Annotated in this window: 98 protein-coding genes, 1 tRNA gene and 2 pseudogenes (2 of these 101 only partly in view); 48 read left to right on the top strand and 53 right to left on the bottom strand. The window is 65.4% G+C overall.

What is annotated here, in order from left to right; all coding sequences use genetic code 11:
- The 6 genes from IB273_RS18285 to mreB all read right to left on the bottom strand — a co-directional run.
- Positions 1 to 907 carry the 5' portion of a YhdP family protein gene (locus IB273_RS18285; RefSeq protein WP_192224712.1) on the bottom strand. The gene continues 2,912 nt to the left of window position 1, outside the view, so only the first 907 of its 3,819 coding nucleotides appear in the window; it begins with the start codon at positions 905 to 907; its stop codon lies beyond the left edge, outside the window.
- Positions 908 to 1,065: 158 nt separating this feature from the next.
- Positions 1,066 to 2,523, bottom strand: a complete 1,458-nt coding sequence (rng, locus tag IB273_RS18280) for a ribonuclease G (protein ID WP_045209573.1) — start codon at positions 2,521 to 2,523, stop codon at positions 1,066 to 1,068.
- Between the two features lie 47 nt (positions 2,524 to 2,570).
- Complete coding sequence (locus IB273_RS18275) at positions 2,571 to 3,155, bottom strand: Maf family protein (protein ID WP_081517444.1); 585 nt, start codon at positions 3,153 to 3,155, stop codon at positions 2,571 to 2,573.
- A gap of 60 nt (positions 3,156 to 3,215) precedes the next feature.
- A complete protein-coding gene (gene mreD / locus IB273_RS18270; protein WP_081517443.1) occupies positions 3,216 to 3,704 on the bottom strand; it encodes a rod shape-determining protein MreD in 489 nt (162 codons plus the stop codon).
- Positions 3,704 to 4,765 carry a rod shape-determining protein MreC gene (gene mreC, locus IB273_RS18265; RefSeq protein ID WP_192225052.1) on the bottom strand — a complete coding sequence of 354 codons (1,062 nt, stop codon included), beginning with the start codon at positions 4,763 to 4,765 and terminating at the stop codon, positions 3,704 to 3,706. Before mreC ends, mreD begins: the two co-directional genes overlap by 1 nt.
- 86 nt (positions 4,766 to 4,851) lie before the next feature.
- Entirely contained in the window at positions 4,852 to 5,889 is a 1,038-nt protein-coding gene (gene mreB / locus IB273_RS18260; RefSeq protein WP_017518164.1) for a rod shape-determining protein MreB, read from the bottom strand.
- Positions 5,890 to 6,127: 238 nt separating this feature from the next.
- On the opposite strand from mreB, the gene gatC reads away from it, so the two are divergent.
- From gatC to IB273_RS18235, 5 genes are read left to right on the top strand one after another with little or no spacing between them, the layout of a single operon-like run.
- Positions 6,128 to 6,415 carry an Asp-tRNA(Asn)/Glu-tRNA(Gln) amidotransferase subunit GatC gene (gene gatC / locus IB273_RS18255; RefSeq protein ID WP_015475813.1) on the top strand — a complete coding sequence of 96 codons (288 nt, stop codon included), beginning with the start codon at positions 6,128 to 6,130 and terminating at the stop codon, positions 6,413 to 6,415.
- A 19-nt stretch (positions 6,416 to 6,434) separates the two neighbouring features.
- A complete protein-coding gene (gene gatA / locus IB273_RS18250) occupies positions 6,435 to 7,889 on the top strand; it encodes an Asp-tRNA(Asn)/Glu-tRNA(Gln) amidotransferase subunit GatA (protein ID WP_192224711.1) in 1,455 nt (484 codons plus the stop codon).
- 11 nt (positions 7,890 to 7,900) lie between these two features.
- Entirely contained in the window at positions 7,901 to 9,346 is a 1,446-nt protein-coding gene (gene gatB, locus IB273_RS18245; protein WP_081517441.1) for an Asp-tRNA(Asn)/Glu-tRNA(Gln) amidotransferase subunit GatB, read from the top strand.
- Between the two features lie 54 nt (positions 9,347 to 9,400).
- Positions 9,401 to 9,784 (top strand): septal ring lytic transglycosylase RlpA family protein, encoded by a 384-nt coding sequence (locus IB273_RS18240; protein ID WP_081517440.1) that lies wholly within the window; start codon positions 9,401 to 9,403, stop codon positions 9,782 to 9,784.
- Between the two features lie 10 nt (positions 9,785 to 9,794).
- Complete coding sequence (locus tag IB273_RS18235) at positions 9,795 to 10,184, top strand: carboxymuconolactone decarboxylase family protein (protein ID WP_037013645.1); 390 nt, start codon at positions 9,795 to 9,797, stop codon at positions 10,182 to 10,184.
- Between the two features lie 148 nt (positions 10,185 to 10,332).
- On the opposite strand, the gene IB273_RS18230 is transcribed toward IB273_RS18235, so the two are convergent.
- The 13 genes from IB273_RS18230 to IB273_RS18170 all read right to left on the bottom strand — a co-directional run bounded on the left by IB273_RS18230 (position 10,333) and on the right by IB273_RS18170 (position 27,388).
- Positions 10,333 to 11,148: a YfaP family protein gene (locus tag IB273_RS18230; protein WP_081518163.1), complete on the bottom strand. Its 816-nt coding sequence runs from the start codon at positions 11,146 to 11,148 to the stop codon at positions 10,333 to 10,335.
- 5 nt (positions 11,149 to 11,153) lie between these two features.
- The gene (locus IB273_RS18225; RefSeq protein WP_192224710.1) at positions 11,154 to 12,797 is read right to left on the bottom strand and encodes a DUF2300 domain-containing protein; all 1,644 of its coding nucleotides are present in this window, start codon (positions 12,795 to 12,797) and stop codon (positions 11,154 to 11,156) included.
- Positions 12,798 to 12,800: 3 nt separating this feature from the next.
- Complete coding sequence (locus tag IB273_RS18220; RefSeq protein WP_192224709.1) at positions 12,801 to 17,354, bottom strand: alpha-2-macroglobulin family protein; 4,554 nt, start codon at positions 17,352 to 17,354, stop codon at positions 12,801 to 12,803.
- Positions 17,351 to 17,965 carry a DUF1175 domain-containing protein gene (locus IB273_RS18215; RefSeq protein WP_225594755.1) on the bottom strand — a complete coding sequence of 205 codons (615 nt, stop codon included), beginning with the start codon at positions 17,963 to 17,965 and terminating at the stop codon, positions 17,351 to 17,353. The genes IB273_RS18220 and IB273_RS18215 overlap by 4 nt, the downstream gene beginning before the upstream one ends.
- A gap of 14 nt (positions 17,966 to 17,979) precedes the next feature.
- Positions 17,980 to 19,731 carry a DUF2138 domain-containing protein gene (locus IB273_RS18210; protein WP_192224708.1) on the bottom strand — a complete coding sequence of 584 codons (1,752 nt, stop codon included), beginning with the start codon at positions 19,729 to 19,731 and terminating at the stop codon, positions 17,980 to 17,982.
- A gap of 38 nt (positions 19,732 to 19,769) precedes the next feature.
- A complete protein-coding gene (locus tag IB273_RS18205) occupies positions 19,770 to 20,564 on the bottom strand; it encodes a YfaP family protein (protein ID WP_081518162.1) in 795 nt (264 codons plus the stop codon).
- A gap of 188 nt (positions 20,565 to 20,752) precedes the next feature.
- Positions 20,753 to 21,694 (bottom strand): AEC family transporter, encoded by a 942-nt coding sequence (locus IB273_RS18200; RefSeq protein WP_081517434.1) that lies wholly within the window; start codon positions 21,692 to 21,694, stop codon positions 20,753 to 20,755.
- 69 nt (positions 21,695 to 21,763) lie between these two features.
- The gene (locus IB273_RS18195; RefSeq protein ID WP_081517433.1) at positions 21,764 to 22,198 is read right to left on the bottom strand and encodes a bactofilin family protein; all 435 of its coding nucleotides are present in this window, start codon (positions 22,196 to 22,198) and stop codon (positions 21,764 to 21,766) included.
- An 18-nt stretch (positions 22,199 to 22,216) separates the two neighbouring features.
- A complete protein-coding gene (locus IB273_RS18190) occupies positions 22,217 to 22,591 on the bottom strand; it encodes a hypothetical protein (RefSeq protein ID WP_225594718.1) in 375 nt (124 codons plus the stop codon).
- The gene (locus IB273_RS18185; RefSeq protein ID WP_081517432.1) at positions 22,572 to 23,555 is read right to left on the bottom strand and encodes a M23 family metallopeptidase; all 984 of its coding nucleotides are present in this window, start codon (positions 23,553 to 23,555) and stop codon (positions 22,572 to 22,574) included. Before IB273_RS18185 ends, IB273_RS18190 begins: the two co-directional genes overlap by 20 nt.
- Positions 23,556 to 23,745: 190 nt before the next feature.
- Positions 23,746 to 25,479, bottom strand: coding sequence for an ABC transporter ATP-binding protein/permease (locus IB273_RS18180; protein ID WP_192224706.1), 1,734 nt, complete (start codon positions 25,477 to 25,479; stop codon positions 23,746 to 23,748).
- Between the two features lie 67 nt (positions 25,480 to 25,546).
- Positions 25,547 to 26,107, bottom strand: coding sequence for a response regulator transcription factor (locus tag IB273_RS18175; protein WP_081517431.1), 561 nt, complete (start codon positions 26,105 to 26,107; stop codon positions 25,547 to 25,549).
- A 24-nt stretch (positions 26,108 to 26,131) separates the two neighbouring features.
- Complete coding sequence (locus IB273_RS18170; RefSeq protein WP_045209553.1) at positions 26,132 to 27,388, bottom strand: ATP-binding protein; 1,257 nt, start codon at positions 27,386 to 27,388, stop codon at positions 26,132 to 26,134.
- A 230-nt stretch (positions 27,389 to 27,618) separates the two neighbouring features.
- Here IB273_RS18170 and IB273_RS18165 point away from each other — a divergent pair, with 230 nt between their 5' ends.
- The 3 genes from IB273_RS18165 to IB273_RS18155 all read left to right on the top strand — a co-directional run bounded on the left by IB273_RS18165 (position 27,619) and on the right by IB273_RS18155 (position 31,802).
- Positions 27,619 to 28,335, top strand: coding sequence for an SIMPL domain-containing protein (locus tag IB273_RS18165; RefSeq protein ID WP_081517430.1), 717 nt, complete (start codon positions 27,619 to 27,621; stop codon positions 28,333 to 28,335).
- A 223-nt stretch (positions 28,336 to 28,558) separates the two neighbouring features.
- On the top strand, positions 28,559 to 30,160 hold the full coding sequence (locus IB273_RS18160) for an ABC transporter substrate-binding protein (RefSeq protein WP_151189453.1): 1,602 nt from the start codon (positions 28,559 to 28,561) through the stop codon (positions 30,158 to 30,160).
- A gap of 49 nt (positions 30,161 to 30,209) precedes the next feature.
- Complete coding sequence (locus IB273_RS18155) at positions 30,210 to 31,802, top strand: ABC transporter substrate-binding protein (RefSeq protein ID WP_192224705.1); 1,593 nt, start codon at positions 30,210 to 30,212, stop codon at positions 31,800 to 31,802.
- Between the two features lie 56 nt (positions 31,803 to 31,858).
- Here the strand turns inward: IB273_RS18155 and IB273_RS18150 are convergent, their stop codons facing one another.
- Positions 31,859 to 33,076, bottom strand: a complete 1,218-nt coding sequence (locus IB273_RS18150) for a M24 family metallopeptidase (protein ID WP_192224704.1) — start codon at positions 33,074 to 33,076, stop codon at positions 31,859 to 31,861.
- A gap of 178 nt (positions 33,077 to 33,254) precedes the next feature.
- Between IB273_RS18150 and IB273_RS18145 the strand changes: the two genes are divergently transcribed.
- The 9 genes and pseudogenes from IB273_RS18145 to IB273_RS18105 all read left to right on the top strand — a co-directional run bounded on the left by IB273_RS18145 (position 33,255) and on the right by IB273_RS18105 (position 43,639).
- Positions 33,255 to 33,818 (top strand): helix-turn-helix domain-containing protein, encoded by a 564-nt coding sequence (locus tag IB273_RS18145; protein ID WP_081517427.1) that lies wholly within the window; start codon positions 33,255 to 33,257, stop codon positions 33,816 to 33,818.
- 198 nt (positions 33,819 to 34,016) lie between these two features.
- Positions 34,017 to 35,623 (top strand): annotated as a pseudogene (locus IB273_RS18140) (ABC transporter substrate-binding protein).
- Positions 35,624 to 35,786: 163 nt separating this feature from the next.
- Positions 35,787 to 37,196, top strand: coding sequence for an OprD family porin (locus tag IB273_RS18135; protein ID WP_192224703.1), 1,410 nt, complete (start codon positions 35,787 to 35,789; stop codon positions 37,194 to 37,196).
- Positions 37,197 to 37,207: 11 nt separating this feature from the next.
- Positions 37,208 to 38,794 carry an ABC transporter substrate-binding protein gene (locus tag IB273_RS18130; RefSeq protein WP_192224702.1) on the top strand — a complete coding sequence of 529 codons (1,587 nt, stop codon included), beginning with the start codon at positions 37,208 to 37,210 and terminating at the stop codon, positions 38,792 to 38,794.
- A 74-nt stretch (positions 38,795 to 38,868) separates the two neighbouring features.
- Entirely contained in the window at positions 38,869 to 39,879 is a 1,011-nt protein-coding gene (locus tag IB273_RS18125; protein WP_045209546.1) for an ABC transporter permease subunit, read from the top strand.
- A 14-nt stretch (positions 39,880 to 39,893) separates the two neighbouring features.
- A complete protein-coding gene (locus IB273_RS18120) occupies positions 39,894 to 40,805 on the top strand; it encodes an ABC transporter permease subunit (RefSeq protein ID WP_081517424.1) in 912 nt (303 codons plus the stop codon).
- A gap of 67 nt (positions 40,806 to 40,872) precedes the next feature.
- The gene (locus tag IB273_RS18115) at positions 40,873 to 41,850 is read left to right on the top strand and encodes an ABC transporter ATP-binding protein (RefSeq protein WP_081517423.1); all 978 of its coding nucleotides are present in this window, start codon (positions 40,873 to 40,875) and stop codon (positions 41,848 to 41,850) included.
- Positions 41,847 to 42,818 carry a peptide ABC transporter ATP-binding protein gene (locus IB273_RS18110; protein ID WP_151189449.1) on the top strand — a complete coding sequence of 324 codons (972 nt, stop codon included), beginning with the start codon at positions 41,847 to 41,849 and terminating at the stop codon, positions 42,816 to 42,818. Before IB273_RS18115 ends, IB273_RS18110 begins: the two co-directional genes overlap by 4 nt.
- A gap of 161 nt (positions 42,819 to 42,979) precedes the next feature.
- The gene (locus IB273_RS18105) at positions 42,980 to 43,639 is read left to right on the top strand and encodes a hypothetical protein (protein WP_192224701.1); all 660 of its coding nucleotides are present in this window, start codon (positions 42,980 to 42,982) and stop codon (positions 43,637 to 43,639) included.
- Between the two features lie 9 nt (positions 43,640 to 43,648).
- Here the strand turns inward: IB273_RS18105 and IB273_RS18100 are convergent, their stop codons facing one another.
- Complete coding sequence (locus IB273_RS18100; protein ID WP_192224700.1) at positions 43,649 to 44,275, bottom strand: LysE family translocator; 627 nt, start codon at positions 44,273 to 44,275, stop codon at positions 43,649 to 43,651.
- 135 nt (positions 44,276 to 44,410) lie between these two features.
- Between IB273_RS18100 and IB273_RS18095 the strand changes: the two genes are divergently transcribed.
- From IB273_RS18095 to prfH, 3 genes are all read left to right on the top strand, one after another.
- Positions 44,411 to 44,893 carry an Lrp/AsnC family transcriptional regulator gene (locus tag IB273_RS18095; RefSeq protein ID WP_192209883.1) on the top strand — a complete coding sequence of 161 codons (483 nt, stop codon included), beginning with the start codon at positions 44,411 to 44,413 and terminating at the stop codon, positions 44,891 to 44,893.
- A gap of 212 nt (positions 44,894 to 45,105) precedes the next feature.
- Positions 45,106 to 46,242 carry an RNA ligase RtcB family protein gene (locus IB273_RS18090; protein ID WP_192224699.1) on the top strand — a complete coding sequence of 379 codons (1,137 nt, stop codon included), beginning with the start codon at positions 45,106 to 45,108 and terminating at the stop codon, positions 46,240 to 46,242.
- Positions 46,242 to 46,853, top strand: coding sequence for a peptide chain release factor H (gene prfH / locus IB273_RS18085; protein WP_081518157.1), 612 nt, complete (start codon positions 46,242 to 46,244; stop codon positions 46,851 to 46,853). The genes IB273_RS18090 and prfH overlap by 1 nt, the downstream gene beginning before the upstream one ends.
- Before the next feature lie 2 nt (positions 46,854 to 46,855).
- Here prfH and IB273_RS18080 read toward each other — a convergent pair whose 3' ends face one another.
- From IB273_RS18080 to IB273_RS18070, 3 genes are read right to left on the bottom strand one after another with little or no spacing between them, the layout of a single operon-like run.
- Positions 46,856 to 47,773 carry a biotin-dependent carboxyltransferase family protein gene (locus tag IB273_RS18080; protein WP_192224698.1) on the bottom strand — a complete coding sequence of 306 codons (918 nt, stop codon included), beginning with the start codon at positions 47,771 to 47,773 and terminating at the stop codon, positions 46,856 to 46,858.
- On the bottom strand, positions 47,770 to 48,447 hold the full coding sequence (gene pxpB, locus IB273_RS18075) for a 5-oxoprolinase subunit PxpB (RefSeq protein ID WP_192224697.1): 678 nt from the start codon (positions 48,445 to 48,447) through the stop codon (positions 47,770 to 47,772). Before pxpB ends, IB273_RS18080 begins: the two co-directional genes overlap by 4 nt.
- Positions 48,444 to 49,199, bottom strand: coding sequence for a 5-oxoprolinase subunit PxpA (locus IB273_RS18070; protein ID WP_192224696.1), 756 nt, complete (start codon positions 49,197 to 49,199; stop codon positions 48,444 to 48,446). The genes pxpB and IB273_RS18070 overlap by 4 nt, the downstream gene beginning before the upstream one ends.
- A 131-nt stretch (positions 49,200 to 49,330) precedes the next feature.
- On the opposite strand from IB273_RS18070, the gene lpxO reads away from it, so the two are divergent.
- Positions 49,331 to 50,230, top strand: a complete 900-nt coding sequence (lpxO, locus tag IB273_RS18065; RefSeq protein WP_138212927.1) for a lipid A hydroxylase LpxO — start codon at positions 49,331 to 49,333, stop codon at positions 50,228 to 50,230.
- 227 nt (positions 50,231 to 50,457) lie between these two features.
- Here the strand turns inward: lpxO and IB273_RS18060 are convergent, their stop codons facing one another.
- Both IB273_RS18060 and IB273_RS18055 read right to left on the bottom strand, forming a co-directional pair.
- Positions 50,458 to 53,004 (bottom strand): sulfite reductase flavoprotein subunit alpha, encoded by a 2,547-nt coding sequence (locus IB273_RS18060; protein WP_225610242.1) that lies wholly within the window; start codon positions 53,002 to 53,004, stop codon positions 50,458 to 50,460.
- Between the two features lie 206 nt (positions 53,005 to 53,210).
- The gene (locus IB273_RS18055) at positions 53,211 to 55,469 is read right to left on the bottom strand and encodes a TonB-dependent receptor (RefSeq protein ID WP_081517414.1); all 2,259 of its coding nucleotides are present in this window, start codon (positions 55,467 to 55,469) and stop codon (positions 53,211 to 53,213) included.
- Positions 55,470 to 55,670: 201 nt separating this feature from the next.
- Between IB273_RS18055 and IB273_RS18050 the strand changes: the two genes are divergently transcribed.
- The 3 genes from IB273_RS18050 (at position 55,671) to IB273_RS18040 (ending at position 59,052) form a co-directional block, all read left to right on the top strand.
- A complete protein-coding gene (locus IB273_RS18050) occupies positions 55,671 to 56,351 on the top strand; it encodes a Fe2+-dependent dioxygenase (protein ID WP_192224694.1) in 681 nt (226 codons plus the stop codon).
- 6 nt (positions 56,352 to 56,357) lie between these two features.
- Positions 56,358 to 57,152 (top strand): tetratricopeptide repeat protein, encoded by a 795-nt coding sequence (locus IB273_RS18045; protein ID WP_192224693.1) that lies wholly within the window; start codon positions 56,358 to 56,360, stop codon positions 57,150 to 57,152.
- A gap of 97 nt (positions 57,153 to 57,249) precedes the next feature.
- Positions 57,250 to 59,052 (top strand): phosphoethanolamine transferase CptA, encoded by a 1,803-nt coding sequence (locus tag IB273_RS18040; RefSeq protein ID WP_081517411.1) that lies wholly within the window; start codon positions 57,250 to 57,252, stop codon positions 59,050 to 59,052.
- A 212-nt stretch (positions 59,053 to 59,264) separates the two neighbouring features.
- Here the strand turns inward: IB273_RS18040 and IB273_RS18035 are convergent, their stop codons facing one another.
- The 5 genes from IB273_RS18035 to IB273_RS18015 form a co-directional block, all read right to left on the bottom strand.
- Complete coding sequence (locus IB273_RS18035) at positions 59,265 to 60,428, bottom strand: type III PLP-dependent enzyme (RefSeq protein ID WP_045209531.1); 1,164 nt, start codon at positions 60,426 to 60,428, stop codon at positions 59,265 to 59,267.
- A gap of 665 nt (positions 60,429 to 61,093) precedes the next feature.
- A complete protein-coding gene (locus tag IB273_RS18030) occupies positions 61,094 to 62,260 on the bottom strand; it encodes a betaine/proline/choline family ABC transporter ATP-binding protein (protein ID WP_081517410.1) in 1,167 nt (388 codons plus the stop codon).
- A 2-nt stretch (positions 62,261 to 62,262) separates the two neighbouring features.
- On the bottom strand, positions 62,263 to 62,928 hold the full coding sequence (locus IB273_RS18025; protein ID WP_081517409.1) for an ABC transporter permease: 666 nt from the start codon (positions 62,926 to 62,928) through the stop codon (positions 62,263 to 62,265).
- A gap of 1 nt (position 62,929) precedes the next feature.
- Positions 62,930 to 63,868 carry a glycine betaine ABC transporter substrate-binding protein gene (locus IB273_RS18020; protein WP_192224692.1) on the bottom strand — a complete coding sequence of 313 codons (939 nt, stop codon included), beginning with the start codon at positions 63,866 to 63,868 and terminating at the stop codon, positions 62,930 to 62,932.
- Between the two features lie 26 nt (positions 63,869 to 63,894).
- Positions 63,895 to 64,611 carry an ABC transporter permease gene (locus IB273_RS18015; RefSeq protein ID WP_081517408.1) on the bottom strand — a complete coding sequence of 239 codons (717 nt, stop codon included), beginning with the start codon at positions 64,609 to 64,611 and terminating at the stop codon, positions 63,895 to 63,897.
- A 447-nt stretch (positions 64,612 to 65,058) separates the two neighbouring features.
- Here IB273_RS18015 and IB273_RS18010 point away from each other — a divergent pair, with 447 nt between their 5' ends.
- Both IB273_RS18010 and IB273_RS18005 read left to right on the top strand, forming a co-directional pair.
- On the top strand, positions 65,059 to 66,330 hold the full coding sequence (locus IB273_RS18010; protein WP_192224691.1) for a cation:proton antiporter: 1,272 nt from the start codon (positions 65,059 to 65,061) through the stop codon (positions 66,328 to 66,330).
- 127 nt (positions 66,331 to 66,457) lie between these two features.
- A complete protein-coding gene (locus IB273_RS18005; protein WP_054906664.1) occupies positions 66,458 to 68,041 on the top strand; it encodes a peptide chain release factor 3 in 1,584 nt (527 codons plus the stop codon).
- Between the two features lie 67 nt (positions 68,042 to 68,108).
- Here IB273_RS18005 and IB273_RS18000 read toward each other — a convergent pair whose 3' ends face one another.
- Positions 68,109 to 69,122 (bottom strand): succinylglutamate desuccinylase/aspartoacylase family protein, encoded by a 1,014-nt coding sequence (locus IB273_RS18000; protein WP_192224690.1) that lies wholly within the window; start codon positions 69,120 to 69,122, stop codon positions 68,109 to 68,111.
- A 107-nt stretch (positions 69,123 to 69,229) separates the two neighbouring features.
- Between IB273_RS18000 and IB273_RS17995 the strand changes: the two genes are divergently transcribed.
- Positions 69,230 to 69,853, top strand: a complete 624-nt coding sequence (locus IB273_RS17995) for a TetR/AcrR family transcriptional regulator (protein WP_081517404.1) — start codon at positions 69,230 to 69,232, stop codon at positions 69,851 to 69,853.
- A gap of 4 nt (positions 69,854 to 69,857) precedes the next feature.
- Here IB273_RS17995 and IB273_RS17990 read toward each other — a convergent pair whose 3' ends face one another.
- The 4 genes from IB273_RS17990 to IB273_RS31780 form a co-directional block, all read right to left on the bottom strand.
- On the bottom strand, positions 69,858 to 70,604 hold the full coding sequence (locus IB273_RS17990) for an ABC transporter permease (RefSeq protein ID WP_081517403.1): 747 nt from the start codon (positions 70,602 to 70,604) through the stop codon (positions 69,858 to 69,860).
- Between the two features lie 13 nt (positions 70,605 to 70,617).
- Complete coding sequence (locus IB273_RS17985) at positions 70,618 to 71,328, bottom strand: ABC transporter permease (RefSeq protein WP_081517402.1); 711 nt, start codon at positions 71,326 to 71,328, stop codon at positions 70,618 to 70,620.
- Positions 71,329 to 71,401: 73 nt separating this feature from the next.
- Positions 71,402 to 72,187, bottom strand: coding sequence for a transporter substrate-binding domain-containing protein (locus IB273_RS17980; protein WP_138212225.1), 786 nt, complete (start codon positions 72,185 to 72,187; stop codon positions 71,402 to 71,404).
- Positions 72,188 to 72,256: 69 nt separating this feature from the next.
- Positions 72,257 to 74,296 (bottom strand): aminotransferase class I/II-fold pyridoxal phosphate-dependent enzyme, encoded by a 2,040-nt coding sequence (locus IB273_RS31780; protein WP_192224689.1) that lies wholly within the window; start codon positions 74,294 to 74,296, stop codon positions 72,257 to 72,259.
- Between the two features lie 278 nt (positions 74,297 to 74,574).
- Here IB273_RS31780 and arnB point away from each other — a divergent pair, with 278 nt between their 5' ends.
- The 8 genes from arnB to IB273_RS17935 are packed head-to-tail and all read left to right on the top strand — an operon-like array spanning position 74,575 to position 83,460.
- The gene (arnB, locus tag IB273_RS17970) at positions 74,575 to 75,714 is read left to right on the top strand and encodes a UDP-4-amino-4-deoxy-L-arabinose aminotransferase (RefSeq protein WP_192224688.1); all 1,140 of its coding nucleotides are present in this window, start codon (positions 74,575 to 74,577) and stop codon (positions 75,712 to 75,714) included.
- 7 nt (positions 75,715 to 75,721) lie between these two features.
- Positions 75,722 to 76,726 (top strand): undecaprenyl-phosphate 4-deoxy-4-formamido-L-arabinose transferase, encoded by a 1,005-nt coding sequence (gene arnC, locus IB273_RS17965; protein WP_081517398.1) that lies wholly within the window; start codon positions 75,722 to 75,724, stop codon positions 76,724 to 76,726.
- A complete protein-coding gene (gene arnA / locus IB273_RS17960) occupies positions 76,723 to 78,744 on the top strand; it encodes a bifunctional UDP-4-amino-4-deoxy-L-arabinose formyltransferase/UDP-glucuronic acid oxidase ArnA (protein WP_192224687.1) in 2,022 nt (673 codons plus the stop codon). The genes arnC and arnA overlap by 4 nt, the downstream gene beginning before the upstream one ends.
- Positions 78,741 to 79,628: a 4-deoxy-4-formamido-L-arabinose-phosphoundecaprenol deformylase gene (gene arnD, locus IB273_RS17955; protein WP_192225051.1), complete on the top strand. Its 888-nt coding sequence runs from the start codon at positions 78,741 to 78,743 to the stop codon at positions 79,626 to 79,628. Before arnA ends, arnD begins: the two co-directional genes overlap by 4 nt.
- Entirely contained in the window at positions 79,625 to 81,271 is a 1,647-nt protein-coding gene (gene arnT / locus IB273_RS17950) for a lipid IV(A) 4-amino-4-deoxy-L-arabinosyltransferase (RefSeq protein WP_192224686.1), read from the top strand. Before arnD ends, arnT begins: the two co-directional genes overlap by 4 nt.
- Positions 81,268 to 81,612 carry a 4-amino-4-deoxy-L-arabinose-phosphoundecaprenol flippase subunit ArnE gene (gene arnE, locus IB273_RS17945; RefSeq protein WP_192224685.1) on the top strand — a complete coding sequence of 115 codons (345 nt, stop codon included), beginning with the start codon at positions 81,268 to 81,270 and terminating at the stop codon, positions 81,610 to 81,612. Before arnT ends, arnE begins: the two co-directional genes overlap by 4 nt.
- The gene (gene arnF, locus IB273_RS17940) at positions 81,609 to 82,037 is read left to right on the top strand and encodes a 4-amino-4-deoxy-L-arabinose-phosphoundecaprenol flippase subunit ArnF (protein WP_192224684.1); all 429 of its coding nucleotides are present in this window, start codon (positions 81,609 to 81,611) and stop codon (positions 82,035 to 82,037) included. Before arnE ends, arnF begins: the two co-directional genes overlap by 4 nt.
- 40 nt (positions 82,038 to 82,077) lie before the next feature.
- On the top strand, positions 82,078 to 83,460 hold the full coding sequence (locus tag IB273_RS17935) for a UDP-glucose dehydrogenase family protein (RefSeq protein WP_081517392.1): 1,383 nt from the start codon (positions 82,078 to 82,080) through the stop codon (positions 83,458 to 83,460).
- Between the two features lie 57 nt (positions 83,461 to 83,517).
- Here IB273_RS17935 and IB273_RS17930 read toward each other — a convergent pair whose 3' ends face one another.
- The 3 genes from IB273_RS17930 to ptsP are packed head-to-tail and all read right to left on the bottom strand — an operon-like array spanning position 83,518 to position 89,113.
- Complete coding sequence (locus tag IB273_RS17930) at positions 83,518 to 85,257, bottom strand: PTS fructose-like transporter subunit IIB (protein ID WP_192224683.1); 1,740 nt, start codon at positions 85,255 to 85,257, stop codon at positions 83,518 to 83,520.
- 26 nt (positions 85,258 to 85,283) lie between these two features.
- A complete protein-coding gene (gene pfkB / locus IB273_RS17925) occupies positions 85,284 to 86,219 on the bottom strand; it encodes a 1-phosphofructokinase (RefSeq protein WP_192224682.1) in 936 nt (311 codons plus the stop codon).
- Entirely contained in the window at positions 86,219 to 89,113 is a 2,895-nt protein-coding gene (gene ptsP / locus IB273_RS17920) for a phosphoenolpyruvate--protein phosphotransferase (RefSeq protein WP_192224681.1), read from the bottom strand. Before ptsP ends, pfkB begins: the two co-directional genes overlap by 1 nt.
- Before the next feature lie 204 nt (positions 89,114 to 89,317).
- Here ptsP and cra point away from each other — a divergent pair, with 204 nt between their 5' ends.
- Positions 89,318 to 90,310 carry a catabolite repressor/activator gene (gene cra, locus IB273_RS17915; RefSeq protein ID WP_192224680.1) on the top strand — a complete coding sequence of 331 codons (993 nt, stop codon included), beginning with the start codon at positions 89,318 to 89,320 and terminating at the stop codon, positions 90,308 to 90,310.
- Positions 90,311 to 90,314: 4 nt separating this feature from the next.
- The gene (locus tag IB273_RS17910) at positions 90,315 to 91,094 is read left to right on the top strand and encodes a TatD family hydrolase (protein ID WP_151189425.1); all 780 of its coding nucleotides are present in this window, start codon (positions 90,315 to 90,317) and stop codon (positions 91,092 to 91,094) included.
- A 186-nt stretch (positions 91,095 to 91,280) separates the two neighbouring features.
- Here IB273_RS17910 and IB273_RS31950 read toward each other — a convergent pair whose 3' ends face one another.
- From IB273_RS31950 to IB273_RS17890, 5 genes and pseudogenes are all read right to left on the bottom strand, one after another.
- The gene (locus IB273_RS31950; protein ID WP_412547969.1) at positions 91,281 to 91,985 is read right to left on the bottom strand and encodes a methyl-accepting chemotaxis protein; all 705 of its coding nucleotides are present in this window, start codon (positions 91,983 to 91,985) and stop codon (positions 91,281 to 91,283) included.
- A 153-nt stretch (positions 91,986 to 92,138) separates the two neighbouring features.
- Positions 92,139 to 92,342: pseudogene (locus tag IB273_RS31945) on the bottom strand (HAMP domain-containing protein); the annotation flags it as partial.
- 1,194 nt (positions 92,343 to 93,536) lie between these two features.
- Positions 93,537 to 94,379, bottom strand: a complete 843-nt coding sequence (ampE, locus tag IB273_RS17900) for a regulatory signaling modulator protein AmpE (RefSeq protein ID WP_192209877.1) — start codon at positions 94,377 to 94,379, stop codon at positions 93,537 to 93,539.
- Positions 94,376 to 94,948, bottom strand: a complete 573-nt coding sequence (gene ampD, locus IB273_RS17895; RefSeq protein WP_081517384.1) for a 1,6-anhydro-N-acetylmuramyl-L-alanine amidase AmpD — start codon at positions 94,946 to 94,948, stop codon at positions 94,376 to 94,378. The genes ampE and ampD overlap by 4 nt, the downstream gene beginning before the upstream one ends.
- A gap of 75 nt (positions 94,949 to 95,023) precedes the next feature.
- On the bottom strand, positions 95,024 to 97,318 hold the full coding sequence (locus tag IB273_RS17890) for a DUF1631 domain-containing protein (protein WP_192224679.1): 2,295 nt from the start codon (positions 97,316 to 97,318) through the stop codon (positions 95,024 to 95,026).
- A 278-nt stretch (positions 97,319 to 97,596) separates the two neighbouring features.
- Here IB273_RS17890 and nadC point away from each other — a divergent pair, with 278 nt between their 5' ends.
- Entirely contained in the window at positions 97,597 to 98,445 is an 849-nt protein-coding gene (nadC, locus tag IB273_RS17885) for a carboxylating nicotinate-nucleotide diphosphorylase (RefSeq protein ID WP_151189421.1), read from the top strand.
- A 108-nt stretch (positions 98,446 to 98,553) separates the two neighbouring features.
- Positions 98,554 to 99,570 carry a UDP-glucose 4-epimerase GalE gene (gene galE / locus IB273_RS17880; RefSeq protein WP_192224678.1) on the top strand — a complete coding sequence of 339 codons (1,017 nt, stop codon included), beginning with the start codon at positions 98,554 to 98,556 and terminating at the stop codon, positions 99,568 to 99,570.
- 58 nt (positions 99,571 to 99,628) lie between these two features.
- Here the strand turns inward: galE and IB273_RS17875 are convergent.
- Positions 99,629 to 99,704 (bottom strand) — tRNA-Thr (locus tag IB273_RS17875).
- A gap of 34 nt (positions 99,705 to 99,738) precedes the next feature.
- Positions 99,739 to 100,881, bottom strand: coding sequence for a glycosyltransferase family 4 protein (locus tag IB273_RS17870; RefSeq protein ID WP_318652489.1), 1,143 nt, complete (start codon positions 100,879 to 100,881; stop codon positions 99,739 to 99,741).
- Between the two features lie 488 nt (positions 100,882 to 101,369).
- Here IB273_RS17870 and IB273_RS31940 point away from each other — a divergent pair, with 488 nt between their 5' ends.
- Positions 101,370 to 101,771 carry a GtrA family protein gene (locus IB273_RS31940; protein WP_192224676.1) on the top strand — a complete coding sequence of 134 codons (402 nt, stop codon included), beginning with the start codon at positions 101,370 to 101,372 and terminating at the stop codon, positions 101,769 to 101,771.
- Here IB273_RS31940 and IB273_RS17860 read toward each other — a convergent pair.
- The 4 genes from IB273_RS17860 to IB273_RS17845 all read right to left on the bottom strand — a co-directional run bounded on the left by IB273_RS17860 (position 101,758) and on the right by IB273_RS17845 (position 105,954).
- Positions 101,758 to 102,348 carry a class I SAM-dependent methyltransferase gene (locus tag IB273_RS17860; RefSeq protein WP_192224675.1) on the bottom strand — a complete coding sequence of 197 codons (591 nt, stop codon included), beginning with the start codon at positions 102,346 to 102,348 and terminating at the stop codon, positions 101,758 to 101,760. The two genes, IB273_RS31940 and IB273_RS17860, sit on opposite strands and share 14 nt — an antisense overlap.
- Positions 102,345 to 103,481 carry a glycosyltransferase family 2 protein gene (locus tag IB273_RS17855; RefSeq protein ID WP_225610214.1) on the bottom strand — a complete coding sequence of 379 codons (1,137 nt, stop codon included), beginning with the start codon at positions 103,479 to 103,481 and terminating at the stop codon, positions 102,345 to 102,347. The genes IB273_RS17860 and IB273_RS17855 overlap by 4 nt, the downstream gene beginning before the upstream one ends.
- A 41-nt stretch (positions 103,482 to 103,522) precedes the next feature.
- A complete protein-coding gene (locus IB273_RS17850) occupies positions 103,523 to 105,373 on the bottom strand; it encodes a hypothetical protein (RefSeq protein WP_192224673.1) in 1,851 nt (616 codons plus the stop codon).
- A gap of 167 nt (positions 105,374 to 105,540) precedes the next feature.
- On the bottom strand, positions 105,541 to 105,954 hold the full coding sequence (locus IB273_RS17845; RefSeq protein WP_192224672.1) for a pilin: 414 nt from the start codon (positions 105,952 to 105,954) through the stop codon (positions 105,541 to 105,543).
- A gap of 228 nt (positions 105,955 to 106,182) precedes the next feature.
- Here IB273_RS17845 and pilB point away from each other — a divergent pair, with 228 nt between their 5' ends.
- From pilB to yacG, 5 genes are all read left to right on the top strand, one after another.
- On the top strand, positions 106,183 to 107,886 hold the full coding sequence (pilB, locus tag IB273_RS17840) for a type IV-A pilus assembly ATPase PilB (RefSeq protein WP_192224671.1): 1,704 nt from the start codon (positions 106,183 to 106,185) through the stop codon (positions 107,884 to 107,886).
- Positions 107,887 to 107,889: 3 nt separating this feature from the next.
- Positions 107,890 to 109,107, top strand: a complete 1,218-nt coding sequence (locus IB273_RS17835; protein ID WP_081517372.1) for a type II secretion system F family protein — start codon at positions 107,890 to 107,892, stop codon at positions 109,105 to 109,107.
- Between the two features lie 3 nt (positions 109,108 to 109,110).
- Positions 109,111 to 109,983 (top strand): prepilin peptidase, encoded by an 873-nt coding sequence (locus tag IB273_RS17830; RefSeq protein ID WP_192224670.1) that lies wholly within the window; start codon positions 109,111 to 109,113, stop codon positions 109,981 to 109,983.
- A gap of 65 nt (positions 109,984 to 110,048) precedes the next feature.
- Positions 110,049 to 110,657, top strand: a complete 609-nt coding sequence (coaE, locus tag IB273_RS17825) for a dephospho-CoA kinase (RefSeq protein WP_081517370.1) — start codon at positions 110,049 to 110,051, stop codon at positions 110,655 to 110,657.
- On the top strand, positions 110,654 to 110,857 hold the full coding sequence (yacG, locus tag IB273_RS17820) for a DNA gyrase inhibitor YacG (RefSeq protein WP_017516736.1): 204 nt from the start codon (positions 110,654 to 110,656) through the stop codon (positions 110,855 to 110,857). The genes coaE and yacG overlap by 4 nt, the downstream gene beginning before the upstream one ends.
- Positions 110,858 to 110,907: 50 nt before the next feature.
- Here the strand turns inward: yacG and IB273_RS17815 are convergent, their stop codons facing one another.
- From IB273_RS17815 to IB273_RS17805, 3 genes are all read right to left on the bottom strand, one after another.
- On the bottom strand, positions 110,908 to 111,123 hold the full coding sequence (locus IB273_RS17815) for a hypothetical protein (protein WP_081517369.1): 216 nt from the start codon (positions 111,121 to 111,123) through the stop codon (positions 110,908 to 110,910).
- 107 nt (positions 111,124 to 111,230) lie between these two features.
- Entirely contained in the window at positions 111,231 to 111,920 is a 690-nt protein-coding gene (locus IB273_RS17810; protein WP_151189415.1) for an energy-coupling factor ABC transporter permease, read from the bottom strand.
- Positions 111,917 to 112,381, bottom strand: coding sequence for an FAD/FMN-containing dehydrogenase (locus IB273_RS17805; protein WP_318652488.1), 465 nt, complete (start codon positions 112,379 to 112,381; stop codon positions 111,917 to 111,919). Before IB273_RS17805 ends, IB273_RS17810 begins: the two co-directional genes overlap by 4 nt.
- Positions 112,382 to 112,472: 91 nt before the next feature.
- Between IB273_RS17805 and IB273_RS17800 the strand changes: the two genes are divergently transcribed.
- From IB273_RS17800 to IB273_RS17790, 3 genes are all read left to right on the top strand, one after another.
- Positions 112,473 to 113,102 (top strand): DUF1780 domain-containing protein, encoded by a 630-nt coding sequence (locus IB273_RS17800; RefSeq protein ID WP_192224669.1) that lies wholly within the window; start codon positions 112,473 to 112,475, stop codon positions 113,100 to 113,102.
- 94 nt (positions 113,103 to 113,196) lie between these two features.
- Positions 113,197 to 113,367, top strand: a complete 171-nt coding sequence (locus IB273_RS17795; RefSeq protein WP_017516731.1) for a DUF3094 domain-containing protein — start codon at positions 113,197 to 113,199, stop codon at positions 113,365 to 113,367.
- A gap of 53 nt (positions 113,368 to 113,420) precedes the next feature.
- Positions 113,421 to 114,193 carry the 5' portion of an NAD(P)/FAD-dependent oxidoreductase gene (locus tag IB273_RS17790; protein ID WP_192224668.1) on the top strand. 526 nt of this gene lie beyond the right edge of the window, so 773 of the gene's 1,299 nt are visible here — the first part of the coding sequence; it begins with the start codon at positions 113,421 to 113,423; its stop codon lies beyond the right edge, outside the window.

Below are 114,193 nucleotides of genomic sequence, written 5' to 3'. Positions count from 1 at the left end.
CGCCATTGCGCTGGAAGAACAGGCTGACACCCAGGTCACTCAGGCTCACCGGCTTGCGATCGCCCAGCGCCGCGTCGATCTTCGGCGCGTTCAGGCGTGCCACTGCGGACACCGGCACGCCCTTGTCGATGGTCGCCCACAGCTCGCCGCCGGCCTTGGCCTGGGACAGCTTCCAGGCACCGGTGAGGCGCCCGGGCAGCCACTTGGCCCAGTCGGCCTGCGGCAGACTGAGGTACAGCTGGGCCGAACTCTTCGCCCAGTCGTCACGGTTCAGGCGGGTTTCCAGGCGCGCCGCCACCGGCTCGCCGCCGGGCAGGCTGAGACGTGCTTCCAGGCGCTGGCGGCTGCCGCTGCGCAGGGTCATGCCGACGTAGGTCAGCGACAGCGGGTTGGCCTGCTGCGGCAGCACGGTCAGCTGGCTGTCCATCAGCGACAGGCGACGCGGGGTCAAAAGCAGGTCGATGAGCTTGCGCGGATCGGTGTCGCCGCCGCGGCTGGGCAGACCGTCGGCATGCCACTTGCCCTCCTCGTCCTCGCGCAGGGTCAGGTGCAGGCCTTCCAGTTCCAGGCTGTCGATGCGCGGCTGGCGTGCCATCACGCTGCCAAGGATGTCCGGGGTCAGGCGCACACGTTCCAGGCGCAGGGAATCATTGCCCTCGCCCAGCTGGATATCGCGCACCACGATGATCGGGCTGAAGGCATGCCAGTGCCCCTCCAGCGCGCCAATGGCCACCGGCAGGCCCAGCTGTTCGCTGGCCTTCTGCGCCAGGTCATCGCGGTACTCCGCCACCAGCGGCACCAACTGTCGGCCGAGGCTGACATACAGCGCGAGCAGCACCAGCCCCAGCGCCAGGAGGCCCAGGATGATGCGCAGGGAAGTGGCGAACAGCCGGCCGGCACGCTCCATGTCAGCCGGCTGCCTGTGAAGTGTCGCGAAGGTTCATCGAGCGGCCTCCCAGCCAGGCAATGTCGAACCAGGTCTGACAGTGTGCGTCAGGCAAAGCTCCAAAAAACCCCATTGCACGACGGCCTCCTGCCCGAATCCCAAACGGTGCGATCCGCCGCTCAAAGCAGGACCACGTCGTACTGCTCCTGGGAATACATGGCCTCGACCTGGAACTTGATGGGGCGACCGATGAACAGCTCAAGGTCAGCAACGTTGCCCGACTCCTCGTCGAGCAGGCGATCCACCACCTTCTGATTGGCCAGCACCAGATAGGAATTGGCCTGGTAGGCCCGGGCCTCGCGAAGGATCTCGCGGAATATCTCGTAGCAGATGGTCTCGGCGGTCTTCAGCATGCCGCGCCCCTGGCAGCTCGGACAGGGCTCGCAGAGCACCTGCACCAGGCTTTCGCGGGTGCGCTTGCGGGTCATCTGCACCAGGCCCAGTTCGGTGATGCCGATGATGTTGGTCTTGGCATGGTCGCGTTCGAGCTGCTTCTCCAGGGTCCGCAGGACCTGGCGGCGGTGCTCCTCGTCTTCCATGTCGATGAAGTCGATGATGATGATCCCGCCCAGGTTGCGCAGGCGCAATTGGCGGGCGATGGCGGTGGCCGCCTCGAGGTTGGTCTTGAAGATGGTCTCTTCGAGGTTGCGATGGCCGACGAAGGCGCCGGTATTCACGTCGATGGTGGTCATCGCCTCGGTCGGGTCGATGATCAGGTAGCCGCCGGACTTGAGCAGCACCTTGCGCTCCAGCGCCTTCTGCACCTCGTCCTCGACCCCGTAGAGGTCGAAGATCGGCCGCTCACCCGGGTAGTGTTCCAGGCGGTCGGCGATTTCCGGCATCAGCTCTTCGACGAACTGCGTGATCTTCTGGAAGTTTTCGCGGGAATCGACACGAATCTTCTCGATGCGCGGGTTCACCAGGTCGCGCAGGGTGCGCAGGGCCAGGGAAAGGTCTTCGTAGATCATCGTCGGCGCGCCGACGGTCTGGATCTGCGCGTCGATCTGGTCCCAGAGGCGGCGCAGGTAGCGGATATCGGCGAGGATCTCGTCCTCGCCGGCCCCTTCGGCGGCAGTACGCAGGATGAATCCGCCGCGCTCGACGATGCCCTCTGCCTCGACGCACTTGGCGACCACCTGCTTGAGGCGCTCGCGCTCGTGCTCATCCTCGATCTTCAGGGAAATGCCGACATGGCTGGTGCGCGGCATGTAGACCAGGTAGCGCGAGGGGATCGACAGATGCGTGGTGAGGCGCGCGCCCTTGGTGCCGATGGGGTCCTTGGTGACCTGCACCACCAGGCTCTGCCCTTCATGGACCAGCGCGCCGATGCTCTCCACCGCGCTGCCTTCGCGGGTGGAAATCTCCGCGGCGTGGATGAAGGCCGCACGTTCCAGGCCGACGTCGACGAAGGCCGCCTGCATGCCCGGCAGCACGCGCACGACCTTGCCCTTGTAGATATTGCCGACAATCCCGCGGCGCAGCGTGCGCTCGACGTGGACCTCCTGCAGGACGCCGTTCTCCACCACCGCCACGCGCGATTCCATCGGCGTGATATTGATCAGGATCTCTTCGCTCATGCGCCCTTCCTTATCGCGCCCGGAGTCGTGCCAGCGCTACTTTCCGATCAAGACTGCCAGCTGGGGATGGAGAAGTCAGCCAGCAATGCCGAGGTTTCGCAAAGAGGCAGGCCGACCACGGCGCTGTAGCTGCCTTCGACGCGGCTGACGAAGACCGCCGCAAGCCCCTGGATAGCATAGCCACCGGCTTTATCCTGGGGTTCGCCGGTTTCCCAATAGCGCTCGGCTTCCTCGGCGGAAACTTCGCGGAAGGCCACGCGACTGCTGACCACGCGCGCCTCGCAGCGATCCCGGTCGGCGACCGCCACGGCGGTCAGCACCTCGTGCTCGCGGCCGGACAGGGCCTGCAGCATGGCCAGGGCGTCGTCGCGGTCCACCGGCTTGCCGAGAATGCGGCCGTCCAGCACCACGGCGGTATCGGCGCCGAGCACGCAGACGTCGGCGCGCTGGGCGAGGAAGTTCAGCCCGGCCAGTGCCTTGCCACGCGCCAGACGCTCGACATAGGCATGCGCCGACTCGCCGGACTCGGGCGTTTCATCGATGGACGCGGGCACTATATGGAACGGCAGGCCGATCTGGGTGAGCAGCTCGCGGCGGCGCGGCGAACTGGAGGCGAGGTACAGCTGGGCCATCAGGGACTCCGAAGCGGGCCCGCACAGCGCAGGCCCGGCGATTCCCCCGCAAGGGGGCGATCAGTTGATGTTCAGGCGCAGCCGCAGGGCCCGCAGCAGTGTGTAGACCCAGGGCCAGAGCAAGGCGCTGACCAGTGCCGGCAGGAGGAACACCAGGGTCGGTGGGCGGTTGCCGGTCAGGGCGCTGATCCACAGCTGGACCAGTTGGGCGAGACCGAAGACCACCAGCAACACCAGGCATTGCTGCCAGATGGGGAACATGCGCAGGCGCTGGTGCAGCGACAGCACCAGGCAGATGATCAGGCTGAGGATCAGGGCGTTCTGCCCCAGCAGGCTGCCGTAGAGCACGTCTTCGGCGACGCCGAACACCCAGGCGGTCAGCATGCCGACCTTGTGCGGCAGGTAGAGCACCCAGTAGGTGAGGAACATCGCCAGCCACAGCGGGCGGCCGATCTCCATGAAGCTGGGCATCGGCGCCACCGACAGCAGCAACGCCGCCAGCAGGGTGAGCCAGATGGCCCAGCCGTTGTTCGAGCCCTGCGCCGCCATCAGTGACGGGTCCTTGCATCCGGGTGCGATGCCGGCGCACCGGCCGGCGCAGCAGGGGCTGCGCCATTGGTGCCGGCCGGATGGGCAGGTTGCGCAGCAGGAGCAGTTGGAGCAGCAGGCTGTGCGCCGTCATGCGGCTGGGCTGCCGGAGCACCTGGTGCAGGCTGTACCGGCGTGCCGGACTCGGCGGCCTTGCGATCGGCCTCGGCCTGGGCTTCGGCGGCATCGGTGGCGCGCTGTTCGGGGGTACGGCTGTCGCTGAACACCAGCAGCACGTAGCGGCTGCGGTTCATCTTGGCGGTCGGCACGGCACGGATAGTGGCGAAAGGCCCGCCCGTGTCGTGCAGCACTTCCTTCACCACCGCCACCGGATAGCCGGCCGGGAAACGCTGGCCAAGGCCGGAGCTGACCAGCAGGTCGCCTTCCTTGATATCGGCGGTATCGGCGACGTAGCGCAGTTCCAGGCGCTCCGGGTTGCCGGTGCCCACGGCGATGGCGCGCAGGCCATTGCGGTTCACCTGCACCGGAATGCTGTGGGTGGTATCGGTCAGCAGCAGCACGCGCGCGGTGTAAGGCATGACCTCGACCACCTGGCCCATCAGGCCGCTGGCGTCGAGCACCGGCTGGCCCTGGAACACGCCGTCCTTCTCGCCCTTGTCGATCAGGATGCGCTGGGTGAAGGGGTTCGGGTCGACACCGATCAGCTCGCCCACCAGCACCTTGTCATCGACCAGGGCGGAGGAGTTGAGCAACTCGCGCAGGCGCACGTTCTGTTCGGTGAGGGTGGCCAGCTTCTGCAGGCGGCGCTGCATCAGCAACTGTTCGGCCTTCAGGCGCTCGTTCTCGGCCAGCAGCTCGCTGCGGCTGGTGAACTGGTCGCGCACGCCTTCCCAAGCACGAACAGGGAAATCGGCGATGCCATAGAAAGGACTCAGCACGAGGCCCATCTGGCTGCGTACCGGTTTCAGATAATCGAAGCGGGCATCGACCACCATCAAGGCGACCGACAGGACAGCGAGCACCAGAAGGCGCGCGCCCAGCGAGGGCCCTTTGGAGAATATCGGTTTGATGACCGGCTCCTAGCTGTGCAAGGTCGGTTGAAGTTTCACCAGCGCGGGCGAAACGTCAACCAACCTCCACGTCCAACTTACTCGGTGGACAGCAGGTCCATCGAATGACGGTCCATCATTTCCAGCGCCTTGCCGCCGCCACGGGCGACGCAGGTCAGCGGGTCTTCGGCGACGATCACCGGCAGGCCGGTTTCCTGGGCCAACAGCTTGTCCAGGTCGCGCAGCAGCGCGCCGCCACCGGTCAGCACCAGGCCGCGCTCGGCGATGTCCGAAGCCAGTTCCGGCGGGGACTGCTCCAGGGCGCTCTTGACCGCCTGGACGATGGTCGCCAGGGATTCCTGCAGCGCTTCGAGCACTTCGTTGGAATTCAGGGTGAAGCTGCGCGGTACGCCTTCGGCCAGGTTACGGCCACGAACGTCGACTTCGCGGACTTCGCCGCCCGGGAAGGCGGTGCCGATTTCCTGCTTGATGCGCTCGGCGGTGGATTCACCGATCAGGCTGCCGTAGTTGCGGCGCACGTAGGTGACGATGGCTTCGTCGAAGCGGTCGCCGCCGACGCGGACGGATTCGGCATAGACCACGCCGTTGAGGGAGATCAGGGCGATCTCGGTGGTGCCGCCGCCGATGTCGACGACCATGGAACCACGGGCCTCTTCCACCGGCAGGCCGGCGCCGATGGCGGCAGCCATCGGCTCTTCGATCAGGTACACCTCACGGGCGCCAGCGCCCAGGGCCGATTCACGGATGGCGCGGCGTTCCACCTGGGTGGATTTGCACGGCACGCAGATCAGCACACGCGGGCTGGGCTGCAGGAAGCTGTTCTCGTGAACCTTGTTGATGAAGTACTGCAGCATCTTCTCGCAGACGCTGAAGTCGGCGATCACGCCGTCCTTCATCGGACGAATGGCGGCAATGTTGCCCGGGGTACGGCCCAGCATGCGCTTGGCTTCGGTACCGACCGCTACGACGCTCTTCTGGCTGCCGTGGCTACGAATGGCGACCACGGACGGTTCGTTCAGGACGATGCCGCGCTCGCGCACATAAATAAGGGTATTGGCAGTGCCCAGGTCGATCGACAGATCACTGGAGAACATGCCACGCAGTTTTTTGAACATTGGAAAGAAACCCATAGGTGGCGCGTGGGTGAAAAGTGCGCGGGTAAAAAAGTGCGGCAAACTCTAACAATGACGGGGGTTTTGGGCAAGGCGGCAATTTATGCTAGATTCCTCGTTTTTCGGGCCTGCCGGCCCGTCCCAGCGGCCTTCGACCGTCTGCCGCGGGTTCTGTTCCCTGCCCCTCAATTCCTTCCGGCCAGGTCCAGTTCGAACCGGGCCGCTCTAGCTGGAGACCCCGATGGCGCTTGAACGCTCCGACGTGGAAAAGATCGCCCACCTCGCCCGCCTGGGCCTGGAGGAAGCCGACATTTCGCGCACCACCGACACCCTCAACAACATTCTCGGCCTGATCGATGCCATGCAGGCGGTCGACACCGATGGCGTAGAGCCCCTGGCCCACCCGCTGGAAGCCACGCAGCGCCTGCGCGCCGACGCCGTCACCGAGGAGAACCGCCGCGAAGCCTACCAGGCCATCGCGCCGGCCGTGGAAGACGGCCTTTACCTCGTCCCGAAAGTCATCGAGTAAGCGCTAAGGACACGGACATATGCTGCATCAATTGACCCTCGCCGAAGTCGCCCGCGGACTCGCCGACAAGCAATTCTCCGCCCAGGAACTGGCCACTGCCCTGCTCGCGCGCATCCAGCAGCTCGACCCGCAGCTGAACAGCTTCATCACCGTCACCGAAGAGATCGCCCTGGCCCAGGCCAAGGCGGCCGACGAGCGGCGCGCCAAAGGCGAGACCGGGGCCCTGCTGGGCGCGCCGATCGCCCACAAGGACCTGTTCTGCACCCAGGGCGTGCGCACCAGCTGCGGCTCGAAGATTCTCGACGCCTTCGTCTCGCCCTACGATGCCACCGTCGTCGAGCGCCTGGCCGACGCCGGCACCGTGAGCCTGGGCAAGCTGAACATGGACGAGTTCGCCATGGGCTCGGCCAACGAATCCAGCCACTACGGCCCGGTGAAGAACCCCTGGGATACCTCCCGCGTACCGGGCGGCTCCTCCGGTGGCTCCGCCGCCGCCGTGGCCGCGCGCCTGATCCCGGCCGCCACCGGCACCGACACCGGCGGCTCGATCCGCCAGCCGGCCGCGCTGACCAACCTCACCGGCATCAAGCCCACCTACGGCCGCGTATCGCGCTGGGGCATGATCGCCTACGCCTCCAGCCTCGATCAGGGCGGCCCGCTGGCCCGCACCGCAGAGGACTGCGCGCTGATGCTCGGCGCCATGGCCGGCTTCGATCCGAAGGACTCCACCTGCGTCAACCAGCCGGTGGACGACTACCTGGCCGCCCTGGCCAAGCCGCTGACCGGCCTGCGCATCGGCCTGCCGAAGGAATACTTCGGCGCCGGCCTGGACAGCCGCATCGCCGACGCGGTGATGAAGGTGGTCGAGCAGCTCAAGCAGCTCGGCGCGGTGGTCAAGGAGATCTCCCTGCCGAACATGCAGCACGCGATCCCTGCCTATTATGTGATCGCGCCCGCAGAAGCGAGCTCCAACCTCTCGCGCTTCGACGGCGTTCGCTACGGCTACCGTTGCGAAGACCCGAAGGACCTGCAGGACCTGTACAAGCGCTCCCGTGCCGAAGGTTTCGGCGCTGAAGTGAAGAACCGCATCATGGTCGGCACCTACGCGCTTTCCGCCGGTTACTACGACGCGTATTACCTGAAAGCTCAGAAAATTCGTCGTCTGATCAAGAACGATTTCACCAGCGCCTTCGCCGAAGTCGACGTGATCCTCGGCCCGACCACGCCGAACCCGGCCTGGAAACTGGGCGAGAAGAACAACGACCCGGTCGCCCAGTACCTGGAAGACATCTACACCATCACCGCCAACCTCGCCGGCATTCCGGGCCTGTCCATGCCGGCCGGCTTCGTCGACGGCCTGCCGGTGGGTGTCCAGCTGCTCGCGCCGTACTTCCAGGAAGGCCGCCTGCTCAACGTCGCGCACCAGTACCAACTGGTCAGCGACTGGCACAAACAAGCACCGGCTGGATTCTGAGGACGACACACATGCAATGGGAAACCGTGATCGGGCTGGAAATCCACGCACAGCTCTCCACCCAATCGAAGATCTTCTCCGGTAGCGCCACCACCTTCGGCGCCGCCCCGAACACCCAGGCCAGCCTGGTCGACCTGGCCATGCCCGGCACCCTGCCGGTGCTGAACCAGGAAGCCGTGCGCATGGCCTGTCAGTTCGGCCTGGCGATCAACGCCGAGATCGCCGAGCGCAACGTGTTCGCGCGCAAGAACTACTTCTACCCGGACCTGCCCAAGGGCTACCAGACCAGCCAGATGGATCACCCCATCGTTGGCAAGGGCCATCTGGACATCACCCTGGAAGACGGCACCGTCAAGCGTGTCGGGATCACCCGCGCGCACCTGGAAGAGGACGCCGGCAAGAGCCTGCACGAAGACTTCCACGGCATGAGCGGCATCGACCTGAACCGCGCCGGCACTCCGCTGCTGGAGATCGTCTCCGAGCCGGACATCCGCAGCGCCAAGGAAGCCGTGGCCTACGTCAAGGCGATCCACGCCATGGTGCGCTACCTGGGCATCTGCGACGGCAACATGGCCGAAGGCTCGCTGCGTTGCGACTGCAACGTCTCGGTACGGCCGAAGGGCCAGGCCGAGTTCGGTACCCGCGCCGAGATCAAGAACGTGAACTCCTTCCGTTTCATCGAGAAGGCGATCAACCACGAAGTGCAGCGCCAGATCGAGCTGATCGAGGACGGCGGCAAGGTCGTGCAGGAAACCCGCCTGTATGACCCGAACAAGGACGAAACGCGCTCCATGCGCAGCAAGGAAGAAGCCAACGACTACCGTTACTTCCCCTGCCCGGATCTGCTGCCGGTGGTGATCGAGCGCGCCTTCCTCGAAGAACTGCGCACGCAACTGCCGGAACTGCCGGACCAGAAGCGCGAGCGCTTCGAGAGCCAGTACGGCCTGTCCGCCTACGACGCCAGCGTGCTGTCCGCCAGCCGCGAAATGGCCGACTACTTCGAACAGGTCCAGAGCATCTGCGCCGACGCCAAGCTGGCGGCCAACTGGGTAATGGGCGAGCTTTCCAGCCTGCTCAACAAGGACGGCCTGGAAATCGAGCAGTCGCCGGTTTCCGCCGAGCACCTGGGCGGCATGATCCTGCGCCTGAAGGACGGCACCATCAACGGCAAGGCAGCCAAGACCGTGTTCGCCGCCATGGCCGAAGGTGAAGGCTCGCCCGACGAGATCATCAAGGCCAAGGACCTGGTGCAGAACACCGACTCGGGCGCCGTCGAGAAGCTGCTGGACGACGTGCTGGCGGCCAACGCCGAGCAGGTCGAACAGTACCGCGCCAGCGACGAAGCCAAGCGCGGCAAGATGTTCGGCTTCTTCGTCGGCCAGGCCATGAAAGCCGCCAAGGGCAAGGCCAACCCGGCACAAGTGAACGAACTGCTGAAGAAGAAGCTCGAAGCCTGAGCCCACACTTCAACGACGCCGGGCTTGCCCGGCGTTTTTTCGTCCGGAGGTTCGATGCTGCGACCCATGGCCCTCATCGGTTGCCTGGCCCTGCTGGCCGGCTGTAGCACCACGTCATATGACAGCGACTCGGAAGTCTCCGGGCGCGGCTACCGCGCCGAAGGCACCGCGTCCTATTACGGCAAGGCGCACCATGGCAAGCGCACTGCCAGCGGCGAGCGCTTCAACCAGAACGCCCTGACCGCCGCGCATCGCACCCTGCCCTTCGGCACGCGGGTCCGGGTGACCAACCTCGACAACGGCCGCAGCGTCGTGGTCCGGATCAACGACCGCGGGCCGTTCGGCCGTGGGCGGATCATCGACGTCTCCAAGGCTGCCGCCGAACAACTCAACATGCTGCGTTCCGGCACCGCGCCGGTGCGCCTGGAAGGTCTCTGAAGGAGTCAGAATGAGCAATGACAACCGCAAGGCCGGCGAGCAGGTCCGCCGTGAAGTGATGGGCGACGTCTTCGTCGACCGCGCGCTGGGCAACGCCACCGAGTTCACCCAGCCGCTGCAGGACTTCGTCAACGAGCACGCCTGGGGCGGCGTGTGGAACCGCGAGGGCCTGCCGCGCAAGACCCGCAGCCTGATCACCCTGGCCGCGCTGACCGCGCTCAAGTGCCCGCAGGAGCTGAAAGGCCACGTGCGCGGCGCTCTGAACAACGGCTGCACGGTGGAAGAGATTCGCGAAGCGCTGCTGCATTGCGCGGTCTATGCCGGTGTTCCGGCGGCCATCGATGCCTTCCGTGCGGCGCAGGAAGTCATCGACGCTTGGCAGGCGGATCAGAAGGCCTGACCTTCAGTTGCGCCATCCGGCGCTGTTCGCGGGCAGAGCGCGCTCCTACAGGTGGGCGCTGCACTTCGGCGTTTCCCGGTTACTGCGGCCCAACCTGCAGGAGCGGGCCACGCCCGCGATCAGTCGGCAGGGCCGACGGTTCCCGCCATTACGGATAACTGAACCGTTTCACCAGCGTCAGCTCACCCGGCTGGCGCATCGGGATCAGGAAGGACTCCTGCTTCTCGTTCACCGTCCCCTCCTCCGTGACGATGGTCACCTGCGCCGTGGTCAGCGGCTTGGCCGCGTTCACGTCGCCGGAGCTTTCATCCGAACTCCAGCCACCGCCGTAGTAGTTCACGTAGACCAGGTACTGGCCCTTGAGCGGGGTCGGGCTGGCGATGATTTCCGGGCCGTAGCCGGTGGTCACGTCGACGTCCTGGGCCGCGCCATTGGGCAGCGAGCGGTTGCCGTACCAGACGTGCCCACCATCGGGCGTCACGAGGTGCAGGTCGAGGTCGGTGTTGTCCGAGTCCCACGACAGCATGACTCGCAGCTTGGCCGCTACCTCGCCACCGCCGCCGCCATGGTAAAACTGCACGCGCTTGCGCTGCTGGCCGTCCGGGCTGACGACCTCGACGCTGTTGGAGCCCGCCGGGAAGGCGAACGGCCGGTCGAACTTGCCGTCGCTCTCCACCCGCATCGGCATGGCCACGCCGTTGACCACCAGGCGCGCCGGGTCCTTGCTGTCCTTGGGCAAGCCACGGATTTCACCGCGGATGCGCGCGGTATCGGACTGGTCTTCCCGCGAGTTCACCGAGGACGCCGGGTAGTTCACCGTCTGCCGGAAGTCGGCCTTGTCGCCATCGCCCGAGCGCCAGCCCCCCAGCGGGGTATCCAGGCTGATCGGCGATTCGGCGGCCTGCGCGCCCAGCGGGATCAGGCTGGCGAGCAGGGATAGGCGGAGCACGTGGGCGAGTTTCATGCTGATCATTCCAGTATCAGGCGACGGGCCAGGCTTTCCACGTAGCCCTCGTCTTGTCCATTGGGGTGCGCCTGGAAGGCCAGGTGCAGGTATTCATGAGCCAGGTCGAGGCGATCCTGCTGGGAGTAAAGACCGCGCACATAGATGCGCTGGCGTTCGCGGTCGACGTAGGGCCGGCCACTGCTCAGGCGGCACACGGCGAAGGACTGCAGTTCCTCATAGCCTGCCTCGGTTTCCAGGCGTGGGTGCCAGTCGCGGCGTTGCGCCTTCAGCCAGCGCTCGGCCTCGGGCAACGACTGGCAGGCGGCTGTCGGGTTGCTCCAGCGGCTCAGGCTGGTGCGCGGGAAGGCGCGGGCGAGGATCGCGTCATAGCGCAGGCCCTTGGCGGCCTGCTCCTGGGCGTCGCGCCAGGACAGCTTCGACTGCCCCGCCTCGTCCGAGTGGTAGGTGACGGTGCCGCCAGCCAGCACCAGATCAGTCGTCCAGGCCGCTATGCCACGCGCCGCGTCGCTGGCCGGGCGCGGTGCCACACGCTGGCGCTGGCTGCTGTCGTCGATGCTCAGGCAGTCGCCGCGCGGGGCGCCGTTCTGCAAGAGATAAGTGCGGATGGTCACCGCCAGCGCCTTGGCCGCTTCCGGCGGCGTGGCGGAAGCCTCGCGGTCGAGCACGCGGGCGACGTACTCCTCGCGGGACAGGCGGGCAGTCAGGCGCGGCCCCTGCGCATCGCGCTCGAGGAAAAGGTCGCCGCTGCTGTTCACGTCGAGTCGAACGCCATTGGCGAACAACACATTCTGCCGGCCCGCCAGCAGGCCTTCGGCGGCGGGCTGATTGCGCACGTCGTAGACCTCTTTCAGCGGATAGCGGCTGAACAGCCCGACTTCGACGCAACGCCCCGGATCGCTGGGCCACGGCGCCGGCAGCGCGGCACCGATGGCGTTGCCGTACCCGGCCAGCACTGTCTTGCTGGTGCCCGGCCCGCGCGCCCAGAGCGGCGTGCCGTCGACCAGCCAACCGGCGAAGCCGCCCTCGCGCCGACCGCCTTCATCCCAACTCCAGGTCTTCACCCGCAGGCGCCCACCCAAAGCGGCAGGTGCGCGGCCTTCGTCGGCGGCCAGGCTGACATCGAGCAGCACCTTGCGCGCCTGCTCCTGGGCCGGCAGGTGCTGCAGTTGATCGAGCAGTTCGGCGACCGGTACTTGGGTCTGCGGCGCCAGCTTGTCCAGCTGGGCGATCCAGGCCGGCGCGTGGCGGGCCTGCCAATATTGCTGCCAGACCGCAGCATCGATGCCCAGGCGCTGCGGCTGGAAGTACAGGCCGCAGGATTTCACCAGCGCGGCGTCGCGCTCGATGCTCTGCCCCGCCGTGCAGCAATACACCTCTTCCTTGCTTTCGCCGCGGCACTGATAAGCCGGCTCCTGCTGCTCGGTGTCGTTCAGCCAGGCGTAGACGAACAGCTTCCACAGGCTGCCCAGCGGAGCATGCAGGTCGGCCGGCAATGGCTGGCGATCAAGCACCTGCTGCGGCCCGAGCCGCAGCAGTTCGTCGCCCTGCGCGGTGCGCCAGGCCAGCTGCGCCTGCTCTTGCGAGCCGGGCGCCGCGAGGGCACTCAGCGGCAACAGCAGGATCAGCCCGACCAGACGCGCGCGCATCGATTACTGAACCTTGATCTTCGCCAGGGCCGGCTGCTGCTCCAGCGCCTGCTCCTGCGGCGCATAGAGGCGCTGGTAACGCGCCGGCGGCAGGACGAATTCGCCCTTCTGCGAGAAGCGAACCAGATGACGGAAGCGCAGCTCGCCGCCCAGGGTGTCCACCGGCACGCCATAGAACAGGTCACCCGGCTCGTTGCGGGCGCGCTCCAGGCTGGTCGCCTCGACACCGCCCAGGCCGCTGATCTGCAGGCCCCAGGTGGTGCGCTCGACGTCCGCGCCCGGCGGCAGCGGTACTTCCAGCATGCCGTAGCGCAGCGCTTGGGCCTGCTCGGTGGTCAGGGTCACTTCATCCAGGTACAGCTCGTCGCTGGACAGCGGCTTGTCGCCCAGTTCCTCGGCGCTGAAGGCGAAGGCGTCCTCGCCCGGCACCAGGCGCAGCAGGCGGCGCTTGATGGTCACGGGCAGCTGGCTGGCCGGCGCTTCGGCGCTGCGGAAGGTCACGGAAGCGTTGAGCGGACGCGAAGGCGCGGCGCTCAGGTCCAGCTGCGCAGGCACGTCCTTGCCCTGCCATTGCCAGAAGGCATCGCCGGTAGTGCTGTGGCTTTCCTTCCAGTCCGCGACCGGTTTGGGCAGCTCGGCAGCCGGGGCATCGGCCACGGCGCGCTGCATCCAGGTCAGCGCCAGGGCGCGTTCGACGGTGGATTGCTGCGGCGCCAGGCTCTGCAGCAGGGCGCGGGCACGGCTGGCATCGACAGTACCGCTGTAGAGCTGCACGGCACGGGCGAACGGCTGGTCGCTGGTATTGAGCTTCAGGCGCGCACCATCCAGTTGCCTGGCGAACCCGGACGGCAGCGCAACCTTGTTCTGCTCGGCCAGGCTGGCCGTCAGTACACGGGCCACTGCCAGGCCCAGCTCGGAGTCCGGCTGGCCCATGACCAGGCTGTCGTCGCTGTCGAAGTCGTTCACCGACTTCGCCGCCTCGCCGTTGCCGGCGTTCTCCAGGTCAGTGAGCAGGCCGCTGACCAGGGTCTGCACCGGCAACTTCATGTCGCGGGCAAAGGCCAGGATCAGCGCGCGCTGCAGCAGCGGCGTGGCGCTGGCGCGTGCGGAGTAAAGCTCCAGGACGCGCTGCCAGTGGTCCGGCGGCAGCTGGATTTCCAGGGCGCGGCTGGCGTGCCAGTCGGCGTAGTAGGCATAGGCGGTGAGGAAGGCGTCGTAGTCTTCGCCGCCCCACCAGGTGAAGTAGGCGTCCGGGCCGGCCATCTGCACCAGGCGCAGGCGGCTGGTCTGCATGATCAGCCGCAGGCGGTCGCGCACACGCGGCTCGCCGTTGGCCAGCATCGGGTAGGCCACACTCAGCGGCAGCAATTGGCTGGCGGTCTGCTCGACGCCCCCCCAGGGGTAGTCGAGCAGCGAGTCGAGATTGCCGCGCAGCAGGGCCTGGGCGCTGTCATCCAGGCGCAGGCTGACGTCGCGGGCATCTGCCGGCAGCTGCAGCGGGGTGTTCTGCGCGTTGACCTGCAGCGGCCTGGACTGCAGCACCTGCCAGCTGTCCGCCACGAGGCTGAAGTGCACACCGAGGCTGTCGCGCACCTGGCCTTCCTGACGCAGTTCGACGCTCCAGTCGCCATCGCTGAGCGGCTGTTGCGGCAGGGCGATGTAGTTGACGCCACGCTTGAGGTCCAGCGCCTGAGTCTTCTCCGCGCCATTGGCGCGGATCAGCAACTCGGCCTTGGTGTCCTGCTCGCCCTGGTTGAAGACGAACAGTCCCAGGTCCGGCGCATCGCCCGTGCGGAAGCGTTTCGGGCCACTCCACTTCAGATAAAGCGGCTTCTCAGAGCGAATGAACTGCTTCTTCTGGCCGACCTGCCCCTGGTCATCCATGGCACGGGCGGTGATGCGCCAGCGGGTCAGGGAGTCGGGCATGCGGAACTTGAACTGGGCCTTGCCGTTGGCGTCGGTGACCAGTTCCGGCTCCCAGGCTGCGGTGTCGACTTCCTCGCGGCGCGGGCGCTCCAGCACCTTCACGCCACGCTCGCTGCGGTTGGCGCGGCCGGGCGCGCTGGGCGAACCGGGCAGTGCCACGTCGTAGCTGATGAACGCGAGGCTGGCACTGGTGCGCACGTTGTTGCGGCGCGGGTGGTAGAAGAACTGGTCGATACCCGGCGCGATCTCCGGCTGCAGTGCGTAGATCATCTCGTCCACCACACTCACGGTGAGGTGGCTGGAGACAGGCTTGCCAGCGTAGGCGGTGTCGAGGTTGACGGTGACCGTCTCGCCCGGCTCGTAGCGCTCCTTGTCGGTGCTGACGGCGATCTCCACCTGCGGCACGGCGACCTTGATGCCGGCGTTCTGGAAGCTGTAGTCACCGCTGCGGGTGTAGAGCACGGAGAAGGTCAGGTTCGGCGAGAACTCGGCCTTCACCGGAATGCGGGCGCGGTACTGGGTCGGGTTGAGCTTTTCCAGCTTCAGCCAGTCGCCGCCCTTGGACAGCAGCGCGGTGGCCTCGACCTTGTCGCGCTCCAGCGACAACAGCGCGTCGTCCACCGGCTCGGGGAAGGTGATCAGCGCCAAGGCTTCTTCGCCGGTCTGGTACTCGGCCTTGTCGAGGACGATTTCCACGGTGCCCGGGACGGCCTTCACGCCATCGCCGCTGACCGAGTGGCCGGTACCGCCGAGCAGTTGACCGGCCTTGTCGCGCAGCTCGACGCTGTAGGTGCCGGGCTTGTCGAAGGTAATGGCGAACTTGCCGCCTTCGACTGCGCCGTCGCCGCTGCTGCGGTCTTCCAGGCGTAGCCAGCGGTAGGCTGTGGGCTGGATCTGGGTCTGCTGTTCGGCGGCGTAGCTGAACTCGACCTTGTCACCGGCGGCGCTGAAGCGCTGCGGCGCGCTCACGCGGTAGCGCGCGGCGCCACGCTCGATGAGGATTTCCTTGCTGGTCTTCACGCGGTACGCGGCGCCATCGCTGGCGAACACGGTGAGCATGTAGCGGCTGGGTTTCTCCGCCGCCGGCAGGTCCAGCGCGGCGCGGCCCTGCTCGTCGGTGGTGATCTGTGCGCTGGTCAGCTCCACGGGGAACTGGCCGAGGTACTGCAGCTCGTTGTCCACCATCGACAGCTGCTGGGCGCGCAGGCTCAGCTCCAGGCGCGCATTGGCCACCGGCTTGCCGTCCGGGTAGAGCAGGATCAGGTTGCCCTTCACCGGCTCGCCGGTCTTGAAGTCCGGCTTGGCCAGGTCGAGGGAAATCTCGAAGTGCGGCTTGATGTACTCGGCGACGCGGAAGGCGCTGCTGTAGGTCTGGTCGCGGTAGTCGAAGCGCAGCTCGTAGCCGCCGGCGACGGCGTTGGCCGGCAGCTGGAAGCGGCCATTGGTGCCGCTCCTGGCGTCGTACTTGAGGTCGAGGGTCTGCAGCGTGGTGCCGGCGGCGTCGATCACCGACAGGCGCAGCGGCGCGCTCTGCGGCGACTGCGACTCGCGAGAGTTCTTGAATTCGCGACCGACGATCTTCAGCGATACCCAGTCGCCCGGACGGTACAGCGGGCGGTCGGTGAAGGCGTAGAGTTTGGTGTCGTAGATTTCGCTGTCGTAGTAGAAGTTCTCGGAGACGAAGACGCCACCCTCCTCGTCCTCGCCGATCACGAAGGAGCGCTCGGGGCTGACGTGCTGCAGGCGCAGCAGGCCGTCGGCGTCGCTGCTGCCGCTGCTCATCACGCCCAGACCATCGGTCCACAGCACCTTGGCGCCGCCCACTGGCGTGCCTTCGTGCTTGCGCGCGGTCCACACCAGCAGCTCATTGCCGGCGATCTTGCTCACCGCAACGCTGTTGGAGACGAATACCACGGTGGTCGCGCGGTATTTGCCGACCAGCGCCTCGACCAGGTACAGGCCGGGCTTCAGCTTGCCCAGCGGCACGTAGACGTTGCCCGGTGCGACATTGATGAACTCGCTGGAAGAGCCGGCGAGGCTGACTTCCTTCGGCGGCTGGATCGGTTTGGCGTCCCACAATGGATAGCGGAACTGGCTGACCATCGGCAGGCCGGGAATCGGCGCGTACTGCGGCTGCGCGTCATAGGGCGTCGGCGCGCTCATGGCATTGCCCATCTTCAGCTCGGGCACCACCTCGGTGACCTGCTGGCGCGACTCGTAGGAGAAGGTCCGCTGCATCACCCGGCGCGACTTGCGGTACCAGTTGTCCCACAGGTAGGCCAGGGTGTTGGACAGGCCCTCGCCCTTGAACTGCCCTTCGGACAGCACGCGGTGCAGGTTCTTCTGGCGCTTGAGGAAGTCCAGCGGCTTGTCGATGCGGTAGACGCGGATATCCGCGCCACCGTATGGCTCCATGCGGTAGCGGCGGTAGTCACGGCCTGGCGCTTCCAGGCGCACCTTGGCCACCTCGTCGGAAGCGAAGCTTGAGTCGGCGAGCAGGAAGAACGACTCGCCAGCCATGGGCGCGTAGTTGCTCGCCGGGACGTCATCGTCCGCCTGCACGATCGCGGGCGCGGCGGCGAACAGGCCGGCGCAGGCCAGGGCAGCGGCAATGCCGCGCAGCGCGTTCATCGGGTCAGGAAGGACAAGCGATAGACGCCGATAAAGTTGGGATTGGATTCGTCGGGTATCCATCGGGTGTCCTTCCATGTCATGAGTTGTTGCAGGCTGACCGAGCGCATGCCGTTGTCGGTCGCCGTACGAGTGCCGGTGTGATAAGCGATGTCGCGGCCCATCCAGATCATCAGATGCTGGTCATCGCCCTGGTCGAAGAACATCAGGTCGCCGGGACGCGCCTGGTTGAGGTCGCGACCAACGAGCTGGCTGTTGTATTGAATGAGTTTGATCGCGTTGACGTAGGGGCCGGTCTTGCCGCCGCCCTGCTGCCAGGTCTGCGCGAGATTGCGCTGTGCGTCGGACAGTTCCAGCTCCGGCGGCAGGTAGCGGTTGGACATGCCGTTGGCGCGCAGCCACTTGGCGTCATGCACCTTCAGCGCCTCGTTGGCGGCGAAGCGCACGAGGCCGGCGCAGTCCTGCTGGTACCAGCGCGGGTTCGGCCCGCGACGCAGCTGCTCCTCGGCGATGCGCACGAACCAGGCGCGGAACACCTGGGTCTGCTGCGCATCCAGCGCCGGCTCCGTTGCGTGCGCCAGCGTGGCGACAAGCAGACTGGCCAGCAGCATGAGGGGTTTGCGGATCACAGCGCCTTCCATTCCAGCGGCAACCACTCCCACTCACCGCTGGGCTCGCTGCCAGCCGGCAGGGTCAGGGCGTAGGAGCCGTTGCCGGCGAGAGTCTTCAGGCGCGGCAGGAGCAGCGTGTCGGCGGCGTTGCGGAATACCGGCTCGATGTCCTGCGGCAGGCTGTCGAGGGTCTCGCGCTGGAGCAGTGCGGACAGCGTCTTGGGCGCCAGGTACGCGGGCACCAGGGCGTCCTTGGGCAGCACGTCGGCCAGCGGCGGGTAGCGCTTGGCCAGAGTGTTGCGGGCCTTGTCGAGCAGCTTGTCGTCGATGGAGAACAGCAGGGTGTTGCCATCGCGCAGCAGGCTGACGCGGAAGAAGCCGTTGCCGCTGACCTGATCGGGATTCTCCGCCTCGCTGGCCGGGTACTGGCCGAAGCGTGAGCTGACCTGACGCTGCCACAAGCGACCTTCGCCCTCGGCACGACTTTCAACCTCGAAGGCGCCGGCCTCCAAGTTGGCCTCGTAGGCGCCGATCATGCTGCCGAACAGCTTGCCCAGTTGCTCGTCCAGCTCGGGGCTGGCCGGCGCGTCGAGCTTCACCGCGAGCAGCGGCGAGTGCAGGCGCGAGTCCGGGTACCAGCACAGGCCGGCAGCGCCGGAGAGGTGCTCGGAGAAGGCGGCTGCCATCTTCTGCTCGGCGCCCAGCTTCACCAGCATGTTGTCGTACAGGCCCGGCGTGACCGGCAGCGCGACGCAGGCGCTGGCGCCCATGGGCATGGCCTGCCAGACAGGGGTGAAGTCCAGGTCCGGCTGGCGGGCAACCTCGTTGAGCGCCAGGTAGCTGTGCCAGCCGTCCTTGCCCTGTTCGAAGCGCACGCCAGCGAAGGTTGGGATGAAGCGCTGGTAGCCCATGGCGAGAACACCGGCGCCCAGGGTGATGCGCTGCTTCAGCTCGCCACGCGGTTCCAGGGAGAAGTCCTTGGCGAACAATGGCTCGCCTTCCAGCGCGCTGCCCAGGTCCTTGGCGACGGCGGCATCGGGCTCGCCCAAGTTGTCGTAATCCGGGTTGGGGAAGAGCATTTTCGGGTTCGACAGAACCAGCATCTGGTCGCCACGGGAGACGAACAGCAGGGTCTTCTCGGCGCCATAGCGCAGGCTGTAGACCGGCGTGGCGCTGCTCTTCACCTGGATTTCCGCGACCTTCTTCAGCTGGCTGTCATCGGCCGCGATCCTGGCCAGCGGCTCCAGCACCTTGGCCAGGCCGCCGCGCTTGAGCACCACCATGAAGTCGCGCAGACGGCCATCGGCACCGCGCCACAGGGCGACCTGGGCCGGCTGGTCGAGCAGTTCCTCGATCACGCTGTCCTTCAGGGTCAGGTCGTGTTCGTAGACGATGCGCCGCAGGGTGCCGGTCAGGCCCAGGCGGTCGGCGTTGTTCTCGTAGTAGAAGACGAAGTCCTCGGTGAGCACGTCGCGCAGCAGCGGCACTTCCAGCACGGCCTTGGGCAACTGGCTGAGGGAGGCACTCTCGATCAGCGCGTCGGGGCGCTTGAGGTCGCGGACCACTTCCGGGCTTTCCGGCGCTTCCAGGGTCCCCACCGGCGCCGAATGGAAAGCCGGGATCAAGCCGAAGGCCAGGGCCAGGCCACCGGCGACCAGCGCGGCGGCGAGCGCGCCGATGGCGATCAGCGGACCACGGCCCGGGGCCTGGGCCGGCGTCGGCGTGGAGGTGCTGTCTTGGCTGCTGGAGGGCGTATTGTCGCTCATGGATCGCTTGTCCCGTGTCATCCCTGCGAGGGGCGAATTCAGTAGTTGAAGGTCTTCACCAGCACCAGATCACCGATGGTGCGCATCGGCACCACGAAGGTCTCGCGCTTCTCGTTGACGGTATTTTCGTTGAACACCAGGTTGATCTCGGCGGTGATCACGTCCTGCTCGTGGTTGCCTTCCTGGAAGTTGTAACCCTGGCTGGCGTTGTAGTTGCCCCAGTAGTTCACGTAGACCAGGTAGGTGCCGTGCAGCGGCGCGGCCATGGTGAACATTTCCGGACCGGGGCCATCGACGCCGTCCGGGTCGAGGCCGCCGCCATTGCTCAGGCGCGGCCGCGCCCAGAAGGCATGCTGGCCGTCGGGCGTGACGATATGCAGGTCGAGCTCGGCCTTGGGGTCGTTCCACCCCAGCGCCAGGCGCAGGCGCGGCGCGACCCGGTGGTTGTTGGCCTCGTAGAACTGGATGCGCTTGAGGGATTTGCCCTCGGCGCTGGCCACCTCGACGCTGTTGCTGCCGGCGCCGAAGTTGTACGGACGGACAAACCTGCCTTCGCCGTCGGTGTAGAGAGGGAGCGGATTGCCGTTGACCACCAGGCGCTGGGCACGGTCGACGCCGGCCACTTCGCGCAGGTGGCCCTCGATCAGGCTGCGGCCACGGGAACCGCCCCGGTCGATGGGTGGCGTGGGATAGGCCACGCGGGGCACGCTGGGATCATCGGTCAGGCCCGAATAGCGCCAGCCGGCGGCAGGGCTGGAAAGGTCCGCACTCGGCTCGGCAGCGACCGTCGCAGCCAGGAGACTGGCTGACAGAAAAAAGACGGCACGAACCATCCGACGCATGAGCTGCATGAACATTCCTTGATCGTGCATAGCGGGGGGAGCCAAATGTAACCGGTCTTGTCGACGCGCGGAACGGCGTTAGCGCGGCGTTGCGGCCCAAGGCGATCTTTCAGAAATTTCCTACAAACTGAATAGCCTTTTTCGCAACACCCATTGGAAGAATCTCGACTTCCCCCGAGTCACATCCAGCCGCCCCACTGCAGGACAAAGATGCCGATGTTGGTCGTCAGCGCCGCCACCAGGGTGGTGATGACGATGATCGACGCCGCCAGCTCGTGATTGCCATTGGCCGCACGGGCCATGACATAGCTGGCCGCCGCCGTGGGGCTGGCGAAATAGAGGAACAGCACGCCCAGTTCGGCGCCGCGGAAGCCCAATGCCCAGGCGACGGAGGTGCAGATCAGCGGCAGCCAGACCATCTTCATCAGGCTCGCGCTGATCGCCAGCCCACCGCTTTCGCGCAGCGAGGCCAGCGACAGGGTGCCGCCGATGCACACCAGCGCCAGCGGCAGGGTCATCTGGGCGAAGTAGTCAGCGGAGGTCAGCAGCCACTTCGGCAGGCCGATACCGAACCAGGAGAACGGCAGCGCCGCCAGTACGCTGATGATCAGCGGATTGCAGATGACATTGCGGGCGATGCTCAGCGGGTCGGACTTCATGCTCGGGCTGTAGATCGCCAGCACCACCGAGGACAGCGTGTTGTAGCAGAGGATCACCAGCGCAGCGAGGACCGAGCCCAGCGCCAGGCCGTGGTCGCCATAGAGACTGGTGGCCAGCGCCAGACCGATGATGCCGTTGTTGCCGCGGAATGAACCCTGCACGTAGACGCCGCGCTCCTCGCGCGGCACCCGCCAGACGGCCCAGCCCCAGGCCAGCAGGAAGCCCACCAGGGTCGCCGCGCAGAAGTACAGCAGCACTTCGGGGCGCGCCGCACTGTGCAGATCGGAGTGGTAGATGCCGAGGAACAGCATCGCCGGCATGGTGGCGTTGAACACCAGCGCCGACGCCGTCTGGATGAATTCCGGGTTGATCGCCCCCACGCGGCGCAGCAGCACTCCGAGGAACAGCATGGCGAAGACCGGGGCGGTGATGCTGAAGGTCTGGAGCAGGAGTGCGAGCATGGGGCGGGAGGGTCTGGGCGGTGGGGGCGACAATCATAGCAAGCTAAGTACCCACCGCGCCGGGGCAAATCAGGCTTCGCCCTCTTCCTCGTGGGCCAGCGCCGGGTATTCCGTAGACCTGGTCACGTCGCCCTCGGCCACGCGGGTCAGCTTGCCGTCGACGGTGGCGCCATTCTCCATGCTCAGTTGGCGATACTGGATATTGCCCATTACCCGCGCATTGGAATGCAACTCCAGCAGGTGCTCGACGTACAGGTCGCCGACGATGGTGCCGTCGATCAGCGCATCATAACTGCTGACATTACCCTCGATTCGGCCTTCCGCACTGAGCGCCAGCAGGCTGGCCGCGCCGGGCTTGTGGATTACGTTGCCCTTCACCGTGCCGAGGACCTTCAGGCCGTCCTCGAACTGAATGTCTCCTACCAGAGCGACGTTGCCGGACAACAGGCTGGAGAACTTGTCCACCGTCACCTGCGGCCCTTTTTTCTTGCTGTTGCTGAACATCGAATTTCCTCGCGCGGACTACTTGCCAGGTTTCTGCTGGCGGTAGAAGGCCAGCTCGGTCTTGAGTTTCTTGATCTCGGCCGACATCGAATCGATGCGGCGCATCAGTTGTTCACGGTTGGCGCGGTCCTCCTCGCCCTGCATGCGCTTTTCCTCCAGTTCGGCGGTCAGTTGCACGACCTGTTCCTGCAGCGCATGCAGCTCATCGGCGTGTTTCTGGCCCTGGCTGTCGTCCAGCCCGCGCACGAACCACAGGCCCGCCAGCACCGCCGCCAGCAGGACGAACAGCGCCAGCAGGCGGCCGAACCATGCCGAGCCACGGGGAGCATGGGGCGAATGGTCGGCGCGTAGCAGGTCGCGGGTAGAAGGCTTTCTAGTCCGTGGCCATGCCATCGCTATCGATCTCCATTCCCCCTAGCGAGAGGAAGTTCTGTGGGTCGACGAACTCGCCGTGGTAGAGCACTTCGAAGTGCAGGTGCGGGCCGGTGGAACGCCCGGTGGAGCCGACCTTGGCGATTTCCTGCCCCGGCAGCACGACGTCGCCGACTTTCACCTCCAGCTTGGAAGCGTGGGCGTAGCGGGTCACCAGGCCGTTGCCGTGGTCGATTTCCACCCGATTGCCATAGGAGGGGTTCGGCCCCGCCACGATCACGCGCCCTCCCGCGGCCGCGTGGATCGGGCTGCCGGTGGGCGCGGAGAAGTCCTGCCCGGAATGGAAGGCCAGGTGATGATTGAAGGGGTCGAATCGGTTGCCGAAGGGCGAGCCCAGGCGCGCCTGCTCGACCGGCCGGCGCGCTGGAATCGCCATGAAATCGGCATTGCGGCGGGCCACCTGATCCATCAGCAGGTCGAAGACCCGGCGCAGGCATTTCGCCGAGCGCTCGCCCTGCTGCAGATCGTCGGTCGAGCCGGGCAGCGGCTCGGCACAGGGACGCGGAGGCAGGAGGATGCCGCCCTCGCCTTTGCCGGACGCCGCGACCTTTGCCGCGGCCTTGGGCTTGGGTACCAGTTCCGGATCGACCTTGGCCAGCTTGCGGGCGATTTCCTCGTGACTGTCGACGGCCTGGAGCAGATAGGTCGCGTCCTTTTCCAGTACCTGCAGGCGACCGGCCAGGTCGCCGATGCGCTCCGCGGCGAAGCGTTCGCCGGAGTCGTCTTCCGCCGCCGGCTCGGCCGGGGCAGCGACCGGCATCGGCGCCGGCGCGAGGTTGACCCGACCGACCCAGATGCCGCCGGCGAAGGCCGCAACAGCGAACAATACGGCCACGCAGCCACCGATCACCACGATCCGGCGCGGGTCGACCAGGCGCAGGTCCGAGCGGGTCAGGGCTTGGCGTGACGGGGAAAGGGATTTCATAGCGGTACCAGTGAATTGCATTCGGCCCGGCGGGTGGCCGCCGGGGTGCACAGGGTACCTGTTCTTGAAAACTTCGCAGCGGCTAAACACTGAAAAATGTAAATAAATAAGAAGAAATCATCTTGTCTGAGAAGACTTTCAGATGTTTCCCACTAACAGGATCACATTATCCCAGTGAATCAAACTGCCACTACGCCGGTAAAACGGACTCGATCTCCTGCAAACGATGCTCCTCCAGGCGCAGTTGGCGCGAGTGGAATCGCTTCAGGCTGACCCGGTGGCCAATGCTGACCAGCGTCACCCCCGGCAACTGCTCGAGCAGCACCTGATAGAGCGCGGCTTCGTCGGATTCATCGAGCGCGGAGGTGGCTTCGTCGAGGAACAGCCACTGCGGTGCGTAGAGCAGCGCGCGGGCGATGGCCAAGCGCTGCTGCTCGCCCGGCGAGAGCACGCGCTGCCAGTGATCGGCGTCATCCAGACGCGGCACCAGCGAATCCAGGCGGCACAGGTGCAGCACCTGCTTCAGCTGCTCAGGGGCGTGGCGATCGCCTGACTCCGGATAGCTCAGCGCCTCGGCCAGGGTGCCGATGGGCAGATAGGGTTTCTGCGGGACGAACAGGCTGCGTGCGTCAGGCATCTGCACCACGCCGCTGCCATAGCGCCAGAGGCCGCTCATGGCGCGCAACAGGGTGCTCTTGCCGCCGCCGGAGGGGCCGCCGATCAGCACGTGCTCGCCGGGGTTCAGCTCCAGGCTGGTGGGCTGCAGCAACTCTCGGCCGTTGCCCAGGCTCAGGGTGAGGTTGTGCAGTTGCAAGTTGTCACCGGTCTTGCGCACGTCGATGTTGGCGGACTCATGGGCAGTCTCGTCCATGGTCTCGCGGAAGCTCAGCAGACGGTCGCAGGTGGCGCGCCAGCTGGCGAGGCTGGCGTAGGCGTCGATGAACCAGCTCAGGCCGTCCTGCACGTTGCCGAAGGCGGAGTTGATCTGCATGAGTTCGCCGAGCTGGATCTGCCCGGAGAAGTAGCGCGGCGCGGCGACGATGAAGGGAAACACGGTGGCGATCTGGGCGTAGCCTGAGCTGAAGAAGGTCAGGCGCTTCTGCACCTTCATCAGTTCCCAGAAATTGCTCCAGACGTTGCGGAAGCGGCCCATCAGGCGGGCGCTCTCGTTGGCCTCGCCGTTGTACAGGGCGATGCTTTCGGCGTTCTCGCGCACCCGCACCAGGCCGAAACGCAGGTCCGCCTCGTAGCGTTGCTGGCGGTTGTTCAGACCGATCAGGCGGCGTGCGATGAGGTGCGTCAACCAGCTGCCGACCGCGGCGTAGAGCAGTGCCGCCCAGAACATGTAGCCGGGAATGCTGATACCGAAGAGCTCGATGCTGCCGGATACGCCCCAGAGAATGACCGAGAAGGACACCAGGCTGACGATGTTGCGGATCAGCCCCAGACCAAGGGTCAGGGTGGTGTCGGTGAAGCTGTTGAGGTCTTCGGAAAGACGCTGGTCGGGGTTGTCGGTGTTCCCACGCTGCTCCAGGCGGTAGTAGTTCTTGTCGCCCAGCCAGGCGGCGAAGTGCTTCTCCGTTAGCCAGCGGCGCCAGCGGATGGTGAGCATCTGGGTGAGGTACAGCCGGTACACCGCGGTGAGGATGAACACCGCGGCGATGCCGCAGAACATCAGCATCAGGTGGATGAAGCTCTTCAGGTCCTTGTTCTGCAGGGCGTTGTAGAAGTCGCGGTACCAGCTGTTGAGCCAGACGCTGAGGGCCACGCCGACCAGCGACAGGGCGATCACCACGATCAGCAGCAACCAGGCCATGCCCTTCTCTTCGCTGCGCCAGTAGGGCGCGGTGAGTTGCCAGACTCGGTGGAAGAAGCGGCTGCGAACGGCGTCGTTCGCGGCCCGGTACTCGGCGCTGTCGGTCATGGGGTCGGCTCGCACGGCTGGAAATAAAAAGGAGCGCTCATTGGCGCTCCTTTGTCTTATCGATCGCTTAACGCCTCACCGGGCGCTTCTGCAGCTTACGTTGCAATGTGCGCCGGTGCATACCCAGCGCTCGAGCGGTCGCGGAGATGTTGCCGTCATGTTCGGCAAGCACGCGCTGGATATGTTCCCACTGCAGACGATCCACCGACATGGGGTTTTCCGGCACCAGGGATTCCAGGTCGGCATGTTGCGACAGCAGTGCAGTGAGCACATCGTCGGCATCGGCTGGTTTGCACAGGTAGTTGGTGGCGCCGCGCTTGATGGCTTCCACCGCGGTGGCGATGCTGGAATAGCCGGTGAGGATCACCACGCGCATCTCGGCGTCGAGCTCGAGCAGCTTGGGCAGCAGCACCAGGCCGGAGTCGCCGTCCATCTTCAGGTCCAGCACGGCGTAGTCGGGCAGATCTTCCTTGGCCATGGCCAGGCCTTCCTCGGCGGAGCCGGCGACCGACACCCGCAACCCGCGGCGGGTCATGGCTCGGGCCATGACGCGGGTAAAGGTGGCATCGTCGTCCACCAGCAGCAGGTGGGGCTGCTCTTCGCCTTCGAACAGGATCTCTTCGCTCATGGTACTTCCTCGCGGGCGCGGCTATCAGGCCACGCCATAGCTTCTGGGCAGACGCAACTCGGTCAGAGTGCCGCCATCTTCATGGTTATACAACTTCACCGTTCCACCCGCGCGGGTCACGCTGGCCTGACTGAGGAACAACCCCAGGCCAAAGCCCTTGCCCTTGGTGGTGAAGAACGGCTTGCCGAGCTGTTCGGCAATCGCCAGCGGCACGCCCGGGCCCTGGTCGCGGATGCTCAGGCAGATTTCACCGGCATCCCAGTCCAGGCGGATGTCCAGATCGTCCGGACAGGCGTCCGTCGCGTTATTCAGAAGATTCAGCAGCGCCTGGCTCAGGTCGGTCGGCGGAGTCATCCGCGGCGCCTTGCCCTTGCCCAGCGTCTGGTAGCGATAGCTCGCCTCGGGGCGCATCAGGTGCCAGCGACGCAGCACCGACTCGACCCATTCGTTGGCGCCCTGCTCTTCCACCGCCTGGCGACGATCCGCCTCGGCGGCGCGTACCAGGTGCTGAAGAGTAGTCTTGCAGAGCTTGACCTGCTCCTGCAGCAGGGCGAGATCTTCCTGCAACATCGGCTGGTCCGCATTGGTCTGGCGCAATTCCTTGAGCAATACGCTCATGGTCGCCAGGGGCGTGCCCAGCTCATGGGCAGCGCCGGCGGCCTGGGTGGCAACGGCCAGCAGTTGCTGGTCGCGCATGCCTTCCTCGCGGCGCTGGGCCTGCAACTGTTCCTGGCGGCGCAGCGACTCGGACATGCGGGCAACGAAGAAAGTGATCAGCGCGGCGGCCAGCGCGAAGCTCAGCCACATCCCGTAGATCAGCAGGTTGTCGCGCTGCCCGGCCGCCATCTCCAGCGGGTGGAACCACACCAGCAGCACCGTATAGCTGGCCAGCGCGAGGCCGGCCAGGGCGATGGTGTAGAGCCACGGCAAGGTCGCCGCGGCGATGGTCAGCGGCACCAGGTAATAGGAGACGAAGGGGTTGCTCGAACCGCCCGAGTAATAGAGCAGCACGCTGTGGATGACCAGGTCGCAGGCGAGTTGGACGGCGTACTCGAGCTCGGTGACCGGCCACGGACCGCGCAGGCGCAGCGCAGTACCCAGACACAGCACGAGGGAGACGCCGATGGTCACGCCGAGCGCCAGCCAGGGCAGCTGGATCAGCTGGGCCTTGTAGGCGAGCCCGACGGAACCGGCCTGGGCGGCAAGGACGAGAATACGGATGAGCGTCAGATGCAGAAGGTTCTGACGACTGGCGGACAGCTGGAAAACCGGTGGGCGCATGGTGAATTCCGGAATTTGCGCGAGTATAGCCAAGAGCCCCCTCCCCTTAATGCGGCATAGCGCCACAGCATACTCCAGCGCGCCCTGTGACGGCCGCCCCAGCCCGAAACAATTGGTGACATCGGTCATTAACCCGAATCCGAACCCTTCCTCGTCAAAGGGTCTGACAGTTCTCGCCACTGCCTCTACTAAGCTGTGGCCCGGACATTTTCTGGAGCAAGGAGTCATCCATGTCTGTACTGAAGAAACCCTTCACCGCCATCGCCGCCGCCATCGCCCTGTGCGCCACCAGCCTGGGAGCCCTGGCAGACGAACCTCGCTACAACCAGGTTTCGCTGCGCGCCGAGGTCAGCCAGGAAGTCGCCCACGACCTGATGCACGTGACCCTGTTCAGCGAAGGCCAGGGCACCGACCCGGCCAAGCTCGCCGCCGAGACCACCACCGCGATGAACGCGGCGGTCGAGCAGGCGCGCAAGGTGAAAGGCGTGACTGTCAGCCTGGGCAGCCGCAGCAGCTACCCGGTGTATGACGACAAGGGGCAGAAGATCACCGCCTGGCGCGAGCGCGCGGAAATCCGCCTGGAAAGCACCGACTTCGCCGCCCTCTCCCAGCTCAGTGCCGACCTGCTGGGCAAGCTGAAGATGGGCAGCATGAACTTCAGCATCGCCGACGCCACCCGCGCGAAGAATGAGGACGCGATGATGAAAGGCGCCGTGGATGCCTTCAAGGCCCGCGCCCAGGTCCTCACCGACGCGCTCGGCGGCAAGGGTTACAAGCTGGTCAGCCTGAACCTGAACACATCCGGTGCGCCGCACCCCATGCCGGTGATGCGCATGGCGGCGATGAAGGCCGACAGCTACGGCGGCGCCCCGGCCCAGGAAATCGAAGCCGGCACCAGCCAGGTCACCGTCAGCGCCGACGGCACGATCGAGGTGCAGATGCCGTAACACCTACGCTCTCCTCCAGCGCGGCGCCTCCTTCGGACCGGGGCGCCGCCACCCGACCGCACGGTTCCCATTGTCGAAATTGCGACATTCCCTTGCACCCGCGTCACAACTTCTACACTCACCCCGGTCGACCGCTTGCGCCCGGCATGTGCCGTGCATAGCTTCACGCAACGCAGCTCACGAGGCTGCCCCTCGATGACAACCAGAATAAACAGAGGTCCGTATGCGTAAGAACGCCGTCATCCGCTCCATGATTGCCGCTGGGCTGATCGCCAGCGCCCCGCTCGCCCACGCCGCCAACAACCTGGTCTACTGCTCCGAAGGCAGCCCCGCGGGCTTCGACCCCGGCCAGTACACCACCGGCACCGACTTCGACGCCTCGGCCGAGACGGTCTTCAACCGCCTCACCCAGTTCGAGCGCGGCGGCACCCAGGTCATCCCGGGCCTGGCGGAAAAGTGGGACGTATCCGATGACGGCAAGACCTACACCTTCCACCTGCGTTCCGGCGTGAAGTTCCACACCACCGACTACTTCAAGCCGACCCGCGAGTTCAACGCCGACGACGTGCTGTTCACCTTCAACCGCATGCTCGACAAGAACCACCCGTTCCGTAAGGCGTACCAGACCGAATTCCCCTACTTCACCGACATGGGCATGGACGCGAACATCGCCAAGGTGGAGAAGGTCGACGACCACACCGTCAAGTTCACCCTCAATGAAGTCGACGCCGCGTTCATCCAGAACCTGGCCATGAGCTTCGCCTCGATCCAGTCCGGAGAATACGCCGACCAGTTGCTCAAGCAGGGCAAGGCCGCCGATATCAACCAGAAGCCGATCGGCACCGGTCCGTTCGTGTTCAGTCGCTACCAGAAGGACGCGATGATCCGCTTCAAGGCCAACCCGGACTACTGGAACAAGGGCGAGGTGAAGATCGACAACCTGATCTTCGCCATCAACACCGACGCCTCGGTGCGCATGCAGAAGCTCAAGGCCAACGAGTGCCAGATCACCCTCTTCCCGCGCCCGGCCGACCTGGAAGCGCTGAAGAAGGATGCGAACCTGAACATGCCGTCGCAGCCGGGCTTCAACCTCGGCTACATCGCCTACAACGTCCTGCACAAACCGTTCGACAAGCTTGAAGTGCGCGAGGCGCTGGACATGGCGGTGAACAAGAAGGCAATCATCGACGCCGTCTACCAGGGCGCCGGCCAACTGGCCGTGAACGGCATGCCGCCAACCCAGTGGTCCTACGACGACACCATCAAGGACGCCGGCTACAACCCGGAAAAGGCCAAGGAACTGCTGAAGAAGGCCGGCGTGGCCGAAGGCACCGAGATCACCCTGTGGGCCATGCCGGTGCAGCGCCCCTACAACCCCAACGCCAAGCTGATGGCCGAGATGCTGCAGTCCGACTGGGCCAAGGTCGGTATCAAGGCGAAGATCGTCACCTACGAGTGGGGCGAGTACATCAAGCGCGCCAAGGGCGGCGAGCACGACGCCATGCTGATCGGCTGGAGCGGCGACAACGGTGACCCGGACAACTGGCTGGGCACCCTCTACGGTTGCGACGCCGTGGACGGCAACAACTTCTCCAAGTGGTGCGACCCGGCCTACGACAAGCTGATCAAGGATGCCAAGCGCACCCCCGACCAGGCCAAGCGCACCGAGCTGTACAAGCAGGCCCAGCACATCCTCAAGGAGCAGGTGCCGATCACCCCGATCGCCCACTCCACCGTGTACCAGCCGATGCGCAAGACGGTGCAGGACTTCAAGATCAGCCCGTTCGCGCTGAACTCGTTCTACGGCGTCAGCGTAGGCAAGTAAGGCCAGCGGCCGCCGGGTTTCCCGGCGGCCCTTTCTTCCGGCAGCCGCCGTGCGCAAAGCGCTCATCCGCCTGACCCTCGCCAGCCTGCTCGGCTGCGCGCAGGCATTCGGCCAATCCCTGGTGGTCTGCACCGAGGCCAGCCCGGAAGGGTTCGACATCACCCAGTACACCGCCGCCACCACCGCCGATGCTTCGGCGGAGACCGTCTTCGAGCGCCTGGTGCAGTTCGCCCCCGGCAGCACCCGCGTGGTGCCCGCGCTGGCGGAAAGCTGGGAGATCAGTGACGACGGACTGCAGTACACCTTCACCCTGCGTCAGGGCGTGAAATTCCACAGCACCGACTACTTCACCCCGACCCGCGAGTTCGACGCCAACGATGTGCTCTGGAGCTTCCAGCGCCAGCTCGACCCGAAGCATCCGTGGAACAAGCTGGCCCCGCGCGGCTTCCCCTACGCCGAGGCGATGGGCCTGCCCGGCCTGATCAGCGCAGTGGAAAAGCTTGACGACCACCACGTGCGCTTCACCCTCAGGCACCCCGAGGCGCCCTTCCTTGCCGACCTCGCCATGGGCTTCGCCTCCATCTATTCCGCCGAATACGGCGACCTGCTGCTGGCCGCCGAGAAGGCCGACCAACTGAACAACCTGCCCATCGGCACCGGCCCCTTCGTCTTCCAGCGCTACCAGAAGGACGCCCAGGTGCGCTTCAACGCCAACCCCGACTACTGGGGCGGCAAGCCGAAGATCGACCGCCTGCTGCTGGCGATCACTCCTGATCCGAACGTGCGTATCCAGAAGGTCAAGGCCGGCGACTGCCAGATCGCCGTCTACCCCAAGCCCACCGACATCCCCGCGCTACGCCAGAACCCGAAGCTGACGATCGAAGAACTGGACTCGCTGCTGGTCGCCTATGTCGGCATCAATACCCGACACAAGCCGCTGGACGACGTGCGCGTGCGCCAGGCGATCAACCTCGCCTTCGATCGCGACGCCTACCTGCGCGCGCAATTCGGCGAAGGCGCCGCGACGCTGGCGGTGGCGCCTTATCCGCCGACGCTGTGGGGCTCCGATCCGCAACTCAAGGTCTGGCCCCACGATCCGACGCGGGCGAAACAGCTGCTGGACCAAGCGGGCATCAAGCCCGGCCTGAAACTGTCGATCTGGACCCGCCCCGGCGGCGGGCCGACCAACCCCAACCCCGGCATCGGCGCGCAGATGCTGCAGAACGACCTGGGACAGATCGGCATCCAGGCGGACATCCGCGTGTTCGAATGGGGCGAGCTGATCAAACGCGCCAAGCAGGGCGAGCACGACCTGATCTTCATGGGCTGGGCTGGCGACAACGGCGACCCGGACAACTTCCTGACACCGAACCTTTCCTGCGCCGCCGCCAAGAGTGGCGAGAACCAGGCGGGCTGGTGCAACGCGGAGTTCGACGAACTGCTGCGCAAGGCCCGCGCCATTACCGCTCAGGAAGCCCGTGCGGGCCTCTACCGCCAGGCCTTGGCAATCTACCAGCGCGAGGCACCGTGGATCGCCCTGGCCTACCCGAAGCAGTTCGCCGTGGTGCGGCCGGGCGTGAGCGGCTTCACCCTGAGCCCGCTGGGGTCGAACAACTTCTCGCGGGTTGAAGTCGCGCCCTGACTGTAGGAGCGCGCCATGCGCGCGATCGCTGGCATGGCCCGCTCCTGGACCAAACTTCAGGCATCCAGGCCGAACGGATCGTCCACTGAATGACTCGGCTGGGTGAACCAGCGCGGACCTTCCGCCGTCATGTAGAAGTGGTCCTCCAGACGGATACCGAACTCCCCCGGCACACAGATCATCGGCTCGTTGCTGAAGCACATGCCGACGTCCAGCGGCGTGCTGTCGCCGCGCACCAGGTACGGCCCCTCGTGGATATCCAGACCGATACCGTGGCCGGTGCGGTGCGGCAATCCGGGCAGCGCGTAATCCGGCCCTAAGCCGCCGGCCTCCAGGCAACGGCGGGCCGCGGCATCCACCTGCTCGCAGGGTTCACCCAGCACAGCGGCGTCGAACGCAGCCTGTTGCGCGGCCTTCTCCAGGCCCCACAGCTCGCGCTGACGCGCGCTGGGCGAGCCGAACACGTAGCTGCGGGTGATATCCGAGTTGTAGCCGAACAGCTGGCACCCCGTGTCGATCAGCACCATGTCGCCTTCACGCAACGGGCGCGGTTGGCGCACGCCGTGGGGGAAGGCGCTGTCCTCGCCGAACAGCACGATGCAGAAGGTCGAACCCGGCGCGCCGACCTGCCGGTGCGCCGCCTCGATGAAGCGCGTCACCTCGGTGGTGGTGATGCCCTCGCGCAGGATGCTCGCAGCGGCCTTGTGTACTTCCAGGGTCATGTCCTTCGCCCGCTGCATCAGCGCCAGCTCCGCCGGCGACTTGCAGCGCCGGCACTGCTCGATCAGCGCGCCGGCGTCCACCAGTTGCAGCTTGCCCGTCGCCTGGCGCAGGCGCTCGAACATGCCGAACGGCAGGCTGTGGGAAAGGCCGACCCGCGCACCTTCACGCACTTCAATCTCCGCCAGCATTCCAGCCAGCAGGGCGAACGGACTCTCGTGCTCGGCCCACACGCTGATGCTGCCGGGCAGCACCTGCAGATCGCGCACCGTGCCCTCTTCGAAGGCCGGGGCGATGTAGCGCACTTCGCCCCACGCCGGCACCAGCGCGCCCACCAGCCGTTCGCTGGGGCTCCACTTCAGGCCGGTGAAATAGACCAGCGTGCTGCCGGCATCGACGAATACCGCCGAGATTTCCCGCGCCTGCATCAACTGCTGCAGCTGCGCGATGCGCGCCTGGTACTCCTCGAGCGCAATGGGCCGAGCGCCGGCCGTCATGACCTGCAATTTCGCCAGCGCCTGCTCGGGGCTCACGCCCCCAACTCCCAATGTCATGCGACTCTCCCGAGGAATGGAATGAAACGACCTGAAATTTAAGCAGCACTGAAATTCCCGGTCAAAGGCTTTTCGGTGTCCTGCCTCCTTGCGGCCGATTTTCCGTCCGCTGATGGCTCGATGCTTTCACCGGCCGACGACACTGGTATGCTGCCGGCGTCCCACAAGAGCCTTACCAATGTCCGCAGATCGTATCGGAGAACGCCTGCGCCGTTATCGGCGCGCAGCGAAGAAGACCCTGAACCAGGTGGCCGCCGAATCCGGCCTGACCGCCAGCTTCCTGTCGCAGGCCGAGCGCAATCTCACTGGCGTCTCGCTGTCTTCCCTGGCGAGCATCGCCAAGGCGCTGGACGTACCGCTCAACGCCCTCTTCGACTCTCCGCAGCAGATCCCGCCGGACTCGCACCAGGGCGAGCGCGTGCGCTACACCATCGAAGGCCAGCCACTGAGCTACGAGCGGCTGTCCAGCAGCTTCCCCGGCAACCAGCTGAACGCGGTGAAGGTGACTGTCCCGGTGGGCTACGAATCCGAACTGATCACCCACGACGGCTCGGAATTCGCCTACGTCCTCACCGGGCGTATCGCCTACGACATCGATGGCCACACCTATCCGCTGGGCCCCGGCGACTCCGTACACTTCGACTCCGGCAAGCGTCATTGCCTGCGCAATGTCGGCGACAGCGTGGCGGAAATGCTCACCGTTACCACCCTTCCGCTGTTCGGCGAACATCCCGCCACCTGATTCACAGACTGGCAAAATTTTCAGTACCACTGAATTTTAAGTTGAACTTAATTTCAGCCTGACTTAACTTCGGCGCGGCGTGGCCGGGCACAGCCCGACCATGAATGGATAGGCCTAATCCGGACCAGTCCGACCAGGCCGGCTGCAAACCCCATCGGTTCGCCGGCCCCCTCAGAAAAACAAGAATGAGGTCAGGCAATGCGCAAGATGCGACGTAATCCCCTGCACGCACTCGCCTTCGGCGGGCTGCTGCTCGCCGGCTCCGCGGCTCAGGCCGCCTCCAGCCTGGTGTACTGCTCCGAAGGCAGCCCGGCGGGCTTCGACCCCGGCCAATACACCACCGGCACCGATTACGACGCCACCTCGGAACCCTGTTCAACCGCCTCGTGCAGTTCCAGCGCGGCGGCACCGAAGCCCAGCCAGCCCTGGCGCAAAGCTGGGAAACCTCCGCCGACGGCAAGACCTGGACCTTCCACCTGCGCCCGGGTGTGAAGTTCCACACCACCGACTACTTCAAGCCGACCCGCGAATTCAACGCCGACGACGTGCTGTTCACCTTCAACCGCATGCTCGACAAGGAGCAGCCGTTCCGCAAGGCGTACCCAACCGAGTTCCCGTACTTCACCGACATGGGCCTGGATCGCAACATCGCCAGGGTCGGCAAGGTCGACGAGCACACCGTGACCTTCACCCTGAACGAGGTCGACGCGGCCTTCGTGCAGAACCTGGCAATGAACTTCGCGGTGATCCAGTCCGCCGAATACGCCGACCAGTTGCTCAAACAGGGCAAGCCCGGCGAGATCAACCAGAAGCCCATCGGCACCGGTCCGTTCGTGTTCAGCCGCTACCAGAAGGACGCGATGATCCGCTTCAAGGGCAACAAGGATTACTGGAAGCCCGAGGACGTGAAGGTCGACAACCTGGTCTTCGCCATCAATACCGACGCCTCGGTGCGCATGCAGAAGCTCAAGGCCGGCGAATGCCAGATCACCCTGAACCCGCGCCCGGCGGACCTCGAGGCGCTGAAGCAGGACCCGAACCTGAACATGCCGTCGCAGCCAGGCTTCAACCTCGGCTACCTGGCCTACAACGTCACCCACGCTCCGCTGGACAAGACCGATGTGCGCCGAGCGCTGGACATGGCGCTGAACAAGCAGGCGATCATCGACGCGATCTACCAGGGCGCTGGCCAGCTGGCGGTGAACGCCATGCCGCCGACCCAGTGGTCCTATGACCAATCGATCAAGGGCCAGGCCTACGATCCGGAGCAGGCCAGGGCGCTGCTGAAGCAAGCCGGCGTGGCCGAAGGAACCGAGATCACCCTCTGGGCGATGCCCGTGCAACGCCCGTACAACCCCAACGCCAAGCTGATGGCCGAGATGATCCAGGCAGACTGGGCCAAGGTCGGCATCAAGGCGAAGATCGTCACCTATGAGTGGGGCGAGTACATCAAGCGTGCCCATGCCGGCGAGCATGACGCCATGCTGTTCGGCTGGACCGGCGACAACGGTGATCCGGACAACTGGCTGGGCACCCTCTACGGCTGCGATTCGGTGAGCGGCAACAACGTCTCCAAGTGGTGCGACGCCGCCTACGACAAGCTGGTGCGCCAGGCCAAGGCCACCACCGACCACGACCAGCGAGTGGCCCTGTACCAGAAGGCCCAGCAACTCCTCGCGCAGCAGTTGCCGATCAGCCCCATCGCCCACTCCACCGTCTACCAGCTCATGCGCAAATCGGTGCAGGGCTTCCTGATCAGCCCCTTCGGGCGCAACTCCTTCTACGGCGTGGCCAACCAGCCCTGATCGCCGACTCGACACCGGCGGCCACGGCCGCCTGAACGCCAGCCCGGCGCAGACCGGGCGGCACATCCCGTCTTCCCCTCCGCCTGCCGGCTCCCCCATCTCTCCGATGGGCGGAGGGGATGCATTCGTTGCTAGGAAAACCGACAACAACAAGGAGCAACTCATGCAGCATCACGTATTCACCCGCACGCTTCTGGCACTCGCCGTCCTGGGCTCCCCGCTGGGCCAGGCATTCGCCGACGAGGACGATCTGCCCCCAGACGAAACCCGCCGCGCCAGCGAAGTGGTGGTCAAGGGCCAGGCCGGCGCGAAAGGCTTCGTCGAAGGCCAGAGCCTGACCTTCAGCACCCGCAACTTCGCCGCCCGCGAGCAGATGAAGGACAGTTTCCACTTCAACATCAAGAAGGACGGCTATACCGAGCCGACCCACAGCCGCTACACCTGGACCCAGGGCAGCCAGCTCAAGTACAGCTCCGGCTACACCCAGGGCACCGTGGGCGTTGGTCTGGACGCCTCCGCCTTCAACGAGATCGCCCTGGAACGCGGCCACGGACGCATCGCTGGCGGCGGTACGCGCACCCTGACCGACAGCGACGGGGATGCCGTGCCGCAGTGGTCGAAGATGGGCGTGGCCAACCTGAAGCTGCGCGCCTCCAACACCGAGCTGCGCGCGGGTCGCCAACAGACCGAGACCCCGGTCTTCAACATCAACGACAACCGCGCCCTGCCCTCGTCCTTCGATGGCGTCAGCCTCCTCAGCGAAGAGCTGGAAGGCCTGCAGGTCCAGGCTGGCAGCTTCACCCGCGCCAGCCCGCGCACCGGCGCAGGCAGCGAACGCCTGACCACCGAGTACGGTGCGCAGGACTTTTCCGGCAGCCACTTCAGCTACCTGGGCGGCAGCTACCAGGCGATGAAGGAACTGAAGCTCACCGCTTACGGCGCGCACTTCGAAGACATCTGGAACCAGTACTACTTCGGCGCGTCCCACGACCTGGGCGATCCATCCAGCCTGGCACTGAATACCAGCCTGAACTACTACCACACCGGCGACACCGGCGAGCGCAAGGCCGGCTACATCGACAACGATGCCTACAGCCTCGCCTTCACCCTCACCCACGGCGCCCATGCCGTGCTGCTGGGCTGGCAGCAGATCCGTGGCGACGAGTACTTCGACTACGTGCACGAGACTGCGGCCATCTACCTGGCCAACTCCCTGCTCTCCGACTACAACGGTCCCAACGAAAAGTCCCTGCAGCTGCGCTACAGCACCGACTGGGCGGCCTTCGGCGTGCCCGGCCTGACCACCATGGCGTGGTACGCCAAGGGCTGGGGCATCGACGGCACTCACTACGACGGCGACCGCAACGGCGTGAGCGGCTACAACGTGCGTGCCATGGACGACGAGAAGCACCACGAGCTCGGCCTCTCCACCGGCTACACGCTGCAGGACGGCCCGCTCAAGAGCAGCAGCTTCCGCGTGACCTACATGAAGCACCTGGCGAGCCAGAATCAGGCGGACGGCAGCGTCAACGAGATCCGCCTGGTCAGCAACTTCCCGTTCAACCTGCTGTAAGGAGAACCGGTATGCCCATCCCGCGTCTGATCCCCCTTCTGCTCGCGCTCGGCAGCGGCACCGCCCTGGCGCAGAACCTGGTGGTCTGCACCGAAGCAAGCCCGGAAGGGTTCGACATCGTCCAGTACACCGGCGCGGTCACCGCCGATGCCAGCGGCCAGACCGTCTTCAATCGCCTGGCCGACTTCCGCCCCGGCACCACCGAAGTGGTGCCTTCGCTGGCGCAAAGCTGGGAGGTCAGCCCCGACGGGCTGACCTACACCTTCCACCTGCGCCCGGACGTGAAGTTCCATACCACCGACTACTTCAAGCCCACCCGCGCCCTCAACGCCGACGACGTGCTCTGGACCTTCCAGCGTCCGCTGGACCCGAAGCACCCCTGGCACGAATCGTCCGCGCGCGGCTATGCCTACTTCGACGCCATGGGCATGCGCGAACTGATCAAGTCGGTGGAAAAGCTCGACGACCTCACCGTGCGCTTCACCCTGAACCACCCGGAGTCGCCGTTCCTGGCCGACATGGCGATGGACTTCGCCTCCATCTACTCGGCCGAGTACGGCGACCAGTTGCTGGCCGCCGGCAAGCAGGGCCAGCTCAACAACCTGCCCATCGGCACCGGGCCCTTCGTCTTCAACCGCTACGCCAAGGACGCCCAGGTTCGTTTCCGCGCCAACCCGGACTACTTCGGCGGCACGCCGAAGATCGACAACCTGATCTTCGCCATCACCCCGGATTCCAACGTCCGACTACAGAAGATCCGCCGCAACGAGTGCCAGATCGCGCTCTACCCCAAGCCATCGGACGTGCCGGGCCTGGAGCAGGACAAGAACCTCGCAGTGGACAGCATCGACGCGCTGCTCACGACCTATGTCGCCCTGAACACCCGGCACAAACCGCTGGACGACGTGCGCGTGCGCCAGGCCATCAATCTGGCGTTCGACAAGAAGGCCATGCTGGATGCCGTCTACGGGAATGGAGCGGCCACGCCGGCCATCAACCCGTACCCCGCCTCCCTGCTGGGTTACAACAAAGACATCCAGGACTGGCCGTACGATCCTGAACGAGCCAGGGCGCTGCTCAAGGAAGCGCGCGTGGAGAACCTCAAGCTGACCCTGTTCACCCGCAACGGCAGTTCCTCGACCATCCCCAATGCGGCGCAAATGGCACAGATGCTGCAGTCGGATCTGGCCAAGGTGGGCATCACGCTGGACATCCGCACCCTGGAGTTCGGCGAACTGATCAAGCGCATCAAGGCCGGCGAGCACGACCTCTCGCTCTATGGCGGCTGGGCCGGCGACAACGGCGACCCGGACAACTTCCTCTCGCCCAACCTGAGTTGTGCGGCAGCGAAATCAGGCGAAAACCATGCTTTCTGGTGCGATCAGGACTTCGAATCGCTGATCCAGGAAGCCCGCCAGACCAGCGACAACGCAAAACGGGCGGAACTTTACAAAAAGGCGACATCCATATTCCACGAGCAGGCCCCATGGATTCCCCTGGCACATCCTAAGCTGTTCAATGTGCGCCGCAGCACTATCTCGGGCTACACCATCAGCCCGCTGACAAAAAACAACTTCGCCGACGTTCAGATCCAGTAATCGGCAAAGTCATAAGAAACCGGCGCCCGTCGTGATCCGACGGGTAGCCGCTCGGTGAGGAGCCCCCAACCACCATGCTCAGTTTCATCGCACGTCGATTCGGTCTGCTGATCCCGACCTTCTTCGGCGTCACCCTGCTGACCTTCGCGCTGATCCGCCTGATTCCGGGCGACCCCGTGGAAGTGATGATGGGTGAACGCCGCGTCGATCCGCAGATGCATGCCGAGGCCATGCACCGCCTGGGGCTCGACAAGCCCCTCTACCAGCAGTACCTCGACTACGTCGGCAACCTCGCCCAGGGCAACCTCGGCGAGTCGCTGACCACCCGCGACAGTGTCTGGCACGAGTTCCTCACCCTGTTCCCCGCCACCCTCGAGCTGTCCCTGGCTGCCCTGCTGTTCGCCGGCGTCTTCGGCCTGCTCGCCGGGGTGATCGCCGCCTTGAAGCGAGGCTCGCTGTTCGACCACGGGGTGATGACCATCTCCCTGGCCGGCTACTCGATGCCGATCTTCTGGTGGGGCCTGATCCTCATCATGCTGTTCTCCGTTTCCCTGGGCTGGACGCCGGTTTCCGGGCGTCTGGACCTGCTCTACGACATCGAGCCGAAGACCGGCTTCATGCTCATCGACACGCTGCTGTCGGATGAAGAAGGCGCCTTCATGGACGCCGTGCGCCACCTGATCCTGCCGGCCATCGTGCTGGGCACCATCCCGCTGGCGGTGATCGCCCGGATGACCCGCTCCTCGATGCTCGAAGTACTGCGCGAGGACTACGTGCGCACCGCCCGCGCCAAGGGCCTGTCGCCGGCCCGCGTGGTGTTCGTGCACGCCCTGCGCAACGCCATGATCCCGGTACTCACCGTGTTCGGCCTGCAGGTCGGCACGCTGCTCGCCGGTGCGGTGCTGACCGAGACCATCTTCTCCTGGCCCGGCATCGGCAAGTGGCTGATCGACGCCATCGGCCGCCGCGACTACCCGGTGGTGCAGAACGGCATCCTGCTGGTGGCGACCCTGGTGATCCTGGTGAACTTCATCGTGGACATCCTCTACGGCCTCGCCAACCCACGCATCCGTCATCAACGCTAACCGGAGCCGACGCCATGAATGCCAACGCCAAAGCTCCCGCCAGCGACCCGAGCCTGGTCTACCCGTCCCCGCTGAAAGAATTCTGGCATGCCTTCTCGCGCAACAAGGGCGCGGTCGGCGGCCTCCTGTTCATGCTGGTCATCGTGTTCTGCGCGCTGTTCGCGCCGTGGGTCGCGCCCCATGACCCAAGCGAGCAGTTCCGCGACTTCCTGCTCACCCCGCCACTGTGGCTCGAAGGCGGCAACTCGCAGTTCCTGCTGGGCACCGACGAACTGGGCCGCGACCTGCTCTCGCGCCTGATGCACGGCGCGCGCCTGTCGCTGATGATCGGCCTGACCTCGGTGCTGATCTCGATGATCCCCGGCATCTTCCTCGGCCTGCTCGCCGGCTTCTCGCCGACCCGCCTGGGCCCGGTGATCATGCGCCTGATGGACATCATGCTGGCCCTGCCCTCGTTGCTGCTGGCGGTGGCCATCGTCGCCATCCTCGGCCCGGGCCTGATCAACACCGTGATCGCCATCGCCATCGTTTCGCTGCCGGCCTATGTGCGCCTGACCCGCGCCGCCGTGATGGGCGAGTTGAACCGCGACTACGTCACCGCCTCACGTCTGGCCGGTGCCGGCACCCTGCGTCTGATGTTCGTCACCGTGCTGCCCAACTGCATGGCGCCCCTGATCGTGCAGGCCACCCTGAGCTTCTCCTCGGCAATCCTCGACGCCGCCGCACTGGGCTTCCTCGGCCTGGGTGTACAGCCGCCGACGCCCGAGTGGGGCACCATGCTGGCCTCCGCGCGCGACTACATCGAGCGCGCCTGGTGGGTCGTCTCGCTGCCCGGCCTGACCATCCTGCTCAGCGTGCTGGCAATCAACCTGATGGGCGACGGCCTGCGCGATGCGCTGGACCCGAAGCTGAAGAACGCGGCGTGAGGACAGTGACCATGCACAGCCTCAAGATCGCCGATCACAACAAGAAAAGCCTGATGGAGACCGCCGTATGAGCCTCCTCGACCTGCGCAATCTTTCGGTCCGCTTCGGCGACCGCAACGCCGTCCCGGTGGTGGACGGCCTCGACCTCTCGGTGGACAAGGGTGAAGTCCTGGCCATCGTCGGCGAATCCGGCTCCGGCAAGTCGGTGACCATGATGGCCCTGATGGGCCTGATCGACGCCCCCGGCATCATCACCGCCGACACCATGCAGTTCGACGGCACCGACATGCTGCGCCTGAAGGGACGCGAGCGGCGGCGCATCGTCGGCAAGGACATCGCCATGGTCTTCCAGGACCCGATGACCGCCCTCAACCCCAGCTTCACCGTCGGCTACCAGATCGAGGAAGTGCTCAAGCTGCACCTCGGCCTGCGCGGCAAGGCGCTGCGCCAGCGCGCCCTGGAACTGCTCGAACGGGTGGAGATCCCCGGCGCCGCGCAGCGCCTGGACGCTTACCCGCACCAACTCTCTGGCGGCATGAGCCAGCGCGTCGCGATCGCCATGGCGATCGCCGGCGAGCCCAAGCTGCTGATCGCCGACGAGCCCACCACCGCGCTGGACGTGACCATCCAGGCGCAGATCATGGAGCTGCTGCTCAACCTGCAGCGCGACCAGGGCATGGCGCTGATCCTGATCACCCACGACCTCGCTGTGGTCGCCGAGACCGCCCAGCGCGTCTGCGTGATGTACGCGGGGCAAGCGGTGGAGATCGGCGAGGTACCGGCGCTGTTCGACCTGCCGACGCACCCGTACACCGAGGCGCTGCTCAAGGCGATCCCCGAGCACAGCGCCGGCGAGGAACGCCTGGCCACCCTGCCCGGCATCGTCCCCGGCAAGTACGACCGCCCGCAGGGCTGCCTGCTGTCGCCGCGCTGTCCCTACGTGCAGGACAACTGCCGCAGCGTGCGCCCTGCCCTCGAAGCCCATGAGCGCGGCGCCGTGCGCTGCTTCTACCCGCTCAACCTGAACACCGAGGTGGCCCGATGAGCGCCGTCCTGACCGCCCGCGACCTGACCCGTCACTATGAAATCTCCCAGGGCCTGTTCAAGCCGCACGCCCTGGTCCGCGCGCTGAACGGTGTGTCCTTCGACCTGCAGGCCGGCAAGACCCTCGCCGTGGTTGGCGAGTCCGGCTGCGGCAAATCCACCCTCGCCCGCGCGCTGACCCTGATCGAGGAACCCACTTCCGGCTCCCTGCAGATCGCCGGCCACGAGGTGAAAGGCGCCGACCACGACACCCGCAAGCAACTGCGCCGCGATGTGCAGATGGTCTTCCAGAACCCCTACGCCTCGCTCAACCCGCGGCAGAAGATCGGCGACCAGCTGGCCGAGCCGCTGGTCATCAACACCAGCCTGTCCCGCGCCGAACGCCGCGAGCGCGTGCAGGCGATGATGAAGCAGGTCGGCCTGCGCCCCGAGCACTACCAGCGCTACCCGCACATGTTCTCCGGCGGCCAGCGCCAGCGAATCGCCCTGGCCCGCGCCATGATGCTGCGGCCCAAGGTGCTGGTGGCGGACGAACCGACCTCGGCGCTGGACGTGTCGATCCAGGCGCAGGTGCTCAACCTGTTCATGGACCTGCAGCAGGAGTTCGGCACCGCCTACGTGTTCATCTCCCACAACCTCGCCGTGGTCCGCCACGTGGCCGACGACGTGCTGGTGATGTACCTCGGCCGCCCGGCGGAAATGGGCCCGGCGGACAAGCTCTACGAGCGCCCGCTGCACCCCTACACCCAGGCGCTGCTGTCGGCGACCCCGGCCATCCACCCCGATCCGGACAAGCCCAAGATCAAGATCCAGGGTGAACTCCCCAACCCACTCAATCCGCCCACCGGCTGCGCCTTCCACAAGCGCTGCCCGTATGCGACCGAGCGCTGCAAGACCGAGGTGCCGGAACTGCGTCTGCTCGATGAGCGCCAGGTGGCCTGCCACCATGCGGAGCAGTTCCTGAACTGATACGAAACGGGCCGGTCATAGACCGGCCCCTCTTTCGGAAACAGCTGCGTCCTACGACGCAGCCGGAACAGGCCTATCGCCTGATCCAGACAATCCCGCCAGGGTGGCACCCCGCCACTGCCTGCACGCCGTGGCCGTTATCCACAGGGCCACGATCCTCCATGCTGCTGTTCTACCTCCTGCTCATCCTCGTCACTGCCATCGTCGCCAACGTCCAGTTGCACAAGTGGAAGCGTCAGCGACGGATGGACGTGCGCGCGGCCGTGAAGTCGCGGAAGAAGCCGGCGGCGAAGAAGAAAGCGCCAGCGGAGGACGTCGAACTCGACGAAATCGACTGGGACGGTCTCGATCAGGAGGAGCTGGATTTCAGTGCGCCGCCCCCGCCAGCGCCAAAGCCACTGCCCGCGTCGGTTCGTGCCGCGGCTCCCACCCAGCCGTCGGCCGAGGCCAAACCGAAGGTCGAGCCCAGGGATGAATTCTTCGCCCTGGAACGCGCACTGCCACCGGGACAACTGACGGCCGCCCAGCGCGACGAAGCCATGGCGCAATTGCTCAAGACCAGCCTGCACCTCCCTACGCCGGAGCCCGGCGAAAAGCATGTGGTGCTGGACATGGACGACGGCAGCTACGTGCCGGTCGCCACGCACCCGACAGCGGCAGCCATCGCCCTCGGGCATCTTGCCGAGAGCCTGCAACAGCGCATGGGCGCGCAACTGCTGCGCGAGTTGCGCGGCAAGGACCTGGGCCTGCTGGTGGTCGCGCGCAATCCGCAGAAGCCCTCGGTGGCGCGGCTGTGGAAAATCCAGCCGGAAGACCTCTGATCCGCGCTGCTACAAATCGCGGATCAGCGCCAGGCGCACGCCGAAGCCCAGCAGGATGCCGCCGAAGCCCCACTGCTGAACACGCTGCATCGTCCGGTGCCGCGCCAGCCAGCGCCCCATGCGCTCGCCACTGACGGCGTAGAAGCTGTCGAAGCCCAACCCGACCACCACCAGCACGCCGCCCAGCAAGGCGAACTGCAACGCCAGCGGGCCGTTCTGCGGGTGGATGAACTGCGGCAGCAATACCGAGCAGAACAGCAGCGCCTTGGGGTTGAGCAGGTTGGTCAGCAGGCCGCGGCGGAAGGCGCGCCCGTAGCTGACTGTGGATAACCCGGCCGCGCCCGTCGCCACCGGCAGACCGACCGGCGCACGCAGCAGTTGCAGGCCGATCCACGCCAGGTAGAGACCACCGCCAATGCGCACCACATCGAAGGTCCAAGGTGCAGTGCGAAACAGCAGCGCCAGCCCGGTCGCCGCCAGCGCGACGTGGCAGCCACGGGCCAAGCCCAACCCCAGGGCTGTTGCCAGAGCCGCGCGGCAGCCGTCGCGGGCACCGGTGTGCAGCAGGAGAATCATGTCCGGCCCCGGCAGCAGGTAGACCATCGCCAGGGCCAGCAGGAAGACGCCGATATCCACAAGAGCCACTCCGAAGAAGTCATTGCGGATAGGAATTCTATGCCTGAAGGCCGAGGCAGGTGCTTGCGTATTCAGCCAGTCTGACGCTAACAATTGGCATACTCTGCCAGTCTCAAGCTTAAACAGTAGCCACTCATGCCAAACCCGAAACTGGACGCCTACGACCACCGCATCCTCGCCGCCCTGCAGCGCGATGGCCGCCTGAGCAACGTCGAACTGGCCGAGGAGATCGGCCTGTCGCCCTCCCCCTGCCTGCGCCGGGTGCGCCTGCTGGAAGAGGCCGGGATGATCCGTGGCTACCACGCCGAACTGGGCCGCGACGAAGTCGGCCTCGGGCTGACCGTGTTCGTCGGGGTGAAAGTGGAGCGCCACAGTGACACCAGCGCCGCCGCCTTCCGCCAGGCCGTGATCGACCTGCCGGAAGTCATCTCGGTGCACCTGGTCAGCGGCGAGTCGGACTTCCTCCTGCAAGTGGTGCTGCCCGACCTGCGCGCCTATGAGCAGTTCCTCACCGGTACCCTGCTCAAGCTGCCGGGCGTCAGCGACATCCGCAGCAACTTCGCCATCCAGACGGTGAAGGAGTCGGCGCCCCTGCCGCTGCGCCACCTGCCGAAATAGCGAAGATTGCGCGCGCGCCGCCGTGCGCCTATCATTCGCAGCCTTCCCATCCACCGACAGCAAAGGAGAGACATCATGCAAGCACTGATCACCCTTTGCAGGTCGCGTCTGGCGTAATCGCTTCCCCGCCGCCCCTTTTGGCGGCACCGCATTGCCCGGCTCCGGCCTGCCCCCATCCTCTTTTTTCGTTTCATTCCTCATGGGATTGGACAATGGGCAATTGCATCCAAAATCTGTCCGACGGCATCACCCTGATCGCCGCGGACGACACCTGGATCGAAGGTAAAGCGATCCAGCAACTTGAAACCACCGCCCGCCTGCCGGGCATGCAGCGTGTCGCCGGCATGCCGGACCTGCACCCCGGTCGCGGCTACCCGATCGGCGCGGCGTTCTTCTCCACCGGCCGCCTGTACCCGGCGCTGGTGGGCAACGACATCGGCTGCGGCATGTCGCTGTGGCGCACCGATATCGCCACCGCCAAGCTGAACCTGGACAAGCTGGAAAAGCGCCTGGGCAACCTCGACGGCCCGCTGGACGAAGACTGGAGCGAGCGCATTGCGAGCTTCGGCCTGCCACCCTGCGGCCACGAACATTCGCTGGGCACCATCGGCGGCGGCAACCACTTCGCCGAGCTGCAGCAACTCGATCAGCTCTACGACGAAGTCGCCGTCGAAGCCCTCGGCCTCGACCGCCGTCACCTGCTCCTGCTGGTGCACAGCGGCTCGCGCGGCCTGGGCGAAGCCATCCTGCGCGAGCAGGTCGATCGCTTCAGCCACCAGGGCCTGGAACAAGGCACCGACGCCTGCGCGCACTACCTGGCTCGCCACGATGGCGCGCTGCGTTTCGCCGAAGCCAACCGCCAGCTGATCGCCCGGCGCATGCTCGATCGCCTGCGGGCGGACGGTTCGCAGGTGCTGGACGTGAACCACAACCTCGTCAGCCCGGCGCAGGTCGAAGGCGTCGACGGCTGGCTGCATCGCAAGGGCGCGACGCCGGCGGATCGCGGGGTGATGGTCATCCCCGGTTCGCGCGGCGACTACAGCTACCTGGTGGAACCGGTCGCCGATCCGCGCAGCCTCTTCTCCCTCGCCCATGGCGCGGGGCGCAAGTGGATGCGCAGCGAGTGCAAGGACCGTCTCTCGGCGCGCTACCGCGTCGAGCAGCTGGCCCGTACTGCGCTGGGCAGCCGGGTGATCTGCGGCGATCGCGGGCTGATCTACGAGGAGGCGCCGGAGGCCTACAAGGCCATCGACTCGGTGGTCGGCGCGCTGCGTGAAGCAGGACTGCTGCGGGTACTGGCGCGACTGAAGCCGGTGCTGACCTACAAGACCCGCGGGGAGTGCTGCTGATGATCCTGCTGCAACTTTCCGCGGCCCAGGGGCCCGACGAATGCGCACTGGCCGTGGCCAAGGCCCTGCAGCGCCTGCTGCGCGAGGCCGAGGCCAACGGTGTCGAGGTGCGCGTGATCGAGGAAGAAGCCGGCCCGCGCCGAGGCACCCTGCTCTCGGTGCTGCTGGCGCTGGACGGTGACTCGGCGGCAACCCTGGCCGAGGACTGGAGCGGCACCCTGCAATGGGTCTGCGCCAGCCCTTACCGGGCCAATCACGGGCGCAAGAACTGGTACTTCGGCGGCGCGCGCTTCAGTGCGCCACCGGCCAGCCTCGAAGGTGAAGTACGCTTCGAAACCTTGCGCTCCTCCGGCCCCGGCGGGCAGCACGTCAACACCACCGACTCGGCAGTACGCGCGACCCACGTTGCCAGCGGCCTGAGCGTCAAGGTCCAGACTGAGCGCAGCCAGCACGCCAACAAGCGCCTGGCGCTGCTGCTGATCGCCCGCAAGCTGGAGGAACGCGCGGAGCAGGCAAGCAGCGAGCTGCGCGCCGAACGCCGGCTGGTGCATCACCATCTGGAACGCGGCAATCCGCGCCGGGTGTTTCGCGGTGAACGCTTCGAGGGCTGATGTCAGCCGCAGAAGAAGCGCAGGAACGTGCGCAGGTCCGCCTGCGCACGTTCCACGCTCACCGGGGTGAAGCGCACTTCGCTGTGCGCCGGGCATTGCGCCAGGCGGCCGATGTCCAGCGGGTGCAGCACGCCCAGCAGCGGGTAGCCACCCATACTCTGGCGGTCGGCCAGCAGGACGATCGGCTGGCCGTCCGGCGGCACCTGGATGGCGCCTTCCACTACCCCCAACGACCATTGCCGGCGAGGCGCGTTCAGCGCTTCGCTGCGCAGTCGCACGCCCATGCGATCGGACTGCGGGCTGACCTGCCAGCGCTGTTCGAAGAAGGCCTCGCGCTGTTCCCCGCTGAAGGCATCCGGACCAGGCAGCACTCGCAGGATCGGCACCTCGCGGTAGTCCGGCCGATAAGGCCAGGGCACGCTGGCACCGCGAGTGAAACGCTCGCCGTAGGCGGCACATTCCAGCAGATCGTCGGCGGCGAGCGGCTGGCCCTTGCCGGCAAGACCGCCGAGTTTTTCCCGCATCTGGGTCGCGACGCTACCCAGTATCGGCTGCGCCGCGAAACCTCCGGCAGCGGCGAGATACCCCCGCTGCCCGGTACGGGCGAAGCCCAGCTTCAGGCGCTGCCCGGCCCTCACGCGAAAGCGCGACCAGCCCGGTAGCGGCTTACCATCGAGCGTCGCCGGCAACTCGGCGCCCGCCAGTGCCAGCCAGGTGTCAGCCTGCACTTCCAGCTCCACTCCGCCCAGCGCGATTTCCAGCAACGGCACGCCCGGCCTGTTGCCGAGCAGGCGATTGGCCCAGGCCGCCGCATGCTTGTCCACAGGGCCACCGGGCGATACGCCCAGGTGCTGCCAGCCCCGTCGGCCGCCGTCCTGCAGCAGGCAGAGCAGGCCGCAAACCATGATTTTCAGGCTCATGGCTCGCCACCGGCCGCGCGATAAGCTGCCTCATCGATGGGCACAAAGCGCACGCAATCGCCCACAGCCAGCGGGCAAGGCGGCTGCCGATGCGGATCGAACAGGCGCTGCGCGGTGCGCCCGAGCAGGTGCCAACCGCCGGGCGACGCCTGTGGATAAACCGCCGTCTGCCGCTCGGCGATTGCCAGGCTACCGGCGGGCACGTGGGTGCGCGGCGTGGCCCGGCGCGGCAGGGCGAGGCGTTGGTCGAGCTCGCCGAGGTAGGCGAAACCGGGGGCGAAGCCGATGGCGCCGACGCGATAGTCGCGGCCAGCGTGCAGATCGATCACCTGCGCCGGAGTGAGCCCGCAGAGACGGGCGACTTCGGCGAGGTCCTCACCGGCATACCACACGGCAATTTCATGCAGGCGCCCGCCGTCGTTCGCCAGGGCATCGCCGGGCCAGTCCGCCAGCGCGGCCTGCACGCGGCTTTGCAATTGCGGGAGGTCGGTGCGCAACAGGTCGTAGTGCAGCAACAGTGTGGTCCAGCCCGGCACACAATCCGTCAGTGCCGCGCCCAGCTCGGTACGCAGGCGCTCGGCCAGTCGGGCGATGCGCAGCGGCAGCGCATCGTCGGGCTGTTCCGCGAGGGTGATCAGCAGCGCCGTGGCGCCGAAGGCTTCGACACGGATCATGCCTGGTCCAGCAGGCCACGCAGGCGCCGCAGCACCGCCAGGGATTCGGGGTTATCACCATGCACGCAGAGGCTGTCGGCGCGCAGGCGCAGCGGATTGCCGTCGATATCCGGGAATGGCTCGCCACGGGCAATGGCCAGGGCCTGGTCGAGGATGCGCTGCGGCTCGTGGTGCACGGCGTTGGGCAGCCGGCGCGGGGCAAGCTGACCATCGGGCAGGTAGGCGCGGTCGGCAAAGGCTTCGAACATCAGCGGCACGTCGGCGGCGTCAGCCAGTTGCAGCTCGCGGCGGTTGTCGGCCAGGGCCAGCACCATCAGCGGCAGGCGCTTGCGGTAGGCGGCGCAGGCATCGAGCACCGCGGCGAGCAGCGCATCGTCGCGCACCAGGTCGTTGTACAGCGCGCCGTGGGGCTTCACGTAGGCCACCTGGGTGCCGGCGGCGCGGCAGAAGGCGTCCAGCGCGCCGATCTGGTAGAGCATCAGGGCGTGGACTTCTGCGGGCGAACAGCTCATGTGCCGGCGACCGAAGCCGGCCAGGTCCGGGTAGGCGGGGTGCGCACCGATGCTGACGCCCTGCTCCACCGCCAGGCGAACGGTGCGCTGCATGGTCAGCGGATCGCCCGCGTGGTAGCCACAGGCGAGGTTGGCCTGATCGATCAGAGGCATGGCGTGGGTATCGTCGCCCATTCGCCAGGCGCCGAAGCTTTCGCCCATATCGCAGTTGAGCAGGATACACGGGGTGGGCTCGATCATCGCTATCGCCGTCCTTCCAGATTTCCTACAGGTTAAAGCACCTGCAGGCCTTTGGCCTTCGGAGAATACTCAGTCACGCTCAGGAGGAGTACCATCCCGCCTCTAGACCCGTGGAAATCTCCCCCCGAATGATCAAAGCCGCCATCCTGGCCGCCTTCGGCCTGAGCATCGTTTATGTCCACCTGCGTGGGCGGGTGCGCCACAAATTCACGCGCCAGCTGAGCGACCACTCCAGCTTCCTGGCGCCGATCAACTGCCTGATGTACCTGTTCTCACGGGTGCCGAGCCAGCCGTACCTGGCGACCGACGAATTCCCCGAGATGCGCCTGCTTGCCGACAACTGGGAAGCCATCCGCAGCGAAGCCCTGCACCTGCGCGACGCCGGCAGCATCAAGCGTTCTGACCAGCTCAACGACGTGGGTTTCAACTCCTTCTTCAAGACCGGCTGGAAGCGCTTCTACCTGAAGTGGTACGACGACAGCCACCCGTCCGCCGACGCGCTGTGCCCAAAGACCACCGAGCTGCTGCGGCAGATTCCGTCGGTGAAGGCGGCGATGTTTGCCGAGCTGCCGCCGGGCTCGCGCCTGGTGCGCCACCGCGACCCCTATGCCGGTTCGCTGCGCTACCACCTGGGCCTGCTGACGCCGAATGACCCGGGCTGCTTCATCGAGGTGGACGGCGAGCGCTACCACTGGCGCGACGGCGAGGCGGTGGTGTTCGACGAGACCTATATCCACTACGCCGAGAACACCACGGATCACGACCGGGTGATCCTCTTCTGCGATATCGAGCGGCCGCTGAAATACGGCTGGGTGACGGCGTTCAACCGCTGGTTCAGCCGCAACGTGATGGCCGCAGCGGCTTCGCCCAACGACGCGGGCGACAAGACCGGCGGCATCAACCGCGCCTTCGCCTCGCTGTACAAGATCCGCCTGCATGGCAAGGCGCTGAAGAAGCGCAACCGCAAGCTGTACTACCTGCAGAAGTGGGGCTTCTTCGCGGCGGTGCTGGCACTGTTCTTATGGATATGAGCCGCGCCTGAAATCAAAAAGGCCTCCGCATTCGCGGGGGCCTTTTTGTTTGCGGACCGTTCAAGACATCGTGGACCGATCCGTTTGCAGGTGCATCGCTGGCCGCGAAATCCGCAGGTACCGGCGACGGCTGTGCGGAACGCCAACGCCGGCGGTGCCGGCGAGTCGCGGGCATGGACCGCTCCTACAGGTTCAGGCCAGCGCGGTGGGCTCCCCCTGACGCAGGATCAATAGACATCGCGGCGGTAGCGCCCGCTCTCCAGCAGCGCCTCGACCTCGACGTCACCCAGCATCTCGCGCAGGGCGCGGTCGACGCCTTCGGCCATGCCCTGCAGGCTGCCGCAGACGTAGATCGCCGCGCCGTCGTCGAGCCACTGGGCGAGGACTTCGCCGCTGGCACGCAGGCGGTCCTGCACGTAGAGCTTTTCGGCCTGGTCGCGGGAGAAGGCGACATCCAGGCGTTGCAGTTCGCCGCGCGCCAGCAGGCCTTCCAGTTCCTCGCGGCAGTAGAAGTCGTGGGCGATGTTGCGCTCGCCGAACAGCAACCAGTTACGCGACCGGCCCTCGGCCACGCTCGCCTGCAGCAGTGCGCGCAGGCCGGCGATACCGGTGCCGTTGCCGATCAGGATCAGCGGGCGATCCTCCTCGGTCAGGTGGAAGCTGCGGTTGCGCCGCAGGCGCAGCAGCAGGCTGCCGCCCTCGGGCAGGTACTCGGTCAGCCAGCCGGAACAGATGCCCAGCGAGCCGTCGGCGTGCTGCTCCTGGCGGACGATCAGCTCCAGGGCGCCTGCGCTGCGCAACGAGGCGATGGAGTACTGGCGCACCGAGAGCTTGATCAGCGCGTCGTAAACCGCCTGGCCATGCTGGCCGACCAGGTGCTCGAGGTTGCCCGGCAGCAGGCAGCCGGCCAGGGCATCCTTCAGCGGCAGCGCCAGACCATCCACCTGCACCCTGGCGGAGCCATCCAGGCCGAGGCGTTCGAGCCAGCGGGCGACGAGGAAGTCCGGTTGGCGCGGGACGATTTCCACCAGGTCGCCGGCAGCCCAGTCGATCTGCGAATCGTTCGGCGCGGTGAGGCGCAGCAGCCAGGTGGATTCGCCCTGGCTGCCGGGGTTGAGGTGTTCGCGACCACTCAGCGTCCAGACCTCGAAAGCTGGTGCAGTGAACGCCACTTGCGGCGCGGCGCCGGAGAGTTCGGCCAGACGGACCTGCCAGTCGTGCAGCGCAGCGGCATCACCGTTGTCCACTTCCACGCCGTCGAACAGCGGGCGCGCGCCCTGCCCTTGCAGCCAGCCCTGCATGCGTCGGGCGAAGCCGCAGAAGTGTTCGTACTGGCGGTCGCCCAGGGCCAGGATGGCGAAGCGCAGGTCATTGAGGCCGAGGGTCTGGCCCAGCAGTTGGCGTTCGAAGCCACGGGCGCTGTCCGGCGCCTCGCCTTCGCCAAAGGTGCTGACCACGAACAGCGCGTTGCGGGTCTGCTCCAGCTGCGCGCGATCCAGCTTGCCCAGCGGCTCGACACGCACCGGCAAACCGGCGGCCTGCAACTGGCCGGCGCTCTGCCACGCCAGCTGCTCGGCGAAGCCGCTCTGGCTGGCATAGCCCACCAGCCAGGAGTCGGCGCCAGCGGCGTTGCTGCCCAATTCGCCACGGGCGGCCTGCGCGGCGCGCTTCTTGCGGCGGCGGTCGAGGTAGAGCAGCCAGCCGGTGATGAAGAACAGCGGCATGGCGAGGCTCGCGAGCATCATCAGGATGCGCCCGGTAAGGCCGAAGTAGCTGCCCACGTGCAGGGCGTAGACGCTGGTGAGCAGTTGCTTGCCGGCGCTGCTGTCGTTGTAGCGGCGGTGCTTGAGCAGCTTGCCGCTGGCCGGGTCGATGGTCATCTCGTTGAAGGCGCGTTCGTGGGCGGCATCATCGAGGAGATAGAACACGGTGGCCGGCTGGCCCTTCACCGGCGGCAGGCGCAGGTTGTAGGCAGTCATGTTGGGGCCGCCGGTCTGCGCGACGGTGTTCCAGATGGCCGTGGCATCCACCACCGGCGGCGGACCCTCGGGCGCCGGGCCACGTTTGCCGCCGCGCTGGCCGCCCTTGGCCTGGCCGGCAGGGGCGTCGTCGAGCAGCTTGAACAGGCCGTTGCGGTACCACTCGTAGGACCAGTACAGGCCGGTCAGCGAGGCCAGGAGGTAGAACACCAGGCACCAGGTGCCGGCGACGGCGTGCAGGTCCCAGTTGAAGGCGCGACCCTTCTTGCGCCAGTCGAAGGTCAGCCAGGTGCGCCAGTTCAGCGCCTTGCGCGGCCAGCGCAGGTACAGGCCGGAGAGGCAGAAGAAGATCAGGATCAGGGTGCAGGCGGCCGTGATCCGCTGGCCGACTTCGCCGGCGGCGAGGAAACGGTGCAGCTGCATGATGAACATGAAGGCGCCCTCGCCCACTGGCGCGGGCAGAGCTTGCGCGGTGTACGGGTCGACATAGAGCGATTCGCCCCGGCGCTGGCCCGGTGGCGGGCTGAAGAAGATGCGCGCGGACTCCACGCCTTCGGTCTTCAGCCAGAGGAAGGAAACCTTCTTGCCCGGCTCGGCGCTCTCCACCCGGCGGATCAGTTCGTCCATCGGCAGCACGGCTTCGGCGCGCTTTTCCACCACCAGGCTCTGGGGGTTGATGGCGCGCAGGATTTCATCCTGGAACGACAGCATCGCCCCGGTGATGCCCATCAGCGCCAGCACCAGACCTGCGCTGATACCGAACAGCCAATGCAACTGGAACAGGACTTTCTTCAACACCGCGGCTTCACCTTCGCAGACCCTTCACGCAGGGCGGGCATTTTAATGAGAATGGCTCGCAAGCGCAGCCGATTTAACAATCTTTACCCTGGCCTTACCTTCGCCGTACGGGCGCCAGCCCCGGACAAAGAAAAGCCCCGGCCGAGGAGCATCGGCCGGGGCGGGGCGCCAGAGGTGCGCGCCCCAACGGAAGGAGCTCGTTCTCAGAAGTGGACGTTGACACCCAGCAGCGCGGTGCGACCAGGGGCCACGTGGGCCATGTGGGTGCTGAAGACCTGGTCGAAGTAGCGCTTGTCGGTCAGGTTCTGCACGTTGAGCTGCAGGTCGACGTTCTTGCTGATCACGTACTTGGCCATGGCGTCGTAGCGCCAGTAGGACGGAATCATGGTGCTGTTGGCGGTGTTGCCGTACTGCTCGTCGACGTAGGTGGCGCCGCCGCCCACGGTGAAGTTCTGCAGCACGTCGTAGGTCGACCAGAGGGTGAAGTTGTTCTGTGCGGTCTGTGGCATGCGGTTGCCTTCGTCGCTGGCCACGCTGGACTTGAGGATCTCGCTGTCCAGGTAGGTGTAGCCGCCGAAGACTTTCCACTTGGGCGTCAGCGCGCCGCTGAAGCCCAGCTCGACGCCCTGCACACGCTGCTCGCCATCGAGCACCTGCACGGTGGAGTCATCCGGCGAGGCAACACGGGCGTTGGTCTTGTCGGTGCGGAAGATCGCTGCATTGAGCGACAGCGCTTCGTCGAAGAACGCCCACTTGGTGCCGATCTCGTAGTTACGGTTGCGTTCCGGATCGAGGTTGGTGTTGGCCAGGGCCAGGTCGCCACCGCCTTCACCGGCAGTCTCGCCGCTAGGGTTGCTGGAGGTGGACCAGGCGGCGTAGACGCTGCCGTTGGGCGCCGGTTTGTAGACCACACCGAGCTGGTAGTTCCAGAAGTGGGAGTTGTTCTGGCGGTCGAAATCGCCGGCGGGCGAGCCGCGGCCCCCGGTGGAATAACCGCTGGAGCGGGTCTCGAAGTCGTCGTAGCGCAGGCCGAGGTTGAGGTCCCACTGCTCGCTGAGCTTGAGGGTATCGAACACGTAGGCCGAGGCGGTCTTGGTGTCGGTGTCGGTAAAGGCGGCGCTGTCGGTGATGCTGCCGGTCCAGTGGTCGCCCGGGGTCGGCTTGTTCAGGCTGGTGCAGTCGCCGCTGGCGATCAGCGATGGCGTGCAGATGTTGCCACTGCCGCCGCCCGGAGTGATCACGTACGGGCGGTTGTGCACGTCCTCGTAGCTGAACTCCATACCGGTCACCAGGGTGTGGCCGACGAAGCCGGTGTCGAAGGTGGACTTCAGGTCAGTCTGGTTGACCCAGCCCTTGGAGGTGGAGTTGCGGTTCTTCGAGGAGCGATAGACCAGGCCGTTGGCAACGTTGCCGCGACTGTCGTCGGGGTTGGTGACGATGTAGTCGAGGGTGGTGCGCACCAGGCGGAAGCTGTTGGACAGGGTCAGGTTGTCGTTCAGGTCGTGCTCGATCCGGAAGGTCCCGGTATCGGTGGTGCTCTTGCGATAGTCGCGGTCGTTCAGGCCGTAGAAGTTGCTCTTGTCCACGGACACCGGCTTGCTTGGGTTGCGCTCGCTGCGCCCGGCCAGGGTCAGCGGGATGCCGTAGTCGGGCATGTCGTCGGTGGACAGGTGGTAGTAGGACAGCGTCGCACGGGTCGGCGTGTTGAAGCCGAAGGTGATGGTCGGCGCGACGCCCCAGCGGCTGACATTCACCTCGTCGCGGCCGGCGACATTGGCATCGTGCTTCATCAGGTTCAGGCGGAAGGCCGCGTTGTCGCCCAGCATGTGGTTGACGTCGAGGGTGGTGCGGCGGGTCTGGTCGGTGCCCAGCACGACGCTGGCGTCGTTGAAGTCGGCCTGCTTGGCGGTCTTGCTGATCAGGTTCAGGCTGCCACCGGTGGAGCCGGCGCCGGTGTAGGCGGAACCCGGGCCCTTGCTCACTTCGATCTGCTCGATGTTGAAGATTTCGCGGGTCTGCGAGGCGACGTCGCGCATGCCGTCGAGGAAGGTGTCGCTTTCGGCGTTGAAGCCGCGGATGAACGGGCGATCACCCGCCGGGTTGCCACCCTCACCCGCCCCGAAGGTGATGCCGGGCGTGGTGCGCAGCGCATCCTGCAGGGTCAGCGCGCCGGTATCCTTGATCACCTGCTGCGGGATCACGGTGACGGTCTTGGGCGTATCCAGCAGCGGCGCGGTGTACTTCTCGTTGGAGGACTTCTCCACGTTGTAGGTGGTCGGGTCCTGCTGCTGGGTGCCGACGACAGTGTCGGCGTCCAGGGACAGCACGTCCTGGCCGGACTTCTTCGGCGCTTCGTCAGCATGGGCCAGTTGAGCGCCGGACATGGCGGTGATCGCCACGCCGACAGCGCTGACTAGAAGGCGCGGCTTGCTGCCGGCGAACTCGGTGGATTGACGCGACATCGAAACTCCCTCCCCAGGGGTTCATGAAGGCCGCGCAATTTATTGCAACTGAGAATTTGTATCAATTCACATTCATTACCATACGCACATGATTTACAACTTTTACACTTTCTCCCTGTCGGAAGTAGGGGTATGCCGGTTGTACCGATATGTTGCAAATCATTATCATTGGCAAATTATCGAAACTGATGGAACCGGCCCATGCTGCTGCACATTCCCGGCGTCTTCACCCGCGATGAGGTGACGCGCATCCGCGCCGCCCTGGAACAGGCCGAATGGGCCGACGGCAAGGTCACCGCCGGTTATCAGTCGTCCCGCGCCAAGCACAACCTGCAACTGCCGCAGGACCACCCGCTGGCCCGCGAGATCGGCGAAGCCATGCTGCAGCGCCTGTGGAGCAACCCGCTGTTCCAGTCGGCCGCGTTGCCGAGCAAGGTGTTCCCGCCGCTGTTCAACTGCTACACCGGCGGCGGCTCGTTCGACTTCCACATCGACAACGCCGTGCGCGACACCCAGGGCGGCCGCGAGCGGGTGCGCACCGACGTGTCTTCGACGCTGTTCTTCAGCGATCCGGAGGATTACGACGGCGGCGAACTGGTGATCCAGGACACCTACGGCACCCAGCAGGTGAAGCTGCCGGCTGGCGACCTGGTGCTCTACCCCGCCACCAGCCTGCACAAGGTCAACCCGGTGACCCGTGGCGCACGCATCGCCTCGTTCTTCTGGACCCAGAGCCTGGTGCGCGAGGATAGCCAGCGCGCCCTGCTGTTCCAGATGGACCAGTCGATCCAGGCGCTGACCCGCGACGTGCCGGACCATCCGGCGCTGATCGAGCTGACCGGCACCTACCACAACCTGCTGCGCCGCTGGGTGGACGTCTGACCCGCCATGAGTTTCGTCCTGCGTCGCACCGAAGAAATCAACGTCGAAGACCTCACCGGCCAGCTTGCCGATGACCCGCGACAGACCGCCCGCCTGATCGTGACCGGCGCCCGCGAGGGAGACCTCGAAGCCCAGGCATTGCTCGGGCAGATTCTCCTCGACGGCCACGGCATCGAGCAGGACGTCAGCCTTGCCCTGACCTGGTTCGGCATCGCCGCCGAGCGTGGCCACGCCATGGCGCGCAACATGCTCGGGCGCTGCCTGGAGCACGGCTGGGGCTGCGCGAAGGACGAGGCCGGCGCCGCCCGCCATTACGCCATCGCCGCGCAGCAGAAGCTCGACTGGGCGATGTACAACCTCGCCAACCTGCTCTCCACCGGCCGCGGCGTGGAACGCGACGACGCCCGCGCACTGGCGCTGTACCAGGGCGCGGCGGCCCTGGGTCACGCCAAGTCGATGAACCTGGTCGGGCGCTTCCACGAAGAAGGCCTGGTGGTAGCGCGCGACCTGGACGCGGCACACCAGTGGTACCGTCGGTCGGCCGAGGCCGGTGACTTCCGTGGCCAGTTCAGCCACGCCTCGGTGCTCGCCGAACGCGGCGACCTGCCCGCCGCGCGCATCTGGCTGGAGCGCGCACTGGAAGGCGGCAACCTCAACTTCCTGCGCGTGGCCCGCCAGCAGCTGGCGGCCTCCATGCCGCCGAGCCTGCGCGAGCTGACCCTGGCTTACTTCCAGCGCGCCGCCGAACTGGGTGACGAGTCGGACCTGCGTCACCTCGCCGAGCAGATGGGCGTCGCCTGACGCCCCTTGACGTAATTTTCACGCCCGCTTTGCTAGCTTCGCCGGCTACCCTGGCTGCCGGAGTGTTCGGCAGCCGCCACGTAACGACGAGGCGCAAGTGTCGAACACCACATCCCCCGCAGCGCGCAAACGCGTGGACTGGGCCGCCCTGGGCTGGCTCCTGCTGTTCTTCTGGTACTTCTCCGGCGTTACCCAGGCGCTGATCCTATTCAGCGGCACCACCGGCTTTGCCGGCTTCCGTGACGCGTTCTTCCTCAGCAGCCTGTGGCTCGCACCGCCGCTGCTGCTGCCGCGCTTCACCAGGGGCATCGCCGCCGTCATCGGCCTGGTGCTCTGGGGCGCCTCGCTGGTGGGCCTGAGCTACTTCGGCATCTACAAGCAGGAGTTCTCGCAGAGCGTCATCTTCGTGATGTTCGAGTCGAACACCGCCGAAGCCGGCGAGTACTTCAGCCAGTACTTCAGCCTCTGGCTGTGCCTGGCGCTGCTGGCCTACAGCGTGGTCGCCGTGGTGCTGTGGAAGCGCATCCGCCCGATCAGCATGCCGGCCTATGCCCGTGTGCCGCTGGCCGTGCTGCTGGTCGTGCTGAACCTGTTCTACCCCTTCTACAAGCAGATGGTCACCCAGGAGCGCACCTTCGCCCAGGCGGTGGAGAAGGTGCAGTCGCGCATGGAGCCGGCGGTACCGTGGCAGTTGGTGGTCGGCTACGTCCAGTACCGCCAGCAGCTGGACAACATGCAGAAGCTGCTGCAACAGAACGCCTCGCTGCCGCCCCTGCAGAACCTCAAGGACAGCAGCGGCAACGAGCCGCGCACCCTGGTCCTGGTGCTGGGCGAATCCACCACCCGCCAGCACATGCACCTGTACGGCTACGGCCGCGACACCACGCCGAACCTCGACGCCCTCGCCGCCAGCGGCCAGGGCCTGACCGTGTTCCAGAATGTGGTCGCGCCGCGCCCCTACACCATCGAGGTGATGCAGCAGATCCTCACCTTCGGCGATGAGCAGAACCCGGACAGGTTCCTCACCGATCCGTCGCTGATCAACCTGATGAAACAGGCAGGCTACAAGACCTTCTGGATCACCAACCAGCAGACGATGACCAAGCGCAACACCATGCTCACCACCTTCTCCCAGCAGACGGACGAGCAGGCGTACCTGAACAACCAGCGCAACCAGAACGCCAGCCAGTACGACGGCGTGGTGCTGGACCCGTTCGAGAAGGCCCTGAAGGACCCGGCGCAGAAGAAGTTCATCGTGGTCCACCTGCTGGGCACGCACATGGACTACCGCTATCGCTATCCCGAAGAATTCGCCTACTTCAAGGACCGCCAGGGCGCCCCTTCGGCGCTGTCGGATGACCAGGTGGAGACCTACAACTTCTACGACAACGCGGTGCGCTACAACGACTTCGTGGTATCGAGCCTGATCAAGCGCTATTCGGCGGCCAACGCCAACGGCTTCATGCTTTACCTCTCCGACCACGGCGAGGAAGTCTACAGTTCGGGCAACCACGACCGTCTAGGCCGCAACGAGATGGACCCGACCCGGCCGATGTACACCATTCCGTTCATGGTCTGGACCTCGCCGAGCTGGCAGGCCGAACACCCGCGCGACCTGCAGGCAGTGGCCAACCGCTCCTACAGCAGTTCGCACCTGATCCACACCCTGTCGGACCTCGCCGGCCTGAGCTACGACCGTTACGAACCGGCCAAGAGCCTGGTGAACGAGCAGTTCGCCGCCGCCCCGCGCTGGATCGGCGACCCGTACAAGAAGGACGGTCTGCACGAGTTCGACAAGCTGCCGCAGGACAAGGCCGCGCCGGAACAGGAAATCGCCAAGGACGCCGAGGCTCCCGCCACGGCCCAGGCTCCGGTGCAGACGCAACCCAAGGAGGGTTGAGTCTCCCGCGATGCGATGAAACGCCCCGCCCCTGCGGGGCGTTTTTCATTCGGCCCCACCCATGGATTCAACCTACAGGAGCGCCCGATGGGCGCGATCGCGGACATGGCTCGCTCCGACAACAGTGCACAGCGGATTCAGTCCATCGCCCGTCCACGCCGCCAGAAAAGAAAAAGCCCCGCATCAGCGGGGCTTTTTCAGTGCAGCATGGCTTACAGGTAGAACGCCTTCAGCGGCGGGAAGCCGTTGAATTCCACCGCGCTGTAGCTGGTGGTGTAGGCGCCGGTGGATAGCCAGTACAGGCGGTCGCCGGCAGCCAGGTTCAGCGGCAGGCCGTACTTGTAGTGCTCGTACATGATGTCGGCGCTGTCGCAGGTCGGGCCGGCGATCACCACTTCTTCCAGCTCGCCCGCTTTCTCCACATGGATCGGGAACTTGATGGACTCGTCCATGGTTTCGATCAGGCCGGAGAACTTACCCACGTCGGTGAACACCCAGCGCTCGACGGCGGTACGCGACTTGCGCGCCACCAGCACGACTTCACTGACCAGGATGCCGGCGTTGGCGATCAGCGAGCGGCCCGGCTCCAGGATGATTTCCGGCAGCTCGTCGCCGAAGTCTTCCTTGAGGAAACGGATGATTTCTTCCGCGTAGGTTTCCAGGCTGTTGGTCTTGGCGATGTAGTTGGCCGGGAAGCCGCCGCCCATGTTGATCAGCTTCAGCTCGATGCCGTCTTCTTCCTTCAGGCGCTCGAAGATGACCTTCACCTTGGCAATCGCCGCGTCCCACACACCAATGTCGCGCTGCTGCGAACCGACGTGGAAGGACACGCCGTAGGGCACCAGGCCCAGGTCGCGGGCCAGTACCAACAGGTCCATGGCCATGTCCGACTGGCAGCCGAACTTGCGCGACAGCGGCCAGTCGGCCGAGGTGGAGCCTTCGGTGAGGATACGCACGTATACCTTGGAGCCCGGCGCGGCCTTGGCGATGTTGCGCAGGTCGGCTTCGGAGTCGGTGGCGAACAGGCGCACGCCCTTTTCATAGAAGTAGCGGATGTCGCGGGCTTTCTTGATGGTGTTGCCGTAGCTGATCTGCTCGGCGCGCACGCCGGTCTTCATCACCTTGTCCAGCTCATAGATGGAAGCGATGTCGAAGTTCGAACCCTTGTCGCGCAGCAACTCGGTGATCTCGGTGGCCGGGTTGGCCTTCACCGCGTAATAGATCTTGGCGAACGGGAAGCAGCCGGTCAGCTGATCGTAGGCATCGGCGATGGTCTGCTTGTCGATGACGACGAAGGGGGTTTCCTGCTTGTCGGCAAACGCCTTCATACGCTGGAAGGTTTCGGGGGCGAAGTAATCCTCGACCTTGATGGACATGGTTGGGACTCCAAATGGCAGAACAGGTTATTCGTAGGGGTGAAGCTGAACGTCGAATCCGTTTCCCCACTTTGGTTCGCCTACTTCCCAAGGCATGTCGCCGAGTATCACCGGTACCGGTCAATGGAGCCGGTGCCTCTCGTCGTCAGTACTTGAGCCGGATGGATCGTTTCCAGCATGGACGTTCGGGCGCGAACTTTAGGACCTGAAGTCCCTGAGTTCAACCCTGAATTGCCGCTTTTTCGCATCCCTTTGTCGCACTGCCGGTTGACTGTTTCGGATACTCAACAAAATGCACGGAATACCGCACAGAACGGGGCTTTCGACGCGTTTCTGCATCATCGTCCTACTGAGTTAACGACCGGTGACAGAGGGGGGAGTTCAGCTGTTCGGGATGGGTGGTGCCGGAGGGGATTTCGTGAGGGGTGTACCAAGGGAAATCGGAGCTGGGCGAGCCCTCTCCCTAACCCTCTCCCTGAAGGGAGAGGGGACTGATCGGAGCTGCCGAGAATTGAGGAGTCATCCTCGAGCGTTGGGCTGACAGAGCGCTCGAATAGCTCCCTCTCCCTTCAGGGAGAGGGCGGGGGGAGAGGGAAACCGTCCACAGCGGAGGAACAGGTTCGCGAGCAAGCTCGCTCCTACAGTGTCAGATCACGAGTGTCAGATTACGACGCCTGCGCCACCTCCGCCGGCGACACGATGTTGGTCTTGCGCCCGCGCGAGCGCCCCGAGCTCAGGTAATCGGCGATCGACTCCTGCGTCACCTCGCCGAGGAACTGCCCCTCGGCATCCAGCACCGGCAGCCATGAGCTGTTGAACTCGTACATGCGCGACAACAGGATGCGCAGGTGCTCGTCGTGGCTGGCGGTGACGCGGAACTCGTTGAGGAAGTCGCTGCACGCGCCTTCCTTGCGGCGCATGTCCTTGCGGCGCACATAGCCCAGCCCCTTGCCGCTGGCGTCGACCACCACCAGGTAGCGGCGGTCGTCTTCCTCCATCTTCTCCAGCGCTTCGGCGACGCTGGTCTGCGGGTTGGCGGTGACGATGCTGCTGTCGGCGGCATCCTCGGCACGCACCAGCAGCAGGCGCTTGAGGGTACTGTCCTGGCCGGTGAAGGCGCTGACGAACTCGTCCGCCGGGTGCGCCAGCAGGGTGTCCGGGTGATCGTACTGGAGCAGGCGGCCGCTCTTGAACACCGCCACCTTGTCGCCCAGCTTGATCGCCTCGTCGATGTCGTGGCTGACCATGATCACGGTCATGCCCAGCTTGCGCTGCAACTCGAAGAACTCGTTCTGGATCGACTCGCGGTTGATCGGGTCCACCGCACCGAACGGCTCGTCCATCAGCAGCAGCGGCGCGTCGGCCGCCAGCGCGCGGATCACGCCGATACGCTGTTGCTGCCCGCCGGACAGTTCACGCGGGTAGCGCGAGAGGTACTGCTTGGGCTCGAGCTTGACCATGGCCATCAGCTCGCGCGCCTTCTCCTTGCACTTCTGCTTGTCCCAGCCGAGCAGGCGCGGCACGACCATGATGTTTTCCTCGATGGTCATGTTGGGGAACAGGCCGATCTGCTGGATCACGTAGCCGATCTGCCGGCGCAGGGTCACCTCGTCCAGTTCGGCGGTGTCCTGGCCGTCGATCAGCACGCGCCCGGAGGTGGGCTGGATGATCCGGTTGATCATCTTCAGCGTGGTGGTCTTGCCGCAGCCGGAGGGGCCGAGGAACACGCAGATCTCGCCCTTCTCCACAGTCAGGCTGACCTTGTCCACGGCACGGAATTCCTTGCCGTCCTTGAGGGTGAAGGTCTTGGTCAGTTGGTCGAGTTCGATCATGTTCAGTCTCCTGTCTGCGGGCGCAGGCCCTTCGGGGTGAGCGCACGCTGCAACCATTGCAGCAGCAGGTCGGCGGCGATGGCCAAGAGGCTCACCAGCACGGCGCCGACCACCAGCATGGGCATGTTGGATTGGCTGATGGAATTGAGGATGAGGACGCCCAGGCCACCGGCACCGATCACCGCGGCGATGGTCATCACGCCGATGTTCATCACCACGGCGGTGCGCACGCCAGCGAGGATCACCGGCACGGCGATGGGGATGTCGACCATCCGCAGGCGCTGCCAGAAAGTCATGCCGATGCCCTTGCCGGCTTCGCGGATGCCGGGTTCGACATTGGTCAGCGCGAGGTAGGTGTTGCGCAGGATTGGCAGCAGCGAATAGAGGAACACCGCGGTGATCGCCGGCAGCGGGCCGAGGCCCTGGCCGATCTTCGAGTAGAGCGGCAGCATCAGGCCGAACAGCGCGATGGACGGAATGGTCAGCACCACGGTGGCGGCGCCCTGCAGCGGGCCCGCGAGCCAGCGGAAGCGCGTCATCAGCACGCCCAGCGGCACGCCGACGATGATCGCCAGGCCCACGGCGATGGACACCAGCATCAGGTGCTGCAGCGTCAGTTGCCCGACCTGGGTCCAGTCCAGGCGGGAAATCACGGTCATGAAGTCCATGTCAGTTTTCCTCCTGTGCGTGTTGTTCCTCGACAGGCTTGGCCTTGTCGCCCAGCAGGCCGTGCTCGCGCAGGAACTTCTGCGCCACGCGCTGCGGCGGCTCCTGTTCGATGTCGACCTGGGCGTTGAGCGCCTGCATGGTCTTGTCGTCGAGCAGGTCGGAGATGGGCTCGAACAGGGTCTTCAGCTCCGGGTGTTTCTGCAGCGCATCGGCGCGCAGCACCGGGGCGGCGTTGTAGAAGGGGAAGAAGTGCTTGTCGTCTTCCAGCACGCGCAGCTTGAAGTCCTTCAGGCGGCCGTCGGTGGTGTAGACGAGGCCGACGAACACCTGGCGATTCTTCAGCGCGGTGTAGACCAGTCCGGCATCCATCTGCCGCACGTCGTCGCGGGTGAAGTGCAAGCCGTACAGCTCGCTCATCGGCCCAAGGCCGTCGGGGCGCCCGGCGAATTCCGGGTCCATGGCGAACAGGTGGGTCTTCTTCGCGCCCTGCTCCTTCATCACCCGCGCCAGGTCGCTGAGGGTGCGCACGCCGAGTTGCTCGGCCTGCTCCTCAGGCATGGCCAGGGCATAGGTGTTGTTGAACGGTGCGGGCTTGGGCCAGACCAGCCCCTTCTTGCCGTCCAGCTCACGGACCTTGGCCAGCGACTGCTGGGCATCCAGCTTGTCCTTGATCTTGTTGTAGACGATCAGCGACGAGCCGGTGTACTCCCAGACCAGGTCCAGCTGGCCGCTCTGCTGGGCACTGCGCGCCAGGGTGCTGCCCAGGCCGTTGGTGACCTTCACCTCATAGCCCTTGCTCTGCAGGTACTGCGCGGTGATGGCGGTGAGGATGCGCTGTTCGGTGAACGGCTTGCCGCCGATGCGAATCACATCGGCCGCGTGCGCAGCTCCCGTGGCGGCGGCGAGCAGCAAGCCCAGCGCGCCAAGCAGACGTTTCATGCCGGCTCCCTTGAAATCCAGTCCGTTCATTGCGTCAGCCCCCGCTCCAGTACGCTCCGGCTGAACAGCACCAGCAAGCCATCGAGCACCAGCGCCAGCAGCGCGGTGCACACGGCTCCGAGCAGCAGCTTGGATTGGTCGTCCAGGGCGATGCCGGGGAAGATCAGGCTGCCCAGGCTGTTGGCGCCGATCAGGAAGGCCAGCGGCGCGGAACCCACGTTCAGCGCCAGGGCGATGCGCACACCACCCATGATCAGCGGCACCGCGTTGGGCAACTCGACCCGCAGCAACACCTGGCGCGGGGTCATGCCGATGCCGGTGGCCGCTTCCTTGAGCGAGGCCGGCACGGCGCGCAGGCCTTCATAGGTGTTGCGCACGATGGGCAGCAAGGAGGCGAGGAACAGGGCAAGGATCGCCGGACCGTTACCGATCCCGACAATCGCCAGGGCGATGGCCAGCACGGCCAGCGGCGGGATGGTGTTGCCGACGTTGAACACCTGCATCAGGCGTTCGGCCTGCCCTTGCAGGGCGGGCCGGCTGAGCAGGATGCCGGCGGGGATACCGACCGCAACGGCGGCCAGCATGGATGCGAACACCAGGACCAGGTGCGCCTGCAGGTAGAACAGCAGGTCTTCGCGGTACTGCCACAAGGTGGCGGGGGTGATCCAGTGGATCAGCAAAGCCAGAACAACGACTGCGAAGCAGACGCCGAACAGGGCCTTGCCCGTGGTGGTTTTCACCATGGTTGGGGGACTCCCTTCGGGTGCGCGGCGACTGGCATCGCCCCGCTCACTTGACGCTCGATCCCGTCCAGAAACCCATCTGGGACCGCGATTAAACGCGACGGGAATCAAGCACTTGCGCATGCGTTTGCGGATTACCGTCGCGAAGGGATGGACCCCCGTCCGTGCCCATCCGTTCAATAAAATTGCCATCTTTGTGCCATCGCGCGCAGGCGAAACCGGCGTCAGCCCCCATGGTCCGGGGGCTGTGGGCGACAAAGTTTTTTTCAAAAGAACCGTCGACCCGGCTGAACCATCGCCCAGGTGCACTTGCCCAACGCCGAATGCGCCCGGCGAACACGCACGCGGTTTCGCTCAGCGGTTATCATCGGGTTCCTTTCGCGTGCCCCCGACCCATGGATAGGTCACTCGGGGCCGGCGTCTTGCCTACCACGGAGATCCTTCACCATGCTTGATCTGGCTGCGGCGTTCATCGCGCTGACCACCCTGCTCACCTACGTCAACTACCGCTTCATCCGCCTGCCGCCGACCATCGGTGTCATGGCCACCGCCCTGGTGTTCTCCTTCATCGCCCAGGGCATGTCGCTGCTCGGCTATCCGGTCCTGGAAGTCGAGATGCAGCAGATCATCAGCCGCATCGACTTCTCCGACGTGCTGATGACCTGGTTCCTGCCCGCCCTGCTGTTCGCCGGCGCGCTGCACGTGAACCTCGCCGACCTGCGCAACTACAAGTGGCCCATCGGCCTGCTGGCCACCTTCGGCGTGCTGATCGCCACCACGGTGATCGGCTACCTGGCCTACTACACCTTCGCCCTCTTCGGCTGGCACGTGGACTTCATCTACTGCCTGCTGTTCGGCGCGCTGATCTCGCCCACCGACCCCATCGCGGTGCTGGGCATCCTCAGGTCCGCCGGCGCGCCCAAGCCGCTGGCCACCACCATCGTCGGCGAGTCGCTGTTCAACGACGGCACCGCCGTGGTGGTCTTCACCATCCTGCTGGGCATCCTGCTGGCCGGCGAGACACCCACCGCGTCCTCCATCGCCTGGCTGTTCGTGCAGGAGGCCATCGGCGGCATCCTGTTCGGCGCAGCGCTGGGCTACGGGGTGTTCTTGATGATGCGTGGCATCGACCAGTACCAGGTGGAAGTCATGCTGACCCTGGCCCTGGTCATCGGCGGCGCAGCACTGGCGGCACGGCTGCACGTGTCGGCGCCGATCGCCATGGTGGTGGCCGGCCTGATCATCGGCAACCAGGCGCGGCAGTACGCCATGTCCGACGAGACGCGGCGCTACATCGACAAGTTCTGGGAGCTGATCGACGAGATCCTCAACGCCCTGCTGTTCGCCCTGATCGGCCTGGAGCTGCTCCTGCTGCCATTCAACTGGCTGCACGTGGTCGCTGCCTTCGTCCTCGGCGGCGCGGTGCTGATCTCGCGCCTGCTCACCGTCGCCCCGGCCATCCTCGTGCTGCGCCAGCGGGAAAACGGCCGCCGCCAGGTACCTGCCGGCACCATCCGCATCCTCGTCTGGGGTGGCCTGCGTGGCGGCGTCTCGGTAGCCCTGGCGCTGTCCCTGCCGCTGGGCGAGCAGCGCGACCTGATCCTCAGCCTGACCTACGTGGTGGTGCTGGTGTCGATCCTGCTCCAGGGCCTGTCCATCGGCCCGCTGGTGCGGCGCATCTACAAGGGCGCCGAGCCCGTCGCCGACAGCCACCACTGAAGGCCCCACCAAAGGCCAAGCGCCTTGCGTCGCCGGGTCTGCCGGCGACGCCTCGAATCAGGCTATAATCCCGCGTTTTTCGGGCCGCTCGCCGCCCGTCTTCACCGAATCGACCAGGCACCCATCCATGAGCATCCAAGCCGCCGAAGTCGCGAAGCGCCGCACGTTCGCGATCATTTCCCACCCCGACGCCGGTAAGACCACCATTACCGAGAAGCTCCTGCTGATGGGCAAGGCGATTGCCGTCGCCGGTACCGTGAAGTCGCGAAAGTCCGACCGCCACGCCACCTCCGACTGGATGGAGATGGAGAAGCAGCGCGGCATCTCCATCACCACCTCGGTGATGCAGTTCCCCTACCGCGAGCACATGATCAACCTGCTCGACACCCCCGGCCACGAAGACTTCTCCGAAGACACCTACCGCACCCTGACCGCGGTGGACTCGGCGCTGATGGTCCTCGACGGCGGCAAGGGTGTAGAGCCGCGTACCATTGCCCTGATGGAAGTCTGCCGCCTGCGCGATACGCCCATAGTCAGCTTCATCAACAAACTCGACCGCGACATCCGCGACCCGATCGAGCTGCTCGACGAAATCGAAGCGGTACTGAAGATCAAGGCCGCGCCGATCACCTGGCCGATCGGTTGCTACCGCGACTTCAAGGGCGTGTACCACCTCGCCCAGGACAAGATCATCGTCTACGTGCCGGGCCACGGCCACGAGCGCATCGAGACCAAGGTCATCGACAAGCTCGACTCGGACGAAGCACGCGCACACCTGGGCGACCTCTACGACAACTTCCTCGAAGAGCTGGAGCTGGTGCAGGGCGCCTGCCACGAGTTCGACAAGGACGCCTTCCTCAAGGGCGAGATGACCCCGGTGTTCTTCGGTACCGCGCTGGGCAACTTCGGCGTCGACCAGGTGCTCGACTGCATCGTCGACTGGGCTCCGCAACCGCTGGAGCGTGGCGCCCACGAGCGCACCGTGGCACCGACCGAGGAGAAGTTCTCCGGCTTCGTGTTCAAGATCCAGGCAAACATGGACCCGAAGCACCGCGACCGCATCGCCTTCATGCGCATCTGCTCGGGCAAGTACGAGAAGGGCATGAAGATGCGCCATGTGCGCCTGGGCAAGGACGTGAAGATCGCCGACGCGCTGACCTTCTTCTCCAGCGAGCGTGAGCAGCTGGAAGAGGCCTTCGCCGGCGACATCATCGGCCTGCACAACCACGGCACCATCCAGATCGGCGACACCTTCACCGAAGGCGAGGCGCTGGGCTTCACCGGCATCCCGCACTTCGCCCCGGAACTGTTCCGCCGCGTGCGCCTGAAGGACCCGCTCAAGTCCAAGCAGCTGCGCCAGGGCCTGCAGGAACTGGCCGAGGAAGGCGCCACCCAGGTGTTCTTCCCCGAGCGCAACAACGACATCATCCTCGGCGCCGTCGGCGTGCTGCAGTTCGACGTCGTCGCCAGCCGCCTGAAGGAGGAATACAAGGTCGAGTGCGCCTACGAGCAGATCAACGTCTGGTCCGCGCGCTGGATCGAGTGCAAGGACGAGAAGAAGCTCAAGGAGTTCAAGGACAAGGCCTTCGAGAACCTGTCCGTGGACGGCGGCGGCCACCTCACCTACCTGGCCCCGACCCGCGTGAACCTGAGCCTGATGGAAGAGCGCTGGCCGGACATCACCTTCCGCGCCACCCGCGAACACCACTGAGTTCGCCGCTCACGAAAACGCCCGCCTTGTGCGGGCGTTTTTGTGGGTGCCGAACTGCCATTCGGCGTTACGGATCGAGTGCGCCGGAACTCCAGGTGCTGGAAGTCGCGCTGCCGGTCAGCTTGGCGGCGATGGCGCCCTGCGGGATCAGCCGGTCGCGATAGCGTGTGGCAAGCAGCCCACTCTGCGGTGCGCGCAGGATGTGCTCGCTGCTGGCGTCGCCGGGGCGGGCAATGATGCGCGCGAAGCGCTCGCCCGCCTCGATGTACTCGCCCAGCTCGCGTTCGAAAACCAGCACGCCGGCCGCCGGGGCGAACACGGTTTCCATGAAGCCCATGGGCGTGGCAACTCCCTTCCACTCCGGCAACGGCCCGGCATCGCTCACCACGCCACGGGCGCCCAGGAAACGGTAAAGACCATCGGCATCCTGCTGTGCCAGCGCATCGCTGACGTCGCCCTGGCCGCGCAGTTCGACGGTTGCCACCAATCGCCCGGCGAAGCGCTGTTCGGCCAGCCACGGGGCGATCACCACCTCTTCGAACGCCCCATCGCCATCGCCTTCCCAGATGATCGCCAGCTCCGCGCGAAGGGCGGCAGCGAGGTCCTGCGCGGCAGGCCAGAAGCACTCGTGGAGGTAGACGTACTGCAGCGCCTCGTCATCGGTGTGCAGGTCGAGCACGATGTCCGCCGGCGCGGCCAGTTCTGCCACACGTTTCTGCCACAGCGTGAGGTTATCCAGGGTGCCGCTGGCGGCCGCCGAGGCGATGAAGCCACGATTGAAATTGCGCGAGGTCGCGTCGTGGTTCCGACCGAGAATCCGCCCCTGGCGGAACTGCCCGATGCCGATGGGATTGGCCTGCGGCACCACCGTCACGCTGCCATTGAGCGCACCGCGTTCGGCGGCATCACGCAGGCGTGGCAGCAGCTCGTGAAGCACCAGCATCCCGGCGATTTCATCGGCATGTACGCCGGCCTGCAGGTGCACCTTCGGCCCCGGCCTGCCGCCGTCGATACGCCAGGCGCGCACGCGCAGCTCGGCACCGGAATCACCCGGTACGCTGAAGGATACGTCCTCGATCATTTGCCCTCTCCTCTTGTCCGAATCGCCCATGGAAATCTTCCCCGGCGCCTCCTAGTATCGAAACCGTTCGCCGCTTGCCGGCACCCCGCAACACAGGACGCCCGCCCTTGGATACCCCCCGCCAGAAAGCCCAGCGCGCCACACCCGAGGAACGCCGCGACCACCTCGTGCGCGCCTGCCTCAAGTGCCTGGTCGCCGATGGCCACGCAGGCATCTCGGTGCGTCGCATCGCCAAGGAAGCCGGGGTCGCCGTGGGCCTGGTGAACCACCACTTCGGCAGCATCGACGCGCTGGTCGCCCAGGCCTACGAAACCCTCGCCAGCGAGGTGACCCAGGCGCTCTACCGGCAGGTCGACGCGGTCGGCAACGACCCGGCCGTGCGCATGGAAGCCTTCCTCACCGGGTCCTTCTCGCCCCAGGTGCTGGACCCCGACCTGCTCAGCCCCTGGGTCGTGTTCTGGAGCCTGATCCGTCACTCGCCGCCGGTGAACGAGGCACACGAGCGCGGCTACCACAGCTACCTCGCGATCCTGGAAAAGCTCATCAGCGAACTCGCCAGCGCCGAGGGTTTCAGCGTGGCGCGCCCGCGACTCGCCGCCATCGGTCTCTCCGCCATGCTCGACGGACTGTGGCTGGAGTGGTGCCTGAACCCCTCGACCTTCAGCGCCGCCGACGGCCTCGAGCTCAGCCGTTGCTGGGTAGAGGGACTGCGCCGAGGTGCCTACGCGTAATCACTCAAACTGCCGTCCTTGCACGGCGCTTGCCCAGCCATGAACGCTGCGTCGTCTTCTGCTCGCGGCGAACCGGGGTGGCGCGCTCCAGCAAGGCAAACAGCGCTTCGATGATGAAGGTCAGGCAGACATAGATCGCCGCCACCAGCAGCAGCGGCTCATAGATCTGGAAGGTCTGCGCACGCACCACGTTGGCGGCGCCGAGCAGGTCGACCACGGCGATGGTGGAGGCCAGCGCGGTGGACTTGAGCAGCATCACGCTTTCCCCCGCCAGGGTCGGCAGCAGCAGGCGAATCGCCCGCGGCAGCCACACGCGGTAGAGCACCAGCGTGCGGTTCATGCCGAATGCCGAAGCGGCCTCCAGTTCGCCGCGCGGTACCGCCTTGAGACCGCCGCGGACCACCTCGCCGACGTAGGCGCCGACCGAGAGGATCAGCGCGATGACGATGTACCAGAAGCCATCGCGCAGGTACGGCCAGAGGAAGCTGCCGCGGATCAGCGGGAACTGCGCGAACAGGCTGCCCAGGCCGTAGTAGAAGATGTAGATCTGCACCAGCAGCGGCGTGCCGCGAATCACGCTGGTGTACGCCAGCGCCAGGCGCGAGACCAGGAAGTTGCGCGACATCCGCGCCAGCGCCACCCCCAGCGCCAGCACGAAGCCCAGCGTGGCGGAAATCAGCAGGATCACCAGGGTGGTGCCCAGGCCCTTGAGCAGCAGGGCCCCATAGACGAATAGCCAGTGTTCGTTCATCGCCGCGCCTCGTTCAGACCGCCGGAATCCAGCGGCGGAAGCGCCGCTCCAGGTAGCCCGCGAACAGGTTGGAAAGCACGGTGAGCACGTAATACAGCGCCGCCGCGGTGAGGTAGAAGGTCAGGTAGTGACGGGTCGAACCGGCTGCCTGCTTGGCGGTGTAGAGCAACTCGTTGGTGCCCACCACGCTGATCAGCGCACTGTCCTTGATCAGGTTGACCCACAGGTTGGCCATGCCGGCCAGCGCGTTGGGCGCCATCATCGGCAGGGTCACCCGGCGGAACAGGCCGAAGCCGTGCATGCCGTAGGCTCGCGCAGCCTCAATCTGGCCATAGGGAATCGACTGGATGGCGCCACGGAAGATTTCCGAGGCGTAGGCGCCCTGCACCAGGCCGAGCACGACGATGGCCACCATCATGCCGTTGAGCTTCACCTGGCCGTAGCCGAGCCACTCGAAGAACTGGTTCAGGCCCATGGAGCCGACGTAGAACAGCAGCAGGATCAGCAGCAGCTCCGGCACCGCCCGGCACAGCGTGGTGTAACCACGCGCGAGTATCGCCAGAGGGCGCGGTCCGCCGATCTTGGCGCTGGCCGCGGCCAGGCCGATCAGCAGGCCGACGAGGAAGGCGCCGACGGAAATCTGCAGGGTGACCAGCAGCCCCTTGAGCAGGGCCGGGCCCCAGCCGGTGGGGCCGAAGCCGATCAGGTCGAAGATGCTTTGCATGGCCGTCTCCAGGATGGGAGGCTCAGGGTCATCCCCGTGCCCGCAGAGGACACGGGGCCAGCTCACGCCGGGATCACTGCTTGGGCGCGACGCTCATGCCAAAGTACTTGTCCGACAGCGCCTTGTAGTCATCGCTGGCGAGCAGCTTGCCGATGGCCTCGTCCATCTTCGCCTTCAGCTCGGTATCGCCCTTGCGCATGCCGGCGCCGACGCCGCGGCCGAACAGCGGGTCGTACTTCACCTCGCCCTTGTTGACGATGCCGGCCGCCTGGGCGTCCGGCGACTTGACGAAGGACGCCACGGCGATGCCGTCGGCCATCATCAGGTCGATGCGTCCGGCCACCAGATCGGCGTTCACCGAGTCCTGGGTGTCGTAGTAGCGCACGTCGGCGATCTTCTCGTAGTACTGCTTGAGGTAGTTGGAGCTGACGGTGGATATCTGCACGCCGATGGTCTTGCCCTTCAGGCCCTCGGGGCTGATCTGCACGTCCACCGCCTGGGGCGCGGCGACGGCCACCGGGGTGTCGTAGTAGGGGCGGCTGAAGGCGATCTGTTTCTCGCGCTCATCGGTGATCGACAGGGAGTTGAAGATCACGTCGATCTTCTTCGCCAGCAGCGCCGGGATGATGCCGTCCCAGGCTACCTCGTCGATCTCGCAGGTCGCCTTCATCTCGGCGCAGACCTTGTGGATCAGGTCCGGCTCGAAGCCGACCCAGCTGCCATCGGGCTGCTTCTGCGAGAACGGCGGATAGGGCTCGGCGGCCAGGGCGAAACGGATCGTCTCGGCCTGGGCGCTCGCCACGCCGGCCACCAGCATCGCCGCACCCACCATCAGATTGCACAGACCTTTCTTGTTCATCGTGATCCCCTGCATTGTTTTACTTAGTGTTGGGTCACGCTCATCGATGCGCCGACAGCGCGGCATCGGTCAGCGATTCTGGTGCGCGTTGACGAACTGCCGGCAGCGCTCGCTGCGCGGCCGCGAGAAGACCTCCTCGGCGGTGCCCTCCTCCTCGATCAGGCCCTTGTGGAGGAACGCCACATGGCTGGATACGTCGCGGGCGAAAGCCATCTCGTGGGTGACCAGGATCATGGTCCGCCCCTCCTCCGCCAGCGAGCGGATCACCTTCAGCACTTCGCCCACCAGCTCCGGGTCCAGCGCCGAGGTCGGCTCGTCGAACAGCATCACTTTCGGCCGCACGGCCAGCGCGCGGGCAATGGCCACGCGCTGCTGCTGGCCGCCGGAAAGGAAGGCCGGGTACTCGTGGCGCTTCTCGGCCAGGCCGACGCGCTCCAGTAGCGCCTCGGCGCGCTCGCGGGCCTCGGCCTTGCTCTCGTGGAGGACGAAGGTCGGCGCCTCGATCAGGTTCTCCAGCACGGTGCGGTGCGGCCACAGGTTGAAGCTCTGGAACACCATGCCCAGCTGTGAGCGGATGCGGGTGAGCTGCTTCTGGTCGGCCACCATCGGCTCGCCGTGGCGGTTCTGGGTCAGGCCGATGGTCTCGCCATTGACGGTGACCGAGCCCTGGTTGGGAATCTCCAGCATGTTGATGCAGCGCAGCAGCGTGCTCTTGCCCGAGCCGCTGGCGCCGATCAGCGAGATCACCTCGCCCTCGCGCGCCGACAGCGACACACCCTTGAGCACCTCGAAGTCGCCGAAGCGCTTGTGGATATCCCGCACCTCGATCACCGGTCTGGTCTGCGCTTGCACGTCCTGCAGGAGCGGGCCATGCCCGCGACCCGCCTCGGCACGGGGCACATCACGGACGGAGTCCGCTCCTACGGAGTTGGCCTTCGCCGGAAGGGATTCGACAAAGCGGATGATCCGCGCACAGGCCTCCGCCATGCTCTCGTCGCTCAGGCCGAAGGACAGCCGCACGAAGCCCTCCGCCTGCGGGCCGAAGGCCGCCGCGTCGAGCACCGAGACGCCGGTGGCGTGGAACAGCTGCCAGGAGAAGTCCAGCGAGCTGAGGCCGGTATCGCGCACGTCGACCATGACGAACATGCCGGCTTCGGGCGACAGCACCTTCACCCGCGGGCAATCGCTCAGCGCGGCGACCACCAGGTCGCGGCGGCGGCGGTAGATCTCGCGCATTGTCGTGACAACCTCGTCGTGACGCTCCACCGCCGCGAGGGCGGCCTCCTGCACGAAGCCCGGCAGGCCGTAGAACATGTTCAGCGCGAGGTTTTCCAGGTGCCCGACCAGCGTCGGGTTGGCGACTATCCAGCCGGCGCGCCAGCCGGTCATGGCGTGGGATTTCGACAGGCTGCCGATGCTCAGGGTGCGCTCGGCCATGCCGGGTAGCGCGGCGAAGCTCTGGTGTTCGCGCTCGAAGGTCAGGCCCTCGTAGACTTCGTCCACTACCACCCAGAGGTCGTGGGCCTCCGCCAGCGCGGCAATGGCCAGCAGCTCGTCGCGGTCCAGCACGACGCCGGTCGGGTTGCTCGGGTTGGCGAGGAAGATCGCCTTCGTGCGCGGGGTGATCGCTGCGGCGATATCGGTGGCCAGCGGGCGGAAGCCGTTTTCCGGACGGGTCGGTACCCCGACCAGCACGGCGCCGGTGGCTTTCAGCGTGGCTTCGTAGGTGACGTAGACCGGGTCGAAGGTGATGACCTCGTCGCCCTTCTCCAGCAGGCACATCGCGGCGGCAAACAGGCCGTTTTGAGCACCGGCGACGACGATGACGTTTTCGGGCCCGGCCTTTTGGCCGAAACGCCGCTCATGCAATGCCGCGATCGCCTGGCGCAGTGCGGGTTTGCCCGCCACGTCACTGTAATGGGTGTCGCCGTCGCGCAACGCGGCAACGGCGGCATCGGTGATGAAGTCCGGGGTTGCGAAATCGGGGTCGCCGACGCTGAGCACTATCACGTCGCGGCCGGCTCGCTGGGCGGCAATGGCGGCGTAGTGAATGTCCCAGGCGGCCACGCCGGGTCCGACCATCCTGTCCACAAGCGACGAATAACGCATGCAAGGGCCTCATCCGAATGACGGAATGTCCTGCAGAAGGGTCCGCAGGAGCGTTGGGCCACCATAGCCAAGGATGAACGAGTGTTCAACAGCGTTTTCCGACATCAGCCATGTCGTTTTCAGACCGTTCACTCAAGTGACTCCTCACCTTCAGGTGCGACACGTCGCAATTCGACCGACGAACGGAATCACGACATCCACTTAACGGCTTCTTAACGATCTCCCCCGTAGCGTTCTCTCACCCCCTGACAGAGCCGTGACGGCCTTTGGAACACCACATGGAAATGCCCTTCCTCCCCTTCTCCCGCCCCAGCATCGGCGAGGAGGAGATCCAGGCAGTCAATGAAGTCCTGCGCTCGGGCTGGATCACCACCGGGCCGAAGAACGCAGAACTGGAGCAACAGTTCGCCCAGTCGATCGGCTGCCGCCACGCCGTCGCGCTGTCCTCCGCTACCGGCGGCATGCACCTGGCGCTGCTGGCCCTGGGCATCGGCCCGGGTGACGAGGTGATCACCCCGTCGCAGACCTGGGTCTCCACCGTCAACATGATCAGCCTGCTGGGCGCCACCCCGGTGTTCGTCGACGTCGACCGTGACACCCTGATGACCGACGCCGCCCGCATCGAGGCCGCGATCACCCCGCGTACCCGCGCCATCATCCCGGTGCACTACGCCGGCGCCGCCTGCGACATGGACCCGATCGACGAGCTCGCCCTGCGCCATGGCATCCCCGTGATCGAAGACGCCGCCCACGCTGCCGGCACCTTCTACCGTGGCCGCCCGGTAGGCCAGCGCGGCACCGCGATCTTCTCCTTCCACGCGATCAAGAACCTCACCTGCGCCGAGGGCGCCATGTTCGTCACCGATGACGAAGTCCTGGCCAATCGCGTACGCACCCTGAAGTTCCATGGCCTGGGCGTCGATGCCTACGACCGCCTGACCCACGGCCGCAAGCCGCAGGCGCAGGTGGTGGAGCCGGGCTTCAAGTACAACCTCACGGACATCAACGCGGCCATCGCCCTGGTCCAGTTGCCCAAGCTCGAAGCGATCAACGCCCGCCGCGCCGAACTGGCCGCGGGCTACGCCGAGCGCCTGGCGCACCTGCCCGTGCAACCGCTGGCGGTGCCGGACTACCCGCAGCATCACGCCTGGCACCTGTACGTCCTGCGCATCGACCAGGAGCGTTGCGGCATCGACCGCGAAGCCTTCATGCAGGGCCTGCAGCAGCGCGGCATCGGCAGCGGCATCCACTTCATCGGCAGTCACCTGCACAGCTACTACCGCCAGCGCTACCCGCGCGTGCAACTGCCCAACACCGAGTGGAACTCCTCGCGGATCGTCTCCATCCCGCTGTTCCCCGACATGACCCAGGCCGACCAGGACCGTGTGGTCGACGCCATCGAAACCCTGCTTCGGTAACGCCACCGTGAAACCCTATCCGATCCATCGCGTGTCCATCGTCATCCCGGTGTACAACGAAGAGGCCAGCCTGCCCGAGCTGCTGCGCCGAACCACCGCCGCCTGCGAACAGCTGGGCCGCGACTACGAGATCGTGCTGATCGACGACGGCAGCCGCGACAGCTCCGCCGACCTGCTGCAGGAAGCCGCGCAGGCGCCGGGCAGCCATGTGCTGGCGGTGATCCTCAACCGCAACTACGGCCAGCACGCGGCGATCATGGCCGGCTTCGAGCAGTGCCAGGGCGACCTGGTCATTACCCTAGACGCCGACCTGCAGAACCCGCCGGAAGAAATCCCGCGCCTGGTGGCCGAGGCCGCCAAGGGCTACGACGTGGTCGGCAGCGTGCGCCAGCAGCGCCAGGACTCCGCCCTGCGCCGCTGGCCGTCGAAACTGATCAACCTCGCCGTGCAGCGCTCCACCGGCGTGGCGATGAACGACTACGGCTGCATGCTGCGCGCCTATCGCTCGAGCATCGTCAAGGCGATGCTCGCCTGCCGCGAGCGCAGCACCTTCATCCCGATTCTGGCCAACAGCTTCGCCCGCCACACCAGCGAGATCCTCGTCGCCCACGCCGAGCGCGAGCACGGCGAGTCGAAGTACGACTTCCTGCGCCTGATCAACCTGATGTTCGACCTGGTCACCTGCATGACCACCTCGCCGCTGCGCCTGCTGTCCTTCGTCGGCGGCGGCATGGCGATGGCCGGCTTCGCCTTCGCCCTGATGCTGCTGGTGCTGCGCCTGCTGTTCGGCGCCGCCTGGGCCGGCCACGGGGTGTTCGTGCTGTTCGCCGTGCTGTTCATGTTCACCGGCGTGCAGCTGGTCGGCATGGGCCTGCTCGGCGAGTACCTGGGGCGCATGTACAACGACGTGCGCGCCCGCCCCCGCTTCTTCATCGAGCGCATCGTCCGCACCGAGACGCCGCGCGCCCCGATCACCGCTTCTTCCCCTTCTTTCGAGTCCATCCAGCCATGACCCAGCAGACCATCGTCTTCGCCTACCACGACTTCGGCTGCGCCGGCATCGAGGCCCTGCTTGCCGCCGGTTACCAGATCGACGCCGTCTTCACCCACGCCGACGATCCGAAGGAAAACCGCTTCTATGGCTCCGTAGCGCAGCTCTGCGCGCGTCTGGGTATCCCGGTGCACGCCCCGGAAGACGTCAACCACCCGCTGTGGGTCGCACGCATCCGTGAGCTGCAGCCGCAGTACATCTTTTCCTTCTACTACCGCCACCTGCTCAGCGAAGAGCTGCTGGCCTGCGCCGCCAGGGGCGCCTACAACCTGCATGGCTCGCTGCTGCCGCGCTACCGTGGCCGCGCCCCGGCCAACTGGGTGCTGGTCAACGGCGAGACCGAGACCGGCGTGACCCTGCACCGCATGGTCAAGCGCGCCGATGCCGGCGGCATCCTCGCCCAGCAGAGCGTTGCCATCGGCGCCGACGACACCGCCCTGGTCCTGCACGGCAAGCTCCGTGAGGCCACCCGCGAGCTGCTCGCCGCCGCCCTGCCGCGCCTGGCTCGCGGCGAGCTGCAGGAAGTCGCACAGGACGAATCCCGCGCCAGCTACTTCGGTCGCCGTACCCCGGCGGACGGCCAGCTCGACTGGAAACGCCCGGCCCGCGAACTGCACAACCTGGTGCGTGCCGTGACCCAGCCCTACCCCGGCGCCTTCGCCCCGGTGGGCGATCGCAAGCTGATCGTCTGGAGCTCGCGCGTCGCCGCCGGCAACAACGGCATGGCACCCGGCTCGGTACTGTCGGTCGATCCCCTGCGCATCGCCTGCGGCGAAGACTCGCTGGAAATCCTCTCCGGCCAGCAGAATGACAGCGGCCTGTTCCTCGCCGGCCCGCAACTGGCCCGTGAGATGGGCCTGGTGGATGGCTCGCGCCTGCACGGCGCCGCCGGCAAGCCCAAGCGCAAGACCCGTGTGCTGATCCTCGGCGTCAACGGTTTCATCGGCAACCACCTCTCCGAGCGCCTGCTGCGTGACGGCAACTACGAGGTCTACGGCCTGGACATCGGCTCCGACGCCATCGAGCGCCTGAAGGGCAACCCGGACTTCCACTTCGTCGAAGGCGACATCAGCATCCACACCGAGTGGATCGAGTACCACATCAAGAAGTGCGACGTGGTCCTGCCGCTGGTAGCCATCGCCACGCCCATCGAATACACCCGCAACCCACTGCGCGTGTTCGAGCTGGACTTCGAGGAAAACCTCAAGCTGGTCCGCTACTGCGTCAAATACAACAAGCGCGTGATCTTCCCGTCCACTTCCGAGGTGTACGGCATGTGCGCCGACGCCAACTTCGACGAGGACACCTCCAATCTCATCGTCGGCCCGATCAACAAGCAGCGCTGGATCTACTCGGTGTCCAAGCAACTGCTCGACCGCGTCATCTGGGCCTACGGCCAGAAGGGCCTGAAGTTCACCCTGTTCCGTCCGTTCAACTGGATGGGGCCGCGCCTGGATCGCCTGGACTCGGCCCGCATCGGCAGCTCCCGCGCCATTACCCAGCTGATCCTGCACCTCGTGGAAGGCACCCCGATCCGCCTGGTCGACGGCGGCGAGCAGAAGCGCTGCTTCACCGACGTCGACGACGGCATCGAAGCGCTGGCGCGCATCATCGACAACGAGGGCAGCCGCTGCGACGGGCAGATCGTCAACATCGGCAACCCCGACAACGAAGCCAGCATCCGCCAGCTGGGCGAAGAGCTGCTGCGCCAGTTCGAGGCCCACCCGCTGCGCGACCAGTTCCCGCCCTTCGCCGGCTTCCGCGAAGTGGAAAGCCGCAGCTTCTACGGCGACGGCTACCAGGACGTGTCGCATCGCAAGCCGAGCATCGAGAATGCCCGTCGCCTGCTGGACTGGCAGCCGAGCGTGGAGCTGGCCGAGACCATCGGCAAGACCCTGGACTTCTTCCTCCGTGAAGCCCTGGCCGAACGCGCTGGCGGTGTACCCCACGCCTTCGCGCTGAAGAAAAGCATCGCCTGATGAGAGCGGGACTTCGCATCGATGTCGACACCTACCGTGGCACCCGTGATGGCGTGCCCCGGTTGCTGGATGTGCTCGAGGAAGCCGACGTCAAGGCGACCTTCTTCTTCAGCGTCGGCCCCGACAACATGGGCCGACACCTGTGGCGCCTGATCCGCCCGCAGTTCCTGTGGAAGATGCTGCGTTCCAACGCCGCCGGGCTCTATGGCTGGGACATCCTCCTGGCCGGCACCGCCTGGCCGGGCAAGCCGATCGGCCGCGACCTGGGCCATCTGATGCGACGCGCCCAGGACGCCGGCCACGAAGTCGGCCTGCATGCCTGGGACCACCATGGCTGGCAGGCCAACGCCGGCCGCTGGAGCGCACAGCAACTGGAGCAGCAGATCCGCCGTGGCGTGGACACCCTCGCCGACATCCTCGGCAACCCGGTGGAGTGCTCGGCGGTGGCCGGCTGGCGCGCCGACGAGCGCACCGTGGAAGCCAAGGAGCGCTTCGGCTTTCGCTACAACAGCGATTGCCGCGGGCGCTCGCTGTTCCGCCCGCGCCTGGCCGACGGTCGTGCCGGTACCCCGCAGATTCCGGTGGACATGCCGACCTTCGACGAGGTCGTCGGCCCGCAGGTGGCGCCATCCGCCTTCAACGACTACATCCTTTCCCGCTTCGACATGGACGCCTTGAACGTTTACACCATTCACGCCGAGGTCGAGGGCATTCTCATGGCCCACGACTTCCGCCGCTTGCTGGCCCAGGCACGGGCCGGCGGCATCCGCTTCGTTCCGCTGGGCCGTCTGCTGCCGGACGACCCGACCACCCTGCCCGTCGCCAGCCTGGTGCGTGGCGAACTGGCCGGCCGCGAAGGCTGGCTGGGGGTGCAGCACGCATGAAGCGCCTGGCCTACCCGTCCCTGCTAGCCGCCTTCGTACTGTGCATCCTGCTGCCGATGGCCTTCCACGGGCTGTGGATTCCCGACGAGTCGCGCAATGCGCAGATCAGCCAGTCCATGCTGCAGAGCGGCGACTGGGTTTCCCCGCACCTGCTCGGCCTGCGTTACTTCGAGAAGCCCACCGGCGGCTATTGGCTGACTGCCGCCAGCCAGGCCGTGTTCGGGCAGAACCTGTTCGGCGTGCGCTTCGGTTCGGCATTGGTAACCGCACTGAGTACCCTGCTGGTCATCCTGCTCGCCCGCCGGTTGTGGAACGACCCGCGCCGCACCTGGGCCGCGGGCCTGCTGTACCTGAGCTTCGGGCTGATCGCCGGGCAGGCCGGCTACGCCAACCTCGACCCGCAGTTCACCTTCTGCGTGAACCTCAGCCTCGGCGCCCTGTGGTTCGCCTTCGACGCCAGCACGGCACGTGGACGCTTCGCCGCCTGGAGTCTGCTGGGCGCCGCCTGCGCCTTCGGCTTCATGACCAAGGGCTTCCTGGCCTTCCTCCTGCCGGTGCTCGTCGGCCTGCCCTATGCCGTGCTGCAGAAGCGCTTCGGCGAACTGCTGCGCTACGGGCCCCTGGCGGTGCTGGTCGCCGTACTGGTCGCCGCGCCCTGGGTGCTGCTGATCCACGCCCGCGAACAGGACTTCTGGGACTTCTTCTTCTGGCATGAACACATTCGCCGCTTCGCCGGGGAAGGCGCACAGCACGGCCGACCGATCTGGTTCTTCGTGCCGCTGCTGTTTGCCAGCGCACTGCCCTGGGCGGTGCTGATCTTCCCGGCGCTGCGCAACGGCCTGCAGGGCTGGCGTGATTCCAGGCTGGTATTCCTGCTGCTGTGGTTCGTCATGCCCTTCCTGTTCTTCAGCCTGGCCAAGGGCAAGCTGCCGACCTACATCATGCCCTGCTTCGCCCCCCTGGCCCTGTTGATGGCCGACGCCATCGGCCGCGCGCTGCAGCAACGCAGGCTGATCGCGCTGAAACTCAACGGCGCACTCAACCTGCTGCTGGGCAGCAGCGCGCTGGCCGGCCTGGTGTTCATGCAGGCCCGCCCCCCGCAGTACCACGACGAACTACCCAGCGTGCTGATGGTCGCCCTGGTCTGCATCGTCTGGCTGCTAGCCGGCCTGCTGCAACTGCTGCGCCCCAGTCGCTACTGGGCGGCGCCGGCCTTCGCGGCCTGGCTGCTGGTGGCGCTGGTGCCCAACGCGATGCCGAACAAGATGGTCAACAGCAAGATGCCCGACCAGTTCATCGCCGAGCACCTGGACCAGCTCAAGGGCGCCCGCAGCCTGCTGAGCAATGACCTGGGCGCCGCTACCGCCCTCGCCTGGCGTACCCAGCGCAGCGACATCACGCTGTTCAACACCGAAGGCGAGCTGAAGTTCGGCCTGGGCTATCCAGAAGGCCAGGGCCGCAGCATTGCCCCCGAAGGCATCCACGCCTGGATCGAGCACGCCCGCGCCGAAGGCCCCATCGGCGTGATCATGCGGGTCAACAGCGCCAGCGACGAAGCCGAACTGGCCATGCTGCCCAGCGACGCCATCAGTTATCGACAGAACCACCTGGTGGTCCTGCTGATTCCGCAGGCCGCGCCATGACCGCCCTGCTGCTGGCCGGTGCCTGCCTGCTTACCTGCATGGGCCAGCTGGCGCAGAAATTCGCCGTGGAAAGCTGGCGTGATGCTCCCTCGAGCATCGCGGCGAAGCTTTTCTCGCCCTGGCTGCTGCTGGCGATCGCCTGCCTGGGCTTCGGTCTGCTGCTCTGGTTGCTGGTCCTGCAGCGCCTGGAGGTAGGCGTCGCCTATCCCATGCTGAGCCTGAACTTCGTGCTGGTCACGCTGCTGGCAAGCCGTCTGTTCGGCGAACGCATCGATGCGCGCCACTGGTTCGGCGTCGCGCTGATCGTCGGCGGCGTCGCCCTGCTGGGGATGCACTCGTGAAGCGCGGCATCGCCTTCGCCCTGGGCAGCGTGCTGCTGGTGAGCGGCGCGCAGCTGGGCATGCGCTGGAGCATGACGCGCCTGCCCACGCACTGGCCGTTCGACCTCGCGCAACTGGACCTTGCCGCCCTCTCGGCGCTGGCCGGCGCGGTCCTGGCCTACGCGCTGTCGATGCTCTGCTGGCTGCTCGCCCTCAAACACCTGCCGCTGAGCCGCGCCTACTCGCTGCTGAGCCTGAGCTATGCCGTCGTCTACCTCGGTGCCGCTTTGCTGCCGGGCTTCGGCGAACCCCTGAGCCTGCCGCGCACCCTGGGCGTCGCCCTGGTGATCGCCGGCGTGATCGCAATCAACGCGCCACGCCGCCCTGACAGAACAACCGTCATCAAACCCAGCGACGCTCGCTCCGAGCGCGCGCAGTTCGACTGACCCCAATCCCGCTTCGAGTCCCTATCCGGGAGAGCACAACATGAAAATCAGCGTATTCGGAATCGGTTATGTGGGCCTGGTGCAGGCCGCGGTCATGGCCGAAGTGGGCCACGACGTCCTGTGCATGGACATCGACGAAGACAAGATCGCCAAGCTCAAGCGCGGCCAGATCAGCATCTTCGAACCGGGTCTCGCCGAGCTGGTGAAGGACAACCTGGAAGCCGGACGCCTGCGTTTCACCAGCGACGTCGCCGAGGCCGCCGGCCATGGCCGCGTGCAGTTCATCGCCGTCGGCACCCCGCCGCTGCCCGATGGCTCCGCCGACCTGCGCGCCGTGCTGGCGGTTGCCGAGGGCATCGCCCGCAACCGCACCCAGCCGGTGATCATCGTCGAGAAGTCCACCGTGCCGGTGGGCACGGGCGATCGCGTGAAGACCAAGGTGCTGGCGGTGCTCGCCGAAGAAGGCCGCAGCCTGGACTTCGAGATCGTCTCCAACCCCGAGTTCCTCAAGGAAGGCTCGGCGCTGGCCGACTGCCGCAAACCCGACCGCATCGTCATCGGCTGCGAAAGCGCCGAGGTGCTGGACGTGATGCGCGAGATCTACGAGCCGTTCAACCGCAACCACGACCGCATCCTGACCATGAACCTGCGCAGCGCGGAACTGACCAAGTACGCCGCCAACTGCATGCTCGCCACCAAGATCAGCTTCATCAACCAGATCGCCGAGCTGGCCGAACACCTGGGCGCCGACATCGAAGCGGTGCGCCAGGGCATGGGCGCCGACCCGCGCATCGGCTACCACTTCATCTACCCCGGCTGCGGCTACGGCGGCTCGTGCTTCCCCAAGGACGTCCAGGCCCTGATCCAGAGCGCCGAGGAAGCCCACTGCTCCAGCGACCTGCTGCGCGCCGTGGAAGCGGTGAACCAGCGACAGAAGAGCAAGCTGTTCGAGCGCATCCGCAGCTACTACGGCGGCAAGCTCAAGGGCCGCACCTTCGCGCTCTGGGGCCTGTCGTTCAAGCCCAACACCGACGACATGCGCGACGCTCCCAGCCGCACCCTGATGGAAGCCCTGTGGGAAGCCGGCGCCAAGGTCCGCGCCTTCGACCCCGAAGCCATGCCCGAAGCGCAGCGCCTGTACGGCCACGATGAACGCCTGACCCTGATGGGCACGCCGGAAGCCACCCTGGGCGGCGCCGATGCGCTGGTGATCTGCACCGAGTGGCGGCAGTTCAAGGCACCGGATTTCGAGCTGGTGGCCAGCCGCCTGAAGACCCCGGTGATCTTCGACGGTCGCAACCTGTTCGACCCCGAGCGCGTGGCGCGCTACGGCTTCGAGTACTTCCCAATGGGCCGTGGCGACTCGCACCGCCTGCCGGTGCCGGCGCAGGTCGTCGAGCAACGTCAGCGACGCAGCGCCTGACCGAAGCTGAACCCGCAGGAGCGGACTTCGTCCGCTCCTGAGTCAGTGCAAGCTTCGTTACACCTGCCCCATCACCATCATCGGCGCCGCCTCGCCGCGCTTGAGCAGCGCATAGAGCACCCCGGTCACCACGCTGCCCGCGGCGATCGCCAGCAGGTAGAGCAGCGCGTGGTTCATCGCGTTGGGAATCAGCAGCACGAACAGGCCGCCATGGGGCGCCAGCAGCTTGCAGCCGAACAGCATCGACAGCGCGCCGGTCAGCGCACCTCCGGCGATGCTCGCCGGGATCACCCGCAGCGGGTCCTTCGCGGCAAAGGGAATCGCCCCTTCGGAGATGAAGCACAACCCCAGCACCAGCGCGGCCTTGCCCGCCTCGCGCTCGCTCTGGGCGAACTTGCGCCGCGCCAGCAGCGTAGCGATGCCCATGCCGATGGGCGGGACCATACCGCCGGCCATCACCGCCGCCATCGGCGCGTAGCTCTGCGAGGCGAGCAGGCCGACCGAGAACGCATAGGCCGCCTTGTTGATCGGCCCACCCAGGTCCACGCACATCATCCCGCCCAGCAGCAGGCCGAGCAGGATGGCGTTGGTGGTGCCCATGCCGGCGAGGAAGTCGGTGAGCGAACGCATCATCGCCGCTACCGGCGAACCCACCACGTAGATCATCACCAACCCGGTGAACAGGCTGGCCAGCAAGGGAATGATCAGGATCGGCTTGAGCGCCGCGACGCTGGCAGGCAGCGGAATCCACTGGGCAATTGCCCGCGCCGAATAGCCCGCGAGCAGGCCGGCGACTATGCCGCCAAGGAAGCCGGCGCCCAGCGTGCTCGCCAGCAGCCCACCGATCATCCCCGGCGCCAGGCCCGGACGGTCGGCGATGGACCAGGCGATATAGCCCGCGAGCATCGGCACCATCAGCTTGAACGCCGCGTCGCCGCCGATCTGCATCAGCGCCGCCGCCAGGGTGCCCTGCTGCTTGAAGGCCTCGATGCCGAAGACGAACGACAACGCGATCAGCAGGCCGCCGGCCACCACCATCGGCAGCATGAAGGACACGCCGGTGAGCAGGTGCTTGTAGACCCCCCGCGCCTCATTCCTGGTTGGCGCTGCACTGCTGCCGGCAGATGAAGCGGACTCCACCGTCGCTTCCTTCAACGCGCGTTCGATAGTCGCCTGCGGCTGCTTCAGCGCAACGCCAGTGCCACAACGGAAGATGCGCTTGCCGGCGAAACGCTCGGGGTTGACCTCGATGTCGGCCGCCAGCAGCACCACATCGGCGGCCGCGATTTCTTCCGCGGTCAGCGGGTTGCGCGCGCCCACCGAGCCCTGGGTTTCCACCCGCAGTTCGACGCCCATCTGCTGCGCTGTCTGCTGCAGCGCCTCGGCCGCCATGAAGGTGTGCGCCACGCCGGTCGGGCAGGCCGTCACCGCCACGACTTTCGCCGCGCGCTCCACTGCGACCGGCGCGCTCGAAGGCTCACCGGGCTGCCAGACCTGCGCCTCTTCCTGCGCTCGCTGCAGGAAGCTGGCGGGCTCGGCCAGTGCCTCGGCCGGCCGGGCCTGGAGCAGACGTTTGCCGGCGAAGCGCGAAAGCTCCAGCGGCTGCGTAGTGACCACCAGCACCCAGTCGGCCGCGGCGATCTGGCCTTCGCTCAACTGGCGCTCCGGATGCTGCGGGTCGCATTGCTCGACACACACCGACCAGCCCAGGCGCTCCGCCGCCGCACGCAGCAGGCGGGCGCTGAGCACGCTGGAAATCTGGCCGTTGGGGCAGGCCGTGATCAGGGCAAGGTTCATCGTCATACCTCTTGTTGTTCTATCGCTCAGGACAGCGCCTGAACCTGCACCGCGTCTTCGATGCGCTGGAGCCGCTGCGCATCGCCGATGCCAAACTGGAACTGGGTGACCGCCAGCGCAGCCACCGCCGTGGCCCGGCGCAACACGCGCTCGGCCGGCCAGCCGGCGAGCAGGCCATGGACCATGGCGGCCAGCAGGGAATCGCCGGCCCCCACCGTGCTGGCCACTTCCACCTTCGGCGGCAGCGCCTGCCAGACGCCCTGCGGGCTGAACCAGCGCACGCCCTCGGCGCCCTGGGAAAGCACCACCTGCTCGATCCCGCGAGCGCGCAGCGATTCGACCTGGGCGGTCGATTCCTTGGCGTTGCCGGCGAGTTGTCCACAGGCCTCGGCCAGCTCCTGGTCGTTGGGTTTGATCAGCCAGGGCGCGGCTTCGATGCCCGCGCGCAGGGCTGCGCCGCTGCAATCGAAGGCGACCTTCAGGCCATGCCCCTGCAAGCGCAGCAACAGCTCGCGCAGCCACTGGGGATCGACCCCGCGCGGCAGGCTGCCGGCAACCACGGCGATCTCGAAGTCGGCGGCGACCAGGTCGAGGCGATCCAGCAACGCGTCCTGCTGCGCCTCACCGACCTCGGGACCGGGCCCGTTGATATCGGTGATGCGTCCGGTGCCCTCGGCGAGCTTGATGTTGCTGCGGGTTTCGCCCGGCACACGGACGAAAGCGTCGATGAAGCCGCGACGGCGAAAGAGAGCTTCGAAGGGCTGCGCGTTGTCCGCACCGAGGAAGCCGGCGACGGTCAGGGAATGCCCAAGGTCGGCCAGCACCTGGGCGACGTTCACGCCTTTGCCGGCGGCCTGGCTGAGCACCGACTCGCTGCGATTCACCTCGCCGGGCGCAAGCGTCGGCAGACGCACAGTGAGGTCCAGTGCGGGGTTCAGGGTCAGGGTCAGGATGCGGGCCATCAGTGCACCTCCGGCAGCGCGAGGGCGACACTCTGGCGAACGTCCGCCGCCGAGCACAGGGTCAGGGCGGCTTGCGCCAGTTCGCGGGAAGTCGACAGGTCCAGCTCGCGGACGCGCGCCTTCACCAGGGGAATGCTGCGCGCCGAGACGCTCAGCTCGTCCACTCCCAACCCAACCAGCAAGGGCACCGCCAGCGGGTCGGCGGCCAGTTCGCCGCACACGCCCACCCACTTGCCGTTGGCATGGGCAGCGCGCACGGTCATGTCGATCAGTTGCAGCACCGCCGGGTGCAGGCCGTCGGCCTGGGTGGAAAGGCTAGGATGGCCACGATCGATGGCCAGTGCGTATTGGGTCAGGTCATTGGTGCCGACGCTGAAGAAGTCCACCTCGCGCGCCAGCACCGGCGCCAGCAGCGCGGCGGACGGCACCTCGACCATGATGCCGAGCTGCAGATCGTGCTCGCCGCCCAGCTCGGCGCAGAGTTCGAGGGTGAGATCACGGGCCTGTCGCCACTCCTCCACCTGCCCGACCATGGGGAACATGATGCGCAGCGGGCGGCCGGCGGCGGCAGTCAGCAGGGCGCGCAGCTGGGTGCGAAAAATCTGCGGGCGCTGCAGCGTGAGGCGCACGCCACGGATACCCAGGTAGGGGTTGGTTTCCTCGGGGATCGGCCAGTAAGGCAGCGGCTTGTCGCCGCCCACATCAAGGGTGCGCGCCACCAGCGGGCGGCCTTCGAGGGCGTCGAGGACACGCCGGTATTCGAGCTCCTGGGTCGCCTGGTCCGGCGCCTGGGGGTTGTCCATGAAGACGAACTCGGTGCGCAGCAGGCCCACGCCTTCAGCGCCCAGCTCCACGGCTTTCGCTGCACCGGCGGTGTCGCCGAGGTTGGCGCAGATTTCCACGGCATGGCCATCGCGGGTGACTGCCGGCTCATGACGGCGCGCCTCGGCCTGTTCGGCGCGGCGCTGGCGCAGGTCGCGCTGGGTCGCGGCGACGTGCAGCGTTTGCGCATCCGGCGCGATGTTCAGCTCGCCCTTCTCGCCATCCAGCAGCAGGGCCGTGCCGGACTCCAGCGCCAGCACGCTTGCCCCGGCGCCCACCAATGCCGGAATGCCCAGCGCGCGAGCGATGATCGCGCTGTGCGAAGTCGCACCGCCGCGCGCGGTGACTATGCCAGCCACGCGTTCCGGGTCCAGTCGCGCCACGTCGGACGGGCCGACTTCATCCATCACCAGGATGTAAGGCTCGTCGGGTTCCACGGCGCTCTCGACGCCACACAGGCGCGCCAGCACCCGCCGACCGACGTCGCGCAGGTCCGCCGCACGCTCGGCCAGCAGCGCGTCGCGCAGGGCCTCCTGCTCGCCGGCCACGCGCTCGATCACCTGGCTCCAGGCCGCTTCGGCGCTGGCGCCTTCGGCCAGCCGCGCCTGCACCTCGTCGAGCAGTTCGGGGTCGTCCAGCAGGGCCTGGTGGGTGACGAAGATGTCGCGGATGGCCTTGACCTGGCTGCGCTCGACCAGGGTTTCGATCTCCCGGCTGATGGCCGTGCGCGCCTCGTCCAGACGCTGGCGTTCGACCTCCGCCGACTCGCCGCGCGCGGCGAACTCGAAGGCGCGGGCGACCTGCACGTAGGTCGGGCCATGGGCAATACCCGGCGACGCGGGGATGGCCTGGAGCTGCGCGCCCGCTTCGGGAGCCCGCACGGCCTGCAATTCCTGCTCGTCCACCTGGATGCTTTCGACGATCAGTTCGAGCGTTTCCGGCAGCGGTTCGACCTCTTCGCCCAGGCCCTGCTCCACCGCCACACGGACGGCGGCCAGCGCGGCTTCGGCGATTTCCGGCTCGGCGAAGAACTCCAGCATCTGCCCGCGCCGTGCGCCGAGGCTGAGCAACTTGCTCAGGCTGCGGATCGACACCGGGGCACTATCGCCCTCGGCGATACGCACGCGGATTTCCCCGCTGAAGTCCCGCGCGAGCAACATCAGGACCTGCGCCGGGCGCGCGTGAAGACCATGGGGGTTGGCCAGCGGCACGCGGATGCTCGGCCAGTCCACCGGCAATTCGCCGCCCAGGGCCTCCAGCACAGTGCGAACGGAAGTGGCGCTCGCCAACTCGCCGGCGCGGCCATCCACCAGCAGGTCGCACAGGCGCGCGAACACCGCATCGTGGGCGCTGCCCTGGCGGGCCAGGCAGAACAGGCCGCGCACCGGCTGGCCAGCGTGGCTCAGCTCGCGCGTGGGGGTAACGAAGACGAGACCTGAGCGCGTGACGCATTGCTCGCTGTCCTGCCACCAGAGCCCGGCCCCCAGCGGCAGGGCCTCCTGGTCATGCAGCGCGGCGGCGAAGCCGGGGACGACGCAGCCGGCCTTCTTCAGGCGACGGGCGCCGACCAGGGCGAGTTCGTCGAAGTCTTCCGCGGCGACACCCAGGCCGACCAGGTGCTCGTCGAACAGCAACGGCTGCGGCGTTCCACCTTGCAGCAACTGCAGCAAGTCTTCGGGCTGCTGCGCTGCACGCAACGCCGCACCCACTTCGCCGTCACCCAGCGCACGGGTGAGCAATTGCAGCAGGCGCAGGTGTTCGTCGGACTTGGCGGCAATGGCGATGGCCAGGTGCACGGTCTGTCCGTCGCCCCAGTGCACGCCCTCGGGGAAGTGCATCAGGCGCACACCGGTGCGCTGCACCAGGTGACGGGTTTCCGGAGTGCCGTGGGGAATGGCGATGCCCTGCCCGAGGTAGGTGGAGCCCTGTGCCTCACGGGCCTGTATTCCGGCGAGATAGCCGGGAGCAACCAGTCCGTCGTCTTCGAGGGCGGAGCCGAGCATGGCCAGGGCGGCCTGCTTGTCGGCAGCGCGCTGGCCCATGCGGACCTGCTGCGCGTTGAATTCGAGCATCGCTTGTCTCCTCACCGGCGTTCGCGCACGCCGGCGCTGGGGCGGTTATCCGCTTGTACGGTGATCAGCTTAGAGGTTGCGGCGCAGGAACAGGGTTCAGGCAATACTGCGTGCGCAATGCTGAATCGTTTCACCTATTGAGACTGGCACGTTACTCGATAATGCGTGATCCTTGAAGCCCCCAATTGTCGGCAGCATCCCGCGTTGAAACTCAGTGATATCGCCCGCCTGGCCGGTGTTTCGGTCACCACCGCCAGCTACGTGATCAATGGCAAGGCCGTCCAGCGCCGCATCAGCGCCGCCACGGTGGAGCGCGTGCGCGCGGTAATCGAGGAGCACGGCTACCACCCGGACCAGCAGGCCGCCAGCCTGCGCCGCGGGCAGACCCGCACCCTGGGCTTCGTCCTGCCGGACCTGGAGAACCCCAGCTACGCCAAGCTCGCCAAGCTGCTCGAACAGGGCGCCCGGGCGCGCGGCTACCAGTTGCTGATCGCCTGCTCCGACGACGAGCCGGACACCGAGCGCCAGGTGCTCAACCTGTTCCGCGCGCGACGCTGCGACGCACTGATAGTCGCCAGCTGCCTGCCCGTCGGTGACGAAAGTCACACACGCCTGCAAGGCGACGGCGTGCCGATCATCGCCGTGGACCGCCAGCTCGACCCGCAACGCTTCTGTTCGGTGGTCAGCGACGACCGCGACGCCAGCCAACGCCTCACCGCCAGCCTGCTCAAGCCGGCGCCGCGCAGCATCGCCCTGCTCGGCGCACGACCGGAGCTGATCATTTCCCAGGAGCGCGCCGCGGGATTCCGCAGCGCCCTGCGCGACTACCGGGGCCAGGTGCTGATCGAGCACGGCGAGACCTTCAGCCGTCCCTGCGGCCGCCGCCTGATGGAAGAGCTGCTGGCTGGCCAGGGGCAGTTGCCCGACGCGCTGATCACCACCTCCTACGTGCTGCTCGAAGGCGTCTTCGACGTGCTCCAGGCCCTGCCCAGCGGCTGGCCGGCGGAGCTGCGCATCGCCACCTTCGGCGATACCCAGCTGCTGGACTTCGTACCACTGAAGGTCAACGCCATTTCCCAGCAGCACGCGCTGATCGCCGAGCGCGCGCTGGACCTGGCGCTGGCCGCCATCGAACAGAACAGCTACACCCCCGGCGTGCACCCGATCCCGCGTAACCTCAAGCTGCGCACGGAGTGAGCCGATGCGCCTGATCGACACCCACAACCACCTCGACTGCCCGGACTTCGAGCAGGACCGCGCCGCCGTGCTGCAACGCAGCCGCGAGCTGGGTGTGGAGCGACAGGTGCTGCTGGGAGTGTTCCGCGAGAACTGGGAGGACGTCTGGGCACTGGTGGAAACCGAGCCGGACCTGTACGCCGCCCTCGGCCTGCACCCGATCTACCTGGCGCGGCACCGGCCGGAACATCTGACAGCACTGCGCGAGTGGCTGCAGCGCCTGGCCGGGCACCCGAAGCTCTGCGCGGTGGGCGAGATCGGCCTGGACTATTACCTGGAAGACCTCGACCGCGATGGCCAACAGGCCATCTTCGAGGAACAGCTGCGCATCGCCATGGACTTCGAGCTGCCGGTGCTGCTCCACGTACGCCGCGCCCATGCAGCGATGATCGCCACGCTCAAGCGCTACAAGCCCGCCCGCCAGGGCATCATCCACGCCTTCGCCGGCAGCCGCGAGGAAGCCCGCGAATACCTCAAGCTGGGTTTCCGCCTGGGCCTGGGCGGCGCACCGACCTGGCCGCAGGCCAACCGCCTGCGCAAGGTGGTGCCGGAGATTCCGCTGGAGTCCATCGTGCTGGAGACCGACTCGCCGGACATGGCGCCGTCGATGTACCCCGGCGTGCGCAACAGCCCGGAGCATCTGCCGGATATCTGCGTGGCACTGGCGGAGTTGAAGGGCGTCAGCCCGGAGGAGCTGGCCAGCGCCAGCACGCGCAATGCGCTGGAGTTGTTCGGCTGGAGCTGAGTGCCCCCTGTAGTAGCGCCCAATGAGCGCGATCGCGGGCATGGCCCGCTGCTACAGGTAAAGGTGGATTCACCGACAAACCGATGCCCGTGAGATGGGGTGCATCCGTGCGACCCACGGACATCGGTCTGCTGGCGAAAACCTCGTTGCGAAGCGGACTGCCACGTCCGCCCCGGATCTGTCAGATCAGACGCGGAACGCGCCGATCAGTCGCTTGAGCTCCACCACCTGCCCGGCCAGTTCGCGGCTGGCGCGCTCGGTCTCGCTGGCGCCTTCGGAGGTGCGCTCGCCGGCCTGGTTGATCTCGACGATGTTCTGGTCGATGTCATGGGCCACGGCAGTCTGCTGCTCGGCGGCGGCGGCGATCTGCTGGTTCTGATCGACGATGGCACCCACCGCCTGGAGGATGTTCTCCAGCGCCTGCTGCACCTGGGCCGACTGGCTGACGGTGCCGTCGGCGGTCTGGTGACTGCTGCCCATGGCCTTCACCGCCGCGCCCACGCCGTTCTGCAGGCGCGCGATCATCTGCTCGATCTCTTCGGTGGACTGCTGGGTGCGCTTGGCCAGGGTGCGTACTTCGTCGGCCACGACCGCGAAGCCCCTGCCCTGCTCACCGGCACGCGCAGCCTCGATGGCCGCGTTGAGCGCCAGCAGGTTGGTCTGCTCGGCGATGCCCTTGATCACATCGAGTACGCGGCTGATGGAGGAACTGTCGGCGGCCAGCTGGTTGATCACCGCCACCGACTCGTCGATCTCGCCGGCCAGGCGCTGGATGCTGCCCACCTGGGATTCCACCAGGGCGCGGCCGCTGGTAGTTTCCTGGTTCACGTTGTGCGCGCTGCCCACTGCCACAGCGGCGCTGCGCGCGACTTCCTGGGCGGTCGCGGCCATCTGGTTCATCGCCGTGGCGACCTGCTCGATCTGGTTGCGCTGGCCGGCCACCGCCTGGTTGCTCTCGGCGGAAACCGACTCCACGCGCACGGTCTGCCGCTCCACTTCGCTGACGGTGCGACCGACCTGCTCGATCAGGTCGTGGATCTTCGACACGGTCTGGTTGAAGGCATCGCCCAGTTCACCCAGTTCGTCGCGGCTCTGGGCCTGGAAGTTGACGGTCATGTCGCCGGAAGCGACGCGCTCCATCATCTTGCCCAGGCTCTTCAGGGTGGTGCGGGTGGAAACGTAGAAGCCGCCGTAGAGGTAGACGATGGAGACGAACACCACCAGCAGCGCGACGACCAGCAGCACCATCTGCCGCTGCTTGCTGGCCAGGCGGGACTGCAACTGGCCATCAAAGAATTGCAGGACATGGTCATCCAGGCGATAGGTCTGATCCATCGCCTTGCTGACCTGCTCGTAGAAGTCGAGCCACGGCGTGTCGAGGGTGTCGGCCATCACCACCTTGTCCTCGAACAGTTTGCCCATGCTCTTGATCGTTTCGCGGCTCGCCTGGGCGTCGTCGGACAGCGCGCTCTGCGCCGCCGGGCTCGCGCCCAGGGCTTCCTGCAGCTTGAGCCCGTACTCGGCGTGCAGCTTCTCCAGCTCCTGCAGCAGGTCATCCAGCTTGCCGCTGGTGGAAGAGTTGAGGAAACCCTGCCCCAGCGCGCTGGCCCCCATGGTGCGCCCCTGGCTGAGGGTTTCAGTAACCTGCGGGGTACCGGAGGTGATCAGCTCGGCGAGCTGGCGCAGGTCGCGGGCGTCGTCCTGGCTCAGGCCGGCCTGGGATACCAGCAGCTTGTTGAACACCTGCACTTCGCTGAGCAGGCGCGCGGCCATGGCCGACTTGCTCTGCAGCGAACCCTCGGCGTCCACACTCTTCAAGCTGGCCAGCAGTTCGTCGCGCTTGGCATTGAACTCGGCGATCTGCTCGGCGTCCTGCGTGACCGGCTGCAAAGCGCCGATCTGTGCCTGCAGGTCCTTGTGCAATTGGCCGATACGCGAATCGATGCCGGCGGACTTGTTGGACTGTCCGAGAATCCCATTGATCTGCAACAGGTCGTTGTAGGACTCGAGGTGGCGGCGAATCTTCAGGCCGTCGCTGATCAGCGACAGGCTTTCCAGTTCGGCGCGGGTACTGACGAACTGCCCGTAGGAGTCGCGCACCAGGTAGAAGTTGGTAATCAGCATCGGCAGAAAGAACAGCACACTGATCAGGCTGAACTTCATGCCGAAGCTCAGACGGTTCATCAGCGCGATGGCCGGATAGAGCACGGTCCTCACGAAAGACGTCTCCTGTTCCCGTTATTGTTATGTCGCTTGTCGGGGATGGTACGGCGCGCCCCTGGACGGGCCGTCGCCACGAGCGCTCACCGGCCGGTCACTGTCCTGCAGTGGCCGTCACCTCACGCTTTGGTTTCGATGTGTACCTGATATCGGCGGGGAGTTCTGTAACTTAAGGTTAAAATGCCATCATCGGACCGGCGGGCGCCGGCCCGATCCGCGGGCTCAGAGCAGCAGTGTCCAGATCGCGAAGATGGCGTACCAGAGCACGGCAGAGCGCACCAGCAGCTGCCACAGCGCATCCAGGCTGGCGACGCCCTTGGCGCCCAGGCCGCCTTCGTTGAAGTCTTCGGCGACGTAGCCGGCGCGGGCCAGCAGACGAGCGGCAGGCACGTCCCAGGCCAGCAGGTCGTGCAGCAGGGTGCGGGTCACCGCGACGAAGTTGCCCACCAGGGCGAAACTCAGCACCAGCGCACGCGACGGCAACCAGTCGAAGGCATGCCGCAGTTGCGCGGCGCGCTCCTGCAGCGCCGGCTGGCGACCCTGCTCGGCGGCGATGGCGAGCAGCCGGTAGGCCAGCGCGGCCACCGGGCCGAGCAGCGCGTACCAGAAGATCACGGCGAAGAAGGCCTGGTAGGCCTCCCACACCAGCGTGCCCTGGACCACGGCCAGCAGGTCGTCGTCGCCATCGGCCTGCACCTGCACGCCCAGGTCGCGCTCGGCGACGTGGTAGGCGGCCTGTGCATCCTCGCGGCGCCAGGCATCGCGGAACGGCCCGATGGCGCGCAGCACGTCGCCACGCCCCAGGCTCCAGACCACCACCAGCAACTGCACCGGCAGCGCCAGCAGACCGTAAGCGACCGGTTCGAGAAGGGTCAGCAGCAGTGCCAGCAACAGCAGCGGCGGCAGGATTGCCACCAGCAGGCCGAGCCAGGGTTGCGCCACCAGCGACTTCACGCCGCCCACGGTATCCAGCCAGCCGAGCCACCAGCCGTCGCGCTGAACCTTTGCCCGCCAACCGGAGAACTTCTCGACCAGCAGGACCAGCAACAGCACCAGGAAACTCATGTCGGCTCCTTCTTCAGGCCGGCGCCAATATCGGCAAAATAACGTGTCCAGTCGAACGCCTCGCCCGGGTCGGTCTTGCGCTCCGGGGCGATATCGCAGTGGCCCTGGATGCGCTCCGGGGTGATGGCCGGGTACGCCTTGCGCAATTGCCGCGTCAGTTGCGCCAGCACCTCGTACTGACGCTCGCTGTAGGGTTCGGTATCGGTGCCTTCGAGCTCGATGCCGATGGAGAAGTCGTTGCAGTTCTCCCGGCCGTCGAAGCGCGACACGCCGGCATGCCAGGCGCGCGCGTTGCAGGAGACGAACTGGAACAGCGAACCATCGCGCTCGATGAGGAAATGCGCCGAGACGGTCAGGCTGCAGATGCTGGCGAAGTACGGATGCTCATCGGCGTCCAGGCGGTTCTGGAAGAACTCCTGCACCTTGCAGGTACCGAACTGGCCGGGCGGCAGGCTGATGTTGTGGATGACCAGCAGCGAGACTTCCTCGCCGTCGGGGCGCGCGTTGAAGTTCGGCGAGGGGCAGCGCTGGGCTTCGAGGCACCAGCCGGATTCGGGGTCGATCTGCATGGAGACTCCTTGGCAGAGCCCCACTCTAAAGCAGGCGACGGGGGAAATGAACTCGCTGGCACGCGGCCAGCGGGCTCAGGCGTTCTTCAGGCGGCGCAGGTTGCCGATCACCGACTCCAGGGCGCGGTCGAACAGCAGCGCGTCGTCGAGCAGGCGCACGGCGTTACGGCGGAACTCGACGGCCAGGCTCATGCGGGTCTTCTCCAGCACCTTCATGCCGGTGCGGTTGACGAAGATGTAGCGACCGCTCGGGCGGATCACCGCAGCCAGCTTGCAGCGCAGCTTGTGCTCTTCGTCTTCCTGGATTTCCACCCAGCTGCCGACGCGCAGGTCGTCGACCTTGCGCAGCGACTCGTCGTCGTCGGCAAAGGCCTCCTCGGGCTCTACGACGCGGGGCGGTTCCGGCGAGGCGAGGACGATCTCCTCGACCACCGCCACCATGGCTGGCTGTGCAGGTGCAGGCGCGACGGCTGCTGGTGCATCCAGCGGGTCGTCGAGCAGCGGCAGGTCGTCTTCCAGATCGAGCAGCGGCGCTTCCTCGACCTGCTTGTAGCGCTGGAAGGCCTGCACATGCAGCCCTTCCAGGCGACTGAAGAATTCACCGGTGGAGAACGGATCGAAGGCGGCCGAAGCCAGGCCTTCGCGCAGCGACTTGAGCAGTTGCGGGACCATTTCCAGCAGGCGCAGACGGGAATCCGGATCTTCGTGGGGCTCGACGCTCCAGATCAGGTCGTCCATGGTCGCCAGCGCGGCTTCCCACTCGCTGGAGTGAGTGCCGTGCTTCAGGCAGGTGAGCAGCAGGACCTGGCTCCAGGCCTCCTGCAGCAGGCGCACCACCACTTCGGGCAGGGTGCGGCCCAGCAGGCGCTCATTGAGCACACCTTCAACGTCCTGGCGGGCCAGTTCGGCGCGCGCGCGTCCCTCTTCGGCGTCGCGTGTGCGCTGCTCCAGCAGGTCGCTGCGACGGCGCTCGTCGCCGGTGAAGGAGATGAACTCGTCGAGCAGCTCGGAGAAGATCGCCGGGTCGTCGACGAAGTCGTTCAGCAGACGCATCACCACCTGCTCGATCTTCTGGTACAGGTGGTCACGCTGGCCATCGGACTGCTCGGCCCAGCCCAGGGCGGCCGAGGCGATCTCGTTGAGCAGGCGACGCGCCGGATGGCTGCCACGGCTGAAGAAGTTCTTGTCGAGGACCGCAACCTTGAGCATCGGGATCTGCATGCGGCCGATCAGGGCCTTGAGCGAATCCGGCAGGGTGCGGTCATCGAGAATGAATTCGAAGAGCATGGAGACGAGGTTGATGACGTCTTCGTCCACCTGGCCGACCACGCGGGAACGGCCGCTCTTGCTGCTGACGCGGGTCAGCAGGTGATCCAGGTGCTGGCGCACGTCGATCTCGTCGATGCTCTGCGCCGGCAGGTGCGACTGCAGGTGGGACAGCAGGCGCATCAGGTCATTACTGGAAATAGGCACCGCATCGGCCGGCATCGGGCGCGCCGGGGCAGCACTGCCGCGCACTTGCGAGAGCAGATCGCGCAAGGCAGCGAAGGCGGCCTGGCTGTCGGCATCCATGTACTGGCCGGGGACGCCCTGCTCGCCCACTTCAGCGGCAGCAGAAGACGGCGCGGCCCCCTGGCTACCGGGTACGGTACGTTGCGGCGGACGGCGCAGCGGGACGGATTTCAGCTCCGGCAGCACGCCCAGCGCGATCAGCGTCTGGTTGGCTTCCGCGTACAGGTGCTCGGCGTCGGCCAGCACGTACTTCTCGAAGAGCTTGAGGATGATCAGCTTGACCTTGATCTCCACGCCCAGGCCACGGCAGGCATCGAGGAAAGCCTCGCACAGCTGGCGCGGACCGAGCGGGTTGCTCTTGTCCTCGACCTTCTTGCTGACCAGGGTATTGATACGGGTAGTGAGGTGCGTGAGGGCGACACCGTCGCGGCTCATCACCTTGGCAACCATGGCGTCCAGGGCGACGGACTCTTCCAGTTCGTCGTTCTGCACCAGGGTGAGATTTTCGTAGGAAACCGTATCCAGCACCGGCGCGCGGCCGATTTCATACTGGTTCAGGTTGGCGAAATTCTCGAAGACCTTCTGCAGGAAGCCGCGCTCGATGCCCTTGCGCTTGAGGCGCAGGTCGCGCATGGCTTCGAAGTAGGCACTCTGTTCAGCGTTATTGGCGGCGCGATCGGCCATCTCGAACAGGGTGTCGTCGGCGTTATCGAACAGGGCCTGCATGGCATGACGCAGTTGGACGGCGACCTTATCGCGGACAGCGACGAGCCCCGCCGGAACGCGTCCAGCGAACGAAGTCTGCGAGGTTTCCGTGGCCGACTTGTTCAGCGGCACTACGTTCGCGTCGTTCTGCATCGCAAGTCTCCTGCCGTCAGACCTGTCTGGCGGCACCAACAGTCATCGAAGCGTCATCCGTAACGTCAATTTAGTGGCGTCAAAAAGCGGAAAGATTCAACGTCATTATAGGGAAGCTTCTTACACAACCAAGAGACATTTCACGCATTCTTGAAGAAATTCACACTGAAGCGCCCGCCGTCCGTCCGACAGATTGTACGACGGTCCAAAAAGCTGCCCTCCCTGCACGCCGCCCACCGTCCCCCGTATAATCGCGCCACTGCGAACAGGAGCCTTCCATGCCGAACCTCACCCTCGCCGAGCTTTCCGGGGAAATCCAGGCCAACGTCCGCGCCGCACTGGCCGAAGACGTCGGCAGCGGCGACATCACTGCCCAGCTGATCCCTGCCGAGCGCGACGCCAGCGCCCGCATCATCACCCGCGAGAATGCCACCCTCGCCGGCACCGCCTGGGTCGACGAGGTATTCCGCCAGGTCGATCCGCGCGTGCAGGTGAAATGGCAGGTCCGCGATGGCGAGCAGGTCAGCGCCGACCAGACCCTGTTCACCCTGGAAGGCCCGGCCCGCGCCCTGCTTACCGGCGAGCGCAGCGCGCTGAACTTCCTCCAGCTGCTCTCCGGCACCGCCACACGCGCCCAGCACTATGCCAACCTCGTGGAAGGCACCGGCGTGAAGCTGCTCGACACCCGCAAGACCCTGCCCGGCCTGCGCCTGGCGCAGAAGTACGCGATCACCTGCGGCGGCTGCCATAACCACCGTATCGGCCTGTACGACGCATTCCTGATCAAGGAAAACCATATCGCCGCCTGCGGCGGCATTGCCCAGGCCATCGCGGCAGCCCAGCAGATCGCCCCCGGCAAGCCGGTGGAGATCGAAGTGGAAGACCTGGACGAGCTGCGCCAGGCGCTGGAGGCCGGCGCCGATATCGTCATGCTCGACGAGCTGAGCCTGGACGACATGCGCACCGCCGTCGCCCTCACCGCCGGCCGCGCCAAGCTGGAGGCCTCGGGCGGCATCACCGAGAGCACCCTGCGCACCATCGCCGAGACCGGTGTGGACTACATCTCCATCGGCACCCTGACCAAGGACGTCAAGGCGCTGGATCTGTCGATGCGGCTGAGCCTGTAAAATTTCCTACTCGCGTTCACGCTGCCTCTGATAGTGCCGATTCGTGCGCCTCTGACATACTCAGGCGCTCACGAATCGGCGAACAGCGAAGGGAGCAAGAGCGCGATCATGACGAAAAGGATTCTGCTGACCGGGGGCTGTGGCTACATCGGCTCCCACATCTGTCTGGAACTGATCGAGCAGGGCTTCCACCCCGTCGTCCTCGACAACCTGAGCAACAGCTCGGCCATCCCGCTGCAGCGCATCGAGCAACTCACCGGCCAGGCAATCCCCTTCGTCGAAGGCGATGTCCGTGACGAAGCCGTCCTCGACCGCCTGTTCGGCGAGCACGAGATCGACGCCACCATTCACCTCGCCGGCCTGAAGTCCGTCGCCGAGTCGGTGGCCGACCCCATCGCCTACTACCAGACCAACTTCTCCGGCACCGTCACCCTCTGCCAAGTCATGCAACGCCATGGCGTGAAGCGCTTCATCTATAGCTCCTCCGCCACGGTCTATGGCCTGGCGGCCGAAAGCCCGATCCGCGAGGACGCTCCCACCGGCCCGGCCAGCCCGTACGGCCAGTCCAAGCTGATGGCGGAAATCGCCCTGCGCGACATCGCCCACGCCGACCCGCAGTGGACCATGGCCATCCTGCGCTACTTCAATCCAGTGGGTGCCCACGCCAGCGGGCGCATCGGCGAAGACCCCAACGGCATCCCCAACAACCTGATGCCCTACGTCTCCCAGGTCGCCACCGGCAAGCAGCCGTTCATTCGCGTGTTCGGCAACGATTACGCCACCCCGGACGGCACCGGCGTGCGCGACTACCTGCACGTCGTCGACCTGGCCAACGCCCACCTCAGCGCCCTGCGCTGGCTCGACGGCGCCAGCGGCGCGAAGACGTTCAACATCGGCACCGGCCGTGGCTACAGCGTGCTGGAAATCATCCACGCCTACGAAAAAGCCTGCGGCCACGAACTGCCCTTCCAGTTCCTGCCCCGCCGCGATGGGGACATCGCCAGCTACCACGCCGACCCCGCCCTGGCCGGCACAGAACTGCGCTGGAGCGCCGCCCGCGACATCGAAGACATGTGCCGCGACGCCTGGAACTGGCAGAGCCAGAACCCTGGCGGCTACGCCTGAGTTTCCGGAAGCCGGAAAACAAAAAGCCCCGCTCGAAAGCGGGGCTTTTTGCTGAAGATGGTGCCGGTAAGAGGAATCGAACCCCCGACCTTCTCATTACGAATGAGCTGCTCTACCGACTGAGCTACACCGGCGGCGGGGGCACTTTATCAGCCACCTATGCGCGAATCAATTGCAGCCCGAAAACGAGCGTGCCAGGTCTTGATAGATGCCCAGATAGGCCTGAACGCAGCTTTCCCAGGACCATTGGCGCGACAGTTGTTCTGCATGGGGGCGCACCTGGCGCAAGGTATCCGGCTCACTCGCCAGCCTGCTCAAAGCCTGCCGCAACTGGATCAGGGCATCAGGGCCGGAGACATCCGCAGCAAATACGCAACGCTCATCCAGACTGGGAAACGCCATCCGCACCTCGTCACTGACCAACACGGGCGTACCGCAGGCGAGCGACTCCTGGATGACGAGGGGGAACCCCTCCCCCTTGCTAGGGAGCACCAGGAGATCGGCTTGCTGGTAGTAGCGCACGACTTCCTCAGCCCTCAGCCCCTCCACCACCGTGATCTGCTCTGACAGCCCCCATAGCCTGGGCGACAGCGGCCCCCAGCCGACGAATGTCCAGTGGATGCCGGGAATGTCGAGACACGCTCTGAGCAGATCAATGCCCTTTTTCTCGACGAACCTGCCCACGAAGAGGAATTCCAGCACCCCACCCCGCGAAGCAGGAGCCGCTGGGGAATATCGCTGATGATCGACACCGTTTGGGATGACGTTCCCAGGCTGCTCACTACGCAGAATTCCCGCCCAGTAATCCGCCACGGGGCGCGACACATAGACAACGCGCCCTACCCGGGAAAGCACGAACCGCCCCAGAGTGTTATTGAGCAGGCGCAGGATGAACCGGGCGGCAGCAGAGTTGAATTCGATCCAGCCGATATGTTGTGTCACCACCACCGGACGGCGCAGGCACCACGCGAACAGCAACGTGATCAGGGACGGGAAATAGAGATAGTCGTGAACCTGAACCAGCTGAGCGCAGCGGACCTCTTTCCACAGCTTGCGCAGACTCGCCAGCCCCCACAACGGCAAAGGCAAGCCCAGGTACCGCTCACAGAAGTCGATGGCCGAAGCCCGCTCGATCCGCAGGCCATAGCCCCCTGCGGGAGCCTCCTCCGCGAGTCCTCCCGCCATCCAGGCAACCTGGACACCTTCACCGGCCAGCCCCTCGGCCAGCTTGCCTGCCACGACCTCGATTCCCCCGCCGTGCGCGGGATAGAAAGCACTGACCTGAAGGACTTGAGGGTCTGCTCCATTCACCAACAACCACTTCTCTCCCGAGTCGGCAATAAAAGACAAACATCTGCGCTGAAATCAATATCGGGCCGCTTGTAACGAGCGCCAATGACCCAATAACTGGCCGAACGCAGCGGATGCTCCAGCCCTGAACTCAAGAGACCAGAGACTATATCTAACAAGACCAAACGCTCACGCCAAAAAAATTAGTTTCAACCCTACAACCCCTAATAATACCTAGCACGCCAGACATCCCCCAAAGACAACCAACCTCATTAAACCAATCTACCTAATACACCTCAGCATGCCTAGCATATATTCACAAAAAGAAGAACCAAGCAGCCTCTCAAGTCGAACGGTTTAAAAATACTACAAATAGCCTAATTTTTCAGGCCTTGGGATAAGGACACCTTCTTGGACCGGCGTTTGCAATCAGCAGCCGCCAAAGGCATCATATCGCCACATTCGAGCAACCGACCTCCCAGACCCAAGACCTCCGGCAGACCACTATATTGAATCGCATCAATAGCATACTAAAGGATCGCCGTTATTACCGATTCATTATCACCGGCGGAATTTGCTTTATAATCAATCTGCTAATTCTCTATACCGCAACCGACCTTATTGGAATCAACTACCTTATATCGACAACTATCTCCATTTTACTTACCAATACCCTTGGCTGGTCCATGAACCGCCATTGGACTTTCAGCACCAGCCAAATGCCGGCAGTTGTCGAGTTCTCCAGGTACCTATCCGCTAATATCGGCCTATTTACTATCAATCTGGGACTTATGGCAGCCCTGGTCTCCATCTGCGGCATCCACTATCTCGTGGCTAGCGCAATCTTGGCAGCATGCATGACTTTCCTTAACTTCACGATTCACCGCCGCTGGAGCTTTAGGAAGAAGTAGCCCCGACCCGCTCATAGAGGGCGTAGTACTGCAGCCCATTGGTGGCCAATCCGAGAATTCCGCTGTGGCACTTCATGGGCATCACCTTTGCCTTGAGCGTCCAGCCCCGACGACTGAGGTGATCGGTCCAGCTGCTGCCATGCTGGTATTGATAGAGCGAGGGGATACCGAAACGGCGGTTTCCCAGCTCATCGAGCACGGCCAGCGTCCAGCGCCCCACTGATGTCCGGTAGGCATGATCCTTGATCAGCAGATAGCGGCCGGAAACCCGGGACAGCTCATCCAGTTGATAGAACGGGTCCTCGCAGTGATGCAGGACATCGATCGAATAGACCAGATCGAAACCGCCATCCGGGAATGGAATCGCCTCGCCAGGCGTATAGATCTGCGGCTCGAAGTGCACGTTCGGGCGGCGCTTCACGTCGAGCGCAGTCAGGCTCTTCACCCCGTCCAGGGCATTGAAGCGACTGGCAAACCAGCCGTCGCCGCTGCCGAAGTCCAGCACCTTGTTCAATTCGCCCAATCCGCTGACCACAGGCAGCAGGTAATCAGCGATACGCAATCTGTATGGATTCATGCAATGGCTTTCCGAGCAGGAATTCGCAGCGTCTCGAGGAAAAAGGCCGCGAGGAAAACCTCGCCACCCAGTGCAATGGCAGTCACCGAGGGAACGACCCAGCGCATCACCACCCGCGGGTCTAGCGCGCCGAACCCACCTTCGCTCCAGATCAGCAGGGCTTCCCAGGTCATCCAGCCGCCGAATGCAAAAAGCGCGAGGGACAGCAGGATGCCACGCTCCAGCGTGACCCGCGAAAGTGCGGCCATCCATCGGGCATCGATGGGCAGCCATCCTGAGGTCATGCCAACCAGCCGACTGAAGACCGAGAAAAACACCATCTGCAAGCCCAGCAGAATACCGGCGCCGGCATACACCAGGGTGTGGACGTCCAACCCGACGTCCCTGACCACGATGGGGTGGAAGTCGATGACCACCATCAGCAGGGAACTGAGCACGAACAGCAGCAGGCCCGGAACGAAGAACAGCCAGTGCGGGCTGAAGATCAGCAGGAACTTCAGGTGTCGCCAGCCATCGCGCCAGGTACGCAAATGCGGCGGGCGCGAACGTCCGTCCGGAGACAGCGTGATCGGCACCTCACAGATACGCAGCTTTTGCAGCGAAGCCTTCACGACCATCTCGCTGGCGAACTCCATGCCAGGGGAATTCAGGTCCAGCTTCAGGATCGCCTCACGGGAAAACCCGCGCAAGCCGCAGTGGAAATCCCCCACCGGCGCCTTGAAGAACAGTCGCCCGATGAAGCTCAGGACCGGGTTGCCGAGGTAGCGATGCAGGAAGGGCATGGCGCCCTTCTCGATTCCGCCAGCGAAACGGTTGCCCATGACCAGCTCATAGCCTTCGCGCAGCTTCTCCAGCATGCCTTCAAGGCGCTGGAAGTCATAACTGTCGTCGGCATCGCCCATGATGACGAATCGACTGTTGGCAGCCTCGACGCCCCCGATAAGCGCAGCGCCATATCCGCGCGCAGCAATATCGACCACTCGGGCACCAGCCGCCACGGCCAGTGCCTGAGAGCCATCGGTAGAGCCATTATCGGCAACAAGCACCTCACCGAGCACATTGTTGCGCGTCAGGAAAGCGCGAGCCTTCGAGACACAGTCACTCACGGTCTCCGCCTCATTGAGGCAAGGCATTAGGATGGTTAACTCCAAACGGGGTACGTCGCAATTCATACTTAATCCGGCGTTCGCATATTGGGAGCAGCGCAATCGAAATTGCCTTGACCGTGAAGAACCTCGTCGAACGAGCCGAAGCGACGATCCAGGGGAGCACGCAGAATACGGCCAGTGACACCCTCTTCGCGGGAGACCAGTACGGTCGAGTCTGAGTTGGGATAGAAGCGCTGCCAGGCGGTGCCGCTCCACTCCGTTGGCAAACCTCGCGGCCCGTAGAGATTGGGACACTTCTGCTCCAGTACGGCGAAAACTTGATCGGCAGTAGCTCGCTCGCCTTCGAAGGCAAGGTCACGGCCTTGGCGCTCCTCAAGGCGGCAACTCACAAACCGAGGACCACCGCCTTTTCCGATGAACATATTCTGCCGTTGCACCCAGGCAAATATCGGATGCCCTTCCTTGTCCGCAACCGAGACCTGTATCGGCAGGCAATCTTGCACATCCACCATCAATCCGAATCGGTAAAGGACTTGATCGATGCGCCGCTTGGACTTCTGCATGCTCTCCGGCAATGGCGACCGGAAATCGGGGAAGACTGCCCTTACTCGGCCCTGGTAGGTCGCCAGCAATGCCTTCAATCGATCCCCCGGCGCCCCGCTCATAGGGATGGACATCTGCCCGACAGGGTTACTCAAACTACCATTGAGACCAGCAGCCGCCAGGACAGAGGCGTTGGTCTGCACTCCCAGCAGAAGATGAAGCGCAGACTCTTCGCGCAGTTGCGGCGCAACCTGGACCTTGAAGAAAGGCTCATCGTCCCAAGGCTCGGCGGAGAATCGGAAGTCCGTCGCAGTAAAACCGTAGAAGCCTTGCAGCAACAGCAGTGCCACCGCAAAAAAACGCCCGACCTTCCCCGGTGCCAGCAAATAAATTCCGCGCACAACCAGAAGGCCAGCGACCAGGAACAAGGGAACGACATAGCGACCGTTCCCGGAAACTGTCGCCCAAATAACATATGAGACTGCAGTGAAAGCCAGCAGCGATATATCGAGCCGGGTGAGCCGTGAAACCAAGGTGTTTCGTAGGGGACGGAAGAACAGCAACCCGAGCGTAACCAGCAAGACCAAAGCCAAGGCTGCAAAGCGCAGATCGGGAGCGAAACCTTCGTAATAAATGAACCGTCGCATTTCCATCAAACGCAAAGGCAAGGAGAAGACATCACTGAACGACACAGCGAATCTCCCCGACGCAACCGTCTGATCGGGAGCATAGGGCGAATGGAATATTCCATTCGCCAGGGGAAATACGGGATTACCAAACTGCTGATACATCTCCCAAGAGTACCAGCCCATTCCGAGCACCCCGCCAATGGCGCCACCCAGGCACCAAGCCAGCCAATCGTAGCCCCAGCCACTCTTTCGCCAGGACTGAACCATAAGTACTATCGAACAGGAAATGACGAAGATGAAGTTACTGAGCTTGATGGAAAAAGCCACGGCAACGAGGAGTGCGCACAGCGTAATCAACAGGAATCGTCTGGACGCCTGTTTAGCCCGACAAAGTAACCCCAGCAGACACGACAGCACAAGAACACTGGACAGAACATCGACGGAAGTACTAGCAACCAGGACCAGAAAAATCGGCGCAAGCCAGGCCATCAGGGTGGCCGCACTCCTCCAGCCACTCGCCTGCGGCCAGAGAAGGCGAGAAATAAGATAAATGACAACAACGTTCAGGGCATGCAGGGCACCTAGCGCCGTACCTATCAACCAAGAAGGCCAACCCGTAATGACCATGAAGTAGAAAGGAAAATAGCCCAGCGGATTCTGGTAACTTTGCGGTCCGGCGGCAAAAAAGTCCTGCGTCAGATTCCCGCTGGCCCAAGCGTATGGCAGGTAGAAGTGGTGGTTCATAAGATCCCACCCTAGATCCTTACCAATCGCTAACCCCCAGCAGACCGTGAGGATGATCAAGGAACTTACGAATTTAAGTGAGAACTTTTCCACTGCTCATCCAGCTTGGCCGTGACAGAAAAAAGAAGGCGCGCCGAGGCGCGCCTTCTTTTGAAGGAGTCTTGCTATTAGCGGCAAGAACCCGGCATCAGACGCTGCGGAGTGCCAGTGCAAGTCCAAGCAGTGATGGCATTGCCGGTGATGGTCGGAGTCAGAGTTACGGATGCGGCCTCACCGATAGTGGTGGCGTTACCAGTAGCGACTACCTCGCCATTCGCCGAGTCCACAGTCAGACTCTGAACGAATTGGGTCGAAACGAAGGAAGCTGCGCAAGAATCCAGGGTAGTGAAGGTGGTGGTACCGGAGGACTGAACGATTTCAGTCACGCAAGTACGAGCGGAGCTGGCAGCCAGCACCACTTCAGAAACGCGGGCCTTACGGGTGTAGTCCTGATAAGCCGGCAGGGCGATGGCGGCCAGGATGCCGATGATCGCAACTACGATCATCAGTTCGATCAGAGTAAAGCCTTTTTGAGCTTTCATAATTCTCTCCAGGTTTTTAGAAGAGGTCGTAGGACCTGAATTCGAAGGAAGCAGGTTCCATGCCAGATCGGCATACACCGCATTCGGCGGGACTTGTGCGAATTACCGGCAACGTGCCGTACGATTTTTCGCAGCAAGTGACAAATTTCGGCACTCCAAATAACCCGGTTTGGCTCCACCGAGCATCTACGATATAAGGCATGCAATACATCATTCGGCCATCTCTGTATGAACGATCAAGTCGTGCTCTCCGGCCTCGCCCGCCAACTGGTGCACTCCGAACTGCTGGACGAGAAGAGCGCCCAGCAGGCGCAACTCCAGGCGCAACGGAACAAGCTGTCGCTGGTTACCTACCTTGTGCAGAACAAGCTGGTGAAAAGCCGCCCGCTGACGGAGCTGGCGGCGGACCAGTTCGGCATCGCCTACTGCGATCTTTCCGGCATCGACCGAGAGTCGATTCCGAAGGAGCTGGTGACTGAAAAGCTTATCCGCCAGCACCGAGTGATTCCGCTCTGGCGGCGCGGCAACAAACTGTTCGTGGGTCTGTCCGACCCGACCAATCATCAGGCAATTACCGATGTTCAGTTCAGTACCGGCCTGACCACCGAAGCCATCCTCGTAGAAGATGACAAGCTCGGCGAGATGATCGAAAAGATCTTCGAGAGCGTAACCGGTGGCTTGGATGATCTAGGCGATGTCGACCTCGATGGACTGGACATCGAAAGCGGTAATGCTGAACCCAAGGACGATGCTGCTGGCGACGCCGCTGACGACGCCCCAGTGGTTCGCTTCGTCAACAAGATGCTGCTGGATGCCATCAAGGGCGGCTCTTCTGACCTGCACTTCGAGCCTTACGAAAAAATCTACCGCGTGCGCTTCCGCACCGACGGCATGCTGCACGAAGTTGCCAAACCACCGATCCAGTTGGCTAGTCGTATATCTGCGCGCCTGAAAGTCATGGCAGGCCTCGACATCTCCGAACGCCGCAAACCTCAGGACGGCCGCATCAAGATGCGTGTGTCCAAGACCAAGTCCATCGACTTCCGCGTCAACACTCTGCCTACGCTATGGGGCGAGAAGATCGTGATGCGGATTCTCGACTCGTCCAGTGCGCAGATGGGCATCGATGCCCTGGGATATGAGGAAGCACAGAAGCAGCTCTACCTGGACGCTCTGAAGCAGCCGCAAGGCATGATCCTGGTGACTGGCCCCACAGGCTCGGGCAAAACGGTTTCGCTTTACACCGGCATCAACATCCTCAACACCCCGGATATCAATATCTCCACGGCGGAAGACCCGGTGGAGATCAACCTTGAAGGCATCAACCAAGTCAACGTCAACCCGCGCCAGGGCATGGACTTCGCCCAGGCGCTGCGCGCATTCCTGCGTCAGGATCCAGACGTGATCATGGTCGGCGAGATCCGTGACCTGGAGACCGCCGAGATTGCAATCAAAGCTGCCCAGACCGGCCACATGGTGATGTCCACCCTGCACACCAACAGCGCCGCCGAAACCCTGACCCGTCTGCTGAACATGGGCGTTGCCTCCTTCAACCTGGCTACGTCCACCAACCTCATCATCGCCCAGCGCCTGGCTCGCAAACTCTGCCCTCACTGCAAGAAGGAACACGACGTTCCGCGGGAAGCCCTGCTCCATGAGGGTTTCCCGGAAGAAAAGATCGGAACCTTCAAATTGTATTCACCGGTCGGGTGCGACAATTGCAAGGGTGGATACAAGGGACGCTTGGGTATTTATGAAGTGGTTAAAATCACGCCAGCCCTGCAGCGGATTATCATGGAGGAAGGCAACTCCATTCAGATCGCCGAACAGGCCCGCAAAGAAGGCTTCAACGATCTGCGCACTTCGGGACTGCTGAAGGCCATGCAAGGCATCACCAGCCTCGAAGAAGTCAACCGCGTGACCAAGGATTAATCCATGGCGGATAAAGCATTGAGGACCAGTGTCTTCTCCTGGGAAGGTACTGATCGCAAGGGCGGGAAAGTCAAAGGGGAGCTTTCCGGGACCAACACGGCACTGGTCAAGGCCCAACTGCGCAAGCAGGGGATCAACCCGACCAAGGTTCGCAAGAAGAGCATCTCGCTATTCAGCAAGGGCAAGAAGATCAAGCCCATGGATATCGCCCTCTTCACTCGCCAGATGGCGACGATGATGGGGTCGGGCGTGCCCTTGCTCCAATCCTTCGACATCATTGGCGAAGGCTTCGAGAACCCGAACATGCGCAAGCTGGTCGATGAGGTCAAACAGGAGGTGGCATCCGGCAACAGCCTGGCCAACTCCCTGCGCAAGAAGCCGCAGTACTTCGACGACCTCTACTGCAATCTGGTTGACGCCGGTGAGCAATCCGGTGCGCTGGAGTCGCTGCTCGACCGTGTCGCCACCTACAAGGAAAAGACCGAGTCCCTGAAAGCGAAGATCAAGAAGGCAATGACCTACCCCATCGCGGTAGTCGTCGTGGCCATCGTGGTTTCGGCCATTCTCCTGATCAAGGTCGTTCCGCAGTTCCAGTCGGTATTCGCCAACTTCGGCGCAGAACTCCCCGCATTCACCCGCATGGTGATCTCGATTTCCGAAGCGCTTCAGGAATGGTGGTTCATCGTCCTGATTCTGTTGTTTGCGGCAGCCTTTGCCTTCCGTGAAGTCCATCGACGCTCGGAGAAGTTCAGAGACGGCATGGATCGCGCCATCCTGAAGACACCGGTCGTCGGCGATATCCTCTACAAATCCGCCGTAGCCCGTTACGCACGTACGCTGTCCACCACCTTCGCGGCAGGTGTACCACTTGTCGAGGCTCTGGACTCCGTATCCGGGGCCACCGGCAACGTTGTGTTCCGCACTGCGGTGAACAAGATCAAGCAGGACGTCTCCTCCGGTACGCAGCTGAACTTCTCCATGCGCACCACCGGCGTATTCCCCAGCATGGCCGTGCAAATGGCCGCGATCGGTGAAGAGTCCGGCTCCCTGGACGCCATGCTCGACAAGGTTGCCAGCTATTACGAAGAGGAAGTGGACAACGCCGTCGACAACCTCACCACCCTCATGGAGCCCATGATCATGGCCGTCCTGGGTGTGCTGGTCGGCGGTTTGATCATCGCCATGTACCTGCCGATCTTCCAACTGGGCAACGTCGTATAACCCATGCCTGTTCTCGACTTCCTGGCCAGCACCCCGCTGGCCTTTGTTTTGTGCGTCACCCTCCTCGGCCTGCTGGTCGGCAGCTTCCTCAACGTGGTGATCCATCGCCTGCCGCGGATGATGGAGCTCGACTGGCAGCAGCAGGCGCGGGAAACCCTGGGCCTGCCGGAGGGCGAGAAGCTCCCGACCTACAACCTGGTCCTGCCCAACTCCCAGTGCCCGCACTGCGCCCACGAGATCAAGCCGTGGGAGAACATCCCGCTGGTCAGCTGGCTGGCGCTGGGCGGCAAGTGCTCGTCTTGCAAGGCGCCGATCAGCAAGCGCTACCCGCTGGTCGAGCTGGCCTGTGGCGTGCTGTCGGCCTTCATTGCCTGGCACTACGGCTTCGGCTGGCAGGCCGGCGCGATGCTGCTGCTGACCTGGGGCCTGCTGGCGATGAGCATGATCGATGTCGATCACCAGCTGTTGCCGGACTCCCTGGTGCTGCCGCTGCTATGGCTGGGGCTGATCGTCAACCACTTCGGGCTCTTCACCAGCCTGGGCGACGCGCTCTGGGGCGCGGTGTTCGGGTACCTGAGCCTGTGGTCGGTGTACTGGCTGTTCAAGCTGATCACCGGCAAGGAAGGCATGGGTTACGGCGACTTCAAGCTGCTGGCCATGCTCGGCGCCTGGGGCGGCTGGCAGGTGCTGCCACTGACCATCCTGTTTTCGTCGCTGGTGGGCGCGGTGCTGGGCGTGATCCTGCTGCGCCTGCGCAATGCTGAAACCAGTACGCCCATCCCCTTCGGCCCCTATTTGGCCATCGCCGGCTGGATTGCGCTGCTCTGGGGTGATCAAATAACCGCGACCTATCTGCAGTTCGCCGGTTTCCGCTAGCCTTCTCCTGCGCCGAGTCTCCTCGGCGCATCTGGACGGCCACCGGGCCGGCTGAAAGGAGAACGATGAAACCCTGGATTCTGGGCCTTACTGGCGGCATCGGCAGCGGCAAAAGTGCCGCCGCCGAGCATTTCGCCTCGCTGGGCATCCACATGGTCGACGCCGACCACGCCGCGCGCTGGGTGGTGGAACCCGGCCGCCCTGCCCTGGCGAAGATCGTCGAGCGCTTCGGCGAAGCCATGTTGCTGCCGGACGGCCAGCTCAACCGCGCCGCCCTGCGCGAGCGCATCTTCAAGGCCGAAGACGAGCGTCGCTGGCTGGAACAGCTGCTGCACCCGCTGATCGGCCAGGAGATCGCCAGCAACCTGGCGCAGGCGCAATCGCCCTACGCCATCCTGGTCTCGCCGCTGCTGGTGGAGTCCGGGCAGCACCGCATGACCCAGCGCGTGCTGGTGGTGGATACCCCCGAACACCTGCAACTGGAGCGCACCATGCGCCGCGACCAGGTGTCCGAAGAACAGGTCCGCTCGATTCTCAAGGCCCAGGCCTTGCGCGACGACCGACTCAAGCACGCGGACGACGTGCTGCTCAACGATGGCGACCTCGGCCACCTGCACCAGCAGGTCGAGCGTCTGCATCAGTTCTATCTAGGCCTGCGTGGAGGACAACCATGAGCCAACCCCTGACCGTGGAATGCCCCACCTGCGGCGCTCCCGTGGAGTGGAGCGCCAAGAGCGAGTTCCGTCCCTTCTGTTCGCACCGCTGCAAGCTGATCGACCTCGGCGCCTGGGCGGCGGAAGATCACGCCATCCCAGGCGACAATCTCGAGGACGAGCTGTTCTCCGGCGATCTGGAGAAGCCGCGCGGGCATTGAGCCGCCGCTCCCCCAGCCAGTAAAAGGCCCGCATCTGCGGGCCTTTTTCGTCAGGGGCGCATGAAGGCGTAGTCCCGCTCTTCGTCCAGGTTGTCGGCGAGGAAATGCAGCTCATGCTCCAGGTCTTCCTGGGTGCGGACCTGCGCATTGGCCTGCACAACGGCGCTGAGCAGCGCACGCACGACCAGTTGCGGGTCCTGGCCTGCCGCTTCGGCTTCGATCAGCAGTTCGTGGAGGCGTTGTTCGGCCCAGCTGTGAATGCTCATCGGCAATCTCCTTGCGAATGGGGGGCCAAGCTTCCCTGATCCTGGGAGGTTGCCGAACTGATCTGGATCAAACCGCGGCGGCCATGGGCCTCGCAGATGGCCGAACATCAGCGTGGCTCATCGTCATCCTTCCACGGCGCCTGCAGGTACCGCGTGCGGTTGAAGGTCTCCAGCCAGTCTGGATAGAAGACCACCAGCCCGGTGACGATGGTGCCGTTGATAAAGGCTTCAGGGAACATGATCAGCCAGAGGTAACCGATGAAGTCCTCGATCCACGGCGGCATCGGGAACAGCCCGTCCATCCACAGCAGGCCGAGGCCCAGCAGCAGGCTGCAGACCGCGGCCAGCGCCGCCGGGAAGAAGCCCGAACAGAAGATGTAGACGAACAGGTTCCGCGGCTGGCGGCGCTCGACGAAGATCGCCGCCAGCTCGGTGATGACGACCGGAATCAGCACCAGCAGGATGCCGTTGACGCCGATGGCGGCCCAGTCCTGCCGGCCGATGGCGCACAGCCCCAGTTGCGCAACCAGGCCGACCAGTACCGCCAGCGGCCAGTCCAGCAGCAGGGTCACGGCGGTCATGCCGATGAAGTGGAAGGACACCCCGGAAGCGAAGTCGCGCCGCACCAGCCAGAGCAGGAACAACCCGAGCATGGTGCCGAACACCAGGTGCTGGCGGCGGAAGTCGCTGACCAGCTCCAGCCACGGCGCGCGCCAGATGGCCCAGGCGACGATGGGCAGGTAGATCGCCCAGCCGATCTCCAGGGTCTCCGCAGACAGCAGTTGTGCGGCGATCACGGCGCGCCCCGCTCCAGCGCCTGACGCAAAGCCTCAACGGAATCGAACTGATGAGTCGAGACGACCTTGCCCTGCTCGAGTTGCAGCCAGGTCACCGCATCGGCCTGGGCCGGGAAGCGGTTGGCCACGCGCGGCTCGCGGTCGAGCAGCACGCGGTAGGAGTAGTCGCGCATGGCGGGGATAGCGAACAGCTTCGAGATGGGCGCGGGCATGCGGCTGATGTCGGCGACGAAGGCTGCATGGCGCGCCTCCAGATAGCCTGTCGGACGCTCGGCCAGCACCGCTTTTACCAGCTTCGAGCCGGCCATGTCGTGGGCGACCAGCAGGACTTTCAGGTCAGTTTCCGCCGTATAGGGCTTGTCGAACTGATCCAGCAGCGTCCAGCCAGTGGCCGGTGACTCCTGCGCCAACGCCACGCTCGCCAGCACCATCAACAGCATCCCGCCCAGCACTCGTCTCACGTTTCCTCCTTGCCCGGAACCGCCAATGATTGGCAACAGTCTACACCGCCGCCGTCGCCCGCCTGCGGTTGCCAGCAACTATGCTTGAGGCATGAACGAGTCCGACTATCTGCGCCTGCTGACGCGCCAGGCGGAACAAGCCAACGACTTTCTCTCCAACGCCCGCAAGTGGGAGCGGGAGTGCTGGGCCTGCCAGCGGCTGCTGCAGGCGCTGAAGGTGCCGTATCGCCAGGAGGACTTCGTCGCGCCCACGCAACAGCCGCCGGATGTGCTGTTCCGCGACGCCACCTTCGAGGTGTTCTTCGTGCTCGACCAGGGCCGTCGGCTCAACGAGGAATGGAAGGAGGAACTGCTGCGCCGGCGCATGGCCCAGAGCCTCAACCAGTTGATCCGCCGAGAGCAGCGGCCGCGACGGATTCCCTGCGCGGAACTGCAGGCGCGCCTGGCACCGACACTGCGCAAGAAGGCGCACAACTACGCCGAGCGCGGCATCGACCCGCGCGAGCTCGACCTGCTGGCCTTCGTCAGCCTCAAGCGCGAGACGCCGGACTTCAACACCCCGTTCCCACCACCCACCGAGTACCTGCGCCAGGGTTGGCGCTCGCTGTCGGTAGTCGGGCCGACCTTCGCCCGCGTGCTATTCGCCCACAGTGACGCGCCGGACTTTCTGCGCGGCAGCCTGGGCCGCAGCATCCTTTTCGACATGGGCGTCGGCCTGTAAATAGGCGCCGACGCAAAGCTGCATTGATCGGCGGCGCATTGAGAGGCCGCCCAAGCCCTACTAGAATGCTTGGCATTATAAACGGAGGCCGCCCATGCCCAGTCGCCTGAGCCCCGAAGACCAGCAGAAGGTCGATCAGTACCTCAGCTCTCCCGTCCACCAGGTCCAACGTGCGCCGTTCAAACCCTGGCTGATGATGGGAGCCTTGCTCGCTGTGGTCATCGCCCTGGGTTTGCTGAGCCGCCTCCTGGCCTACCTTGCGTGAGCGCCGTGCCGCCACGGGCCGATACAGGATTCCTTAAGCTATGAGAATGCACCATGTCCCATCGTATCGTGATCGTCGGCGGCGGCGCCGGCGGGCTGGAGCTCGCGACCCGTCTCGGCCGCACCCTGGGTAGAAAGGGCAAGGCGCGCATTACGCTCGTCGACGCCAACCTCACCCACATCTGGAAACCCCTGCTGCACGAAGTCGCCGCTGGCTCGCTCAACTCCTCCGAGGATGAGCTGAACTACGTCGCCCAGGCGAAATGGAACCACTTCGAATTCCAGCTCGGCCGCCTCTGCGGCCTGGACCGCGCGAGCAAGCGCATCCAGCTCGCCGCCACGCTCGATGAGCAGGGCGAAGAACTGGTGCCGGCGCGTGGACTCGAATACGACAGCCTGGTCCTGGCCATCGGCAGCACCACCAATGACTTCGGCACCCAGGGCGCCGCGGACCACTGCATCTTCCTGGATACCCGCGAGCAGGCCGAGCGCTTCCACAAGCAGTTGCTGACCCACTACCTGCGAGCCCATGCCGGGCAGGACAAGGACGACCAGATCAGCGTCGCCATCGTTGGCGCCGGCGCCACGGGCGTCGAGCTGTCCGCCGAGCTGCATCACGCCGCGCAGGAACTGTCGGCCTACGGCCTGACCGGCATCCAGCCGCAGAACATGCGCATCACCCTGATAGAGGCAGGCCCGCGCGTGCTGCCGGCGCTACCCGAGCGCATCAGCCGCCCGGTGCACCAGACGCTGGAGAAGCTCGGCGTGCGCGTGCTCACCGGTTCGGCGGTGCAGGAAGTGACTGCAGAAGGCCTGCGCACGGCGGT

This window comes from Pseudomonas sp. PDM19 (assembly GCF_014852215.1).
Taxonomy (GTDB): Bacteria; Pseudomonadota; Gammaproteobacteria; order Pseudomonadales; family Pseudomonadaceae; genus Pseudomonas.
This window is presented reverse-complemented; position numbering and strand designations above follow the sequence as displayed.

Excerpts from the sequence above, each read along its gene's own strand:
- rng (WP_045209573.1), bottom strand. The coding sequence starts at position 2,523 with ATGAGCGAAGAGATCCTGATCAATATCACGCCGATGGAATCGCGCGTG.
- IB273_RS18275 (WP_081517444.1), bottom strand. The coding sequence starts at position 3,155 with ATGGCCCAGCTGTACCTCGCCTCCAGTTCGCCGCGCCGCCGCGAGCTG.
- mreD (WP_081517443.1), bottom strand. The coding sequence starts at position 3,704 with ATGGCGGCGCAGGGCTCGAACAACGGCTGGGCCATCTGGCTCACCCTG.
- mreB (WP_017518164.1), bottom strand. The coding sequence starts at position 5,889 with ATGTTCAAAAAACTGCGTGGCATGTTCTCCAGTGATCTGTCGATCGAC.
- gatC (WP_015475813.1), top strand. The coding sequence starts at position 6,128 with ATGGCGCTTGAACGCTCCGACGTGGAAAAGATCGCCCACCTCGCCCGC.
- gatA (WP_192224711.1), top strand. The coding sequence starts at position 6,435 with ATGCTGCATCAATTGACCCTCGCCGAAGTCGCCCGCGGACTCGCCGAC.
- gatB (WP_081517441.1), top strand. The coding sequence starts at position 7,901 with ATGCAATGGGAAACCGTGATCGGGCTGGAAATCCACGCACAGCTCTCC.
- IB273_RS18240 (WP_081517440.1), top strand. The coding sequence starts at position 9,401 with ATGCTGCGACCCATGGCCCTCATCGGTTGCCTGGCCCTGCTGGCCGGC.
- IB273_RS18235 (WP_037013645.1), top strand. The coding sequence starts at position 9,795 with ATGAGCAATGACAACCGCAAGGCCGGCGAGCAGGTCCGCCGTGAAGTG.
- IB273_RS18230 (WP_081518163.1), bottom strand. The coding sequence starts at position 11,148 with ATGAAACTCGCCCACGTGCTCCGCCTATCCCTGCTCGCCAGCCTGATC.
- IB273_RS18225 (WP_192224710.1), bottom strand. The coding sequence starts at position 12,797 with ATGCGCGCGCGTCTGGTCGGGCTGATCCTGCTGTTGCCGCTGAGTGCC.
- IB273_RS18220 (WP_192224709.1), bottom strand. The coding sequence starts at position 17,354 with ATGAACGCGCTGCGCGGCATTGCCGCTGCCCTGGCCTGCGCCGGCCTG.
- IB273_RS18215 (WP_225594755.1), bottom strand. The coding sequence starts at position 17,965 with ATGCTGCTGGCCAGTCTGCTTGTCGCCACGCTGGCGCACGCAACGGAG.
- IB273_RS18210 (WP_192224708.1), bottom strand. The coding sequence starts at position 19,731 with ATGAGCGACAATACGCCCTCCAGCAGCCAAGACAGCACCTCCACGCCG.
- IB273_RS18205 (WP_081518162.1), bottom strand. The coding sequence starts at position 20,564 with ATGGTTCGTGCCGTCTTTTTTCTGTCAGCCAGTCTCCTGGCTGCGACG.
- IB273_RS18200 (WP_081517434.1), bottom strand. The coding sequence starts at position 21,694 with ATGCTCGCACTCCTGCTCCAGACCTTCAGCATCACCGCCCCGGTCTTC.
- IB273_RS18195 (WP_081517433.1), bottom strand. The coding sequence starts at position 22,198 with ATGTTCAGCAACAGCAAGAAAAAAGGGCCGCAGGTGACGGTGGACAAG.
- IB273_RS18190 (WP_225594718.1), bottom strand. The coding sequence starts at position 22,591 with ATGGCATGGCCACGGACTAGAAAGCCTTCTACCCGCGACCTGCTACGC.
- IB273_RS18185 (WP_081517432.1), bottom strand. The coding sequence starts at position 23,555 with ATGAAATCCCTTTCCCCGTCACGCCAAGCCCTGACCCGCTCGGACCTG.
- IB273_RS18180 (WP_192224706.1), bottom strand. The coding sequence starts at position 25,479 with ATGACCGACAGCGCCGAGTACCGGGCCGCGAACGACGCCGTTCGCAGC.
- IB273_RS18175 (WP_081517431.1), bottom strand. The coding sequence starts at position 26,107 with ATGAGCGAAGAGATCCTGTTCGAAGGCGAAGAGCAGCCCCACCTGCTG.
- IB273_RS18170 (WP_045209553.1), bottom strand. The coding sequence starts at position 27,388 with ATGCGCCCACCGGTTTTCCAGCTGTCCGCCAGTCGTCAGAACCTTCTG.
- IB273_RS18165 (WP_081517430.1), top strand. The coding sequence starts at position 27,619 with ATGTCTGTACTGAAGAAACCCTTCACCGCCATCGCCGCCGCCATCGCC.
- IB273_RS18160 (WP_151189453.1), top strand. The coding sequence starts at position 28,559 with ATGCGTAAGAACGCCGTCATCCGCTCCATGATTGCCGCTGGGCTGATC.
- IB273_RS18150 (WP_192224704.1), bottom strand. The coding sequence starts at position 33,076 with ATGACATTGGGAGTTGGGGGCGTGAGCCCCGAGCAGGCGCTGGCGAAA.
- IB273_RS18145 (WP_081517427.1), top strand. The coding sequence starts at position 33,255 with ATGTCCGCAGATCGTATCGGAGAACGCCTGCGCCGTTATCGGCGCGCA.
- IB273_RS18135 (WP_192224703.1), top strand. The coding sequence starts at position 35,787 with ATGCAGCATCACGTATTCACCCGCACGCTTCTGGCACTCGCCGTCCTG.
- IB273_RS18130 (WP_192224702.1), top strand. The coding sequence starts at position 37,208 with ATGCCCATCCCGCGTCTGATCCCCCTTCTGCTCGCGCTCGGCAGCGGC.
- IB273_RS18125 (WP_045209546.1), top strand. The coding sequence starts at position 38,869 with ATGCTCAGTTTCATCGCACGTCGATTCGGTCTGCTGATCCCGACCTTC.
- IB273_RS18120 (WP_081517424.1), top strand. The coding sequence starts at position 39,894 with ATGAATGCCAACGCCAAAGCTCCCGCCAGCGACCCGAGCCTGGTCTAC.
- IB273_RS18115 (WP_081517423.1), top strand. The coding sequence starts at position 40,873 with ATGAGCCTCCTCGACCTGCGCAATCTTTCGGTCCGCTTCGGCGACCGC.
- IB273_RS18110 (WP_151189449.1), top strand. The coding sequence starts at position 41,847 with ATGAGCGCCGTCCTGACCGCCCGCGACCTGACCCGTCACTATGAAATC.
- IB273_RS18105 (WP_192224701.1), top strand. The coding sequence starts at position 42,980 with ATGCTGCTGTTCTACCTCCTGCTCATCCTCGTCACTGCCATCGTCGCC.
- IB273_RS18095 (WP_192209883.1), top strand. The coding sequence starts at position 44,411 with ATGCCAAACCCGAAACTGGACGCCTACGACCACCGCATCCTCGCCGCC.
- IB273_RS18090 (WP_192224699.1), top strand. The coding sequence starts at position 45,106 with ATGGGCAATTGCATCCAAAATCTGTCCGACGGCATCACCCTGATCGCC.
- prfH (WP_081518157.1), top strand. The coding sequence starts at position 46,242 with ATGATCCTGCTGCAACTTTCCGCGGCCCAGGGGCCCGACGAATGCGCA.
- IB273_RS18080 (WP_192224698.1), bottom strand. The coding sequence starts at position 47,773 with ATGAGCCTGAAAATCATGGTTTGCGGCCTGCTCTGCCTGCTGCAGGAC.
- pxpB (WP_192224697.1), bottom strand. The coding sequence starts at position 48,447 with ATGATCCGTGTCGAAGCCTTCGGCGCCACGGCGCTGCTGATCACCCTC.
- IB273_RS18070 (WP_192224696.1), bottom strand. The coding sequence starts at position 49,199 with ATGATCGAGCCCACCCCGTGTATCCTGCTCAACTGCGATATGGGCGAA.
- IB273_RS18055 (WP_081517414.1), bottom strand. The coding sequence starts at position 55,469 with ATGTCGCGTCAATCCACCGAGTTCGCCGGCAGCAAGCCGCGCCTTCTA.
- IB273_RS18050 (WP_192224694.1), top strand. The coding sequence starts at position 55,671 with ATGCTGCTGCACATTCCCGGCGTCTTCACCCGCGATGAGGTGACGCGC.
- IB273_RS18045 (WP_192224693.1), top strand. The coding sequence starts at position 56,358 with ATGAGTTTCGTCCTGCGTCGCACCGAAGAAATCAACGTCGAAGACCTC.
- IB273_RS18035 (WP_045209531.1), bottom strand. The coding sequence starts at position 60,428 with ATGTCCATCAAGGTCGAGGATTACTTCGCCCCCGAAACCTTCCAGCGT.
- IB273_RS18030 (WP_081517410.1), bottom strand. The coding sequence starts at position 62,260 with ATGATCGAACTCGACCAACTGACCAAGACCTTCACCCTCAAGGACGGC.
- IB273_RS18025 (WP_081517409.1), bottom strand. The coding sequence starts at position 62,928 with ATGGACTTCATGACCGTGATTTCCCGCCTGGACTGGACCCAGGTCGGG.
- IB273_RS18020 (WP_192224692.1), bottom strand. The coding sequence starts at position 63,868 with ATGAAACGTCTGCTTGGCGCGCTGGGCTTGCTGCTCGCCGCCGCCACG.
- IB273_RS18015 (WP_081517408.1), bottom strand. The coding sequence starts at position 64,611 with ATGGTGAAAACCACCACGGGCAAGGCCCTGTTCGGCGTCTGCTTCGCA.
- IB273_RS18010 (WP_192224691.1), top strand. The coding sequence starts at position 65,059 with ATGCTTGATCTGGCTGCGGCGTTCATCGCGCTGACCACCCTGCTCACC.
- IB273_RS18005 (WP_054906664.1), top strand. The coding sequence starts at position 66,458 with ATGAGCATCCAAGCCGCCGAAGTCGCGAAGCGCCGCACGTTCGCGATC.
- IB273_RS18000 (WP_192224690.1), bottom strand. The coding sequence starts at position 69,122 with ATGATCGAGGACGTATCCTTCAGCGTACCGGGTGATTCCGGTGCCGAG.
- IB273_RS17990 (WP_081517403.1), bottom strand. The coding sequence starts at position 70,604 with ATGAACGAACACTGGCTATTCGTCTATGGGGCCCTGCTGCTCAAGGGC.
- IB273_RS17985 (WP_081517402.1), bottom strand. The coding sequence starts at position 71,328 with ATGCAAAGCATCTTCGACCTGATCGGCTTCGGCCCCACCGGCTGGGGC.
- IB273_RS17980 (WP_138212225.1), bottom strand. The coding sequence starts at position 72,187 with ATGAACAAGAAAGGTCTGTGCAATCTGATGGTGGGTGCGGCGATGCTG.
- IB273_RS31780 (WP_192224689.1), bottom strand. The coding sequence starts at position 74,296 with ATGCGTTATTCGTCGCTTGTGGACAGGATGGTCGGACCCGGCGTGGCC.
- arnB (WP_192224688.1), top strand. The coding sequence starts at position 74,575 with ATGGAAATGCCCTTCCTCCCCTTCTCCCGCCCCAGCATCGGCGAGGAG.
- arnA (WP_192224687.1), top strand. The coding sequence starts at position 76,723 with ATGACCCAGCAGACCATCGTCTTCGCCTACCACGACTTCGGCTGCGCC.
- arnT (WP_192224686.1), top strand. The coding sequence starts at position 79,625 with ATGAAGCGCCTGGCCTACCCGTCCCTGCTAGCCGCCTTCGTACTGTGC.
- arnE (WP_192224685.1), top strand. The coding sequence starts at position 81,268 with ATGACCGCCCTGCTGCTGGCCGGTGCCTGCCTGCTTACCTGCATGGGC.
- IB273_RS17935 (WP_081517392.1), top strand. The coding sequence starts at position 82,078 with ATGAAAATCAGCGTATTCGGAATCGGTTATGTGGGCCTGGTGCAGGCC.
- IB273_RS17930 (WP_192224683.1), bottom strand. The coding sequence starts at position 85,257 with ATGAACCTTGCCCTGATCACGGCCTGCCCCAACGGCCAGATTTCCAGC.
- pfkB (WP_192224682.1), bottom strand. The coding sequence starts at position 86,219 with ATGGCCCGCATCCTGACCCTGACCCTGAACCCCGCACTGGACCTCACT.
- ptsP (WP_192224681.1), bottom strand. The coding sequence starts at position 89,113 with ATGCTCGAATTCAACGCGCAGCAGGTCCGCATGGGCCAGCGCGCTGCC.
- IB273_RS17910 (WP_151189425.1), top strand. The coding sequence starts at position 90,315 with ATGCGCCTGATCGACACCCACAACCACCTCGACTGCCCGGACTTCGAG.
- IB273_RS31950 (WP_412547969.1), bottom strand. The coding sequence starts at position 91,985 with ATGGCCGCGACCGCCCAGGAAGTCGCGCGCAGCGCCGCTGTGGCAGTG.
- ampE (WP_192209877.1), bottom strand. The coding sequence starts at position 94,379 with ATGAGTTTCCTGGTGCTGTTGCTGGTCCTGCTGGTCGAGAAGTTCTCC.
- ampD (WP_081517384.1), bottom strand. The coding sequence starts at position 94,948 with ATGCAGATCGACCCCGAATCCGGCTGGTGCCTCGAAGCCCAGCGCTGC.
- IB273_RS17890 (WP_192224679.1), bottom strand. The coding sequence starts at position 97,318 with ATGCAGAACGACGCGAACGTAGTGCCGCTGAACAAGTCGGCCACGGAA.
- nadC (WP_151189421.1), top strand. The coding sequence starts at position 97,597 with ATGCCGAACCTCACCCTCGCCGAGCTTTCCGGGGAAATCCAGGCCAAC.
- galE (WP_192224678.1), top strand. The coding sequence starts at position 98,554 with ATGACGAAAAGGATTCTGCTGACCGGGGGCTGTGGCTACATCGGCTCC.
- IB273_RS17860 (WP_192224675.1), bottom strand. The coding sequence starts at position 102,348 with ATGAATCCATACAGATTGCGTATCGCTGATTACCTGCTGCCTGTGGTC.
- IB273_RS17855 (WP_225610214.1), bottom strand. The coding sequence starts at position 103,481 with ATGCCTTGCCTCAATGAGGCGGAGACCGTGAGTGACTGTGTCTCGAAG.
- IB273_RS17850 (WP_192224673.1), bottom strand. The coding sequence starts at position 105,373 with ATGAACCACCACTTCTACCTGCCATACGCTTGGGCCAGCGGGAATCTG.
- IB273_RS17845 (WP_192224672.1), bottom strand. The coding sequence starts at position 105,954 with ATGAAAGCTCAAAAAGGCTTTACTCTGATCGAACTGATGATCGTAGTT.
- pilB (WP_192224671.1), top strand. The coding sequence starts at position 106,183 with ATGAACGATCAAGTCGTGCTCTCCGGCCTCGCCCGCCAACTGGTGCAC.
- IB273_RS17835 (WP_081517372.1), top strand. The coding sequence starts at position 107,890 with ATGGCGGATAAAGCATTGAGGACCAGTGTCTTCTCCTGGGAAGGTACT.
- IB273_RS17830 (WP_192224670.1), top strand. The coding sequence starts at position 109,111 with ATGCCTGTTCTCGACTTCCTGGCCAGCACCCCGCTGGCCTTTGTTTTG.
- coaE (WP_081517370.1), top strand. The coding sequence starts at position 110,049 with ATGAAACCCTGGATTCTGGGCCTTACTGGCGGCATCGGCAGCGGCAAA.
- yacG (WP_017516736.1), top strand. The coding sequence starts at position 110,654 with ATGAGCCAACCCCTGACCGTGGAATGCCCCACCTGCGGCGCTCCCGTG.
- IB273_RS17815 (WP_081517369.1), bottom strand. The coding sequence starts at position 111,123 with ATGAGCATTCACAGCTGGGCCGAACAACGCCTCCACGAACTGCTGATC.
- IB273_RS17800 (WP_192224669.1), top strand. The coding sequence starts at position 112,473 with ATGAACGAGTCCGACTATCTGCGCCTGCTGACGCGCCAGGCGGAACAA.
- IB273_RS17795 (WP_017516731.1), top strand. The coding sequence starts at position 113,197 with ATGCCCAGTCGCCTGAGCCCCGAAGACCAGCAGAAGGTCGATCAGTAC.